General features: G+C 61.0%; 107 protein-coding genes, 4 tRNA genes and 1 riboswitch (1 of these 112 running past the window's edge). Of the genes, 41 read left to right on the top strand and 70 right to left on the bottom strand.

Annotated elements, in window-relative coordinates; genetic code table 11:
• Positions 1-986 carry part of the coding region annotated (locus M5C01_RS26660; protein ID WP_248764416.1) for a hypothetical protein on the top strand (this coding region is incomplete at its 5' end). 1505 nt of the annotated region lie to the left of the window's left edge, so 986 of the 2491 annotated nt are shown.
• Between the two features lie 139 nt (positions 987-1125).
• On the opposite strand, the gene M5C01_RS26655 is transcribed toward M5C01_RS26660, so the two are convergent.
• The 4 genes from M5C01_RS26655 to M5C01_RS26640 form a co-directional block, all read right to left on the bottom strand.
• On the bottom strand, positions 1126-1386 hold the full coding sequence (locus M5C01_RS26655) for a short-chain dehydrogenase (protein WP_152741473.1): 261 nt from the start codon (positions 1384-1386) through the stop codon (positions 1126-1128).
• 245 nt (positions 1387-1631) lie between these two features.
• Complete coding sequence (locus M5C01_RS26650; protein WP_248764415.1) at positions 1632-3617, bottom strand: autotransporter outer membrane beta-barrel domain-containing protein; 1986 nt, start codon at positions 3615-3617, stop codon at positions 1632-1634.
• A 532-nt stretch (positions 3618-4149) separates the two neighbouring features.
• Positions 4150-6189, bottom strand: a complete 2040-nt coding sequence (locus tag M5C01_RS26645) for a hypothetical protein (RefSeq protein WP_152741475.1) — start codon at positions 6187-6189, stop codon at positions 4150-4152.
• Positions 6190-6346: 157 nt separating this feature from the next.
• Positions 6347-8329: a hypothetical protein gene (locus tag M5C01_RS26640; RefSeq protein ID WP_152741476.1), complete on the bottom strand. Its 1983-nt coding sequence runs from the start codon at positions 8327-8329 to the stop codon at positions 6347-6349.
• Between the two features lie 469 nt (positions 8330-8798).
• Between M5C01_RS26640 and M5C01_RS26635 the strand changes: the two genes are divergently transcribed.
• Positions 8799-10316 (top strand): Ig-like domain-containing protein, encoded by a 1518-nt coding sequence (locus M5C01_RS26635; protein WP_152741477.1) that lies wholly within the window; start codon positions 8799-8801, stop codon positions 10314-10316.
• 93 nt (positions 10317-10409) lie between these two features.
• Here M5C01_RS26635 and M5C01_RS26630 read toward each other — a convergent pair whose 3' ends face one another.
• Positions 10410-11372, bottom strand: coding sequence for a zinc-binding dehydrogenase (locus tag M5C01_RS26630; RefSeq protein WP_178129970.1), 963 nt, complete (start codon positions 11370-11372; stop codon positions 10410-10412).
• Positions 11373-11555: 183 nt separating this feature from the next.
• On the opposite strand from M5C01_RS26630, the gene M5C01_RS26625 reads away from it, so the two are divergent.
• Positions 11556-13640 carry a carboxy terminal-processing peptidase gene (locus M5C01_RS26625; RefSeq protein WP_178129971.1) on the top strand — a complete coding sequence of 695 codons (2085 nt, stop codon included), beginning with the start codon at positions 11556-11558 and terminating at the stop codon, positions 13638-13640.
• A gap of 136 nt (positions 13641-13776) precedes the next feature.
• Positions 13777-15600, top strand: a complete 1824-nt coding sequence (locus tag M5C01_RS26620; RefSeq protein WP_152741478.1) for a bifunctional diguanylate cyclase/phosphodiesterase — start codon at positions 13777-13779, stop codon at positions 15598-15600.
• 192 nt (positions 15601-15792) lie between these two features.
• On the opposite strand, the gene M5C01_RS26615 is transcribed toward M5C01_RS26620, so the two are convergent.
• The 4 genes from M5C01_RS26615 to M5C01_RS26600 all read right to left on the bottom strand — a co-directional run bounded on the left by M5C01_RS26615 (position 15793) and on the right by M5C01_RS26600 (position 18080).
• The gene (locus M5C01_RS26615; protein WP_040065236.1) at positions 15793-16164 is read right to left on the bottom strand and encodes a hypothetical protein; all 372 of its coding nucleotides are present in this window, start codon (positions 16162-16164) and stop codon (positions 15793-15795) included.
• The gene (locus M5C01_RS26610; RefSeq protein WP_152741480.1) at positions 16161-16502 is read right to left on the bottom strand and encodes a helix-turn-helix transcriptional regulator; all 342 of its coding nucleotides are present in this window, start codon (positions 16500-16502) and stop codon (positions 16161-16163) included. Before M5C01_RS26610 ends, M5C01_RS26615 begins: the two co-directional genes overlap by 4 nt.
• 112 nt (positions 16503-16614) lie before the next feature.
• Entirely contained in the window at positions 16615-17070 is a 456-nt protein-coding gene (locus tag M5C01_RS26605; protein WP_152741481.1) for a YkvA family protein, read from the bottom strand.
• A gap of 293 nt (positions 17071-17363) precedes the next feature.
• Complete coding sequence (locus M5C01_RS26600; protein ID WP_103499741.1) at positions 17364-18080, bottom strand: FKBP-type peptidyl-prolyl cis-trans isomerase; 717 nt, start codon at positions 18078-18080, stop codon at positions 17364-17366.
• Between the two features lie 267 nt (positions 18081-18347).
• Between M5C01_RS26600 and M5C01_RS26595 the strand changes: the two genes are divergently transcribed.
• Both M5C01_RS26595 and M5C01_RS26590 read left to right on the top strand, forming a co-directional pair.
• On the top strand, positions 18348-20153 hold the full coding sequence (locus M5C01_RS26595) for a di-heme-cytochrome C peroxidase (protein ID WP_152741482.1): 1806 nt from the start codon (positions 18348-18350) through the stop codon (positions 20151-20153).
• Between the two features lie 37 nt (positions 20154-20190).
• Positions 20191-21327, top strand: a complete 1137-nt coding sequence (locus tag M5C01_RS26590) for a catalase family protein (protein ID WP_152741483.1) — start codon at positions 20191-20193, stop codon at positions 21325-21327.
• A 108-nt stretch (positions 21328-21435) separates the two neighbouring features.
• Here the strand turns inward: M5C01_RS26590 and M5C01_RS26585 are convergent.
• The 6 genes from M5C01_RS26585 to M5C01_RS26560 all read right to left on the bottom strand — a co-directional run bounded on the left by M5C01_RS26585 (position 21436) and on the right by M5C01_RS26560 (position 24741).
• Positions 21436-21512: transfer RNA gene (locus tag M5C01_RS26585), tRNA-Asp, on the bottom strand.
• A 19-nt stretch (positions 21513-21531) separates the two neighbouring features.
• Positions 21532-21607, bottom strand: a tRNA-Val gene (locus M5C01_RS26580).
• Between the two features lie 167 nt (positions 21608-21774).
• The gene (locus tag M5C01_RS26575; RefSeq protein WP_152741484.1) at positions 21775-23070 is read right to left on the bottom strand and encodes an MFS transporter; all 1296 of its coding nucleotides are present in this window, start codon (positions 23068-23070) and stop codon (positions 21775-21777) included.
• A gap of 51 nt (positions 23071-23121) precedes the next feature.
• Positions 23122-24261 (bottom strand): mandelate racemase/muconate lactonizing enzyme family protein, encoded by a 1140-nt coding sequence (locus M5C01_RS26570; protein WP_178129972.1) that lies wholly within the window; start codon positions 24259-24261, stop codon positions 23122-23124.
• A gap of 308 nt (positions 24262-24569) precedes the next feature.
• A tRNA-Asp gene (locus M5C01_RS26565) sits at positions 24570-24646 on the bottom strand.
• 19 nt (positions 24647-24665) lie between these two features.
• Positions 24666-24741 (bottom strand) — tRNA-Val (locus tag M5C01_RS26560).
• A 160-nt stretch (positions 24742-24901) separates the two neighbouring features.
• Between M5C01_RS26560 and rdgC the strand changes: the two genes are divergently transcribed.
• The 3 genes from rdgC (at position 24902) to sugE (ending at position 27490) form a co-directional block, all read left to right on the top strand.
• The gene (rdgC, locus tag M5C01_RS26555) at positions 24902-25822 is read left to right on the top strand and encodes a recombination-associated protein RdgC (protein ID WP_103499789.1); all 921 of its coding nucleotides are present in this window, start codon (positions 24902-24904) and stop codon (positions 25820-25822) included.
• 268 nt (positions 25823-26090) lie between these two features.
• Complete coding sequence (locus tag M5C01_RS26550) at positions 26091-27056, top strand: bile acid:sodium symporter family protein (protein ID WP_103499848.1); 966 nt, start codon at positions 26091-26093, stop codon at positions 27054-27056.
• A gap of 116 nt (positions 27057-27172) precedes the next feature.
• Positions 27173-27490 carry a quaternary ammonium compound efflux SMR transporter SugE gene (gene sugE / locus M5C01_RS26545; RefSeq protein WP_152741486.1) on the top strand — a complete coding sequence of 106 codons (318 nt, stop codon included), beginning with the start codon at positions 27173-27175 and terminating at the stop codon, positions 27488-27490.
• Between the two features lie 86 nt (positions 27491-27576).
• Here sugE and M5C01_RS26540 read toward each other — a convergent pair whose 3' ends face one another.
• The 3 genes from M5C01_RS26540 to M5C01_RS26530 all read right to left on the bottom strand — a co-directional run bounded on the left by M5C01_RS26540 (position 27577) and on the right by M5C01_RS26530 (position 31117).
• The gene (locus tag M5C01_RS26540) at positions 27577-29454 is read right to left on the bottom strand and encodes an MFS transporter (RefSeq protein WP_152741487.1); all 1878 of its coding nucleotides are present in this window, start codon (positions 29452-29454) and stop codon (positions 27577-27579) included.
• A 91-nt stretch (positions 29455-29545) separates the two neighbouring features.
• Complete coding sequence (locus tag M5C01_RS26535; RefSeq protein WP_152741488.1) at positions 29546-30700, bottom strand: TDT family transporter; 1155 nt, start codon at positions 30698-30700, stop codon at positions 29546-29548.
• Positions 30701-30805: 105 nt separating this feature from the next.
• Entirely contained in the window at positions 30806-31117 is a 312-nt protein-coding gene (locus M5C01_RS26530; protein ID WP_103494386.1) for a cupin domain-containing protein, read from the bottom strand.
• Between the two features lie 124 nt (positions 31118-31241).
• Between M5C01_RS26530 and M5C01_RS26525 the strand changes: the two genes are divergently transcribed.
• The gene (locus M5C01_RS26525) at positions 31242-32204 is read left to right on the top strand and encodes a helix-turn-helix domain-containing protein (protein WP_152741489.1); all 963 of its coding nucleotides are present in this window, start codon (positions 31242-31244) and stop codon (positions 32202-32204) included.
• A gap of 63 nt (positions 32205-32267) precedes the next feature.
• Here M5C01_RS26525 and M5C01_RS26520 read toward each other — a convergent pair whose 3' ends face one another.
• On the bottom strand, positions 32268-33032 hold the full coding sequence (locus M5C01_RS26520; protein ID WP_152741490.1) for a hypothetical protein: 765 nt from the start codon (positions 33030-33032) through the stop codon (positions 32268-32270).
• An 89-nt stretch (positions 33033-33121) separates the two neighbouring features.
• Positions 33122-34318 (bottom strand): MFS transporter, encoded by a 1197-nt coding sequence (locus tag M5C01_RS26515; protein ID WP_103494390.1) that lies wholly within the window; start codon positions 34316-34318, stop codon positions 33122-33124.
• 90 nt (positions 34319-34408) lie between these two features.
• Here M5C01_RS26515 and M5C01_RS26510 point away from each other — a divergent pair, with 90 nt between their 5' ends.
• Entirely contained in the window at positions 34409-34951 is a 543-nt protein-coding gene (locus M5C01_RS26510) for a TetR/AcrR family transcriptional regulator (protein WP_152741491.1), read from the top strand.
• 105 nt (positions 34952-35056) lie between these two features.
• On the top strand, positions 35057-38527 hold the full coding sequence (locus M5C01_RS26505) for a hybrid sensor histidine kinase/response regulator (RefSeq protein WP_152741492.1): 3471 nt from the start codon (positions 35057-35059) through the stop codon (positions 38525-38527).
• Positions 38528-38538: 11 nt separating this feature from the next.
• Here the strand turns inward: M5C01_RS26505 and rmuC are convergent, their stop codons facing one another.
• A complete protein-coding gene (rmuC, locus tag M5C01_RS26500; protein ID WP_178129978.1) occupies positions 38539-39903 on the bottom strand; it encodes a DNA recombination protein RmuC in 1365 nt (454 codons plus the stop codon).
• 1173 nt (positions 39904-41076) lie between these two features.
• Between rmuC and M5C01_RS26495 the strand changes: the two genes are divergently transcribed.
• The 3 genes from M5C01_RS26495 to M5C01_RS26485 all read left to right on the top strand — a co-directional run bounded on the left by M5C01_RS26495 (position 41077) and on the right by M5C01_RS26485 (position 43484).
• A complete protein-coding gene (locus M5C01_RS26495; protein WP_003214941.1) occupies positions 41077-41301 on the top strand; it encodes a hypothetical protein in 225 nt (74 codons plus the stop codon).
• 305 nt (positions 41302-41606) lie between these two features.
• Positions 41607-42089: a hypothetical protein gene (locus M5C01_RS26490; RefSeq protein WP_152741494.1), complete on the top strand. Its 483-nt coding sequence runs from the start codon at positions 41607-41609 to the stop codon at positions 42087-42089.
• Positions 42090-42233: 144 nt separating this feature from the next.
• The gene (locus M5C01_RS26485; RefSeq protein WP_152741495.1) at positions 42234-43484 is read left to right on the top strand and encodes an outer membrane protein transport protein; all 1251 of its coding nucleotides are present in this window, start codon (positions 42234-42236) and stop codon (positions 43482-43484) included.
• An 83-nt stretch (positions 43485-43567) separates the two neighbouring features.
• Here the strand turns inward: M5C01_RS26485 and M5C01_RS26480 are convergent, their stop codons facing one another.
• The 16 genes from M5C01_RS26480 to M5C01_RS26410 all read right to left on the bottom strand — a co-directional run bounded on the left by M5C01_RS26480 (position 43568) and on the right by M5C01_RS26410 (position 55983).
• Positions 43568-44119 (bottom strand): glutathione peroxidase, encoded by a 552-nt coding sequence (locus tag M5C01_RS26480; protein WP_152741496.1) that lies wholly within the window; start codon positions 44117-44119, stop codon positions 43568-43570.
• 69 nt (positions 44120-44188) lie between these two features.
• Entirely contained in the window at positions 44189-44311 is a 123-nt protein-coding gene (locus M5C01_RS32935; protein WP_255916951.1) for a hypothetical protein, read from the bottom strand.
• On the bottom strand, positions 44308-45507 hold the full coding sequence (locus M5C01_RS26475; protein ID WP_177102187.1) for an MFS transporter: 1200 nt from the start codon (positions 45505-45507) through the stop codon (positions 44308-44310). Before M5C01_RS26475 ends, M5C01_RS32935 begins: the two co-directional genes overlap by 4 nt.
• A gap of 61 nt (positions 45508-45568) precedes the next feature.
• Positions 45569-45982: a MarR family winged helix-turn-helix transcriptional regulator gene (locus M5C01_RS26470; protein WP_152741497.1), complete on the bottom strand. Its 414-nt coding sequence runs from the start codon at positions 45980-45982 to the stop codon at positions 45569-45571.
• A 51-nt stretch (positions 45983-46033) separates the two neighbouring features.
• Positions 46034-46771 carry an adenosylcobinamide-GDP ribazoletransferase gene (locus tag M5C01_RS26465; protein WP_178129973.1) on the bottom strand — a complete coding sequence of 246 codons (738 nt, stop codon included), beginning with the start codon at positions 46769-46771 and terminating at the stop codon, positions 46034-46036.
• A complete protein-coding gene (gene cobC, locus M5C01_RS26460) occupies positions 46768-47343 on the bottom strand; it encodes an alpha-ribazole phosphatase family protein (RefSeq protein ID WP_152741498.1) in 576 nt (191 codons plus the stop codon). Before cobC ends, M5C01_RS26465 begins: the two co-directional genes overlap by 4 nt.
• Complete coding sequence (gene cobT, locus M5C01_RS26455; RefSeq protein ID WP_152741499.1) at positions 47340-48395, bottom strand: nicotinate-nucleotide--dimethylbenzimidazole phosphoribosyltransferase; 1056 nt, start codon at positions 48393-48395, stop codon at positions 47340-47342. The genes cobC and cobT overlap by 4 nt, the downstream gene beginning before the upstream one ends.
• Complete coding sequence (gene cobU / locus M5C01_RS26450; protein ID WP_152741500.1) at positions 48392-48913, bottom strand: bifunctional adenosylcobinamide kinase/adenosylcobinamide-phosphate guanylyltransferase; 522 nt, start codon at positions 48911-48913, stop codon at positions 48392-48394. The genes cobT and cobU overlap by 4 nt, the downstream gene beginning before the upstream one ends.
• A gap of 12 nt (positions 48914-48925) precedes the next feature.
• Complete coding sequence (locus M5C01_RS26445) at positions 48926-50380, bottom strand: cobyric acid synthase (protein ID WP_152741501.1); 1455 nt, start codon at positions 50378-50380, stop codon at positions 48926-48928.
• Positions 50377-51369, bottom strand: a complete 993-nt coding sequence (gene cobD / locus M5C01_RS26440) for a threonine-phosphate decarboxylase CobD (protein WP_152741502.1) — start codon at positions 51367-51369, stop codon at positions 50377-50379. Before cobD ends, M5C01_RS26445 begins: the two co-directional genes overlap by 4 nt.
• Positions 51362-52270 carry an adenosylcobinamide-phosphate synthase CbiB gene (gene cbiB / locus M5C01_RS26435; protein WP_103498994.1) on the bottom strand — a complete coding sequence of 303 codons (909 nt, stop codon included), beginning with the start codon at positions 52268-52270 and terminating at the stop codon, positions 51362-51364. The genes cobD and cbiB overlap by 8 nt, the downstream gene beginning before the upstream one ends.
• Complete coding sequence (gene bluB, locus M5C01_RS26430) at positions 52267-52917, bottom strand: 5,6-dimethylbenzimidazole synthase (RefSeq protein ID WP_152741503.1); 651 nt, start codon at positions 52915-52917, stop codon at positions 52267-52269. The genes cbiB and bluB overlap by 4 nt, the downstream gene beginning before the upstream one ends.
• A complete protein-coding gene (locus tag M5C01_RS26425; protein WP_152741504.1) occupies positions 52914-54272 on the bottom strand; it encodes a cobyrinate a,c-diamide synthase in 1359 nt (452 codons plus the stop codon). The genes bluB and M5C01_RS26425 overlap by 4 nt, the downstream gene beginning before the upstream one ends.
• Complete coding sequence (cobO, locus tag M5C01_RS26420) at positions 54269-54880, bottom strand: cob(I)yrinic acid a,c-diamide adenosyltransferase (RefSeq protein WP_103498991.1); 612 nt, start codon at positions 54878-54880, stop codon at positions 54269-54271. Before cobO ends, M5C01_RS26425 begins: the two co-directional genes overlap by 4 nt.
• A gap of 82 nt (positions 54881-54962) precedes the next feature.
• Positions 54963-55184, bottom strand: a riboswitch (cobalamin riboswitch).
• A gap of 127 nt (positions 55185-55311) precedes the next feature.
• Positions 55312-55485 carry a hypothetical protein gene (locus tag M5C01_RS26415; protein ID WP_178129974.1) on the bottom strand — a complete coding sequence of 58 codons (174 nt, stop codon included), beginning with the start codon at positions 55483-55485 and terminating at the stop codon, positions 55312-55314.
• A 33-nt stretch (positions 55486-55518) separates the two neighbouring features.
• Entirely contained in the window at positions 55519-55983 is a 465-nt protein-coding gene (locus M5C01_RS26410) for an N-acetyltransferase (protein WP_248764414.1), read from the bottom strand.
• A gap of 306 nt (positions 55984-56289) precedes the next feature.
• Between M5C01_RS26410 and M5C01_RS26405 the strand changes: the two genes are divergently transcribed.
• Positions 56290-56868 carry a hypothetical protein gene (locus M5C01_RS26405; RefSeq protein ID WP_103498989.1) on the top strand — a complete coding sequence of 193 codons (579 nt, stop codon included), beginning with the start codon at positions 56290-56292 and terminating at the stop codon, positions 56866-56868.
• Positions 56869-56877: 9 nt separating this feature from the next.
• Here M5C01_RS26405 and M5C01_RS26400 read toward each other — a convergent pair whose 3' ends face one another.
• The 6 genes from M5C01_RS26400 to M5C01_RS26375 all read right to left on the bottom strand — a co-directional run bounded on the left by M5C01_RS26400 (position 56878) and on the right by M5C01_RS26375 (position 62197).
• Positions 56878-57540 carry a class I SAM-dependent methyltransferase gene (locus tag M5C01_RS26400; RefSeq protein ID WP_152741506.1) on the bottom strand — a complete coding sequence of 221 codons (663 nt, stop codon included), beginning with the start codon at positions 57538-57540 and terminating at the stop codon, positions 56878-56880.
• A gap of 24 nt (positions 57541-57564) precedes the next feature.
• On the bottom strand, positions 57565-58101 hold the full coding sequence (locus M5C01_RS26395; protein ID WP_103498987.1) for a C40 family peptidase: 537 nt from the start codon (positions 58099-58101) through the stop codon (positions 57565-57567).
• Positions 58102-58333: 232 nt separating this feature from the next.
• Entirely contained in the window at positions 58334-58969 is a 636-nt protein-coding gene (locus M5C01_RS26390) for an NlpC/P60 family protein (RefSeq protein WP_103498986.1), read from the bottom strand.
• A gap of 211 nt (positions 58970-59180) precedes the next feature.
• Positions 59181-59885, bottom strand: a complete 705-nt coding sequence (gene hda / locus M5C01_RS26385; protein ID WP_100940947.1) for a DnaA regulatory inactivator Hda — start codon at positions 59883-59885, stop codon at positions 59181-59183.
• Positions 59886-60009: 124 nt separating this feature from the next.
• On the bottom strand, positions 60010-61083 hold the full coding sequence (locus M5C01_RS26380; protein WP_152741507.1) for an AI-2E family transporter: 1074 nt from the start codon (positions 61081-61083) through the stop codon (positions 60010-60012).
• Between the two features lie 49 nt (positions 61084-61132).
• Positions 61133-62197: a DUF2066 domain-containing protein gene (locus M5C01_RS26375; RefSeq protein WP_152741508.1), complete on the bottom strand. Its 1065-nt coding sequence runs from the start codon at positions 62195-62197 to the stop codon at positions 61133-61135.
• A 379-nt stretch (positions 62198-62576) separates the two neighbouring features.
• Between M5C01_RS26375 and purM the strand changes: the two genes are divergently transcribed.
• The 4 genes from purM (at position 62577) to M5C01_RS26355 (ending at position 65670) form a co-directional block, all read left to right on the top strand.
• Positions 62577-63635 carry a phosphoribosylformylglycinamidine cyclo-ligase gene (purM, locus tag M5C01_RS26370; RefSeq protein WP_100940951.1) on the top strand — a complete coding sequence of 353 codons (1059 nt, stop codon included), beginning with the start codon at positions 62577-62579 and terminating at the stop codon, positions 63633-63635.
• An 11-nt stretch (positions 63636-63646) separates the two neighbouring features.
• On the top strand, positions 63647-64297 hold the full coding sequence (gene purN, locus M5C01_RS26365; protein WP_152741534.1) for a phosphoribosylglycinamide formyltransferase: 651 nt from the start codon (positions 63647-63649) through the stop codon (positions 64295-64297).
• An 8-nt stretch (positions 64298-64305) separates the two neighbouring features.
• Complete coding sequence (locus M5C01_RS26360; RefSeq protein WP_152741509.1) at positions 64306-65019, top strand: DUF3108 domain-containing protein; 714 nt, start codon at positions 64306-64308, stop codon at positions 65017-65019.
• A 462-nt stretch (positions 65020-65481) separates the two neighbouring features.
• Positions 65482-65670, top strand: a complete 189-nt coding sequence (locus M5C01_RS26355; protein ID WP_100940982.1) for a hypothetical protein — start codon at positions 65482-65484, stop codon at positions 65668-65670.
• Positions 65671-65763: 93 nt separating this feature from the next.
• Here the strand turns inward: M5C01_RS26355 and M5C01_RS26350 are convergent, their stop codons facing one another.
• The 6 genes from M5C01_RS26350 to M5C01_RS26325 all read right to left on the bottom strand — a co-directional run bounded on the left by M5C01_RS26350 (position 65764) and on the right by M5C01_RS26325 (position 72540).
• Positions 65764-66309: a DUF2058 domain-containing protein gene (locus tag M5C01_RS26350; protein ID WP_152741510.1), complete on the bottom strand. Its 546-nt coding sequence runs from the start codon at positions 66307-66309 to the stop codon at positions 65764-65766.
• A 25-nt stretch (positions 66310-66334) separates the two neighbouring features.
• Positions 66335-67168: a nucleoside triphosphate pyrophosphohydrolase gene (mazG, locus tag M5C01_RS26345; RefSeq protein ID WP_152741511.1), complete on the bottom strand. Its 834-nt coding sequence runs from the start codon at positions 67166-67168 to the stop codon at positions 66335-66337.
• A 164-nt stretch (positions 67169-67332) separates the two neighbouring features.
• The gene (relA, locus tag M5C01_RS26340; protein WP_103497273.1) at positions 67333-69576 is read right to left on the bottom strand and encodes a GTP diphosphokinase; all 2244 of its coding nucleotides are present in this window, start codon (positions 69574-69576) and stop codon (positions 67333-67335) included.
• Positions 69577-69695: 119 nt separating this feature from the next.
• A complete protein-coding gene (gene rlmD / locus M5C01_RS26335) occupies positions 69696-71048 on the bottom strand; it encodes a 23S rRNA (uracil(1939)-C(5))-methyltransferase RlmD (RefSeq protein ID WP_152741512.1) in 1353 nt (450 codons plus the stop codon).
• On the bottom strand, positions 71048-71950 hold the full coding sequence (gene cysM / locus M5C01_RS26330; protein ID WP_100944188.1) for a cysteine synthase CysM: 903 nt from the start codon (positions 71948-71950) through the stop codon (positions 71048-71050). The genes rlmD and cysM overlap by 1 nt, the downstream gene beginning before the upstream one ends.
• Before the next feature lie 197 nt (positions 71951-72147).
• Complete coding sequence (locus M5C01_RS26325; protein WP_152741513.1) at positions 72148-72540, bottom strand: hypothetical protein; 393 nt, start codon at positions 72538-72540, stop codon at positions 72148-72150.
• A 329-nt stretch (positions 72541-72869) separates the two neighbouring features.
• On the opposite strand from M5C01_RS26325, the gene M5C01_RS26320 reads away from it, so the two are divergent.
• The 3 genes from M5C01_RS26320 (at position 72870) to M5C01_RS26310 (ending at position 76596) form a co-directional block, all read left to right on the top strand.
• A complete protein-coding gene (locus M5C01_RS26320) occupies positions 72870-75623 on the top strand; it encodes a response regulator (RefSeq protein WP_103497271.1) in 2754 nt (917 codons plus the stop codon).
• A 134-nt stretch (positions 75624-75757) separates the two neighbouring features.
• Complete coding sequence (locus M5C01_RS26315) at positions 75758-76192, top strand: hypothetical protein (protein WP_103497270.1); 435 nt, start codon at positions 75758-75760, stop codon at positions 76190-76192.
• Complete coding sequence (locus M5C01_RS26310; RefSeq protein WP_103497269.1) at positions 76192-76596, top strand: META domain-containing protein; 405 nt, start codon at positions 76192-76194, stop codon at positions 76594-76596. The genes M5C01_RS26315 and M5C01_RS26310 overlap by 1 nt, the downstream gene beginning before the upstream one ends.
• A gap of 3 nt (positions 76597-76599) precedes the next feature.
• Here M5C01_RS26310 and M5C01_RS26305 read toward each other — a convergent pair whose 3' ends face one another.
• Positions 76600-77061 (bottom strand): TlpA disulfide reductase family protein, encoded by a 462-nt coding sequence (locus tag M5C01_RS26305; protein WP_152741514.1) that lies wholly within the window; start codon positions 77059-77061, stop codon positions 76600-76602.
• A gap of 115 nt (positions 77062-77176) precedes the next feature.
• On the opposite strand from M5C01_RS26305, the gene arsC reads away from it, so the two are divergent.
• The 3 genes from arsC to M5C01_RS26290 are packed head-to-tail and all read left to right on the top strand — an operon-like array spanning position 77177 to position 78550.
• Complete coding sequence (gene arsC, locus M5C01_RS26300; RefSeq protein WP_152741515.1) at positions 77177-77530, top strand: arsenate reductase (glutaredoxin); 354 nt, start codon at positions 77177-77179, stop codon at positions 77528-77530.
• Positions 77527-78132 carry an NAD(P)H:quinone oxidoreductase gene (gene wrbA, locus M5C01_RS26295; protein ID WP_178129975.1) on the top strand — a complete coding sequence of 202 codons (606 nt, stop codon included), beginning with the start codon at positions 77527-77529 and terminating at the stop codon, positions 78130-78132. The genes arsC and wrbA overlap by 4 nt, the downstream gene beginning before the upstream one ends.
• On the top strand, positions 78125-78550 hold the full coding sequence (locus M5C01_RS26290; protein WP_178129976.1) for a DUF2069 domain-containing protein: 426 nt from the start codon (positions 78125-78127) through the stop codon (positions 78548-78550). The genes wrbA and M5C01_RS26290 overlap by 8 nt, the downstream gene beginning before the upstream one ends.
• Before the next feature lie 148 nt (positions 78551-78698).
• Here M5C01_RS26290 and M5C01_RS26285 read toward each other — a convergent pair whose 3' ends face one another.
• Positions 78699-79370 carry a DNA-3-methyladenine glycosylase I gene (locus tag M5C01_RS26285; RefSeq protein WP_152741516.1) on the bottom strand — a complete coding sequence of 224 codons (672 nt, stop codon included), beginning with the start codon at positions 79368-79370 and terminating at the stop codon, positions 78699-78701.
• Positions 79371-80195, bottom strand: a complete 825-nt coding sequence (ttcA, locus tag M5C01_RS26280; protein WP_100944198.1) for a tRNA 2-thiocytidine(32) synthetase TtcA — start codon at positions 80193-80195, stop codon at positions 79371-79373.
• Positions 80196-80492: 297 nt separating this feature from the next.
• Here ttcA and M5C01_RS26275 point away from each other — a divergent pair, with 297 nt between their 5' ends.
• Positions 80493-81095: a Yip1 family protein gene (locus M5C01_RS26275; RefSeq protein ID WP_100944199.1), complete on the top strand. Its 603-nt coding sequence runs from the start codon at positions 80493-80495 to the stop codon at positions 81093-81095.
• A 135-nt stretch (positions 81096-81230) separates the two neighbouring features.
• Complete coding sequence (locus tag M5C01_RS26270; RefSeq protein WP_152741517.1) at positions 81231-81725, top strand: SprT family zinc-dependent metalloprotease; 495 nt, start codon at positions 81231-81233, stop codon at positions 81723-81725.
• 145 nt (positions 81726-81870) lie between these two features.
• Here M5C01_RS26270 and M5C01_RS26265 read toward each other — a convergent pair whose 3' ends face one another.
• The gene (locus M5C01_RS26265) at positions 81871-83052 is read right to left on the bottom strand and encodes a CaiB/BaiF CoA-transferase family protein (protein ID WP_152741538.1); all 1182 of its coding nucleotides are present in this window, start codon (positions 83050-83052) and stop codon (positions 81871-81873) included.
• A 264-nt stretch (positions 83053-83316) separates the two neighbouring features.
• Positions 83317-84648, bottom strand: coding sequence for a dicarboxylate/amino acid:cation symporter (locus tag M5C01_RS26260; RefSeq protein WP_152741518.1), 1332 nt, complete (start codon positions 84646-84648; stop codon positions 83317-83319).
• 333 nt (positions 84649-84981) lie between these two features.
• On the opposite strand from M5C01_RS26260, the gene M5C01_RS26255 reads away from it, so the two are divergent.
• Positions 84982-85980, top strand: coding sequence for an AraC family transcriptional regulator (locus tag M5C01_RS26255; protein WP_103497259.1), 999 nt, complete (start codon positions 84982-84984; stop codon positions 85978-85980).
• Between the two features lie 15 nt (positions 85981-85995).
• Here M5C01_RS26255 and M5C01_RS26250 read toward each other — a convergent pair whose 3' ends face one another.
• Together M5C01_RS26250 and M5C01_RS26245 are read right to left on the bottom strand one after the other, a co-directional pair.
• Entirely contained in the window at positions 85996-87342 is a 1347-nt protein-coding gene (locus M5C01_RS26250; protein WP_103497258.1) for an ATP-binding protein, read from the bottom strand.
• Positions 87339-88016, bottom strand: a complete 678-nt coding sequence (locus tag M5C01_RS26245; protein WP_100944205.1) for a response regulator — start codon at positions 88014-88016, stop codon at positions 87339-87341. The genes M5C01_RS26250 and M5C01_RS26245 overlap by 4 nt, the downstream gene beginning before the upstream one ends.
• A gap of 218 nt (positions 88017-88234) precedes the next feature.
• Here M5C01_RS26245 and M5C01_RS26240 point away from each other — a divergent pair, with 218 nt between their 5' ends.
• A complete protein-coding gene (locus M5C01_RS26240; RefSeq protein ID WP_218586107.1) occupies positions 88235-88960 on the top strand; it encodes a 4'-phosphopantetheinyl transferase in 726 nt (241 codons plus the stop codon).
• 9 nt (positions 88961-88969) lie between these two features.
• On the opposite strand, the gene M5C01_RS26235 is transcribed toward M5C01_RS26240, so the two are convergent.
• Together M5C01_RS26235 and M5C01_RS26230 are read right to left on the bottom strand one after the other, a co-directional pair.
• Positions 88970-90580: an ATP-binding protein gene (locus M5C01_RS26235; protein WP_178129977.1), complete on the bottom strand. Its 1611-nt coding sequence runs from the start codon at positions 90578-90580 to the stop codon at positions 88970-88972.
• Positions 90577-91299 carry a response regulator gene (locus M5C01_RS26230; RefSeq protein ID WP_177102089.1) on the bottom strand — a complete coding sequence of 241 codons (723 nt, stop codon included), beginning with the start codon at positions 91297-91299 and terminating at the stop codon, positions 90577-90579. Before M5C01_RS26230 ends, M5C01_RS26235 begins: the two co-directional genes overlap by 4 nt.
• Before the next feature lie 114 nt (positions 91300-91413).
• On the opposite strand from M5C01_RS26230, the gene M5C01_RS26225 reads away from it, so the two are divergent.
• Positions 91414-92016, top strand: coding sequence for a hypothetical protein (locus tag M5C01_RS26225; RefSeq protein ID WP_152741521.1), 603 nt, complete (start codon positions 91414-91416; stop codon positions 92014-92016).
• A gap of 17 nt (positions 92017-92033) precedes the next feature.
• Positions 92034-94934 carry a ribonucleoside-diphosphate reductase subunit alpha gene (locus M5C01_RS26220; RefSeq protein WP_103497254.1) on the top strand — a complete coding sequence of 967 codons (2901 nt, stop codon included), beginning with the start codon at positions 92034-92036 and terminating at the stop codon, positions 94932-94934.
• Between the two features lie 213 nt (positions 94935-95147).
• Here the strand turns inward: M5C01_RS26220 and flgE are convergent, their stop codons facing one another.
• The 6 genes from flgE to M5C01_RS26190 all read right to left on the bottom strand — a co-directional run bounded on the left by flgE (position 95148) and on the right by M5C01_RS26190 (position 100140).
• The gene (gene flgE / locus M5C01_RS26215; RefSeq protein WP_152741522.1) at positions 95148-96461 is read right to left on the bottom strand and encodes a flagellar hook protein FlgE; all 1314 of its coding nucleotides are present in this window, start codon (positions 96459-96461) and stop codon (positions 95148-95150) included.
• 31 nt (positions 96462-96492) lie between these two features.
• Positions 96493-97221, bottom strand: coding sequence for a flagellar hook assembly protein FlgD (flgD, locus tag M5C01_RS26210; RefSeq protein ID WP_152741523.1), 729 nt, complete (start codon positions 97219-97221; stop codon positions 96493-96495).
• 15 nt (positions 97222-97236) lie between these two features.
• Positions 97237-97680 carry a flagellar basal body rod protein FlgC gene (gene flgC, locus M5C01_RS26205; RefSeq protein WP_103497251.1) on the bottom strand — a complete coding sequence of 148 codons (444 nt, stop codon included), beginning with the start codon at positions 97678-97680 and terminating at the stop codon, positions 97237-97239.
• A 3-nt stretch (positions 97681-97683) separates the two neighbouring features.
• On the bottom strand, positions 97684-98091 hold the full coding sequence (gene flgB, locus M5C01_RS26200; protein ID WP_103497250.1) for a flagellar basal body rod protein FlgB: 408 nt from the start codon (positions 98089-98091) through the stop codon (positions 97684-97686).
• Between the two features lie 240 nt (positions 98092-98331).
• On the bottom strand, positions 98332-99159 hold the full coding sequence (gene cheR, locus M5C01_RS26195) for a protein-glutamate O-methyltransferase CheR (RefSeq protein WP_152741524.1): 828 nt from the start codon (positions 99157-99159) through the stop codon (positions 98332-98334).
• A gap of 54 nt (positions 99160-99213) precedes the next feature.
• Positions 99214-100140: a chemotaxis protein CheV gene (locus M5C01_RS26190; protein ID WP_103497248.1), complete on the bottom strand. Its 927-nt coding sequence runs from the start codon at positions 100138-100140 to the stop codon at positions 99214-99216.
• 80 nt (positions 100141-100220) lie between these two features.
• Between M5C01_RS26190 and flgA the strand changes: the two genes are divergently transcribed.
• The 4 genes from flgA (at position 100221) to M5C01_RS26170 (ending at position 102810) form a co-directional block, all read left to right on the top strand.
• Positions 100221-100982 (top strand): flagellar basal body P-ring formation chaperone FlgA, encoded by a 762-nt coding sequence (flgA, locus tag M5C01_RS26185; RefSeq protein ID WP_152741525.1) that lies wholly within the window; start codon positions 100221-100223, stop codon positions 100980-100982.
• A 152-nt stretch (positions 100983-101134) separates the two neighbouring features.
• Complete coding sequence (flgM, locus tag M5C01_RS26180) at positions 101135-101455, top strand: flagellar biosynthesis anti-sigma factor FlgM (RefSeq protein ID WP_103497246.1); 321 nt, start codon at positions 101135-101137, stop codon at positions 101453-101455.
• A gap of 48 nt (positions 101456-101503) precedes the next feature.
• A complete protein-coding gene (locus M5C01_RS26175) occupies positions 101504-101971 on the top strand; it encodes a flagellar protein FlgN (protein ID WP_103497245.1) in 468 nt (155 codons plus the stop codon).
• 95 nt (positions 101972-102066) lie between these two features.
• Positions 102067-102810, top strand: a complete 744-nt coding sequence (locus M5C01_RS26170) for a flagellar brake protein (protein WP_103497244.1) — start codon at positions 102067-102069, stop codon at positions 102808-102810.
• Positions 102811-102877: 67 nt separating this feature from the next.
• On the opposite strand, the gene M5C01_RS26165 is transcribed toward M5C01_RS26170, so the two are convergent.
• The 6 genes from M5C01_RS26165 to M5C01_RS26140 all read right to left on the bottom strand — a co-directional run bounded on the left by M5C01_RS26165 (position 102878) and on the right by M5C01_RS26140 (position 109250).
• Entirely contained in the window at positions 102878-104218 is a 1341-nt protein-coding gene (locus tag M5C01_RS26165; protein ID WP_152741526.1) for an MFS transporter, read from the bottom strand.
• A gap of 72 nt (positions 104219-104290) precedes the next feature.
• A complete protein-coding gene (locus M5C01_RS26160) occupies positions 104291-105532 on the bottom strand; it encodes a glutamine synthetase family protein (protein ID WP_178129979.1) in 1242 nt (413 codons plus the stop codon).
• Positions 105533-105765: 233 nt separating this feature from the next.
• Positions 105766-106458, bottom strand: coding sequence for a HAMP domain-containing sensor histidine kinase (locus tag M5C01_RS26155; protein WP_152741528.1), 693 nt, complete (start codon positions 106456-106458; stop codon positions 105766-105768).
• On the bottom strand, positions 106455-108059 hold the full coding sequence (locus M5C01_RS26150; RefSeq protein WP_152741529.1) for a tetratricopeptide repeat-containing response regulator: 1605 nt from the start codon (positions 108057-108059) through the stop codon (positions 106455-106457). The genes M5C01_RS26155 and M5C01_RS26150 overlap by 4 nt, the downstream gene beginning before the upstream one ends.
• A gap of 331 nt (positions 108060-108390) precedes the next feature.
• Positions 108391-108813, bottom strand: a complete 423-nt coding sequence (locus M5C01_RS26145) for a DUF6691 family protein (protein WP_103497239.1) — start codon at positions 108811-108813, stop codon at positions 108391-108393.
• On the bottom strand, positions 108810-109250 hold the full coding sequence (locus M5C01_RS26140) for a YeeE/YedE family protein (RefSeq protein WP_152741530.1): 441 nt from the start codon (positions 109248-109250) through the stop codon (positions 108810-108812). The genes M5C01_RS26145 and M5C01_RS26140 overlap by 4 nt, the downstream gene beginning before the upstream one ends.
• Before the next feature lie 201 nt (positions 109251-109451).
• Here M5C01_RS26140 and M5C01_RS26135 point away from each other — a divergent pair, with 201 nt between their 5' ends.
• From M5C01_RS26135 to pstB, 5 genes are all read left to right on the top strand, one after another.
• Complete coding sequence (locus M5C01_RS26135; RefSeq protein WP_248764413.1) at positions 109452-111131, top strand: methyl-accepting chemotaxis protein; 1680 nt, start codon at positions 109452-109454, stop codon at positions 111129-111131.
• Between the two features lie 185 nt (positions 111132-111316).
• Entirely contained in the window at positions 111317-112333 is a 1017-nt protein-coding gene (gene pstS / locus M5C01_RS26130) for a phosphate ABC transporter substrate-binding protein PstS (protein WP_177102045.1), read from the top strand.
• 76 nt (positions 112334-112409) lie between these two features.
• Positions 112410-113405: a phosphate ABC transporter permease subunit PstC gene (pstC, locus tag M5C01_RS26125; RefSeq protein WP_103497236.1), complete on the top strand. Its 996-nt coding sequence runs from the start codon at positions 112410-112412 to the stop codon at positions 113403-113405.
• Positions 113402-114274, top strand: coding sequence for a phosphate ABC transporter permease PstA (gene pstA, locus M5C01_RS26120; protein WP_103497235.1), 873 nt, complete (start codon positions 113402-113404; stop codon positions 114272-114274). The genes pstC and pstA overlap by 4 nt, the downstream gene beginning before the upstream one ends.
• Positions 114274-115053: a phosphate ABC transporter ATP-binding protein PstB gene (pstB, locus tag M5C01_RS26115; protein ID WP_100944227.1), complete on the top strand. Its 780-nt coding sequence runs from the start codon at positions 114274-114276 to the stop codon at positions 115051-115053. Before pstA ends, pstB begins: the two co-directional genes overlap by 1 nt.
• Positions 115054-115343: the final 290 nt, after the last annotated feature.

Below are 115343 nucleotides of genomic sequence, written 5' to 3'. Positions count from 1 at the left end.
CGTCCCGTGCATTGACGCTGAACGTGCAGGCGATACCCGACATCAGTCTGCCCATGCCGCTGATTCCCCAGGCCGCGCAAGCCGGTATTGGCAGCGAACTGGATCTGAAGACCTTTGCCGGCGATGCGCGGGTCACCGTGGCACCATGGCCGCTGATCGCCGCCGGTCAGCGCGTCTGGCTACGCGCCGAGGGTACGGCGCTCGACGGCTCGCGCTATACCATCACCCTCTACACGTCTTCCGCGGTCCAGGACTCGGAAGTGACGGCCGGGTTGTCCACAACGCTGTTGCGTAGCGAACTGGAGAAATTGCGCGACGACTCGCCACTGAACGTCGTGCTGCAAGTGACCTTCGATCGCAGCTCGACCCAGGCCAACGCGGTCGATTTTCCACTGCGCACCTATACCGTCAAAACTGTGACGGATCCGCTGACAATTGACCGGTCATACATGCTCTTGCGCGGCTATTCCATCAGAGTGTCTTGGCCAACCACTGGTGAGGATCCGAACGGCAATACAGAAGTACGTCAGGCATCGGGAGGGACACCACCGTACCAATATACATCCTCCAACCCATCGGTGGCCCAAATCGAGGGCACTAACAAAGTACGGGGAATGCGCAATGGCCAAGCAACTATTAGCGTGAGGGACTCGCAAGGGGCGACAGTGTCTTTTCTGGTCATTGTCAGCAACGTCTACACTCTAGTCGTGAACGACGGTCCATTCAACGATGCGACCGCAGCGAGGGCTTGGATCAATTCAGTCAATGGCGTTAACATTGGTCAGTATGATAACTTTATCGCTAGTATGTTCAGGGTGTACCGAGGACCATTTCCTTACCCATTCAAACCCATTAATTACTGGCTCGGTAAATACGTCGGCACCGACAGTAGATATAGTTTCTTTAACTATGATACGCAAACTATTCACCTGGCCGACCCGAACAATACGAGCATCAAAGGCGCCTGGGCCTTTGTCCCGTATTGATGCGCCCCCCTCAACTGAAATGCATCAAAGATAGCTAGTTTTATTCAGATCACAAAGGGGAGCCAGGCTCCCCTTTCATTATTCTCGTCAAATTGAATGCAGTGGCCTGCAGTTTTGCTTCACTGCACGTTTTAAGCAATCAGACCCGCAACCGCCACCCCAACACATCCATCAGGTCGCAGCCATCGCGCATGACCATCGCGGGGACCTGGATAATGTGTTGGAAGTCGATGTCATTGGCGTTGTGCAATTCGATATGGGACAGGGCTTCGAGCATTTGCGTTGCCGCCAGAAAGCGCGCGGCGGCGTTGGCGTGGAGAACATCGGTGGGGCTTTCGGCGTCGATCAACAGGCTGGGGATCAGGCAGTCGATGGCGGTGAGGGGTATGTATTTAGACATGGGTAAGACCTCGTTATTAAAGGAGGCTCATCTTTGTTAACGAGTCGCCAAACCCGTATCACCATGAAGGCGATCAAAGGACTATAAACCGCTGGCTTCCGAGGAGGCAATGCAGGCAATTGTTACCAATCATTCTTCCGGCTCGAAGCAAGCGCAAACCTTATTCAAGACAGGGCCCGATGCAAAAAAAAAGCCCGGCGCAATGCACCGGGCGTTTATAAAATCGTCTGGGTTATCCGCCTTGCTTACCAGCTATAGCGCAACCCCACATTCGCGCCAAACGGCTGCTCGATGGACTTGCCATTGGCATAGTCGAAGTCGGCATGCACTTGCAGGTCCTTGGACAGCTTCACCGCCACACCGGCGCCGAACTCGGAGCGCGAGCCGGACAGGTCGTTGTTGAACACGGTGTTATTGACCTTGACCTCATTGTTCTTGGCGAACTCATGAACCGCCGCCGCCCGCAGGTACGGCTGCACCACGGTGCCGCTGTCCAGGGTCAGGTTACGCCCAACCGTGGCGCCGACCTTACCCAGGAACGAACGGGTCTGGTCGCCCTCGGCCTGCAGGCCGTTGTCCAGGTTGTAGTTCTTGCCCTGGATCGTCACCGCCGACAGTTGCCCGAACGGCTCGACGAAGAAATCGTTATCCAGCTTGATATGGCGACCAAACTCGGCGGAACCACCGATACCGGTAGTGCCGTAGTTACCCTTGGACTGGGTGCCATCGCTCATGGCGACTTTCGATTCGTTCTCGAAACGGTTGAGTTTGACCACACCGTCGAAGTAGTAACCGGTTTCCGGCTCAAGCCAGGTGGTGTACCCCCCCACGTAGTAGCTCTTCACATTACCGGTGGTGCCGCCCTTGAGGCTGAGGTCCGAGTTGCTATGCCCGGCCATCGCACCGATCAACCAATGACCGTCGCCCATCGGCAGCGGCGCATCGGCCCCCAGGCTGAAGCCCTGCTGGTTCTGCGAATAGCCCACGCCGGAGCTTTCCGACACGTTGTACTTGTTGCCATAAGCCCGCGCCCAGGAGCCGGACTGGCCGTCGTTGAAGCGCAGTTCACCCATGCGGGTACGCAACGAATACAGTTCGCCGTACCACACGGTCGGCGCGGTGTTGAACAAGGCCAGTACCGATTGGGTACTCGGGCTGACGGTCTTCTTGTTCGGGTCGAGGAACCAGTCGGTGCCACCGCTGCCGTTGCTGCTCGAGCCCAGGCCATAGGAGTAGGTACCGACATCCACCAGGCCAGTGCCCGCCAACGCGAAATTCGCATTACCGGAAGCCGTGTGCACCAGGGTCAGCGCCTCTGGCGATACCGGATCGACACCGGAACCGGCCACCAGCAGTTTGAAGTCGCCGCTGGAAGCACCGGTGACATTCAGCACGTCATGCTGGTTGGTGGCGAAATCCACGTTCATGGCGAAGGTGCCATTGCCGGACAGGCTGCCCACATCCAACTGGTAGAAATTGCTGCCCTGGCCCATGGTGACCGTGCCGCTGTCCATCGCCAAGGTGCCGATGGTGTTGCTGGCGGTCATTTCCCATTGGGAACCACTGTTGATGGTCACGCCATCGACATTGGTCAGGCTGCCTTTGAACAGCGAACCGTTGGCCAGGGCCAGGTTGCCGGTGCTGCCGGCTTCAACGTTGAAGTCGCCGGTCATCTGGGCGCCGCTGAAGTTGAGGTTGGCGGTGCTGTTGCCGGTGACGTCGACATTGCCGGTCAGGGCGCTGTTGGCGACATTGACATTGGCGGTGGAGGCACCCTGGACTTCGAGGATATTGCCGTTGCCACCGATAAGCGTCGAACCGTTCAGGACATCGATGCTCACGTCAACACCTTCCCCCACCAGTACCGCCGCACCGCTCTGGCCGTGGACACTGGTGTTATTGAGCACCAGGCTGCCATCACCGACGCGCTCTGGATCGGCGATCATCTGTATGCCATTGGCAGCACCCGTGATGACACTCTGGTTGGCCACCAAGCCGCCCTGATAAATAAGCACACCGCTACTGCCCGCCCCTGTGCCAGTGACAGAGACGTTATTCAGTTCCAAGGTGCTGAAACCACTCACTTGGGCACCCGCCTCCCCTCCAGAGATCGAGCCCCCGGTGACACTCACCTGGGAACCGCTGGTTGAGCCCGGTTGGCGAACAGCGGACAGACCGACGAAATCAGCGGTAATAGTCGCTCCGGTGAGGGTGCCGGTACTGTTGGTCACATCAACACCGTTGCTCCCCACTCCATTGACTGTTCCACCGTTCATATTCAATGTGGAACCGCCATCAATATTGATCCCTTGGCTGGTTGCACCATTGACATTCAGTGTCGTACCCGCACTTACCGAATAACCCTCGGTCGGGGGCGCGCTGGCATCAATGGTATGTGTACCGCCATCATTGAAAACAGCGGCAAAGACCGACGGGCTGATCACGAGAAAGGCCGGAGACAATACAGCCCAGCGCAGGGATCGTCGTGCCGATATTGGAAAAAAAAGCCGGGTGAGAGTGTTCATGTACTGTTTATCTCCTTCCAACCACGGAAATAGCTGGACGTAGGTGTTGAAAGCGCCAAACTCTACCCATACTCCTCATCAAACTATGTAGGAAAAATCTCACAAAAATGAAAGGTATATCTGACTATCCTGAAGCCAGATTAAGCGCTCCGTGTAAGCATCAACATTGCACCCAAAATAAAACGGCGGAAGAGGTGAACAGCCCCCCTTCCACCGGATAGTCATGCCTCTATCAAGATCAGCTTATGCAAGGCACACCATCGAATGTCCTGCACGTTTCAGTACCATTGATGATCATGAAAACCTCCTTAAAGTCCTCGTTGGAGGGTGCCGGATGACCATTGATTACTGTTTCATATTTGATACTGCAGTATTTATCCGCAATCAACCGTAAGTAGGGCTCATAGGGAACCTTGAAAATAAATCCATTGGTGGCCTGCTCGGTCGTCGGCGTAAACGTATTGGTATAACGAGTTCCGGTAATCGGCAGTGAGCCCGCCGCATCACTCCACCCTTGAAAGGTAAAATCAAGGGTCTTATCGGCAAGACTTGCGGTGGGCTCTCCGGGAACCAGCACTTCAATGACCTCACCCAGGATGGTGTCATTTCGGCGAGAGCAACAAGCAACTATCCAGGTATCCCGGTCGCTTGGATCGAACTCATAGAGATTCTGGAAGGCAGGATCCGGAACAGTAATAGGTACGACTAATACGTCGACTTCTTTAGGCACGGCGTAGTCTACGTTACCGTTGACAGACGGATGAGAAATAGAATAATTGACCGGGAATTTGCTGTCATTCAAACCCGCCAAAACAATCGCCCTTGGGACTTCAAAGGGAACTTTGAAGGTCAGTGGGTCCTCGGTACCCAGAAGATCGTAAACGCCGCCTGGTGGAGGCACCGCCACGTCTCTCCAGTACAGTTGGAAATGATCACCCGCTTTACGTTCTGGGTAAATCGCCACCTCAGCATCAACAAAATCGTACGCAGGATCAGGGCCCACATCCGCAGCTGTCAACTTGTCGGGAACCGTCGTTGCTCGGCCTTGAACGACCACCTGGGCCAAGGCTGGATTCTGCTCGCCAGGTGGATCCTCCGGATTAGGCGGCCCGGGCTTGCGCAAGTCCTTGTCAACCTCGATGAGTGTTACAGGGGGGTTACTGTAGGTATTCCCTCCCCGCCTGATGACATAATCGACATCAACCGTATCAGGACCATCATTACCGTTTTTCACATCGACAAAAGGGACGGTAGCAAAGGTGGGGAACCCTACAATATCAACTTCTGGCTGAGTAATATTATCCCAAGAGACAACAAATTTATCTTGTCCGAATTGAGGACTATCGTAAGCATCGAGCCGAACCAGTACACCGCCACTGCTAATCGCATCCTCGTAGTCAATCAGACCATCTGCCGCCTCAGGTACAACCGTGACTTTAAGATTCGTCGGCCGGGTAGTGAGCGTGACCCCCACCCTCTTGAAATCCGACTCCGGCCCCTTATTACCTTTACGATCAGACAAATAGTAAAAAATGTAATGTGGGCCTTCGGCCGTGCCAATAAGGGCCCTTGTCAAAAATACCTCTATCGGGTCCGCCATATCCGTCCGGGTAAAAATCCCCACTACAATTGAATCCGGAATGGAGGTCCCGTAATGCACCTCGATTTGATCACCGAGTTTGGCATCACCGTAGGTACTAGGAATTGTAACTAGCACCCCCTCCGGGTGAGCGTCCAGATACTCCTTGGTAATACCTTCGCTCTCCACTTGAGGAGGTAATATCACCTCGGGGCCACTTGATCCGCCGTTCGGAGGGAGCGTATCGATATTGACCATCAGTGGAACAGATCCTACCCCGTTGGGCCCCCAATGAAGTCGATAAGTCAATGGGTAAGTACCAGGTGACAAGGTATAGTTCCCGGGAAGATCCAACGTAATTGGGAACGGTATGGTAGTGACAGGTGATGTAAAATTATACCTTGACCCCAAGATACTCTGCCCGTTCCAGTACAATTGAACGAACCCGTTGATACCATCATCATCGATAGGCTCAATACTGTTTATATCCACCTTCAATAGTTGCCCCCGATATCTGGAATGCAACTGATTAGGATCATCATCCGGCTCATCCCCTAATAAAGGGTTGAGCGCGTTCATCACGGGTGCAATAGGATCGGCCTTGGGACTGTCCAACACGGCCAGCCGAGCCTCCAGTCGTGCTTTTTCAGCAGGAGCTAACGACTGGGTAGAGGGTTGTGATTTTTTCTTCGTTGACATTTCATATTCTCCGTTACATGGGATAGAGCCTTATCGCCCTAGACACTTCCCGTGCACGTGCAAACAGATATGACTGACAACAGCACGCAGGGATCGGCGCTTCTCTCTATTAGAAAAAGCACATCTACTGCTCTCAACTCAAGCGACCAACAACACCTTATCCTTCAGGTGGACAGAGATCATTATCGGGGCCACATATAACGTCACCGGGCATCTGCCTAGTGATTTTTACAAAGGGAGATCTTGAGCGCCCAACCCCCCCATTGGCTTTCAACAAACGGTACTGCGCCACGCCTGAATCATTATGCACCATGGGTTCAATCAGCCTGTCGTAGGGTAACACCACCACGTCAAAACCATCCCTTGCCTCGTTATCTGACAGTGTTCTTGAAAAAACATCGGTCACCCCCGGTATTGGGTCCGTTCCATTCAACCCACGACTCCCCTGCCATGTCAGTTCGATCACATCACCGCCAGCAAGGTGAGGATTCCCATCAGCCGTACCGGGAACATGTACCGTTATCCCCTGCCACAACCTGGGCACTGAGCAACAATTCAAATAACCATTTAGATTAGCATCAGGAAACTCCGGCTCCATGAGCCCGGCAAGTAACACAATAGAAACATCAACGTCCGTCACCCGCGCTTGTTGTTGATTGACGCCATTATCCGTGAGGTAATACACCGGTAACGCACGATTGTTTTTATCTTGGGCAATCACATCCCAAGGAATAGTGAACGGAATCACTTGGCCCGCCGTGTCGCCCACCTTGACGGTGTAATCGGCCACGGCTCCGCTGACCGCACCCCAGAACACATATATCGTTTCTCCAGGTTTGGGGTCATCGAAAAGCGCTATCTTCACCGTGGCGTCTTCATTTTCGTCCAGTGCGGTCAACGTATTCAAAATATTTGAATGCAGGCCCCACACTTCCAATTTGACCAAGGTGGTATTGAGCAGCGCCGGCGCGTTGGCGTGATCCTGACCGGCAATCGTAAAATCGACGGGGGCAGTGGCGGGCCCCGAGGGTGGCGTAAAAGCACCACCCGCTTGCACGATGTAATCCACCTGGACCGTCAGTGGCCCCAGGCCCTTGGCCGTCAATGTCGACCAAGGCACATAGATCTGCTGCGGCCATTGGCTGATGTCTACCGGATGTGGGCTCAGTTTGGTGCCGTCCCAATCGACCAGAATGAACTGCGTATCCTCGGGATCGTCATAGGCATCGATTTCAACCGTAACCCCCCCTTGTCCAGAAGCGCCTTCTCGAGCATGCTCACGATCGATCAGACCTCTGCTCGACAGGGGGATTCGAGGGGGAAGCAGGCCGCCAGGCAGCGGCGTAAGGTCGACACGTATGGACGAAAGACTGGACCTTACCGCATTCAGATTTCCCGCCAGGTCCCTCAGACGATAGTAGGCATAACGTGTGCCCGTCCCCCAAGAGCGAATATCAGCTTCATCGTAGCGGACATACATCAGGTTATTATCGACATCATACTGACTGAACTCCTGTTCATTAACAGGCGGCTCGCTCTCAAGGGGGGATTCTGTATTCGTCCAATAATAAATAGCCCGATCCCGCCCCTCCGCGCCCACATAACGTGGTACCCGGACACGCACCTCACCATTATCGATTAAATACTGCTCGCTAACTACCCCATTCAATTCATCCGGAAAAATCATCGATAACGGCTGTTGGCCATCATTCGGGCTTTCTCTATCAATTCGCACCTTGGTCTTCAACGACTCCAGAGGATTGATCCCTCTGATCGTCTTCTCATAAGAAAGCTCGTAATTTCCATGTCTAAGTTCAGCCATAGGGACAACCAGCGTTTTATCGCCTGGGGCAATGGGTGGAACAAAATCATAGGGTGCACCCACCGCGTGAAAAGGAGCCCCCTCCGGACGCCACCCCACCCTGATAGTTTCGGTATATTGTTGAGAAAAATCCCAAGCCGGAACAATAAATTCGAGGTCCCCTTCCAACACACTTCTAGGGACTAAGCCGTCTGCTCGTGGCGTGCCATCATAGTTCTTGATAATGGACTCGACTATCGGTTTAGCCAGATCAGCCTGAATATCACCAGGAACATTAGCATCTCCCGCATAAACAGGATTTTCTTTTGAAATAGCCATCCACGGTCACCTTGATAGTGAAGTCGATAAGCAACACAGAAGAGGCAAGCTAGAATGCCTGAGGTGTGTGTCACGGTGTTGAACCGTGGGTTAATTCAACACCTTTCAAAAGAGCCTGGATACTGTCATTTCTAACAGGTATGCACGCCGTCCGTCGGTTTATCCGAGCTTTCGGGGGGCTAGCACGACACAAACGCTACCTCGGCATCCTTTATCGGGAAGGTCTTGGCCAACTGCGGGCTCAAGCACTTCTCCGCAAACAACGGCCAGACATGCCCCCCAGGTCATACAGCAGATCGACCTTGAGCCGAGCGTTGTAGCGATCTGCCCTTCGGACAAACGGCCTCCGTTTCCCCCTCGAACTGTCAGTTCTGACAGTAGACACATCTCACGCCAGGCTTTTTTAATAACGTCATGTCCGCCTCTATCGCCGTATTGGCTGCCCCTCTCAAACCCAGAGGTGTCTTCCATGAACCGGCGACGTCCCAGCCACTTTCTCTTCAGTAGCCATCCACTGAACCTGAAGCGGCTCTTGCTGGCCTCGATGGTGTTGATCATCTGGGGCTGTACCGCCCAGCAGGCCGGGCGGCCGCTGACAGAAAGATCACCCTCATCAGCGCATTCCCAATTCATCCTGGCCGGACAGGAAACGGCAACACGGATCACCCAACGTTATCGCGATACACGCTCAGACTGCGGCGCCCCCTCCCGGCCCGCTTTTCTGTGCACGGGTATCATCCTTCGCGGCACCAATCCCTCGCCGGATTATCACGCCTGGAACCCGAGCAATCTCTCTGTAACGAGCGGCGGTGTGTCCTTTTCCTATTTGCGCACCGATGCCAAATACAAAGGGCTGGCTTATAGCTATAAAAACGGATTTTTCTTCAGCCCCTATCTCGCCAGCGCAGGCAAGGTGCACCCGGAAGTCCTCTGTTCCTTTGCCATTGATGGGCACACTTTCGAGCGTCCAACGGACAAGGGATGTGGCGCGCATATTCGTTACACGGACAGCGGCTTATGTCGCAACCAGGGCATTACCACCGCTGCGCAGTGGCTGACGCATTACGATCGCGTCACGGGCAACCCCCAACGGCAGCAGCATCAATGTGCGTTCGATGTTCGTGATGCGCTGAACGAACAGGCCACCTCGGCCTTCAATGCAAGCATTGCGGCCATGAAACTCATTCCGAGCGAGTCATTCGCCACGCAAAACGAACTGCGCATCGCCACCTGGGCGCAGAACATCCCCACCCAACTGCCCATCGAAGCGTTCTTTTATGTCAATGACGGGCTGGCGGGAGCCCAGCATGATCAACGGGACTTCTACCGGGTAACGGGCATCAATATCCCCATCATCCGCATGACCCTGCCCGCCGTGGCGGCGAACGACGCGACCTTCGAGTTTCGCGCCCAGGACCAGGTCGATCAGGACGAACTGGTGATCGCGCCGTCGGTCATGGTGCTGGATGGCCTGTCGATCAAAGCCAGTTGGCCCCGCCTTCGCGACTCAGTCGGCAATGCCGCCACCCGGCTGCCCACTGGCGGTCACCCCCCCTACCGGTATGTGTCGAGCGCACCGGCCGTGGTCTCGGTGAATGCGGCGGGCAAGGTCGTCGGCGAACGGACCGGCAGCGCCACCATCACCGTCTATGATGCCAGCAACCAATCGGTGTCATACCCGGTGCAGGTGGGCAATGTCTTTCTGTTGGGCATACAACCCTACCCCTTTGCAGACGTGCACGCCGCCAACGCCTGGGTCGCCAGTCAGGGGGGCCACTCACCCGGCCTGGCAGGGGCAACGGATCTGGCCCACTCATTCGGGCTCCCCCTGCCTCCCGGCACCATCGGCGCGCAGAACTACTGGCTTCTGACCACTGAAGGTTGCCCGGCCGGTCTGTCCCTGTATTACTCGTATCAGAGTGGTAACTACGGTTGTGGCAATAACGCACAACCCGGCCTGGGTGCCCTGTACATGATCAGATACTGAATGTGACGGTGCTCGACCCAAGCGTGCCGACGGCAACCGTGAGCGCAACACTGCGCTCACGGTGTGGGACCACGCTGAAAGGCGTATCAGGGCTCAGGACAGATGCTCATCGATCACCACCACCAACTTCCCCGCCACCTGATTGCTCGCCAGCGCTTCAAACGCCGCCTCGGCATCCTTGATCGGGAAGGCCTTGGCCAACTGCGGGCTCAAGCGCTTCTCGGCAAACAACGGCCAGACATGCTCACCGAGGTCGCGCAGCAGATCGGCCTTGAACTGATCGTCGCGGCTGCGCAAGGTCGAACCGAGCAACTGGATGCGCTTGGCGAGGATCTTCGCCAGGTCCAACTGGGTTTCGCGCCCGCCCATCAGGCCGATCAGCACCCACCGTCCGTCACCTGACAAAAGTTTCACGTTCAGCGCGGCGTAGTTCGCCCCCACCGGATCGAGGATCACATCGAAGGGACCGAAGTCGCTCAAGCCTTCGATATCGTCACCCCGCACCACCCCACCCTGGGCCCCCAGCGCCTCGCAATAGGCCAGCCGATCCGCCGAACCGACACTCACCCAGCACGGGTTGCCGAAGGCCTTGCACAGCTGGATCGCCGCCGAACCGACGCCACTGGCGCCGGCGTGCAGCAGCACTTTCTCACCCGGTTTGAGGGCCGCCAACTGGAACAGATTCAGCCAGGCCGTGGCATAGACCTCAGGCAGCGCGGCCGCCTCCAGCAGGCTCAGGCCTTCCGGCACCGGCAACACATGACGCCCGTCGACCACCACTTCCTCGGCCATGCCGCCGCCGGCCAGCAGCGCGCAGACCCGGTCGCCGACCTGCCAGGACGCCCCGGGCCCGACTTCGCTGATCACCCCGGAACACTCCAGGCCCAGCACCTGGCTGGCCCCCGGCGGCGGCGGATAGAGCCCGGCTTTTTGTAACAAATCGGCACGATTGAGGCCCGCGGCCGCCACCCGAATCCGAACCTGTCCCACATCGCAGGTCGGACTCGGCTCTTCAACCCACTCCACCTGACCTTCAACGCCTTGCAATGCTTTCACAGTGCCTCCATAGTGAGTCTGGACTGAGCCCGTAGCTGTAGCGCCGGGCTTTTTGCATTATGCGACCGGCCCGAGGGTCGTACCAAAACGCGCAATGGGCGGTTTTGGTGCGCAGTCCCACGGAACCGGCGACTTTAAAGACGGCCTAATATGCGTTATCAATTGCCCCCGCGTCGAATCAGCATGAAGCATCTGTTCCCCAGCACCGCACTCGCTCTTTTCATTGGCCTTGGCATTTCCACGTTCTCGGCCAATTCGTTCGCAGCCAATAGCTGGGACAATCTTCAGCCCGACAAGGACGAGGTGATTGCCAGCCTGAACGTCGTCGAGTTGCTCAAGCGTAATCATTACAGCAAGCCGCCGCTGGACGCCGCGCGCTCGGTGATCATCTATGACAGCTATATCAAGCTGCTCGATCCCTCGCGCAGTTATTTCCTGGCCAGCGACATTGCCGAATTCGACAAGTGGAAAACCCAGTTCGACGCCTTCCTCAAGAGCGGCGACCTGAATGCCGGGTTCACCATCTACAAGCGCTACCTGGACCGGGTCAAGTCGCGTCTGGACTTCACCATCGCCGAGTTGAACAAAGGCGTGGACAAGATGGACTTCACCACCCAGGAAACCTTGCTGATCGATCGCAAGGATGCTCCGTGGCTGAAGACCAGCGCCGAGCTCGATGACCTCTGGCGCAAACGCGTCAAGGACGAAGTGCTGCGCCTGAAGATCGCCGGCAAGGATCCCAAGGCGATCCAGGACCTGCTGGTCAAGCGCTACAAGAATCAGCTGGCGCGTCTGGACCAGACCCGCGCCGAAGATATCTTCCAGGCTTATATCAATACCTTTGCGATGTCCTACGACCCGCACACCAACTATCTGTCTCCCGATAGCGCGGAAAACTTTGACATCAATATGAGCCTGTCCCTGGAAGGCATCGGCGCCGTGCTGCAGAGCGACAATGACCTGGTCAAGGTCGTGCGCCTGGTGCCGTCGGGCCCGGCGGACAAGACCAAGCAGGTCGCTCCGGCCGACAAGATCGTCGGTGTCGCCCAGGGCGACAAGGAGATGGTCGACGTGATCGGCTGGCGCCTGGACGAAGTGGTCAAGCTGATCCGCGGGCCGAAAGGTTCGGTGGTACGCCTGGAAGTGATTCCGGCCAGCAATGCGCCGAACGACCAGACCAGCAAGATCGTTTCCATCACCCGCGAATCGGTGAAACTGGAAGACCAGGCCGCGAGCAAGTCGATCCTGCACCTCAAGCAGGACGGCAAGGACTACAAGCTCGGGGTGATCGATATCCCGGCCTTCTACCTGGACTTCAAGGCGTTCCGCGCCGGCGATCCGGACTACAAGAGCACTACGCGTGACGTGAAAAAACTGCTCGGCGAGTTGCAGAAGGAAGGCGTCGACGGCGTGGTCATCGACCTGCGCAACAACGGCGGCGGTTCCCTGCAGGAAGCCACCGAGCTGACCAGCCTGTTTATCGACAAGGGCCCGACCGTGCTGGTGCGTAATGCCGAAGGCAAGGTCGACGTGCTCGAAGACGAAAGCCCGGGTGCCTTCTATAAAGGTCCGATGGCGTTGCTGGTCAACCGCCTGTCCGCCTCGGCTTCGGAGATTTTCGCCGGCGCCATGCAGGACTACCACCGTGCTCTGATCATCGGTGGCCAGACCTTCGGCAAAGGCACCGTGCAGACCATCCAGCCGCTCAACCATGGCGAGCTGAAACTGACGCTGGCGAAGTTCTACCGGGTTTCCGGGCAGAGCACCCAGCACCAGGGCGTGCTGCCGGACGTGGATTTCCCGTCGATCATCGACACCAAGGAAATCGGCGAAAGCGCGCTGCCGGAAGCCATGCCGTGGGACACCATCCGGCCTTCGATCAAGCCGGCGGTGGATCCGTTCAAGCCGTTCCTGGCCCAGCTCAAGGCTGACCACGAGGCGCGCGCGTCGAAGGATGCGGAGTTCATCTTCATTCGCGACAAGCTGGCCCTGGCCGAGAAGCTGATGAAGGAAAAAACCGTGAGCCTGAACGAGGCCGAACGTCGTGCCCAGCGCACCGATATCGACGCCAAGCAGCTGGCCATGGAGAACGCCCGTCGCAAAGCCAAGGGCGAAGAACCGCTCAAGGAACTGAAGAAAGAAGACGAAGACGCCTTGCCGCCGGATCCGGACAAGAAAACCAAGCCCGAAGACGACGCCTACCTGAGTGAAACCGGGCGTATTCTGCTGGACTACCTGCGTTTGAACACGGCGGTGGCGAAACATTGAAAGATGATGGCAATTTAATGTTCCGCTGCTTCTGAGCGTCATCAAACAGTCATCATTCTGTCGTGAAATAAAGGACTGGGCATGGCTCTTGTAAAAAGAGTCGGGCCCGGTCCTTTTTTTATCGACCGAGACAACCATGACCATGACCGAACAGCTGAACGCCCTGAGTTCAATCCTGGCTCAGAATGGTCTGCACAGCTTGTTCCAACCGATCATCTCGCTGTCCGAACGACGGATCATCGGCTATGAGGCCCTCAGTCGCGGCCCCTCCAACAGTCCGCTGCACTCGCCTATCAACCTGTTCGCCGTGGCCCGCCAGGCCGGTCGCCTCAGCGAGCTGGAAATGCTCTGCCGCCTCAGCGCCTGCCGACGCTTCAGTGAGCAGAAGCTGCCGGGCAAACTCTTTCTCAATGTCTCGCCGGAATCGCTGCTGGAACCGACCCACCAGCCAGGGCGCACGCTGAAGTTGTTGCAGGACTTCGGCATCGACCCGAGCAACGTGGTGATCGAGCTCACCGAGCAGACCCCGACCGACGATTTCCAACTGCTGCAAAACGCCTTGCATCACTATCGCGCCATGGGCTTCTCCATCGCCCTGGACGACCTGGGGGCCGGTTATTCGAGCCTGCGCCTATGGTCGGAGCTGCGCCCGGACTATGTGAAGATCGACCGGCACTTTATCGACGGTATCCACCAGGACGGGCTCAAGCGTGAGTTCGTCGGCTCCATCCTGCAAATCGCCAAGGCCTCGCGGGCCCTGGTGATCGCCGAAGGCATCGAGCTGCCGGAGGAACTGGCGGTGCTCACCGAGATGGGCGTCGACCTGGTCCAGGGCTATCTGCTCTGCCGGCCCCAGGAACAGCCGCCGCAGGAAGCGCGCACGCTGTTGCCCAAGCTGGAGGCCACCTCGATGGCCCTCAACGAAGAGGCCGGTGATCTCGGCACCCTGCTCAGCGTACAACCGGCGGTGGCCCTGAGCACGCCCACGGCGGACGTGCTGGAAGCCTTCCGGCGCCAGGCCAATCTCAACTCCGTGGCCGTGCTGGACGAACATAATCACCCGTGCGGTATCGTCCATCGGCATTCACTTTCGGAGGCCTTGCTCAAGCCCTTCGCCACCGAGCTGTTCGCCCGCAAGCCCATCAGCCGGCTGATGAGCAACGACTTTCTGGCGGTGGAGTTGAGCCAGTCGTTGCAGCAGGTCAGCCGCTTGCTCACCAGCCGTGCGCGGCAGCGTATCGAGGAAGATTTCATCATTACCCAGCAGGGCCAGTACCTGGGCCTGGGGCGGGTGATCGATGTGCTGAAACTGATTACCGAACTGAAGATCCAGCAAGCCCGCCATGCCAATCCGCTGACCCTGTTACCGGGCAATGTGCCGATCCAGCAATGCCTGACCCGATTGCTGCAACAGGCGCGGGAATCGGTGATCTGCTATGTGGATATCGACAGCTTCAAGCCGTTCAACGATATCTACGGCTATGGGCGTGGGGATGAGGTGCTGTTGTGCCTGGCGCAATGCTTGAACGACCGCGTCGACCCGAGCCGGGATTTCGTCGGGCATATCGGCGGCGATGATTTTCTGCTGGTGCTGGGCGAGGAGGATTGGCGCAAACGTTTGAATCAGTTGCTGGAGGACTTCCAGAACCAGTGCCGGCGCTTCTACCGCGCCGAGCACCTGGAGGCCGGCTGTTTCATCGCCTCGAACCGCCAGGGCCAGCGCCAGGAGTTCCCGCTGCTGTCACTGTCCATCGGCGTGGTGCACCTGAAGCCCGAATCCTGTGGCCGGCTGGATGCCCCGCAGTTGGCCGAGCTGGCCTCCCAGGCCAAGCATCACGCGAAGAATGTGCCGGGTTACAGCATTCATGTGATCGACAGCGAAACCGTCAGCGCTGCAACGGCTGACAGCGCCCTGCCCGCCTCGGGCGCCGACGCCCCGCCGGCCTGGGCCAAGCCCTGAATCGCCTCAGACTCGCGCGATCCCCCTTGTGGCGAGCGGGCTTGCCCGCGTTGGGGTGCGAAGCGCCCCCAAAACCTGCAAACGCGGTGTATCAGAAATAACCGAGACTCTGGTTTTACGACTGCTTCGCAGCCGAGCGCGGGCAAGCCCGCTCGCCACAAGAGTCCGTGTTCGTTTCAAATATCCTTAGGCTTAAGCCTCGGCCGACTCGGGATAGTCGTACTCGAACACCCGCACCACTTCCGAAGCATGCCAGGACGCCGCGGCCACGCCGTCGGACGGGCCGGAAAAACGCCCCAACCGCTCGACACACTCGAAGAAACCGGTACGTGGCAAACGGCTCGCGCCCTGGCTGATCACCAGTGAACTGCGCAGCGGTTGTTCGGCCTTGGCATCCAGGGCCGCCAGGTGCTCCAGGGCCGCCGTCAGGGTTTGCATGGCCGGGCTGGGCAACTGCAAGCGCTCCAGCAAGGCACGGTAGGTCAACAGATGGCGCTGGCGGCGCGCTTGGTCGAGCTCACCCAGCAGCCCATCCCAATGCTGACGACTGATGCGCACGCTCACGATGCGTCCCTCCAGCCGGCCACACCCAATTCCCAGGCCAGGCTGCGACGAATCGCGGCGTCAGGCTCGCGCTCCCCGCTTTCGATCAGCCCCAGGTACGAGGGGCTGATGCCCACCGTACGCGCCAGGGTCTCCACGGCCAGGCCCTTGGCTTCGCGCAGGCTGCGCAATTGCTCGAAGGCCGGCAAGGCATCAGCCGGCGGCGCCGGGCTTGCTGGGGGAGATTGAGGCGGTTGCTGGCTGCTCAAACCGGCAGCCTGGAGTAACGCTTGATACTGGGCCCAGGGTAGAACCGCATACTCCGGTTTTCCGTCACGTGTAATTATTTGAAGATCCATCACCACACCCCGTAGGACTTTTACACATAGCGAGTCGGCGCTTTCCTTGTAGCTTAATCTTAACAGCCACCAAGGTCGCTAGGGGTGTGTTCTTAAAGGGAATGGCTGGGATTCAGTCCTTTTCGTGGCGTTGCAGTTGCAACTGCTCGGGTGTATCCGGCAAATGCTCGATCGCCCGCAGCTGTTCCGGTGCCTGCCGTTCGAGCCAACGACGGAAAGCCGTCAGTTCCTGGTCCAGGGTATTCATCACCCAGGCCAGGACGGCGATGTCGTCGAGCATGCCGAACACGGGGATAAAATCGGGGATGGCGTCGATCGGGCTGAGGAAGTACATCAGCCCCGCCACCACGATGATCATCGACTTGACGTTGATGGCCCGGTACTCGCCGCGCCAGTAGGCCAGGCACAGCACCTGCAACAGCTTCAGGTCCTCCCTGAGCTTGCCCAGCCGGCCGCCCTGGTGCGCGCTCTTGCTCGCCACGGCAAACAACAGGGTCGGTAGACGGCCGCGCGACAGCACGCGTTGGGCCATGGGCAGGAAGCGTGTGAAATTCCAGGGTGCTTTCATCATCACTCCAATCGACAGCGACGCCAGGTTATCCACACAAATTGTGGATAACCTTGTGAACAGAGCCACTTTTCAACGCTGCAAGCCCCGTTTTACAAGGGGCCAGCTCAGATCGGGCGTTTTTTACTCACTGAAAAAAAGCCATTATTTCATTGACTTGGCATCAGTCTACGATTAGGCCCGTTAGCTGAATATTAAGACTATACCGACCTATGGATGTTCGTTTTCTTACAGCCTGCATCTCTCAGAAACGACAACGCCCCGAAAACGGGGCGTTGTCATGAGCCGGCGCCTTATTTGGCGGCGGCGTCTTCCTTGGCAGGATCCTTGATGGCCAGCAGTTCCAGGTCGAAGACCAGGACCGAGTTGGCCGGGATTGCCGGGCTTGGGCTTTGTGCGCCGTAGGCCAGGTCGCTCGGGATGTACAGCTTGTACTTCTCGCCGACGTGCATCAGTTGCAGGCCTTCGACCCAACCTGGAATCACGCCGCTGACCGGCAGGTCGATCGGGCTGCCGCGATCCACGGAGCTGTCGAAGGTGGTGCCGTTGGTCAGCTTGCCGGTGTAGTGAACGGTCACTACGTCGGTCGGCTTGGGTTGAGGACCGTCGGCTTTCTTGATGACTTCATACTGCAGGCCGGAAGCGGTCGTGACGACACCTGGCTTCTTGGCGTTTTCTTCGAGGAATTTCTTGCCGGCAGCCGCCGACTCTTCGCTCAGCTTGGCCATGCGCTCTTCAGCGCGTTTCTGCAGGGCGGCAAAGGCTTCGACCAGTTCGTCGTCCTTGAGCTTCTGCGGCTTCTTGCCGACGGCATCTTCGATACCCTGGGCCACGGCCTTGGAATCGAGGTCGTCCATGCCTTCCTGGGCCAGGCTCTTGCCCATGTTCAGGCCGATACCGTAGGAAGCTTTTTGCGCCGGGGTTTTCAGCTCTACGCTGGAATGCGAATCGCAACCCGCAAGTACCAGGCCTACCAGGGCTACCGCCGCCGCCAACCGATGCTGTTTCATGCTATTTCCTTGTTCATGCGCCTAAAGGGCAATCGTATAAAGCCGCGAGCTTATCAGGCCGCCACGACCAATGGCTACCGGCATGAGAGGGGCAAACAGCCAATAAGTTCAGGTGTTTGGGGCATTTTACAAAACCCTGACAGTCTGCTTACGTCTGCACGGACACGACTGAAGCGCCACGGGCCAGCAGTCACAGCCATCATGGCTACTTGATGCCAGGCAACGGCTCAGGCATAAGAAGGAAACAACTCGACAAGGATGCTGATCTTGCGCATTTTTTACCGTGTATTACTGGCAGCGTTTCTCCTGCTTTGCCTCGGCATCGCGGTGATCTTGTACTACGTCGTCAATCCGAAATTACCGACTTACGTACCGGCCCAGGTGCGTTATCTGGAGCAATGGAGCGAGGCCGACCGCCAGACCTATTACTACACCCCCCAGGGAACCCAGGTCAAAGGCCTGCGTTATGAGTGGTTCACCGCCCTGGAGCTGCCGTTTTCCGAACAGCGCTTTGCGGAACCGGCGTATCTGGCGCGGTTCGGCTTTCTGATTGATCCCAAGCGCAAGGCCAGCACCAACAACCCCGGTAATCTGCCGGTGGGTTTCGCCCGCCATCAGAACCCCGGCAGCAACGAGCAGTATCTGGATATCACCTGTGCCGCCTGCCATACCGGCGAACTGCGCTATAACGGCCAGGCGTTGCGGATCGACGGCGGCTCGGCCCAGCATGTGCTGCCCTCCAGCGTACCGACGGTGCGCGGCGGCAGCTTCGGCCAGGCCATGGTCGCGAGCCTCGCCGCCACCTATTACAACCCGTGGAAGTTCAAGCGTTTTGCCCACAAGGTCCTGGGCGATAACTATGACGCCCAGTACGACCAGTTGCGCACCGACTTCAAGCAGTCGCTGGACATCTTCCTGAAGACGGCCTGGAACGATACCCATCGCGGGCTCTATCCGACCCAGGAAGGCCCCGGCCGTACCGATGCCTTCGGGCGCATCGCCAATGCCAGCTTCGGCGATGCCATCTCCGAGAAGAACTATCGCGTCGCCAACGCTCCCGTGGATTACCCGCAGCTCTGGGATATCTGGACCTTTGATTGGGTGCAGTGGACGGCTTCAGCCCAGCAACCCATGGCACGTAATATTGGTGAGGCGCTGGGGGTTGGCGCGACCCTGAATTTCTTCGACGCCAACGGCCAGCCCTTGCAAGGCGCCGACCGCTACCCTTCCGGCGTGCGCGTGCGTGACCTGCAACGGATCGAGGAAACCCTCAAGCACCTGCAACCGCCGCACTGGCCGGAGGACCTGTTCGGCAAGGTCGACCTGCCGCTGGCCGCCAAGGGCCGCGGGCTGTTCGCGGAAAACTGCGCCGGCTGCCATGTGCCCCCGGTGACCGAAGAGAACGGTCGTCCGGTAAAACACCTGGTTTCGATTCCAGTCGCAGTGATCGGCACCGACCCGAACACCGCCAATAACATCGCCGACAATCGCTACGACCTGAGTGCACTGCAGTGGAACCCGGTCGAGCTGGCGAAACTGCCGGTCCAGTTGCACCCGGCACCCGAGGCGCCGCTGGATATGACGCAATTGTCGGTAGCCAAGGGCCTGGCCTACGTCACCGCCTTCGTCGAAGAGCGTGCCTATCGCGAGGCCAAGGTCACGCCGGAAGAACGCCCGGCCATGGACGGCTTCGGCCTGCCTATCGGCGTGCTCGAACAACGCGCCTACAAGGCCCGGCCGCTGGCCGGCGTATGGGCCACCCCGCCGTTTCTGCATAACGGCTCGGTGCCTTCGCTGTATCAACTGCTCTCGCCCCAGGACGAGCGCGCCGGCAGCTTCTATCGCGGCACCTTCGAATACAATCCGCGTCATCTCGGTTATCGCCAGGAAGCCTTCCCCAATGGCTTCCTGTATGACACCCGGATCAGCGGCAACCACAACAGTGGCCACGAATTCCGTGCCGGCAAGCGTGGTAACGGCGTGATCGGTCGTTTGCTGCAGCCCGAGGAACGCTGGGCCCTGCTCGAATACCTGAAAGTCCTCGGCGGCCCGCTGGAGGCGCAACTGCCATGACCCCTACCCTTCGCGTTCACGTTAAAAGGATGTCTACATGCTGACCCGACTCTGGCTGCGCCTCGGCGCCTTTCTGGGCAAGAGCCTGCTGATCCTGATCGGCCTCGGGCTGGTCGGCTGGGCCCTGGCCAGCGGCTGGTACGCCTGGCGCCATAGCGGCCCGGTGTCCGCCGAAGAGCAGATCCCGCCCGGCGAATCGGCCATGACCCAGGACATCATCCAGACGGCCGTGCGCATCGTCGACCAGCATCGTGAAGGTACGCGCTATCTGCGCGATGCCCATGCCAAGGCCCACGGTTGCGTGAAGGCCGAGGTCCAGGTGCCCAGTGACCTGAGCAACGATCTGCGCCAAGGCGTCTTTGCCGAGCCGGGCAAGACCTGGCAGGCGCTGATACGCCTGTCCAATGGCAACGCCTATCCGCAGTTCGACAGTATTCGTGACGCCCGGGGCATGGCGCTGAAGTTGCTCGATGTTCCGGGCAAGCAATTGCTGCCGGGGCAACAGGGGCGCAATGAGCAGGACTTCGTGATGTTCAGTCATCCGAACTTCTTTGTCAGCGATGTCGCCGAATACCAGCAAAACATCGGCGCCCAGGCGGACGGCAAGCAGGTGCTGGCGTTTTTCCCGAGCTGGAACCCGACCACCTGGCAAGTGCGCCATCTGTTTATCGCCCTGGCGACCTTGGCACCGGCGCCGATCAGTCCGACCCAGACCACCTATTTTTCGGTCTCGCCGTACAAGTTCGGCAATGACAACGCCAAGTTCCGCGTGGCCCCTGACCCGCAGAGTTGCCCGGAATATACCTTGCCGAAACAGAATGAGTACCTGCCGAACTTCCTGCGCAGCGCCCTGACCCAACAGTTATCCACAGACCGCGTCCCGGCCTGCTTCGTCCTGCAGATCCAGCGGCAGAATGCGCATCTGTATATGCCGATCGAAGACACCAGCATTGAATGGAAGGAGAGCGACGCGTCGTTCCAGACGGTGGCGCGGATTCGGATTCCGGCCCAGGACTTCGACACGCTGGAACAGAATATCGCCTGTGACAACCAGTCGTTCAGCCCCTGGCACGGGTTGGAGGCGCACCGGCCGATTGGTGGGATCAACCGCTTGCGCAAGGCGGTGTATGACGCGGTGAGCGATTACCGGCATAGCCGCAACGCCGAGCAATAGCGCGAGGCCGCCAAAAGCTTCGCGGGCAAGCTCCGCTCCCACAAAAAAGCCCGCACAAGGCGGGCTTTGCGTGATGACCTGGCGTTCAGTGGTCCAGATCATCGAATATGGCGCAGCGGACGGGACTCGAACCCGCGACCCCCGGCGTGACAGGCCGGTATTCTAACCGACTGAACTACCGCTGCGCGTAGCGTTGAAGCGAAATGGTGGGTGATGACGGGATCGAACCGCCGACCCTCTGCTTGTAAGGCAGATGCTCTCCCAGCTGAGCTAATCACCCTTTCGTTTCGGTGCGGGCGCATTATGCCACAAAAAATCCATAACGCACTGATTTAGATAATCTTTTTTCAGAACCTGGATTTCTCGAAGCCCAGAACGAGAAAAACCGGGCATTAGAGAGACGAAAACCAGCGGCCCGCCTCCCCGCCGGCCCTGGCCTCCAATAACTTATTTCAATGCGACCGAAGGGCTGGCGCGCTGGTTTTCAGTAGCCGGGGCATGCCCACGTACCGCCAGGATGACCACCAGCATACCCAACCCGCAGACCCCGGCGGCGATCACGAACGCAACGTTGTAGCCACCGCCGTATTGCACCACCAGGCCGGTCAGCGACGGCGCGATGATGCCGGCGAGGTTGGCCAGCAAATGCACGAAACCGCCGGTACCGCCGACACGATTCTTCGGCACGATGTCCTGAATCAGCCCCCAGCAGATCTGTGGTGTGACGAACAGGAAAATACTCGACACCGTGATGCAGGCCACCGCCATGCTCAACGACGACACCTGGGTGGTGATCATCACGCAACTGGCCGCGACCCCAAGGCCGACGATCAGCACGCACTTGCGTGCCAGGATCACGTTGCCCAGCTTCCTGGCCAATGCATCGGTGACAAAACCACCGCCCAGAAAGCCCACCGCCGCTCCCAGCCAGGGGATCACGGCGATGATGCTCATGCTCTTGATGTCCAGGTGCTGAAAGTCCATCAGGTAGCTGGGCAGCCAGGTCAGGAAGAAATACAGCACATAGTTGAAGCAGAAAAACGCGGTCGCAACCGCCAGCACCGGAGCGGAAAAAATGTAGCTGACCAGGCTGCGGCCTTCCTGCACACCTTCGACCAACACCTCGGCACGACTGACACGAATCAACTCGCGCTCGGCCTCGGACACCTTCGGATGCTGCTCGGGCGTGTCCTTGAAGATCAACAACCAGGCCACCAGCCACAACGCACCCAGCAAGGCGATCACCACAAACGACACCCGCCAGCCGTAATTCAGCGCCACCAGGCCGACGATCGGCCCGGCCACGGCCGCACCCAGGGGCTGACCGCAGTTGGTGAAGCCCAACGCCCGCCCGGCCTCTTCCCGAGGAAACCAATTGGTGATCGCCTTGTTGGTGGTGGTGCCCATCGGCCCCTCGCCCATGCCGAACAACACCCGGAAAATCAGCAGGTGGACGTATCCGGTAATGATCGCGGTCAATCCGCAAAACAGCGACCAGATACCCGCCGCCCAGGCAAAGACCTTTTTCGGGCCATAGGTATCGGCAGCCCAACCGCCGACAAAACACAGGGCGCAGTAACCGATGAAAAAGCTGCTGAAGATAAAACCCATCTGGGCATCGTCGATGTGCAGTTCGGTTTTCAACAGCGGCGCCACCACCGACAGTGCGGCGCGGTCCAGGTAGTTGAGCATGCCGGCAAAAAACAGTAGCCCGGCGATTCTCCAGCGGTAGTTGCCTTTCATTTTTTTATGGCCTTTGTTTATTATTTTTAGAGCGTGACAGCCTGTGGTGATTCAGCTGATCAGCGCATGGTCCGTGCAATAGGTCCGCAATACCTCGACGTCGGGCACAAAGCCCAGGCCCGGCACATCGGGCAGGCTCATGCGGGGCTTGAAGGCGAGTTCGGGATACAGCAGGCGCTCGAACTCGATGAAGGGGACTTCCAGCGCCACGTCCGCCGGCAACAGCGTCAACAGGTGGGCGACGGCGAGTAACCCGGGGCCGAAGTAGAAGCAATGGGGCACGACGCGGACAGCGTGCTCACGGGCAATGGCGAAAACCTCCAGCATCGCGCTGATGCCCCCGACCTTGGCGACACTGGGCTGCAGGATATCGACCGCACCCTGCTCGACCAGGGCGCGAATACCGTTCACCCCCGCTGCGTTTTCACCCGCGGAAATCGCCACGCCATGACGACGCACCTGGGCCAGACCGTTGATATCGTCGGGCGGCCAGACGGGTTCTTCCAGCCAACCGAGGTCAAGCTCGTGCAACTGTTCAGCCATGTCGCACGCCCGGGCAACGGTCCAGGGGCAATTGACATCGACCATCAACTCGCCGACCAACACCGGCAGCGCCGCACGGGCCGCGGCGATGGCCACATAGGTAGTTTCATGCAGCTTGATCTTGCGAAAGCCCTGCTGGCGGGCGCGTTTGACCTGGGCAAATACTTCGTCTGGATCGCCGCCATAACTGACCAGGCTGGCGTACAACTCAAGCTCGCGCGGCGTGCCGCCCAGCAACTGGTACAACGGCTGGCCCGCCACTTGTGCGGCCAGGTCCCACAAGGCGATATCGATACCGGACAAGGCATAGACCATGGGGCCGGTGGAGCCGAAACCATGCAGGGCGCGGCGTGCGGCGTCCAGGGTCCGGGCGCGGTCGGCCAGCGCGGTGCCGATGAACATGGGCGCCACCACTTCAGTCAACGCCTTGAAGGTCACCGGATTGGAACCGTGGCCAAAAGCCTCGCCCCAACCGCTCAGGCCGGTATCGGTGGTGACCTTGAGCATCAGGCTTTCCATACGCCGATGTCGGGGCGATGCGGCATTGAAGGCATCGTCGTCCTTGGCCGGCCCGAGGTTCTTGCGCTCAGGGGTACCCGCGGAGAAGGGGATGCCCAGGCGGATGATCTCGATACTGCGAATAATCACAGGCAGGTCTCCAAACGCTTTTTATTGGTGTTATAGACTGATGAAGCGAAGTGTTACGTTATCGTACAACATCACTGAGGAAGGAAGGAACCAATCCTGCGGGATATCCAAACAACGGAGTCGGGAATGCCGGCCTGGGAACGGCGCAACCTTGATCGCTGGGGAATTGAGAACCGAGGCCTGCTTGAATGGGTATTTGAAAACCGCGGCGGGCGCTGGGATCCGAAGGGGATTCGGAAAACAAAAAAGCCCGCACAAGGCGGGCTTTCTGTGATGACCTGGCGTTCAGTGGTCCAGATCATCGAATATGGCGCAGCGGACGGGACTCGAACCCGCGACCCCCGGCGTGACAGGCCGGTATTCTAACCGACTGAACTACCGCTGCGCGTAACACTGATATCGAATGGTGGGTGATGACGGGATCGAACCGCCGACCCTCTGCTTGTAAGGCAGATGCTCTCCCGGCTGAGCTAATCACCCTTCGCTTTCGGTGTGGCGCGCATTCTACGGAGCAGTCCCGACTCTGGCAAGCACTTTTTTTAATATTTTTCTCAGGCCTTCCAAAGACTTAGCAGAGGGTTGGCCTATGGGCCCACGAAGAGAATAATGCCCTCCTTTGTATAAAGGAGAGATGCACCCCATGTGGTTCAAGAACCTGCTGATCTACCGCCTGACCCAAGATCTGCCTTTTGATGCCGAGGCGCTGGAGACCGCACTGGCGAGCAAACCGGCCCGCCCCTGTGCAAGCCAGGAGTTGACCACTTACGGTTTCGTCGCGCCCTTCGGCAAAGGCGAAGACGCCCCGCTGGTGCATGTCAGCGGCGACTTCCTGCTGGTGGCCGCGCGCAAGGAAGAACGTATCCTGCCGGGTAGCGTGGTGCGCGATGCACTGAAGGAAAAGGTCGAGGAGATCGAAGCCGAACAGATGCGCAAGGTCTACAAGAAGGAGCGTGACCAGCTCAAGGATGAAATCATCCAGGCGTTCCTGCCCCGTGCCTTTATCCGTCGTTCGTCGACCTTTGCCGCGATTGCGCCGAAACAGGGCCTGATCCTGGTCAACTCGGCCAGCCCGAAACGTGCCGAGGACCTGTTGTCGACCCTGCGTGAAGTGCTCGGTACCTTGCCGGTGCGGCCGCTGACGGTGAAAACCGCGCCAAGCGCGATCATGACCGACTGGGTGAAGACCCAGGTGACCGCGGAGCACTTCTTCGTCCTCGACGAATGCGAGCTGCGTGATACCCATGAAGACGGCGGCATTGTGCGCTGCAAGCGCCAGGACCTGACCGGCGAGGAAATCCAGTTGCACCTGAGCACCGGCAAGGTGGTGACCCAGTTGTCCCTGGCCTGGCAGGACAAGCTGTCCTTCGTGCTCGACGACAAGATGGTGGTCAAGCGCCTGAAATTCGAAGACCTGCTGCAAGACCAGGCCGAACAGGACGGCGGTGAAGAAGCCCTGGGCCAGTTGGATGCCAGCTTCACCCTGATGATGCTGACCTTCGGCGAGTTCCTGCCGCAGCTGTTCGAGGCCCTGGGTGGCGAGGAAATGCCGCAGGGTATCTGATCACGCCGTAACAACGGGCGAACGCCTGTGGGAGCGGAGCTTGCCCGCGAAGAACGATGACTCAGTGTGCCAGACAGACCCGGTCGCCAGCATTCGCGGGCAAGCTCCGCTCCCACAGGTACTCCACCGTGTGCAGACTCTCGGTTCAACACAGAGATCCTGGGAGCCGGACTTACCGGAAGGCCATTGAGGCCACCACAAGCTTCGTGGTTAAGCTCCTCTCCCACAACGCCTGCTTGATCCGCCCCCCCATAACAAGGACCCCCCCATGCGCGCACTGGCCACACTCAGCCGCTTCGTCGGCAATACCTTCGCCTACTGGGTGTTGATTTTCGCCGTGCTGGCGTTCCTGCAACCCACCTGGTTCATCGCCCTGAAATTCGCCATCGTGCCGCTGCTCGGCCTGGTGATGTTCGGCATGGGCCTGACCCTCAAACTCGACGATTTCGCCGAAGTCGCCCGCCATCCCTGGCGCGTGGCCCTGGGCGTGATCGCCCACTTTATTATCATGCCCGGCGTCGCCTGGCTGCTCTGCCGGGCCTTCCAGCTGCCGGCGGAAATCGCCGTCGGGGTGATCCTGGTCGGCTGCTGCCCCAGCGGCACCTCTTCCAATGTCATGACCTGGCTGGCCCGCGGCGACCTCGCGCTGTCGGTGGCCATCGCCGCCGTCACCACCCTCCTCGCCCCGCTGCTGACCCCCGCGTTGATCTGGCTGCTGGCCTCGGCCTGGTTGCCGGTGCAGTTCAGCGAGCTGTTCTGGTCGATCCTGCAGGTGGTGTTGCTGCCGATTGTGCTCGGCGTCGTCGCCCAACGCCTGCTGGGTGAGCGAGTCCGCCACGCAGTGGAAGTCCTGCCGCTGGTGTCGGTGGTGAGCATCGTGATCATCGTCGCCGCCGTGGTCGCCGCCAGCCAGGCGAAGATTGCCGAGTCCGGCCTGCTGATCATGGCCGTGGTGATGCTGCACAACAGCTTCGGCTACTTGCTGGGTTACTTCACCGGTCGCCTGTTCAAGCTGCCGCTGGCCCAACGCAAATCCCTGGCGCTGGAAGTCGGCATGCAGAACTCGGGCCTCGGCGCCGCCCTGGCCAGCGCGCACTTCTCGCCGCTGGCGGCGGTGCCCAGCGCGCTGTTCAGTGTCTGGCACAATATTTCCGGGGCCCTGCTCTCGACCTGGTTCCGCCGTATGAGCGAAAAACAGGACCGCGCACAGGCGGCTGACAGCGCCCTGAACTGAAGGGAACTTGATCCACCGGACAGGAATGGGCACTATAGTGCGCAGCGCAGGGACGACCTTGCGGCTTGCGCGCAGTAACCATACGGGGACGACCCCATCCATAGATGGAGGTTTTCATGTCCTGGATCATTCTGTTTTTCGCCGGTCTGTTCGAAGTCGGCTGGGCCGTTGGCCTCAAGTACACCGACGGTTTCAGCCGCCCGCTCCCCACCGCGCTCACCGTCACGGCCATGGCTGTCAGCCTCGGCCTGCTGGGCCTTGCCATGAAGGAATTGCCGCTGGGCACCGCCTATGCGATCTGGACCGGTGTCGGCGCGGTGGGCACGGTGATCGCCGGGATCATCCTGTTCGGTGAGTCCATGGCGTTGTTCCGACTGGCGAGCGTGGGCTTGATCATTGTCGGGTTGGTCGGTTTGAAAGTCTCGGCCGCCTGACACTCTGCTCGATTCAACACGCCCCCTTGTGAGAGGCCCGCGAAGCCGCCAAAAGCTTCGCGGGCAAGCTCCGCTCCCACACTCGCCTACCGGCGCACCATTCCCCGCAACTGCAACACCTGCTCACGCAACTGCGCCGGCACCGCGACCTCGGCCCCGACCGGCGTCCCCGCCACCAGGGTCACCCGCGACCACAAGCGTCGGAACAGCCCCTTGGCCGGATCACGGCTGAAGAAACTGCCCCACAAACCTTGCAACGCCAGCGGAATCACCGGCACCGGGGTCTCCTCCAGCACGCGGGTCATGCCGCCCTTGAACTCGTTGATCTCACCGTCGGTGGTCAGCTTGCCCTCAGGGAAGATGCACACCAACTCCCCCTCCTTCAGGTACTCGGCGATTTTCCGGAACGCACGCTCATAGATCTCCAGGTCTTCGCTGCGCCCGGCAATCGGAATCGCCCCGGCCGTGCGGAAGATAAAGTTGAGCACCGGCAAGCGGTAGATCTTGTAATACATCACGAAGCGAATCGGCCGCCGCACCGCGCCGCCGATCAGCAACGCATCGACAAACGACACATGGTTGCAGACCAGCAAGGCCGCCCCCTCATCGGGGATCAAGTCCAGGTTGCGGTGCTCGACGCGGTACATGGAATGGCTGAGCAGCCAGATCATGAAACGCATGCTGAACTCGGGCACGATCTTGAAGATATAGGTGTTGACCGCGATATTCATCACCGACACCACCAGGAACAACTCGGGGATCGACAGCTTCGCCACACTCAACAGCAGGATCGAGACAATCGCCGAGACCACCATGAACAGCGCGTTGAGGATGTTGTTGGCGGCAATCACCCGGGCCCGCTCGTTCTCGGCGGTCCGCGACTGGATCAGGGCATACAGCGGCACGATGTAGAAACCGCCGAACACCCCCAGCCCGAGGATATCCACCAGCACCCACCAGGCCTGGTGATAACCGAGGATCGCCAGCCAGTCGTTGGCCTGCACATTCTGCGGCAGATTGCCCGAATGCCGCCACAACAACAGGCCGAACAGCGTCAGGCCGAACGAGCCGAAAGGCACCAGGCCGATTTCTACCTTGCGCCCTGACAAGCGCTCGCAGAGCATGGAGCCGGCGGCAATCCCCACCGAGAACACCGTGAGGATCAGCGTCACTACGGTCTCATCGCCGTACAACCACTCCTTGGCGTACGCCGGGATCTGCGTCAGGTAGATCGCCCCGACAAACCAGAACCAGGAGTTGCCGACAATCGAGCGCGACACGGCGGGCGTTTGCCCCAAACCCAGGCGCAAGGTGGCCCAGGACTGGCTGAAGATATTCCAGTTCAAACACAGTTGCGGGCTCGCCGCCGCCGCCCGCGGAATGCCGCGGCTGGCCAGGTAGCCGAGCACCGCCACCAGCACAATGGCGCTGGAGACGATAGGCGCGTAGTGCGCCGAAGACATCATCACCCCGGCACCGATGGTCCCCGCCAGGATCGCCAGGAAGGTGCCCATTTCCACCAGGCCGTTGCCGCCCACCAGTTCCTCTTCGCGCAGGGCCTGGGGCAGGATCGAATATTTGACCGGGCCGAACAGCGCCGAGTGGGTGCCCATGGCGAACAGCGTCAGCAGCATCAACGACAGGTGATCGAAGACAAAGCCCACGGCACCCACCGCCATGATCACGATTTCACCCAGCTTGATCACCCGGATCAGCGCGTCCTTGGCGAATTTCTCGCCGAACTGGCCGGCCAGGGCCGAGAACAGGAAGAACGGCAGGATGAACAGCAAGGCACAGAGGTTGACCCAGATGCCGCGATCACCGGTGAGGGCCAGCTTGTAGAGGATGGCAAGGATCAACGACTGCTTGAACAGATTGTCGTTGAACGCACCGAGGGACTGCGTGACGAAGAACGGCAGGAAACGCCGTGTACGCAGCAGGCTGAACTGTGAGGGGTGACTCATCTTCCCTGTACCTGAGTGGCGCCGAGAGCGGCTTTCTTGTTGGAAGGCGGATCACCACCCCCGGGCCACAACCTTACCTAAAATCAGGCAACTATTTCGCTATTCCTGCCAGGCAAGGCGAAACAAAAAGCTCGCCTTTATAGGCACCGCGCAGGGTTTTCGAACCGACAATCAGCCAGAGCACCGCCAGCAGCGCCACCAGCACCAGGCCGAAACCACTGAAAAAGCCCAGGTGCAAGGTGCTGCCCAATTTCAAGGTGGCCAGGGAGTAGACGCCCAGGGGGAAGGTGTAGCCCCACCAGCCGAGGTTGAACGGGATGCCCCGACGCAGGTAACGCAGGGTGATCAGCACCGCCATCAGCATCCACCACAGACCGAAGCCCCAGAGGATAATCCCGGCGAGCAGGCCCAGCCCGCTGGCGATTTCACCGATGCCGGCGAAGCCGTTGGCGGCGAAAATCGCCGGCGAGTCCGCGCCCAGCACCAGCATGCCCAAGGCCCCGGTCCCGATCGGGCCCAGCGCCAGCCAGCTCGAGGCCGCCATGTTTTCATGGGGCAACTTGTGCAAGGCCATGCGCAACAGCAGGATCACCAGGATGCTGAACGCCACCGGCACCGAGAACGCCCAGAGCACATAGCTGGTGATCAACACGTTGAACTGCATATGCGCATCCGACAGGTGCGGCGCCAGCAGGCCACCGCTGGCCGCCGCCACTTCCGCGGCCACCACCGGCAACAGCCAGACCGCCGTCATCTGGTCGATGCTGTGCTCCTGGCGGGTGAACATCAGGTAGGGAATCAGCACGCCGCAGGCCAGGGACATGGCCACGTCGATCCACCACAGCACTTCGGCGACCTGCACCGCGCTGTCGCCCCAACGCGGCACACCGAACAGCAGGAAACCGTTGATGATGGTCGCCAGCCCCATGGGAATGGTGCCGAAGAACATCGAGACCGTGGAGTGCCCGAAAATCCGCCGCGCCTCATGGAAGAACAATACCCAACGCGCGCCGTAGAGCAGGCTGAATACGGCGAACAGCAGGATATTGAACAGCCACAGGCCTTCGGCGAACGCACGCTGGCCCGGGACTTCGACCGGCAACTGCGCCAGGGCCAACGCCAGGACACCGGTGCCCATGGTGGCGGCGAACCAGTTGGGGGTGAACTGGCGAATGACTTCGCGGGGGTGCTGCAAATGGCCTAAAGGCCGGATTCCGGGTTTGACGCTATTGGGGCACGTTTGCATGACTGACTCCTGTCCTCGGGTGAGGTTGCAGCCATCATAGAACCGGATCGAATATCCATATAACGGGTAATTTCTCTAACTGTTATCTGTTTTATAGATAAGCTGTCATGGACTGCCTTCGGTTTCGATCACCAGCACCCGTGCCTCGCCCAAGGGTTCGGCCAGGTGCTCACAACCGATGTCGGCGTAGAAAATATCGCCGACTTCCAACATGACGGCCTGCTCGATCCCGTCATTGCGATAACGCATGCGGACCCGGCCATCGAGCACCACAAACACCTCCTGCCCGTCATTGACGTGCCAGATATAGGGCTGGTCGGTCCAATGCAGGCGGGTGCTGATGCCGTTCATGCTGGCGATGTCCAGCGCCGCCCAGGGACGGCTGCCGGTGAAGTCTGCGCTGCGGATAATCGCCATGGGCGGGGTCCTTGATGGGGATGGTCGAGCACTCATGATTGCCCGTGATCCACACATTAATAAGTGGCCCGAAAGACAATCTTCGATAAGATCAGGCCAAATCGCTGCCCCGAGTACACAGACGATGACCACGATCCATGTCGCCGTAATCGCCTTCAACGACATCAGCCCTTTTCATTTATCCGTACCGACGCTGGTATTCGCCGAGCAGCACGAAGGCATCGAGATGCCACGCTTTTCCCTGAAGGTCTGCGGCTTCGAGCCTGGTCCACTGATTACCTCGGCGGGTTTCGATATCCAGGTTCATCATGGGCTTGAGGTGCTCAGCCAGGCCGACGTGATCATCATGCCGTCCTGGCGCGACACCGAGGAGCGGCCGCCCGAGCCGTTGCTGGAAGCACTGCGCCAGGCACACGGCGAAGGCACGCGGATCGTCGGCCTGTGCCTGGGAGCCTTTGTTCTTGCTGAAGCCGGCCTGCTGGACGGACGCAAGGCCACCACCCATTGGAATTGGGCCGCGACCTTCGCCCGCAAATACCCTCGGGTGCTGCTGGATGCCGACGTGCTATATGCCGAGTCCGAGCACTTGCTGACCTCGGCCGGCACTGCCGCCGGCCTGGATTGCTGCCTGTACCTGATGCAGCAACTGTGCGGGGCCGAAGTCACGCACAAGGTGGCCCGGCGGCTGGTGGTCGCGCCCCATCGTTCGGGTGGCCAGGCGCAGTTTATCGAGCGGCCCCTGCCCCTGGCCGGCGAGCAGGATCGCCTGGGGCAACTGCTGCAATGGCTCGGGCACAACTTCACCCGGAGTCACTCCCTGGATGAACTGGCGGATCGGGTAGCGATGAGTCGCCGCTCATTCACCCGGCACTTCAAGCAACTGACGGGGACCACTGTCGGCCAGTGGCTGCTGGGGCAACGTTTGAGTCATGCCCAGCGACTGCTGGAAAGCAGCGCCCAGGGTATTGAAGCCATTGCCCTGGAAGCGGGGTTCGGCACGGCCCTGTCGTTACGCCAGCATTTCCAGGCCTCGCTACGGATTTCCCCGTCGGCTTATCGGGCGCAGTTTGCCGGGCGCCAAACCTGAGAACCTGTTGCCACGCGGTCCTTGTGGGAGCAGAGCTTGCTCGCGAAGAGGCCCGTAAGAACGCTAAAAGCTTCGCGGGTAAGCTCCGCCCCCACAATGACCGTATTCATCCGCCTCTTGCTCCAAACGATAAAGATCCAGCTGAGCCTCCCTGCGCAACCACGCGGCATCCAGCACCGGCTCCTTACCCGGCACTGGCCGTTTGATTTCATCGCCACGCACCAACGCGCTGCGCAAAATCGCAAAACGCGCGCGGTTGATATGCCCACCGGAACCATAGACCCCCGCCCTGCCCAATTTCGCAGCGACGCCGGTTTCTCGCCCGAACCAACCGCCACCGACACCCAGGCGCACCATGATAAAGGCATGATCGCGGAGAATCGCCGCACAGGTCTGGATCAGTTCGATAAACCCCTGGGTCGCGATATCCATCGCCTCCAGCCCATGCAGTTGGGCAATCCGCTTGCCGATCCACACCCCCTGGGTCCTTAGCAGCAGCACATCGACGCAGTCATGGGCCAACTCGACCCGGCGCCGCGGATCAGGCTCTTGCAACAGCGCCTGCCTGAGGGTCTGCAAGGCGAAGGCCATGGGCACCGAACCCTGGGGCCGCATTCGCCGCGAGGGCAGCACATGGCAAAGCAATTGATGCAAGCCGAACAGACTCTCGGGTTGCAGGAACAAACGGGCCTGAGCGGACAACGGCTGCCAGGTCACCTCCTGCAACAGACCGAGCATTTGTGTCAGATCCGCCGACTGGAACCTCAGGGCAAGCTGGGTGGACGTCGGCAAGGGCGTCCGGATGCCTGAGCGTGTGGGAGTCGTCATTGAGCACCGTGATCCTTCCGGTAAAAGACCCCAGTCTGACCAGCCCCCTGCCGTCGATCTTGCAATAACCGATCAGCCGGCTGACCGGCTCAGGCCACCAGGTCCCGTGCCGGGCGACGCCACAGCAACATCAGCAAGGCCCCCAGGGAAAGCCCGATCAACATCACGCCATAGCCGTCGGTCGTGGCGATCAAGCCCAGGCTGTGACTCAGGTTGCCCGCCAACAACGCCGGCAGACAGAACGCCAGGTAGCTCAGCGCATAAAAAGCCGACATCAGCCCTGCCCGTTCATGGGGCAAGGCCAGCGGCACCACGCTGCGCAGCGCGCCGAGGAAACCCGAGCCGAAACCGCCCCCCGCGACCAAGGTGGCGAAGAGAAACAGCGGGAGACTGGCGCTGTGCACCGCCAGCAGAATCAGACTGACGCCAATGGCCAGCAGCACGGCCCCCAGGCGCAGGATTTTTTGCGCCGGGCGATCACGCAAGGTGAAGATCGTCAACGCGCCGCTGAGGGTCAGGATTGCCACCAGCACGCCACCGATCAGATTGGACGTCGAGCCGGTCGCGGCGCGTACCAGCGAAGGCGCGAGGGACAGGTAGAAACCGCCCATGGCCCAGACCGCGACGTCCACCGGCAAGGCGATCCACAGGGCCTTGCGCGCTTGCGGCGGTACATGCAGGGTCGGACGCAACGAGGCCAGCGCGCCCGGCTGCGCGCTGACCGTTTCCGGCAAGCGCCAGACAGTCGCCGCCTGCACCACCAGCAGGCCGAACAGAATCCAGTACACCAACTGCATGGGGTGTGGCGCGAACTCCACCAGCAAACCGGAACCGAGGCCCCCGCAGGCCATGCCCAGCAAAGGCGCGATACTGTTGATCAACGGCCCCTTGCGGTTGTCGTTGTCCAGCAGGGACGCACCCAGTACGCTGGTGGCCATGCCGGTGGCAAAACCTTGCAGCGCCCGCGCGGCGATCAGCAACACGACGCTGTCGGCCGTGATAAACAGCCACATCGCGCCGATATCCAACAGTAACGCGGTAAAGATCACCGGCCGGCGACCCAGATGGTCGGACAAGGAACCGACCGTCAACAAGGCCGCCAGCAGGCTCAGGGCATACACCCCGAAGATCAGCGTCAGGGTCGCCGCGGAAAACCGCAGGGTTTCCTGATACAGATGGTACAGGGGGGTCGGCGCGCTGGAGGCGGCCAGAAAAGTCAGCAAGGTGATCGACAGAAACACCAGGCTGGCACGGTTGGACACGGGCTTTTCGGCGCGATGGGACATAGGCACACTCCACAAAAGCTAAAATATTGCTTTTACGGAGTGTGCTACGGCTTTTCTCTTAAAGCAAATTCTTTGTGTTAAGGTTTTGGCATGGCGATCAAAGAAAGTGTACGTCCGGGCGGCCGCAGTGCCCGGGTGCAGGAATCGATTCATCAGGCGGTCCGCGCGCTTCTCGAAGAGCAGGACCGCGCGAGCCTGACCGTTCCGCAGATTGCGGCGCGGGCCGGGGTCACGCCTTCGACCATCTATCGGCGCTGGGGCGACCTGGCGGTGTTGTTGGCCGATGTGGCATTTGCGCGTATGCGCCCGGAGGTCGAACCGGCCAATACCGGCAGCCTGCGCGGCGACCTGCGGGCCTGGGCCGAGCAATACCTGGATGAAATCAGCTCGGAACCGGGCCGGCAGATGATGCGTGACGTGCAATGCAGCACCAGCACCGGTTATTGCACCACCATCCTCGGCGGGCAGTTGCAGATCATTCTCGATCGTTACCCGCAGGCAATGCTGCCCAGCGTCGAGCGCCTGCTGGACCTGATCGTCGCACCGACGGTGTTCCGAGTGTTGTTCGCGGACAAGCCGTTGAGTGTCGAAGCTCTGCACCAACAAATCGAGTTGGCACTCACCGCCCCTTAGCAACAGGGCTGCGACCTTGGTCGACACTGACGCCGCCCGGTCATCGTGCGAGACTGTAGCGCCAGGGCCGGACTGCCCTCGGAATGTCTTTTGCCGGGAGTTTCCATGTCGCTGTCCAGCGGGCTGATCGCCGCCGTCGCCCTGGCCTATATGGCCATCATGTTCGCCATCGCCTTTTATGGCGACCGCCGCAGCGCGCCCCTGCCGCCACGCGTGCGGGCCTGGGTGTACAGCCTGTCCCTGGCCGTCTATTGCACCAGCTGGACCTTCTTCGGCGCGGTCGGCCAGGCCGCCGACCAGCTCTGGGCGTTCCTGCCGATCTACCTGGGCCCCGTGCTGTTGCTGGTGTTCGCACCCTGGGTCCTGCAAAAGATGGTGCTGATCAGCAAACAGGAAAACATCACCTCCATCGCCGACTTCATCGCCGCTCGCTATGGCAAATCGCAATCCCTGGCGGTGGTCGTGGCGCTGATCTGCCTGGTCGGCGTACTGCCTTATATCGCCCTGCAACTGAAAGCCATCGTCCTCGGCGTCAACCTGCTGATCGGTGCCGGTGCCGACGCCATGGGCGTACGCGCCCAGGACACGGCGCTGGTGGTGTCGCTGATCCTGGCGCTGTTCACCATCGTCTTCGGTACCCGCAACCTCGACGCCACCGAACACCACCGCGGCATGGTACTGGCGATTGCCTTCGAATCCCTGGTCAAGCTGTTCGCCTTTCTCGCCGTCGGCGCCTTCGTCACCTACGGCCTCTATGACGGTTTCGACGATTTGTTCAGCCAGGCCAAAACCTCGGCGCTGCTGGCCGAATACTGGGAAGAAACGGTCAACTGGCCGTCCATGGTGGTGCAGACCGGCGTGGCGATGATGGCGATCATCTGCCTGCCCCGGCAGTTCCATGTCACAGTGGTGGAAAATATTGAACCCCAGGACCTGCGCCTGGCCAAATGGGTGTTCCCCGCCTACCTGATCCTCGCGGCACTGTTCGTGGTGCCGATTGCCCTGGCCGGGCGCATGATGTTGCCCACGGATGTCTTGCGTGATTCCTACGTTATCAGCCTACCGTTGGCCCAGGCCCATCCGTCGCTGGCCTTGCTGGCCTTTATCGGTGGTGCCTCGGCGGCCACCGGCATGGTGATTGTCGCCAGCGTCGCGTTGTCGACCATGGTCTCCAACGACATGTTGTTGCCCTGGCTACTACGCCGGCAGAACTCCGAACGGCCGTTCGAAGTGTTCCGCCACTGGATGCTCTCGGTGCGTCGGGTCAGCATTGTCGCCATTTTGCTGCTGGCCTATGTCAGCTACCGCCTGCTGGGCTCGACCGCGAGCCTGGCAACCATCGGCCAGATCGCCTTCGCCGCCGTGACCCAGCTGGCGCCGGCCATGCTCGGCGCGCTGTACTGGAAACAGGCCAACCGGCGCGGGGTGTTTGCCGGTATCGCCGGCGGCACCTTCCTCTGGTTCTATACCCTGATCCTGCCCATCGCCGCCCGCAGCCTGGGCTGGTCGCTGAGCAGTTTCCCCGGGTTGGCCTGGCTGCACGGCAACCCGCTTAACCTGCCGATCAGCCCGCTGACCCAAGGCGTGGTGCTGTCGCTGGCAGGCAACTTCACCCTCTTCGCCTGGGTCTCGGTGCTGTCGCGCACACGGGTCTCCGAGCACTGGCAGGCCGGGCGCTTTATCGGCCAGGAACTCAATGCCCGGCCCAGCGCCCGCTCGATGCTGGCGGTGCAGATCGAAGACCTGCTGACCCTCGCCGCACGCTTTGTCGGCGAAGAACGCGCACGCCAGAGTTTTATCCGTTTCGCCTATCGCCAGGGCAAGGGCTTCAACCCGAACCAGAACGCCGACAGCGACTGGATCGCCCACACCGAACGCCTGCTGGCCGGGGTACTCGGGGCCTCCTCGACCCGCGCGGTGGTGAAAGCCGCCATCGAAGGGCGGGAAATGCAACTTGAAGATGTCGTCCGGATCGCCGACGAAGCCTCCGAAGTGCTGCAGTTCAACCGCGCGTTGCTGCAAGGCGCCATCGAAAACATCACCCAGGGCATCAGCGTGGTCGACCAGTCCCTGAGGCTGGTGGCCTGGAACCGCCGTTACCTGGAACTGTTCAATTACCCGGACGGCCTGATCAGCGTCGGCCGGCCGATTGCCGATATCATCCGCTACAACGCCGAGCGCGGCCTGTGCGGTCCCGGCGAGGCCGAAGTGCATGTCGCACGGCGCCTGCACTGGATGCGCCAGGGCCGCGCGCATACCTCGGAGCGGCTGTTCCCCAACGGTCGGGTCATCGAGCTGATCGGCAACCCGATGCCCGGCGGCGGTTTTGTCATGAGCTTCACTGACATCACCGCGTTCCGCGAGGCCGAGCAAGCCCTGACCGAGGCCAACGAGGGCCTGGAACAGCGCGTCACCGAACGGACCCACGAACTGTCGCAACTGAACGTCGCCCTGACCGAAGCCAAGGGCACGGCGGAAGCAGCCAACCAGTCCAAGACCCGCTTCCTCGCGGCGGTCAGCCACGACCTGATGCAGCCGTTGAACGCCGCCCGCCTGTTCTCCGCCGCCCTCTCCCACCAGGACGACAGCCTGTCCCGGGAGGCCCGGCAACTGGTCCAGCACCTGGACAGCTCGCTGCGTTCGGCCGAGGACCTGATCAGCGACCTGCTGGATATCTCGCGCCTGGAGAACGGCAAGATCACGCCCAATCCACAACCCTTTGTCCTCAATGAGCTGTTCGACACCCTCGGCGCGGAATTCAAGGCCCTGGCCCAGGAGCAAGGCATGAACTTCCGGGTTCGCGGCAGTCGCTTGCCGGTGAACAGCGATATCAAACTGTTGCGGCGGATCCTGCAGAACTTCCTGACCAATGCCTTCCGCTACGCCAAGGGCCCGGTCCTGCTCGGCGTGCGGCGCCAGGGCGGCCTGTTGTCCCTGGAAGTCTGGGACCGCGGGCCGGGGATTCCCGAGGACAAGCGCCAGGTGATTTTCGAGGAGTTCAAACGTCTCGACAGCCACCAGACCCGGGCCGAAAAAGGCCTGGGGCTGGGTTTGGCGATTGCCGACGGACTCTGCCGGGTACTTGGCCATCGCCTGCAAGTGCGCTCCTGGCCGGGGCACGGCAGTGTATTCAGCGTCAGCGTGCCGATTGCCCGTCATCCGGCGAGCGAGGCCGGCCACAGTCCGCCCGTCAACGGCCAGGCACTGAGCGGTGCCCAGGTGTTATGCGTGGATAACGAGGACAGCATTCTGATCGGCATGCACAGCCTGCTGACCCGCTGGGGCTGCCGGGTCTCGACCGCGCGCAATCGCGAGGAGTGCGCCGCGCTGCTCGATGGCGGTCTGCGTCCGCAACTGGCGCTGGTGGACTATCACCTGGATAACGGCGAAACCGGAACCGGCCTGATGACCTGGATGCGCACGCGCCTGGCGGAGCCGCTGCCCGGTGTGGTGATCAGCGCCGACCTGCGCCCGGAAACCGTCGCACAGGTGCATGGGGCGGGGTTGGAGTATCTGGCCAAGCCGGTGAAACCGGCGGCGTTGCGGGCGTTGTTGAGTCGGCATCTGCCGCTTTGAACGCGGGCTGATTACTCAGGCAACTGCACCACGCCGTCCTCATCGGTCATCGCCCGTTCCAGCAGTTCCGCGGGCAGGTTCTTGCTCGCCCGCGCGCCCAGCAGCTTGAGCTGCTCGCTGCGGCTGACCAGGTTGCCACGCCCATCCGTCAGCTTGTTCCGCGCGGCGGCGTAGGCCTTGTCCAGTTGCTGGAGGCGATTGCCGACCTCGTCCAGGTCCTGGATAAACAACACGAACTTGTCGTACAGCCAACCGGCGCGCTCGGCGATTTCCCGGGCGTTCTGGCTCTGGCGTTCCTGCTTCCAGAGGCTGTCGATCACCCGCAAGGTGGCGAGCAAGGTGGTCGGGCTGACAATCACGATATTGCGGTCGAAGGCTTCCTGGAACAGATTCGGCTCGGCCTGCAAGGCCGCCGAAAACGCCGCTTCGATGGGTACGAAGAGCAAGACGAAATCCAGGCTGTGCAAACCTTCCAGACGCTTGTAATCCTTGCCGGCCAACCCCTTCACATGATTACGCAACGACAGCACATGCTGCTTGAGCGCCGTCTGGCCGATCGCCTCGTCATCGGCGCCGACATATTGCTGGTAGGCGGTCAGGCTGACCTTGGAGTCCACCACCACCTGCTTGTCACCCGGCAACAGGATCAGCACGTCCGGCTGGAAACGCTCGCCGTCCGGTCCTTTCAGGCTGACCTGGGTCTGGTACTCGCGGCCTTTTTCCAACCCGGCATGCTCAAGCACCCGTTCGAGAATCAATTCGCCCCAGTTGCCCTGGGTCTTCTGGCCCTTGAGCGCCCGGGTCAGGTTGGTCGCCTCATCGCTCAGGCGCAGGTTCAGCTGTTGCAGGCGCTCCAGCTCCTTGCCCAGGGAGAAGCGTTCGCGGGCTTCCTGTTGATAACTCTCTTCCACACGTTTTTCGAAGGACTGGATACGTTCCTTCAAGGGGTCGAGCAATTGTCCGAGGCGCTGCTGGCTGTTTTCGGCAAAACGCGCCTCGCGCTCGTCGAAGATCTTCGCGGCCATTTCGGCAAACTGCGCACGCAGCTCATCCCGCGAGCCCTGCAGGTCGTCCAGGCGCTGCTGATGGCTGTCCTGCTGTTCCCGCAGCTCGGCACTCAACGACGCCGCCTGGGCATCCAGGCGGCGCAGCTCGGCCTCTTTCTGGGCACGCTCGAGGTTCCAGGCATGGGCGGCGTCGCGACCATTGTCACGCTCGATCTGCAGCAGTTCGACTTCCCGGCGCAACGCCGCCAGTTCCGCTTGCTTGACGGTATTGGCCTGGCTCAGGTCGCTGACCTCGTCGCGGCTGGCATCCAGTTGTGCACCGAGCCCATCCGCCGCCAGCCGGGCACTGCTCAGACGCTCGTCAAACAGCACCAGCTCGGCCTGGGCAGCACTCGCCCGGCGCTGCAACTGCCAGGCCAGGGCCAGCAACGGCAACGCCGCGCCCGCCAAACCGAGCAAGAGACTGGTCAGATCCAACGCCATAAGAACTCCCAAGGTGCCAACCAATTGTAAAGAATCAAGGGTAACGAAGGTGATCGGCCCTGGACAGTTCGCGCCAGGTAGAAATCCTATCGGGCCGGGACAAGGGCAAGGAAGCCAAGCGAAATTTCATGTAGCACCGCACGCCAGATCGCGGGGCGCGCCACTCTACGCTGTTTTTCGTACGGGTAAAGCCGAAAAAACTCGACATGCCCGTCCTAGAGCAAGCGCTTGGGACAATCCACAGAAGCTGTGGATAACTCAGTGGACAACCCCTCTCCAACCCTCGCAAAGCCGCATGGAATGGGGCTCGCAGTCAAACTGTCGATTTTTTCACCAATAAAAAAAGACGATATTTTTCATTGACTTGTATTGGCGATACAGGCATTCGAGGGACAGATTGCGCAGATGACAGTCCGGTGACAAGCCGTGGGCCGATTGTGCACAAGTAGTGCGATAAGGGTTATATCGACGCACCTTTTTTGCACAGGCGCCGCCATTCGCTCTTTAGCGCTACTCCTGGAGCCAGCATATCGCCCCCTTTCGGGCAGCGTCCCGCCAGCGAAATTCCGCCTCGGTACCACGGGAGCGCCTTGAACAAGTTTTTTGCCAACACGCTTCCCTTATCCGTTTTAATGCGATAGTATCCGCCCCGTTAGTACCAAGCTGAAAGTCAATTCTGGTCGAACATTCCCCTCATAAGCACTCTCCAAAATGGATCAGTCGCTCGAAAAAGGGATCGACCCCTCGATGGTTTCCAGGTAAATCCTCTCCAGTACAGCCTTATGAAAGGCGGCTGCCGAAAACGATTACTCTGACCGAACCAACCTGCAAGATTGATCAGGATCTTCACCCCGGGCCCAGAACCTTTGCCCTTGTTGTGATTGCCTGCCCTCCTAAGTACCTACCTGCCAGCCCCAGCGCCACTTGATTTCATGCGCTCAACTGGCGGCTTTGTTCCAGTCAGGTTCTTCGTCCGATCCATAATGGTTCGACGCTACTGGAACGTTTTAACGTTGCACGGATCAGATTCCGTGTCATTTGCAGGAACACCTAATAATTATGTCGACTCAAATCCATACCCAGGACGCTATTCGCACCCTGACCAACGCCTTCGCACCGATGAACTGCCTGATCATGGCCGCTCGCAAAGGCTGCTTCAGCTTCACGCTGGTCAACGAACACGGTATCGCTCGTCACAGCGAACGTCTGTATCCGGACCAGTACTCCAGCGCCGAACCGCTGCAGGCGGTCATCGACCGCACGCGCCAGGCCCTGGTTGCCTGAGGCCCGTATAGCCCTGCTTAGAAACAAGCTGTAACCCAAAAGCCTGGCCTTTGTTGCCGGGCTTTTTATTGCCTGAAGTTTCGCGATTTTGACTGTATGGCTAAGCACGAATAAATATATAAGCCACGCGCTCATAGTTTAAATATTTTAAAAACAGTCCTTTACAGCAGAAATATGACACTACACTTCAACTCAAGCGGCCCGGGCCGCTTCCGGCGGGCCTGAACGCCTCCACCGCTACCAGGGGCCAGGCCACGCCGACCAATAAAAAACGCCGATCACACGGCCGGAGTATCGAGGGTGTCATGGGTATCGCCGCCAGGGAACTGCGCCTTTATGTGATTCGCCCGACCCTGCTGTACCTGGGTCGCCACAGCCCGAGCGCCGAAGCACTGCTGCTGGGCATCGCCGCCAGCCAGTCGGACCTGGGCTCGGCCCTGCACGACCGCCGCGGCCACGGCCTGTACTGCATCGACGAAAGCCGCCATGCCGCGTTATGGGATCGCTACCTGGCCCCGGACCCGGAATTGGCCAGCCTGGTGCGCGGCCTGGCCAGCCAGCACGCTTTTTTTAGCAGCCCGAATCTCGAACTGGCGGTGAATCTTCGTTATTCCACGGCCATCGCCTGGCTGCTGGTGGAGGAACACCACCCCAAGCTGCCCGCCATCGACGATCTGCTCGGTATGGCGCGGATCTGGCGACAGACTTTCCAGCCACAAGGACGTTTACGGGATTTCACTCGCGCCTGGCAAAGTTGTGACCCGTCGGTCACTCCGATCGCCTGCTAGAGCCAAAACCCAGTTTCCGGGAAAACCGATCGATTTTGGTCGGATTGTCCTACAAAACCGCTCTATCTCCAGCAATTCACCCTATAGCGCCGGGGCGAAAATGTTGCTACTTTTCGCCTCGGTGATCACCACGGAGTTCTAATAATGAAAAAAGTAATGCTCAAGACCACTCTCAGCCTTTCTGTTGCTCTGGCATCCACCCAGCTTTTCGCGAGCGGCTTTGCCCTCAACGAACAGAGCATCAGCGGGATGGGGACCGGTTATGCGGGTCGATCTTCTTCTGCCGAAGATGCAAGTACCGTTTACGGCAACCCTGCCGGTATGTCCCTGCTCGGTCGCGATCAAGTGACCGCGGGTGTAGCAACCATCGATGCCAAGACCGATATCAGGAACGCCAGCGGCGGTCGCCGAGGCGGCACCAACGACGGCGATATGGTCCCGTTCACGTCCGTACCCAATGGCTTCATCGTCAAACAACTGGGTAATGGCTGGGCAGTGGGTCTGGGGGCCTACGCACCTTTCGGCCTGATAACCGATTATGAAAGCGGCTTTGCTGGCGCCAACTACGGCCAGAAGAGCGAAGTCAAGGTTGTCACTCTGCAACCGACTGTCAGCTATGCCATCAACGATATGGTGTCTATCGGTGGCGGTCCGACCTTCAACCGTCTCAGCGGCGAACTGAGCTCCACGCTGGCTCTTGGTAACGGCTTTGTCGACGTCAAGGGTGATGACACCGCAGTGGGCTACAACGTCGGTGTGATTGTCCAACCGACCAACACCACCCGCCTGGGCCTGACCTACCATTCCAAGGTCAGTTACTCGCTGGATGGCCACACCAGCGTCACCGGCCTCACCGGCTTCGGTATTCCCGATGCGCGCTACAAAGGCTCCCTGGATATCACCACGCCAGAGAACGTAGACTTCTCGATCACCCAGAAACTGGATGATCAGTGGACTGTCTACGGCGGTGCTACCTGGACCCGTTGGAGCCGTCTGCAAAACATCACCATTAACAACCAGGGTGTGACCGGACCGCTCGCCCCGCAGCTCACTAGCATCACCGAGCAACAAAACTGGCACGACACCTGGGCTTCGGCCATCGGTGTTTCCTATCGCGTCAACAAGGAATGGGTACTGCGCAGCGGCTTGTCGGTTGACCAGGCGCCCACCAACAACACCGATCGCTCCGTGCGTATCCCTACGGGTGATCGCCGCGCCATCAGCTTCGGTGCCGGCTGGAGCCCAACCGACGATCTGACCATCGACCTCGCCGTCTCCTACCTCAAGGAAGAAGACGTCAACGTCAACCTCAACGTCCCGGGTAAAGGCGCCTACAGCTCCACGTACGAAAACAGCGCATGGGGCTATGGCATGGGCGCCACGTACAAGTTCTGATTCACGACGAGCCTGAATCGCTCGCTAGCTGGATAGAAAAAACCCGCATCGTCTGATGCGGGTTTTTTATTACCTGATATTTATCAGGGCTTCGAGGCGATGGCCTTCTCCACCGCCTCGATCAGCTCGGGATTGTCGGGTTTGGTCAGGCTGGAGAAATGCGCGATCACCTTGCCCTGGCGGTCCACCACATACTTGTAGAAATTCCACTTCGGTGCCACGCTCTGCTGCGCCAGCACCTTGAACAGGTGCACGGCATCCGGCCCTCTGACCGTTTGCGGTTCGGTCATGGTGAAGGTGACGCCATAGTTCACATAGCAGACCTTGGCCGTCTCGGCGCCATCGTCGGACTCCTGCTTGAAGTCATCCGACGGCACGCCGATCAGCTCCAGGCCCTGGCCCTTGTAATGCTGATAGAGCGCCTCAAGGCCTTTGAACTGTGGGGCAAAGCCACAGAAGCTGGCGGTATTGACGATCAGCAGCGGCTTGCCGGCAAAACGCTGGCAAAGATCGATGGACTCCTTGGCCCGTAACTTCGGCAATTGTCCCTGCAAGAGTTCCGGACAACCGGCAGCCAGGGCCGCCCCGGAAAAGGCCATCAAAACGGCAGGAACCGCCAGCCAGCGCATCGCCATATCCTGAATCCTGGAAAAGAGATCGAGCCGTCAACTTACGCGCCGGCTCCCCTTCCTAGCAAGCCGCTCTTAACAAGCGCCCATGCCCAACTGCATCAACGCCAGGCCGCCCTGGTGCCAGCCCCACCAGGCCAGCGCCAGCAGCAAGGCGATCAGCGCCAGGGCCAGCAGTCGCGACCAGAAGGCACTCATGCCAGGCCCGCCTGCGCCTGTAACCGCGCCACGGGCCGCTCACGCACCGGCCAGTTCAAGGCCGCAGCGAGCAGGCTCAGAAGGATCGAGACCTGCCAGATCAAGTCGTAGCTGCCGGTGTGGTCATACACCACCCCACCCAGCCAACCGCCGAGGAAGGCCCCCAACTGGTGGAAGAGAAACACGATGCCACCGAGCATGGAGAGATTGCGCACGCCGAACAGCGTCGCCACGGTGCCATTGGTCAGGGGCACCGTCGACAACCAGAGAAAGCCCATGGCCATGCCGAACAGATAGGCACTGAACTGCGTCACCGGCACCCAGAGAAACACCACGATCACCACCGCCCGCGCCAGGTACAAAGCAGTCAGCAGGCGTGGCTTGGACATCCGTCCACCGAGCCAGCCGGCGGTGTAGGTACCGAAGATATTGAACAGACCGATCAGCGCCAGCACCGTGGTCCCGACCGTGGCCGGCAGGTGCTGGTCGACCAGGTAGGCCGGCAGGTGCACACCGATAAATACCACCTGGAAACCACAGACAAAAAAGCCGAACGCCAGCAACCAGAAGCCGGAATGGGAACAGGCCTCGCGCAGTGCCTCGGACAGGGTCTGCTCACCCTCAAGCTTGGGCAGCGGCTTGTCCTTGAGCATGCTCACCAGCGGCACGATCAGCGCCACCAGCACGCCCAGCACCAGCAACGCCGTCGACCAGCCGAGCCAGCCGATCAACCCCAGGGTCCCCGGCAGCATGGCGAACTGGCCGAAGGATCCGGCGGCACTGGCAATACCCATGGCCATGCTGCGCTTCTGCGGCGGTACGGCACGTCCGACCACACCGAGGATCACCGAGAACGAGGTTCCCGACAGGCCGATACCAATCAGCAGGCCCGCACTCAGGGACAGGGTCAGGGCGGAATCGGACAGGCCCATGCACACCAGCCCGACGGCGTACAACACGCCACCGATCAACACCACTTTCGCCGCGCCGAAGCGGTCGGCCAGGGCGCCGGTAAAGGGTTGGGACAGGCCCCATATCAGGTTCTGCAAGGCGATGGCAAAGGCGAATACTTCGCGGCCCCAGCCGAACTGCGCGCTCATGGGGGGCAGGAACAGCCCGAAACCGTGCCTTATCCCGAGGGACAGCGCGAGGATCAGCGCACTCCCGAGCAAAATCCAGCCACTGGCACGCCACATCGAGGTCATTATTGTTCTTCCTTAGCGGGTATATACCCGTTTTATGTCGATAAAACGGCGATTACTCGCCGCTTGCCAACTCTTCCAACAAGGCTACCAGAGCCGCGCGCTTTTCATCACCCAGGCGGTTCGCCAGACGCTGCTGCGCCGCTTCCCAGGCGGGCCCGGCGGCCACCAGCCGTTCGGCCCCGGCGTCGGTGAGCCGGACCAGGCGGTTACGCTGGTCGGCGCCTTCGGTCAGGGCCACCAGGCCGTCACACTCCAGCACCCGCAGGTTGCGCCCGAGAGTACTGCGATCCAGGCCCATGGCTTCGGCCAGGCTGGAAATGCTCGGCTGGTCGAGGCGCTTGAGATTGCACAGCAGAGAATACTGGGCAACGTTGATCCCGAAGCCGTCGAGAGCGCCGTCGTAATGTCTGCTGACGCCACGAGCGGCGCGACGCAGGCAGATGCATAAGCAATCGGTTGATAACATGGCGTGTGTATATACCTGTGACACAGTGAAAACAAGTTTTGCGCAACGCCTTCAGAACAGCGCCAACCCCACCAGCACCAGCACTTCCAGCAACTCCAGCAACGCCCCCGCCGTGTCGCCGGTGGTGCCGCCCAGACGTCGCATCATCAGTTGCCGCAACCAGCAGAAACCCAACACCGCCAGCAACACCGCCCCAGCGCCCTTGAACCCGGCCAGCAACCCACAGAACAACGCACTCGCCAGCAACACGTACCAGCCGGCCCGGCGCGGCAGATGATCGGCCAATGCCTGCCCCAATCCACCGGCACGCACATAAGGCGTGGTCAGGAACAACCCAAGCAAGGCACTACGACCGATCAGCGGCGCCAGCAGCAACGCCACTGTCTGCTGTTGCTCGATCAACGCCAGCAAGGCACAGAACTTCAACAGCAGCACCAACACCAGCGTGACCACGGCAATCGGCCCACTGCGCGGGTCCTTCATGATCAACAAGGTCCGCTCACGATCGCCGAAACCACCCAGCCAGGCATCCGCGCTATCAGCCAGGCCGTCCAGGTGCAGGCCGCCGCTGAGCAGCACCCAGGCCGTCAGCAACAAAGCGCCATGGAGCAACAGCGGTGCCCCCGCCAACGTCCAATCGAGTGCATAAAGCACGCCGCCGAACAGCAACCCCACCAGCGGGTAGCACAACAACGACCGCCCCATCTCCCGAGGTTCCGGCATGCCCGGCAGACGAATCGGCAGGCTGCTGAGAAACTGCAAGGCGATCCAGAACGGCAAGCGGCTCACGGCGTCTCCCCCATCCCACCGTCAGCCGCCACCTGCAGCGTGAACAAGGCGCCATGGGCCACCTCGATCTGCAATAGCTGCTCGCGCGGCAAGCCACGGGCACGAGCCAGCAGAACCTTCATCACCCCACCATGACTGATCAACAGCAGGCGCTGGCCAGCATAGCGCTGCTGCAAGCGCGACACCGCCGCCAGTACCCGCTCGGCGAACAGCTCAACCGGCTCGCCATCCGGTGGTGTGAAGCCGTAAGGATCGGACCAGAACCGCCCCAGATCGTCGGCGTCCGTCTCCATCAACGCCGCCGCGCTCCGCCCTTCCCAGGCACCGAAATGCAATTCGCGCAGGTCACCCTCGATCTCGACCGGAAGCCCCAGGCGCGCGCCCAGCTCTTCGGCAAACCGCGCGCAACGCTGCAAGGGCGAACTGATCAGGCGATCCCAAGGCCCTTGCTGCGCCACACCGGCACGCATCTGCTCCCAGCCCTTGTGTGTCAAGGCATCGTCCAGGCTGCCGCGCAAGCCGCCACCCAGTTCGGTTTCGCCGTGACGCAACAGGTCCAGGCGCACACTCATGCCGGGCGATCCGCCACGGCCGCCTCGGCAAAGGTCGCCATCTGCCCGTGCAGGTCGCAGGCCAGGCGCACCAATGGCACCGCCAACGCCGCGCCGCTGCCTTCGCCCAGGCGCAGGCCCAGATCGAGCAACGGTTCGGCCAGCAGGCTCTCCAGCACATGCCGATGCCCGCGCTCGGCGCCACGGTGGGCGAAGATCAGCCACTGCCGACACTCGGGATTCAAGCGCACCGCGACCATCGCCGCAACAGTGCAGATAAAGCCGTCGACCAGCGCCGCCACGCCCTCCTGGGCACAAGCCACATAGGCCCCGGCCAGCGCCGCGATCTCGAAACCGCCCAGGCGGAACAAGGCCTGCAACCCATCGTCGGTGTGTTCGGCATGCAGCGCCAGCGCCCGCTCGATCACCTGCGCCTTGTGGCTGACGCCGGCCGGGTCGAGCCCGGTGCCGGGGCCGGCCAACAACGCCGCCGGGCATTTCAGCAACGCACAGGCCACCGCGCTGGCCGAAGCCGTGTTGCCGATGCCCATTTCGCCGCCGATAAACAACTCGCTGCCCGCTGCTACCGCGCGCCGTACGCTGTCACGCCCGGCTTCCAGCGCCAGGCGGCCCTGGGCATCGGTCATGGCCGGGCCTTGGGCGAAGTTCGCAGTCCCGGCGCCGATCTGCAGATGACGCACACCTGGCAGGTTGAGCATCGGCGTGACCGTGCCGAGGTCGTTGATATCCAACTGCGCGCCCAGTTGCCGCGCCAGCACACTGATGGCCGCACCGCCGCCGACGAAGTTGGCGAGCATCTGCCCGGTCACTTCCTGCGGATAAGCCGATACGCCTTCAGCCACCACGCCATGGTCACCGGCAAAAATCGCGATCCACAGCGTATCGACCCGCGGCTTGAGCCGGCCCTGCAGACCCGCCAGTTGCACCGCGACCTGCTCCAACTGGCCCAGGGAGCCGGTGGGTTTGGTCAGTTGCTGCTGACGCTCGAATGCCGCATCTTGCGCCTGCAGATCAATCGCCTTGCACGGGTTCAGCCACCACGATTCACTCATAACACAGTTCCTTTCAAAGTCAGGGGCAAACCGGCGACTGTCAGCACCACACGCTGACAACGCTCGGCCAGAGTTTGATGCAGCCAACCGGCTTCATCGACATAACGGCGAGTCAATTCGCCCAACGGGACGATACCCAGACCGGTTTCGTTGCTGACAAAAATAATCTCTCCCGGCAATTGCGCCAGGTTCGACAACAGGGCTTCGCGCTCGACCTTCAAACGCTCGGCGTCCTCCAGCATTAAAAGATTGGTCAACCACAGGGTCAGGCAATCCACCAACAGGCAGGTGTCGGCCGCTGCGTTTTCACCCAGGACCCGGGCCAGCTCCAGCGGCTCTTCGATCAACTGCCAATGGGCCGGACGACGCTGGCGATGCAGGGCGACCCGCTCGTTCAACTCGCCGTCCAGAGGCTGGCTGGTGGCGATATAGGTCACCGACAGCGCGCTTTCAGCCGCCAGGCGTTCGGCCAGGCGACTCTTGCCGGAACGGGCACCACCGAGAATCAGTTGCAGCATGTCAGGACGCCCTTATTCAAGACCGCAGAGCTGACGCAAGCGGTCGGTATCCAGATGTTTTTCCACCAGGTCGGCCAGGCGTTCGATGTCGCGTTCGCGCAGGGCGTGATAATCCACCTCCTGCACCTGCGCCAGGCCGGCCCAGCGCAGCAGGGCACTGCACGCCCGGGGCGACTCGAACAAACCGTGCAGGTAAGTCCCGAGCACCTGCCCGTCGGCGCTTTGGGCACCGTCGCAACGACCATCGTCCAGGTGCACGGCCGGCTGCTCCAGCGCCGCACCGACGGTGACCCCGGCATGGATCTCATAACCGCTGACTTCAGCCTCTTCCAACGCCAGACGGCCGTGCACATTGCGCAGTTGTTTTTCCTGCTCGAGCTCGGTGCTCAGGGCCAGCAGGCCGAACCCGGCACTGGAGCCAGGCGCCCCTTCCAACCCGAGGGGATCATGCACCTGCTCACCGAGCATCTGCAGGCCACCGCAGATGCCCAGCACCTTGCCGCCATAACGCAGGTGACGGTTGATCGCCGTGTCCCAGCCCTGCTGGCGCAGATAGGCCAGATCGCTGCGCACGCTCTTGGAGCCGGGCAGGATGATCAGGTCCGAGGCCGCAATGGCCTGGCCGGGACCGATAAATTGCAGGTCGACCTGGGGATGCAGGCGCAACGGATCGAAATCGGTATGGTTGCTGATGCGTGGCAGCACCGGCACCACCACCTTCAGTACCTGGTCGGCCTTGTCGGCCTGACGCTGGTCGAGGCCGTCCTCGGCTTCCAGGTGCAAGTCCAGCACATAGGGCAGCACGCCGATCACCGGCTTGCCGGTACGCTGTTCCAGCCAATCCAGCCCGGGCTGCAACAGCGCGAGATCGCCGCGAAAACGGTTGATGATAAAGCCCTTGACCCGCGCCTGCTCGCTGGGCGACAGCAGTTCGAGGGTGCCCACCAGATGGGCGAACACCCCGCCGCGATTGATATCGGCAATCAGCAACACCGGGCAATCCACCGCCTCGGCGAACCCCATGTTGGCGATATCCCCGGCACGCAGATTGATCTCCGCCGGCGAGCCCGCGCCTTCGACCATCACCACCGGATAGGTGGCGCTCAGACGCTGGTGCGAGGCCAGCACCGCCTGCATGGCGATGGCTTTGTAATCGTGATAGGCCACGGCGTTCATGCTGGTCACGGCGCGGCCATGGATAATCACCTGGGCGCCGGTATCGCTGTTGGGTTTGAGCAACACCGGGTTCATATCGGTGTGGGGCACAAGGCCCGCCGCCTGGGCCTGGACCGCCTGGGCCCGGCCGATCTCGCCGCCGTCGGCGGTCACCGCGCTGTTGAGCGCCATGTTCTGCGGCTTGAATGGCACCACGCGTACGCCCTGGCGAGTCAGCCAACGGCACAGCGCAGTCACCAGGGTACTTTTGCCGGCATCGGAGGTGGTGCCTTGCACCATCAGGGTGGTCATGCCGGCTCCCCGGCAAAGGCCAGCAGCGCCTGCTCCAGGCGCAACCAGTGCGCTTCATCCGCGGGCAGGCCGAAACGCAGGCTGCTGTTCTGGGTGAACAGGCGCAGCAGAATGCCCCGCCGTGCCATGAACTCATACAGCGCCTCGGCCCGCGCCGTCACCAACCACTGGAACAGCGCGCAACCGCCCTGGGGGGCCAGGCCGAAACGCGTCAACAATGCCACCAGGCGATGACTGGCCTGTTCGCTGCGCACACGCTGGCGCTCATGGCCGGCGGTATCGGCGAGGCACACCTGCCCCAGCACCCGGGTCGGCCCGCTGACCGCCCAGGGCCCGACCTGTTCGGCGAGCAACCTGAGCAGTTGGCCTTCGGCGAGGACAAAGCCCAGGCGCACACCGGCCAGACCGAAAAACTTGCCGAACGAGCGCAGGACAATCAACCCGCCCCTATGACTGTGGGCCGCCAGGCTGCGCTGCGGGGTGTTGTCCATAAAGGCTTCGTCCACCACCAGCCAGCCACCGCGCTGGGCCAGGCGCGCATGCCATTCCAGCAACCGCTCCGGGGCCAGGCTCAGGCCGGTGGGATTGTTCGGATTGACCACCACCAGCACATTGAGGCTGTCGAGAAAAAAATCGACTTCGTGTTCCAGCACTTCGCGCACGATGTAGCCGTTGCGTCGCCAGGCTTCGGCGTGCTCGGCGTAACAAGGCGACAGCACACCGACCTTGCCCGCACGACGCAGGCGCGGCAGCAACTGGATCGCCGCCTGGGAGCCGGGCACCGGCAACACCTGGGGCGCGCCGTAGTAGGTGCAGGCGGCCTGTTCCAGGCCGTCATCGGTTTCCGGCAGGCGCGCCCAGGCACGCTCGGGGATCGGTGGGATCGGCCAGGGCCAGGGCGCCAGGCCACTGGACAGGTCCAGCCAATCGGACTCGGCAATGCCGTAGTGTTCCACCGCCTTGCGCAGGCGTCCGCCGTGCTCAAGCATAGATCTCAGCTCCCAGACAGAGAATCAGCAACCACAACCACACACCCCGTTGCACCAACTGCCAGCCGCGGTCGATGGAGTCGGCGGTGGCCGGCTCCCCTTCGCCCAACTGCGGACGCTGGTGCAATTCACCGTGATAAATCGCCGCCCCGCCCAACTCGACCCCCAGCGCGCCGGCGCCCGCCGCCATCACCGGCCCGGCATTCGGGCTGTCCCAGGTCGGTCCCTGGCGGCGCCAGCATTGCAGCGCCAGTCCGGTTTTACCAAGCAAGGCGTAGGTCAGAGCCACCAAGCGTGCAGGAATATAGTTCAAGACATCGTCGATCCGCGCCGCCGCCCAGCCAAAACGCTCGAAGCGCTCGTTGCGGTAGCCCCACATGGCATCGAGGGTATTGCTCAGGCGATAGAGCACCACGCCAGGCGCACCGGCCACGACAAACCAGAACAACGCGGCGAACACCGCATCGCTGCCGTTTTCCAGGACCGATTCGGTGGCCGCGCGGGCCACTTCAGTGTGATCGAGTTCCGTAGTCTGGCGGCTGACCAGATAACTCACCCGCTGGCGGGCGCGATCCAGGTCGTCGCTGCGCAACGCCTGGGCCACGGGGATCACATGCTCGCCGAGGCTGCGCAGACCGAGGGCGCAATAGAGCGCGAGGATTTCGACGAGCCAGCCGATATAAGGCGCCCACGACAAGGCCGTGGCCAAGAGGGTCAGCGGCAGCACCGCGAGCACCCAGGCGGTGACCCCGTGACTGCGCCAGCCACGTCCGCCGGAGTTGAAACGTTGTTCGATACGGTCCGCCAGACGGCCGAACGCCACCAGCGGATGCCAGCGTTTGGGTTCGCCCAGCAGCGCATCCAGCGCAACCCCGGCGACACTCAACAACGCCACACTCATTGACTCACTCCCCAATAATTCTCATACAACAATTCACTCAAGGGACGCGGCTGCGCCCAACCTTCCAATACCAGCATCGGTGCCGGATAAAATGCCTGGACCGGGCCCAGGCACAGCACCGCCAGCGGCTTGGCCCCCGCCGGCAGACCGAGCAGTTGCGCCAAGGCCAACGGCTCGAACAGCGAGACCCAGCCCATGCCCAGGCCTTCGGCGCGGGACGCCAGCCAGAGATTCTGGATGGCACAGGACAAGGACGCCATGTCCATTTCCGGCAAGGTCCGCCGACCGAAGATATGGCGCTCGCGATCGTCCATCAGCGCGGCGACCAGCACCTCGGCACAGTCGTTGATGCCCTCGACCTTCAACTTCATGAATTCATCGGAACGCTCACCGAGGGCCTCGGCGGTGCGGATCCGTTCTTCTTCCACCAACTGCTGGATCTGGCCGCGCAATGCGCGGTCGGTAATACGAATAAAGCGCCAGGGCTGCATCAGCCCGACACTGGGCGCCTGATGCGCCGCTTCCAGCAGGCGCGAGAGCAATTCGGGCGCCACGCTGCCACCGGTAAAGTGGCGCATATCGCGGCGTTCACCGATGACACGGTAGACCGCCGCGCGTTCTTCAGGGTTAAAAGCGTTGTCGGTCATGGCCTCCGCGCGGGTAAGTCCGCGCGCTCCGAGAGTGCGCCGGCCTTGGCAGAGTGGGTATCCGGTGCCAACAGCGCGGCAATCGCCCGCGGGTTGGACGGAAAATAAAAATGCACATAAGAGGCGGTCATCCGCCCCTGGCGATACACCGCCTCGGCGCCGCGCCCGCCATTGGGGCTCAGGCCCCGGGCAATCGGCTCGAGCACCGTGGTGGTCAACGAATGATGATAGGTGTGACCGCGCAACAGCCCTTCCGGCAACTCCACCGCCTGCAAGGCCAGGGCCGCGAGACGCTTCTGCATCGTCGCCTCACCTGCTAGCAATCCGAGCAGTTCGGCGCGTTGTCCTTCGACATCGGTCAGCGCATCGAGCAGATAGAGCATCCCGCCACACTCGGCGAGCAAGGGCTTTCCGGCCTGGTGGTGGGCACGGATCGCCGCCAGCATCGGGGCATTCTGCGCCAGGGCCAGGTGATGCAGCTCCGGATAACCACCGGGCAGGTAAAGGCTGTCCGCCTCGGGCAAGACCTGATCGTGGATCGGCGAGAAAAACCGCAACTCGGCGCCCATGGCCCGCAGCAGGTCCAGGTTGGCGCCATAGATGAAGGCAAAGGCCTCGTCGTGGGCGACGGCGATGCGCACACCGGCCAGCAGCGGCTCGGCGGCTAGCGGATCGGGCGCCTCGAAGGCCACCGGCGGCGGCAATGCGACCTCGCAACTGCCAGCCAGGGCCTCGGCGGCCGCGTCCAGGCGCCTGTCCAGGTCATTCAATTCACTGGCCTGCACCAGGCCGAGATGGCGGCTCGGCAGCTCGATCCCGGTTTCCCGGGAGAGCGCGCCGTACCAGCGCAGGCCTTCGGTCAGGCTGCCTTCGAGCAACTGCGCGTGACGCAGGGTGCCGACGCGATTGGCCAGCACCCCGGCGAACGGCAGGTCCGGCTGGTAACGCGCCAGCCCCAGGGCCAGGGCGCCGAAGGTCTGGGCCATGGCCGTACCGTCGATGACTCCGAGCACCGGCACACCGAAATGTCGGGCCAGATCGGCGCTCGACGGCGTGCCGTCGAACAGCCCCATGACACCCTCGATCAGGATCAGGTCGGCCTCGCCCGCCGCTTCCCAGAGCAGCCGGCGGCTTTCCTCGGCGCCGACCATCCACAAATCCAGCTGATAGACCGGCGCACCGCTGGCGCGCTCATGAATCATCGGGTCGAGAAAATCCGGGCCGCACTTGAACACCCGGACCTTGCGCCCCTGATTGCGGTGCAGGCGCGCCAGGGCCGCCGTCACCGTGGTCTTGCCCTGGCCGGAAGCCGGCGCGGCGATCAGCACCGCCGGGCAATGACGCGTTTGCCTCATAGTTCGATGCCCTTCTGGGCCTTGATCCCGGCCTGGAACGCATGCTTGAGCAGGCCCATTTCGGTCACGGTGTCGGCCAGCTCGATCATTTCCGGCTTGGCGCCGCGGCCGGTGACCAGCACGTGCTGCATCGGCGGACGGGCTTGCAGGTCGGTCAACACCTGGTCGAGGTCCAGATAACCGTGCTTGAGGGCGATATTCAGCTCATCGAGCACCACCAGGCCGATGCTCGGATCACGGAGCATTTCCTGGGAGACTGTCCAGGCGGCTTCGGCGGCGGCGATATCGCGCTGGCGATCCTGGGTCTCCCAGGTAAAGCCCTCGCCCATCACATGGAAGCGCACCTGCTCGGGGAAGCGCCGGAAGAACAGCTCTTCGCCGGTGCTGTTGCGTCCCTTGATAAATTGCACCACGCCGCACTGCATGCCATGGCCCATGGCCCGGGCGAGCATGCCGAAGGCCGAGCTGCTCTTGCCCTTGCCGTTGCCGGTCAGTACCAGCAGCAGGCCGCATTCGTTCGGGGCACTGGCGATACGCTCGTCGATAACGGCCTTTTTGCGCAGCATGCGCGCCAGGTGACGTTCGTCGCGATCGGGGGATTCGTTCATGGCAGCTCTCCGTTGGGGCTGGATAAGGCAAACGGGGGGCAGGAAAAAACGCGGCCGGGGCCGTCCAGCATCGCCCGCCGTGACGCTGTGGGATGGATCAGGCCGGTCTCCGGGCTCATGAGCTGCGTATTCGCGGGACCGCGCGCCTTCCCATGTCGCAGGACACAGTGGCTCAAGGCGCGGTCTTGACTCATTTACCGTTGCGGGGGCAGCGCCGGAATCGCGCCTGTCGAAGGGCTCACCGGCTTCCCTGTTTCACCCTGTCGGCGGTTCGCCACAGAGCACCTGAAACAATCGGCGAAGGTTAGAGGGTTGGGGGTGGAGCGTCAAATAAAGCCGGTGTCAGAAAAGCAAACGCCCCGGGCCAGGCGGGGCGTTTGTAGACAATTTGGGAGGAAGCCTTTTGCCAAAGTCGGTAGTTGGAGCCAATGTCAGGAGCGAGCCCCCGCGAGCACACCAGCAGGCTCGAGTTCCTTGCCACGGTTCAAACCGACCTTGAGAAAACGACGCTGATTTTCAGAAAAACCCACAGCAGCCAACGACATGGCTTCAGTGGTGAATTTGGCAATCATGGCCGCTTTCGCAGCGTTTTTAGTCGTTTTCATAGACACCTCTGTGTCTTGACAATTAAAGAGATCTTAATGACCCGCTACAGAAATCACAAGGCGACCGTCATCGCCAAAATCAAACCCCAACTCCTTGTACAAGGCGATAGCTCCCTTTGCCGGGTCTTGCGCCTCAATTTCCTTGCATTTGAGCATGCGAGCATAGAAATCAACGGCAGACAGGGACAAGGATGCAACCAGACCTTTCAGAGGATGCGTTTTGTCGCCCCGCCCCTCCAAGAGAATGATTTTTATACAAATCCTACTCTTCCTTGGCGTCGCATAGCATAAACCGCACAACTCAGGACCGAACCACAATGCCAGGTCAAACCCTTTCAGATCGGTCCGTTTCCACTTTCTCACTTCTTCCCATGGATAGAGAGTTGCACGCGCGCCCCAATGCTCCGTCGCCGCTATCGCGCAGTGATCGATCGGCTCAAACCGAACCTGACGGGTGTCGATACCGGCAGCGATGCACTCAGGGTCACTGGCGAACATCTGATAAGCAAGACGCCTCGCCTGGAATCGAAAAACCTCGTACTTGAGGCTATTGAACTTGGGGACTCTACTCATTTCGCTTGGACTTAAAGCGCATAACGCAATAGATAACGACTCCCAAAGACTACAGATAGATTTCTTTATCTGCATAGCTGATGTGTCACTGGGTGCGACAGCCAGCTCAAAGCCGAGCGCTCCTCCAAACCCCGACCAAGATCAAAAAACCGGCGCCAGAATTTGTGCTACGTTGACCAAGGTGATATCAAATAGCCACAACCCGACCAACAATAAATAAAGGGTAGTCCCATGCAAGGCCTGATCATCAACAATCCGAAACTGGAATTCCTGCGTCCCGCCCTGGAACGCTGGCCTGAATGCATTGATCGCTACAATCAACTCCTCGGTGACGGTCAGGCGCCCTACTGGTTCAATGAACGGGCCAACCTGGGGTTGCTGTCGGTAGCCGCCTGGGCCGCGGAAATGGTCAGCCTGGAGCATTTTCCGACCAAGAAGCAGATCGAAGACGGTGACCGCAGCGGACGCTGCGACCTGCAGATATCCACCGCGCAGGAGTCGGTCTATATCCAGGCCACGCAACGCTGGCCCAAGGTCAACAACCTGAACCCTATGCCGGCCCTGCTGGATGTGGCGAGCGATGCGAAAAAGATCAGCCACCCCCATCACCTGAAACTCGGCTGCCTGTTCGTCTCGCCGTTCAAACCGCAGCAGAGCCCCAGCCCGGAAGACCTGCAAGATATGGTCGACGACCTGCAAAAAGCCAACAGCTGCGCCGTGGCCTGGTACTTTCCCTACGCCTATCGCAAATTGCACAACGAAGCCGGCCAGTATCACCCCGGCATCGCCCTGCTGTTCAAGGAGGCCTGAACAGGCCCCCTAACGCTTACGGCACAAAGTCAAACCATCGCCCAACGGCAGCAACGACAGATCCACCCGCGCGTCATCCTTCAAGGCCCGGTTCAGCGCCTGGATGGCCCGGGTGTCGGCGCTTTGCGTATTCACTTCCAGCACCCGACCGCTCCACAGCGTGTTGTCGAAAATCGCCAGGCCGCCCGCGCGCAACAAGCGCAAGGCACTTTCCAGGTACGCCGGGTAATTGGCCTTGTCGGCATCGATGAACATCAGGTCGAACTGCCCGCCCTGCCCCTGCTGCTCCAACTGCGCCAGGGTCTCCAGCGCCGGCGCCAGGCGCAACTCGATACGTTCGGCCAGGCCCGCCTCCCGCCAGTAGCGCAGCGCAGTGGCGTTGTAGTCCCCGGGGATGTCGCAACACAGCAGGCTACCGCCCTCCGGCAAGGCCGAGGCCATGCACAAGGCGCTGTAGCCGGTGAAGGTGCCGACTTCGAGCAATCGTCGGGCGCCGGTCAGCTTGACCAGCAGCGCGAGGAACTGGCCCTGCTCAGGCGCCACCTGCCAGCGCGCCATGGGCAGCGCCTGGGTTTCGTCGCGCAGTCGCTTGAGCAACGGCGTTTCGCGCAGGGAAACGTCCAGCAGATAACCGTAGAGGGCATCGTCCAGCTTGAGGGTGCGAGCGGTCATGACAACCTCGCGGTAACTCGGTGATTAAGGGTTGCTCGCCAGGTGCCCGGCCGGCAACACACGTTTGGCGTTCAGGTAGGCGTGTTGCCAATAGGCCTTGGACAGGCTGTCCAGTTTCACCGTGCCGCCAGTGGCCGGCGCATGGACGAAACGGCCTTCACCGACATAGATGCCGGCATGGCTGACCTGGGAGCCGCCATTGGTGGCGAAGAAGATCAGGTCGCCGGTCTGCAAGGCGTTCTGCGGCACGCTCGGCGCCCGCATCACAATCATCTCGCGGGTCGAACGCGGCAGGTTGATGCCCGCCATATCGCGATACACGTAGGCAATCAGGCCACTGCAATCAAAACCCGAGTCCGGTGTGTTGCCCCCCCAACGATAGGGCGTGCCGACCAGGCCCAAGGCGCGGAACAGCACGTCTTCTGCTTCTGGCGAGGAGGGTTGCGGGGAGGCGAACACCACGGGACGAGCCACCGGCGCTGGCGGCGGCGGCGCATGGCCGGCACAGGCACCGAGCAATGCGGTGAAGGCAATCAAGGCAATACGGGCCGTGGTCGACATGTGCAGAAATCCTGACTGAATGCGGCTTTCTCTGCCGTGGCGTAGAGAAATCAAAACCGCGCAAGCAGGGCTCGCGCGGTCAGATACTCAACAATATGTCAGGATTCTAGCGGCTATACGCCAAACTTCAAGTATCACTTTAACTTCGGACGTTTTTTGTACAGCTTGCCTGGCATTGGAACCTGGCTTTTAGCCATCAACCAGGCCGATGGCGCTGAAAACGTCCAAGTGATTACCGGTTGCTGGCGGTGACCGTAGTGGGAGCCATCGCCAGGGCGCGCTTGGCTTCGATAAAGGTCTTGCTCCAATAGCTGTCGCCCAGGCTGTCGATCCGCACACCACCGCTACGGCGGCTGCTGGAGTGGATGAACTGGTCATCCCCCAGGTAGATCCCGGCGTGGCTGACACGACCGCGACGACCATTGGTGGCGAAGAACAGCAGGTCACCCGGCTTGAGCTTGTTGCGTGCAACCAGCGGCGCCTTCACGTTGATCATCTCACGGGTGGAGCGCGGCAGGTCGAGCCCGGCTTCCTCACGGAACAGATAACCGATGAAGCCGCTGCAGTCAAAGCCGGAGCTCTCGTTGGTGCCGCCAAAACGGTAACGGGTACCGATCAGGGACATGCCACGTTCGAGAATGCTGTCAGCAAGGACAGGCAACCGGTAAGGCTTGCCGTCGGCGAACTCGGCGAGTTCTTTTTCCGTGGCCAGCTCATCGTCCAGTACGGCCGAGGATTTGACGCCAGAAACCGAGGCGGTTTTGACCGAATTATCGACCTGTTGTTGCGAAACCGGCGTATGCGCCGCGCAACCGAACAACAGGGTAACAAGTGCGAGAGGCACGAGGGGTGCGAAGCGATTTAGCATGGGCACGACCGTGGCTGATTTGTAAGGAAACGCGACTATGCCCTCTATCACCCTCATTTGCAAATTTTATGGGACAGGATGTGACTCGGTCGTTTCTTGAAAACATCTAAGGACTTAATACCCAAACGGATCCCACACGCCCGAAAGAAAGCTTCCGGCGTGGGTTTTGTGACGTCTGGAATTTGGCGAAAACGCGCTGAAAGCCCCGGTTTTACCAGCCCAGGGTCTCTTTTAGAAAGGGTATGGTGAGCTTGCGCTGGGCCTGCAACGAGGCCTGATCGAGCCGTTCGAGCAATTCGAACAGGGCGCTCATGCTGCGAGTACCACGGGTCAGGATGAAATGTCCTACCTCGTCGGTCAAATGCAGGCCGCGTCTTGAAGCACGCAGTTGCAAAGCCCGCAGCTTGTCTTCATCCGAGAGGGGGCGCATCTGGAAAATCAGCGCCAGGGTCAGGCGCGATTTCAGGTCGGCCAGCTTGACCGGCAGTTCACGGGGCGAAGTCGAGGCGGCAATCAGCAGGCGTCGCCCGCTGTCACGCAGACGGTTGAACAGGTGAAACAGCGCCTCTTCCCAATCCGCGCGCCCGGCGACCACTTGCAGGTCGTCCAGGCACACCAACTCGTACTGCTCGAGGTTGTCGAGCAACTCGACCCCACGGTCCATCAACTCCGCCAACGGCAGGTACACCGCCGGCTCCCCCATCTGCTCGAAGCGCAGGCACGCTGCCTGCAACAGGTGGGTACGCCCCACGCCGTCCTTGCCCCAGAGGTAGATCAGGCTTTCGGTCCACCCGGCGTCGGCTTCGCATAGCCGCTCGACATAGCCGAGTGCAGCGGCATTGGCGCCTGGGTAGTAGTTGATGAAGGTGGCGTCATCACGCAGACGCACACCTAGGGGCAGCTGAATCGGTTTCATGCTGACTGAACGGTTACCGGGAACCGTTAGTGGCCTCTGTGTAAAGTCTGCAAAGTTTATACCCGTGAGGCTGGGTGCACAATGCAACAGACCACAAGCAAAATCAAAGGTTTGCGTGCGCTCTTCAGAGATCGGGGTCTTCCCGGCCGCCGTACATGTCCGAACTTTTGTACAGATCGTGCATATGCCGCACCAGCACCATGATCACCGCGGCCACCGGCAGGGCCAGTAATATGCCCGTGAAACCGAACAGTTCACCCCCGGCCAGGATCGCGAAGATCACCGCCACCGGGTGCAGGCCGATGCGGTCGCCGACCAGCAGCGGCGTCAGCACCATCCCCTCCAGGGCCTGGCCGATCATGAACACCGCGAGGATGCCGATCATCGGGTACAGGTCACCGCCAAACTGGAACAGGCCGGCGATCATCGCCGCGCTGATGCCGATCACAAAGCCCATATAAGGCACGATGGCCGCCAGCCCGGCCAGCAGGCCGATCAACAGGCCCAATTCCAGGCCGACCAGCATCAGGCCACCGGCATAGATCCCCCCCAACGCCAGCATCACCAGCAACTGGCCGCGCATGAACGCCCCCAGCACGTCATGACACTCGCCCGCCAGGGAGACAATCTGCGCCTCGCGGTCACGGGGCAGCAGGCTGCGGATCTTGGCCGTCATCAGGTCCCAGTCCCGCAGCAAGTAGAAACTCACCACAGGCACCAGCAACAGGTTCGCCGCGAAGCCGATCAGTGCCAGGCTGGAAGCTGTCGCCTGGGACAGCACCACGCCGACGATGTCGCCGGTCTGGCCCATATGCTCACTGATGGCTGCCTTGACCTTGTCGAACTTCCAGAAACCGTCGGCCAGGCCGAACTTGTGCTGGGCCCAGGGCAGAGCGGTGTGCTGCAGCCAGTCGAGCATCTGCGGCGCCAGTTCATAGAGGCGGAAGAACTGCTTGGCCAGCATCGGTACCAGCACCAGCAGCAAGGTCATCAACACCAGGATAAACAGCGCGAACACCGAGACCACGCCCCAGGTCCGGGACATCCCGAGTTTTTCCAGGCGGTCGACCAGCGGGTCGAACATATAGGCCAGCAGCAGGCTCACCAGGAACGGCGAGAGTATCGGGTGCAACAGGTACACGAACACGCACAGCAGGATCGCCGCGCCCAACCAGAACCATCGACGTGTGTCGGTCATGGACGACCTCTGCCTTATATATAGAAAGAAATTCAATAGAACCGAAAACCTACCAACGGAAACGCAACTGCGCCGCCGCAGGTACAGGTGCAACAGGTGCCGCGGCCGGGGCGCCTGGGGAGACTGGCGTCGCGTTGGCCGTCACCGCCGGCAAGGCTTCGCCCGCCGGGATCTCCTGCAACTTCGCCAGCCCCAGTTGCGCGCGCAGCTGTTCGGCACTGCCGTTGACCTGATAGATGATCCGGTCGCCGTCCACGCTTTGTGGCCGACCGCCAAAGGGTTCGAGCAAATGTTCCAGGGCCGCGTAACGCTCCAGGGTCATGCCCTGCACTTCCAGCCGTTGTTCAGTCGCCACCCCGGGCTTGGCCGCAAAACGCGGCGCCAGGCGTTCGCTCACCGCCAACAGCACCGCATCCGCCAACGCGGCGCTGTCGGCGCCCTGGGCCGTGCCCTGCTCTTTCTGGTCGCCCAGCCACAAGCGCCATTTGGCCTGCCACTGCCCGCCCTCTTCATGGGCATGCACCGCCAGCAGCGCATCGGCGCCGTAGCGCTCGGACACGTCGTGCAACGGCGAGGCATCGCTGCCTTCGAGGTTCTTCGCCGTGGCGACGATCTGTTCGTTCAGGTCGGCCAACGGCAGACGCAGTGGCAGGCCACGGTGTTGCGCCGCCCGACGCAACGGCTCGGCGGCCGATTGACCGTCACCGACCAGGTTGGAGCCCTCGGTCGAATCGTTCAGCCACCAACCGAGAATCGCCGGTCGGTTACTGCCCCACAGCGCCAGCCCGGCACCGCGCAAGGCTCGGTCGGTACTCACCGGGTCGAAATCCACCTGCAGGCTTTCCGGCGGCCCGGCGTCGTAACCGTACTGGCTGATGATTTGCTGCGGGTCCTTGCGCACTTCGGCCAAGCCGGGGTTCTGCAGCGCCTTGGGATCGCCAGTCAGGCGCAATACCAGGGTTTCCAGGGCACGCTGGGTGGCCTGGTTGCGTTCATCCGGGGTCTGGCTGCCGACCGGTTCCCGTACCTGGTACAAGCCATTCAGGGTTTGCGCGTGGATCACCAGGCTCAACAGGGAAAGACAGCCGGCACTCAATAATTTGATCAGACGCATGAAAAATTCCCGACGGACAGAAAGCGGCAGGTAAAGACCGCGTGAATACAAGGCGACAGGTTTAGGACCACGGTGCAGTGCCATTATTCACACAATCGCTGAAAAGTTTTTCCCCGTCATAAAGATCGCGGGTCAAGGGCTATACCTTATACAGCCACGTCAATTGCGGCCAGCACGAGCGTACAGGGATTTTTTTAACACGATATGACCCTGCCGTCGGCCCGAGGATGGCCGCTGCTGCCCAAGCCTGATAAAATCGCGCGCCTTCGCAGACCGGCGAGCATCCGGCCTCCCAGGAAACCCGAACCCGTTCGTGTTCCCCATGAGACCCAACCGCTGCCGGTCGATACCCCCTGAATCCCCCCTAAAGGCCTGGATCATGAGCAAGCAACCCTCCCTGAGCTACAAGGACGCCGGTGTAGACATCGACGCCGGTGAAGCATTGGTCGAACGCATCAAGAGCGTGGCCAAGCGCACTGCGCGCCCGGAAGTCATGGGCGGCCTGGGCGGTTTCGGCGCCCTCTGCGAGATCCCGGCCGGTTACAAGCAGCCGGTCCTGGTCTCCGGCACCGACGGCGTCGGCACCAAGCTGCGCCTGGCACTGAACCTGAACAAGCATGACAGCATCGGTATCGACCTGGTGGCCATGTGCGTGAACGACCTGGTGGTCTGCGGGGCCGAACCGCTGTTCTTCCTCGACTACTACGCCACCGGCAAGCTCAATGTCGACACCGCCGCCCAGGTGGTTACCGGCATCGGCGCCGGCTGTGAACTGGCCGGCTGCTCCCTGGTAGGCGGCGAAACCGCTGAAATGCCGGGCATGTACGAAGGCGAAGACTACGACCTGGCCGGTTTCTGCGTCGGCGTGGTGGAAAAGGCCGAGATCATCGACGGCTCGAAAGTCGCCGCCGGCGATGCCCTGATCGCCCTGCCGTCTTCCGGCCCGCACTCCAACGGCTACTCGCTGATCCGCAAGATCATCGAAGTGTCGGGTGCCGACATCGAAACCATCCAGCTCGACGGCAAGCCGCTGACCGACCTGCTGATGGCGCCGACCCGTATCTACGTCAAGCCCTTGCTCAAGCTGATCAAGGACACCGGCGCGGTCAAGGCCATGGCCCACATCACCGGCGGCGGCCTGCTCGACAACATCCCGCGCGTCCTGCCAAAAGGCGCCCAGGCCGTGGTCGACGTGGCCAGCTGGCAGCGTCCGGCGGTCTTCGACTGGCTGCAGGAAAAAGGTAACGTCAACGAAACCGAAATGCACCGCGTGCTGAACTGCGGTGTCGGCATGGTCATCTGCGTCGCCCAGGAACACGTCGAAGCAGCACTGAACGTCCTGCGCGAAGCCGGCGAACAGCCATGGGTCATCGGCCAGATCGCCACTGCCGCTGAAGGCGCTGCCCAGGTCGAGCTGAAGAACCTCAAGGCTCACTGATGTCCGAGCCGATGACCTCGACCTGTAACGTCGTGGTGTTGCTGTCCGGTACCGGCAGCAACTTGCAGGCCCTGATCGACGACGTGCGGACCGGCGAAAATCCGGCCCGCATCGCCGCGGTGATCTCCAACCGCGCCGACGCCTATGGCCTGCAACGCGCCCGGGACGCGGGGATCGAAACCCGCGCCCTGGACCACAAGGCCTTCGACGGCCGCGAAGCCTTCGACGCGGCCTTGATCGAACTGATCGACGCCTTCAATCCGCAACTGGTGGTCCTGGCCGGCTTCATGCGCATTCTCAGCGCTGATTTCGTCCGCCACTACCAGGGACGCCTGCTGAATATCCACCCCTCTCTCCTGCCCAAGTACAAAGGCCTGCACACCCATCAGCGCGCGCTGGAAGCCGGTGATCGGGAGCATGGCTGCAGCGTGCACTTCGTCACCGAGGAACTCGATGGCGGGCCTCTGGTCGTACAGGCTGTGGTTACGGTAGAGTCTGACGATACCGCGCAGAGTCTGGCGCAACGGGTCCACACCCAGGAACACAGGATTTATCCGCTGGCGGTACGCTGGTTTGCCGAGGGGCGTTTGGTCCTGGGCGAACAGGGTGCATTGTTGGACGGTCAATTACTCGCGGCCAGCGGCCAAATGATTCGAACCTAGGAGATTTTATGCGTCGTGCCCTGCTCTTCGCCCTTACCCTGCTCGCCTTGCCGGCAGTGCAAGCAGCGGATCTTCAACCTTTCTCCGCCAGCTATACCGCCGACTGGAAACAACTGCCCATGAGCGGTTCGGCCGAGCGCAGCCTGTCGAAAAACGATAACGGCACCTGGACCTTGAGCTTCAAGGCTTCCATGATGATCGCCAGCCTGACCGAGGAAAGCACCATCCGCCTCGACAAGGACACCCTGTTGCCACAGAGCTACAACTTCGAACGTGGCGGCCTGGGCAAGGCGAAGAAGATCAACCTGGACTTCGACTGGGCGTCAAAGATGGTCACCGGCACCGATCGCGGTGATCCGGTCAAGGTGCCTCTGAACAGCGGCATGCTCGACAAGTCGACTTATCAGTTGGCCCTGCAACGTGATGTCGCGGCCGGCAAGAAAAGCATGAGCTACCAAGTGGTCGAAGGTACCGACACCGACACCTACGACTTCCGGGTGCTGGGCGCGGAAAAAGTCAGCACCAAGGCCGGCTCGGTCGATGCGATCAAGGTCGAGCGCGTGCGCGACCCGACGCAGAACAAGCGCACCACCGTGATGTGGTTCGCCAAGGACTGGGATTACCTGCTGGTCCGCCTGCAACAGGTGGAAACCGACGGCAAGGAGTACAACATCATGCTCCAGGAAGGCACCGTGGCCGGCAAAGAGGTCAAGGGCAGCTGATTCTGGCCGCATAAGGAGCCCCGCGAATGCGGGGCTTTTTTATGCCTGCTCGCTGCTGCATGCAAACGGATGTTGCAAGGCTCAAGGGCCTCTTCGCGGCGGTGCAGCGTCCCGACAAGCCCTGCTCCTACAGTCTCTTGTCGCATATAAAATCAGTGAACGACACAAGACTGTAGGAGCAGGGCTTGCCCGCGAAAGCTATCTCACATTCACCGCCACCCTCTTGCATAACCACGTTTGCAAGCGTCTGGGACGCTGTTTTGCAGCGTAGCCAAGATGAAACTTTTGTCAGAAAACTTTCGCTCGAAAAGCGCAAACCCAAGCAATCCGGGCCTTCGGCCATTATTGCGTTTCTCGCAAGAATAAATTCCGTCCGTTACCGATTTACGTAGGAGGCTAATGAATCATATAACAGAGGCCTGCGACGCGTTGCCGCAGTTCAACAGAGACTGGAGCTTGCAGATGACCGTAAAAGTAACCGAACGCGATGATGCACACATGTCCCATGAAGGCGTTGCCCACGGCATTCGAATCTGGGATGTACACCAGCAGGACCTCCTGGTAGGCATGTTTCACAACGAGACCGACGCTCATAATTATAAGAACGAGCTGGAAACCCTCGAGAAGAAACGCGAGATGCAGGCGTCCTGAACGCCTGGCAGTGACAGACTTGTAAAACGACAAACCCCGCTGCCTGGCGGGGTTTGTCGTTTCCAGCCGTCTCCTTTCAGCAGGACTGGCGGGTTACCACATCAGATCGTCAGGGATCTGGTAGGCCGCGTACGGATCATCCTCGTCCGGCACCTGGGCTTCGCTCAGGATGTTGAGCTGGACGATACATTCAGGCGCCCGCTCCTGGATCTTCAGCGCCGCTTCACGGGGGATCACCTCATAACCGCCACCGTGATGGACGATCGCCAGGGAGCCATTGCTCAGCTTGTTGCGCATCAAGGTGTTGACCGACAGGCGCTTGACCTTCTTGTCGTCGACGAAGTTGTAGTAGTCCTCGGTGGTCAGCTTGGGCAGGCGCGAGGTTTCGATCAATTGCTTGACCTGGGCCGCGCGGGCCTTGGCCTCGACCTTTTCCTGCTGCTGGCGGTTCAGCTCCTGGTCGCGCTTGACCTTCTCGGCCTGCGCTTCCTGGGCCAGGCGCGACTGGGTGTCGTCAGCCTCGATCTGGCCCTTGTGGACCAGGCGCTGCTGCTTCTGTTTCTCTTTGCCGACCTGTTTGGCCTGCTTCTGGTTGACCAGTCCTGCTTTGAGCAACTGGTCGCGAAGGGAAAGACTCATGGTGCTTACTCACTTGGGCAACGGCTCAGCCGCAGCTGGGCCTATTCTTTTCCTGACGTTTGGCTTCGCCCCACAAGGCGTCCAACTCTTCGAGGGTGCAATCTTCCATGGGACGGTGGGTGTCGCGCAATGCCTGTTCGATAAAACGGAAACGTCTGTCGAATTTGCCATTGGCGCCCCGCAAGGCATTTTCCGGGTCGACCTTGAGGTGCCGGGCCAGGTTGACCACCGCAAACAGCAGGTCGCCGACTTCATCGGTGATCGCCGCCGGGTCGTTGTCGGCCATGGCTTCGAGCACTTCGTCGAGCTCTTCGCGAATCTTGCCCACCACCGGCAAGGCGTCCGACCAGTCGAAACCGACCGTGGCTGCGCGCTTCTGCAACTTCGCCGCCCGGGACAAGGCCGGCAAGGCGGCCGGTACGTCGTCGAGCAGGGAAAGCTGTTCGGGCGCGCGGTGGTTCTCCGCACGCTCCTGGGCCTTGATCTCGTCCCAGCGCAACTTGACCTGCTCCTCGCTCAAGCGCGGCAGGTCCACGGGTGCGTAGAGATCGCCGGTGGGAAAGACGTGGGGGTGACGACGGATCAGCTTGCGGGTGATGCTGTCGACCACGCCGTCGAATTCGAAGCGTCCCTCTTCCCGCGCCAGCTGGCTGTAATAGACCACCTGGAACAACAAGTCGCCCAGTTCTCCCTGCAGGTGCTCGAAGTCGCTGCGCTCGATGGCGTCGGCGACTTCGTAAGCCTCCTCCAGGGTGTAGGGGACAATCGTCGCGTAGGTCTGCTTGATGTCCCAGGGGCAGCCGTATTGCGGGTCGCGCAGACGGGCCATGAGGTGGAGCAGGTCTTGAAGGCTGTACATCGGTGATCTCATTCGGTTTTGTCACTACCCGGAACACACCGCGAACCTTGTAGGAGCGGCCGGTCGACGCTCGATTGCCCGCGAAGCTTTTGGCGCCCTCAAGGACGCCTTCGCGGGCAAGCCCTGCTCCTACAGTTTTACGGCGTATTCAAGGCCGCGGATGATCAAGGGGTGCGATTGCGCCGGGTTTCGATAATGTTCGGCAACTGGGAAATCCGCCCCAGCAACCGCCCCAATGCATCCAACCCCGGGATCTCGATGGTCAGGGACATCAACGCGGTGTTGTCCTCCTTGTTCGAGCGGGTGTTGACCGCCAGCACGTTGATCCGCTCGTTGAGCAGCACCTGGGACACGTCGCGCAGCAAGCCGGAACGGTCGTAGGCACGGATGATGATATCCACCGGATACGTCAGCACCGGCACCGGGCCCCAGCTGACCTGGATGATCCGCTCCGGCTCGCGCCCAGCGAGTTGCAGCACCGCGGCACAGTCCTGGCGGTGAATGCTCACGCCACGGCCCTGGGTGATATAGCCGACGATGGCATCCCCCGGCAGCGGTTGGCAGCAGCCGGCCATCTGGGTCATCAGGTTGCCGACGCCCTGGATCTGGATATCGCCACGCTTGCCCGGCTTGTAGCCGGTGGCCTTGCGCGGAATCAGTTCCAGCTGTTCGTTGCCGCGCTCCGGCTCCACCAGTTGCTGGGCGGCATTGACCAGTTGCGCCAGGCGAAGATCACCCGCGCCGAGGGCGGCGAACATGTCCTCGGCGGTTTTCATGTTGGCCTTGTCGGCCAGCTTGTCGAAATCCACCTGTGGCAGGCCAAGGCGTGCCAACTCGCGTTCGAGCAGGGTCTTGCCGGCCGCGACGTTCTGGTCGCGGGCCTGCAACTTGAACCAGTGGACGATCTTCGCCCGTGCCCGGGACGTGGTGATGTAGCCCAGGTTCGGGTTCAGCCAGTCACGGCTCGGCGTACCGTGCTTGCTGGTGATGATCTCCACCTGCTCGCCGGTCTGCAGGCTGTAGTTGAGCGGCACGATCCGCCCGTTGATCTTCGCGCCCCGGCAGTTGTGGCCGATCTCGGTGTGCACCCGGTAGGCGAAGTCCAGCGGTGTCGCGCCCTTGGGCAGGTCGATGGCATGGCCGTCAGGGGTGAAGATATAGACCCGGTCCGGCTCGATATCGACCCGCAACTGCTCGGCCAATCCACCGATATCCCCCAGCTCTTCGTGCCACTCGAGCACCTGACGCAGCCAGGAAATTTTCTCTTCGTAGTGATTGGAGCCGGATTTGACGTCGGTGCCTTTGTACTTCCAGTGCGCGCAGACCCCCAGCTCAGCCTCTTCGTGCATGGCGTGGGTGCGGATCTGCACTTCCAGGACCTTGCCTTCCGGACCGATCACCGCCGTGTGCAACGAGCGGTAGCCGTTCTCTTTCGGGTTGGCGATGTAGTCGTCGAACTCTTTCGGAATATGCCGCCACAGGGTGTGGACGATGCCGAGCGCGGTGTAGCAGTCGCGCATTTCCGGCACCAGCACACGGACCGCGCGCACGTCATAGATCTGGCTGAATTCCAGGCCCTTGCGCTGCATTTTGCGCCAGATCGAATAGATGTGCTTGGCCCGGCCGCTGATATCGGCCTTGACCCCGGTGGCCAGCAATTCGTTTTCCAGCTGGTTCATCACCTCGCTGATAAAACGCTCACGGTCCAGCCGCCGTTCGTGCAGCAACTTGGCGATCTGTTTGTACTGGTCGGGCTCCAGGTAACGGAACGACAGGTCTTCCAGTTCCCACTTGATATGGCCGATGCCCAGGCGGTGGGCCAGGGGCGCGTAGATATCGAAGACTTCGCGGGCGACACGGTTGCGCTTCTCGTCGTCGGCGGTCTTCACCGCACGGATCGCGCAGGTGCGCTCGGCCAGCTTGATCAAGGCCACGCGGACATCGTCGACCATGGCGACCAGCATCTTGCGCAGGTTTTCCACCTGGGTCTGGCTGCCCAGTACCTGGGACTGGCGTGGACTGAGGCTGGCACTGATGGCGGCCATGCGCAGCACGCCGTCGATCAGCTTGGCCACCACCGGGCCGAATTTCTGGCTGACCGCGGTCAGGGGAATCTGCCCCTCGCGCACGCAGCGATACAGCACCGCCGCCACCAGCGAATCCTGGTCCAGCTTGAGGTCGGCGAGGATCTCGGCGATCTCCAGGCCAGTGCTGAAACTGGAACCGCCTTCGGGCCAGAGGTTCTGCGCCGCGTTGGTCTGTTGTTCGGCAAGCCGTGCGTATTCGCAGGCTTGTTTCAAGGCCTCACGGTCCAGCGCCAGATCGACGCTCACCGTATGATCGAGCCATGCCTCGAGATTGATACTGCCGTCGGTGTTGATCGGCTGGTGTGCTCTCACCTGTACCATCTTGCTTACCTTCCCTACGACGCAGATTCTATGCGTCAAAATCGCTGACCTGTTGTAGCCCCCGCAGTCTGGCTGGGCTGGCAGAATACGGCGGCAGTCAGTCGGACCAGACGAGCATCCTAGCTCGCTTCAAATAACGCCATGGCCTCGACATGCGCGGTCTGCGGAAACATGTCGAGGATCCCGGCACGTTTTAACCGGTAGCCCTGCTTGATCAATTCAACCGTGTCCCGCGCCAGCGTCGCCGGATTGCAGGACACGTACACCAACCGTTCGGCCCCCAGGGCGGCGAGCTTGCCCACCACCTCGAACGCACCGTCACGGGGTGGGTCCAAGAGTACCGCAGAAAAGCCGTCTTTGGCCCAACCGGCATCACTCAAAGGCTGGGACAAATCGGCCTGAAAAAAATGCGCGTTATGCAGATTATTGCTCAAGGCATTGGCGGCGGCCCGTTCGACCATGGTCGCCACGCCTTCCACCGCCACCACTTCGCGCACCTGACGAGCCAGGGGCAACGCAAAGTTGCCGAGCCCGCAGAACAGATCCAGGACCCGCTCATCGGCTGCCGGCTTCAACCAGTCCAGCGCCTGGGCGACCATGGCCTCGTTGACCCCGGCATTGACCTGGACGAAATCCCCCGGCCGATACGCCAACTCCAGGTCCCAGGTCTCCAGGCGATAGCCCAGGGACAACGACGGGTCCACCGGCTGCGGGCCGTCTTCGCCATGCAACCAGAGTTGCGCATCATGGGTGACACAGAAATCCTGAAGGACTTGCAGGTCCTGCTCCGACAACGGCGCCATATGCCGCAACAACACCGCCACCGCCGAACCGCTGAACAATTCCACATGGCCGAGGGCCTGGGGTTTGCTCAAGCGCCGCAGCATGGCCGGCAATTCGCGCATCAGCGGTTGCAAGGCCTGTACCAGTACCGGGCAATCGTCGATGGCGACGATATCCTGACTGGAGGCGGCGCGGAAACCCACTTCCAAGGTCTTGGTCCTGGCATCCCAGCGCACGGCCACACGGGCCCGTCGCCGATAGCCGAATTCCGGACCGGTCAGGGGCGCTGCCCACTCCAGTGGTTCGACGCCCGCGACACGCGACAGTTGCTCGGCGAGCATGCTCTGTTTCAGGGCGAGCTGATCGTCGTGGGGCATATGTTGCACGCTGCAACCGCCACAACGCCCGGCATGGGCGCAGGGCGCGGGACGGCGTTGCTCGCTGGCGAGAAACACCCGCTCGGTGCGCGCCTCGACCACCTTGCCGTGGGCACCCAGCACCCGCGCTTCGACTTCTTCACCCGCAAGGGCCCCGGCGACAAACCAGGTACGGCCTTCAATAAAGGCAATGCCACGGCCGTCGTTGGACAGCCGCTCGATGGTCAGGCGCTGCTTCTTGCCGGTCGGTACCTGTGGCGCCCGGCTACCGCCAGTGGGCTGGAAGCGCAGGCCGCGTTCATGCTTGGCCATCAGTTGGGCGCGTCGTAGATGCCGGTCGACAGGTAGCGGTCGCCTCGGTCACAGATGATCGCGACCATCACCGCGTTCTCGACTTCGCGGGACAGGCGCAACATCGCCGCCACCGCACCGCCCGAGGACACACCACAGAAGATCCCTTCTTCACGGGCGAGACGACGCATCACGTCCTCCGCCTCTTCCTGGCCCATGTCGACGATACGGTCGACACGGTCGGCCTGGAAAATCTTCGGCAGGTACTCATGGGGCCAGCGGCGAATACCCGGAATCGAGGCGCCTTCCATCGGTTGCAGACCGACGATCTGCACCTCGGGGTTCTGCTCTTTCAGGTAGCGCGACACGCCCATGATGGTCCCGGTGGTGCCCATGGAGCTGACGAAATGGGTGATCGTGCCCTGGGTCTGGCGCCAGATTTCCGGGCCGGTGCTGGTGTAGTGGGCTTCGGGGTTGTCGCCATTGGCGAACTGGTCGAGCACCTTGCCACGGCCTTCGGCCTGCATGCGCTCGGCCAGGTCACGGGCGCCTTCCATCCCCTCCTCGCGAGTCACCAGGATCAACTCGGCGCCATAGGCGGTCATCGCCGCCTTGCGTTCGGCGGTGGAGTTGTCCGGCATGATCAGGATCATCTTGTAACCCTTGATCGCGGCGGCCATGGCCAGGGCGATCCCGGTGTTGCCCGAGGTGGCTTCGATCAGGGTGTCGCCGGCCTGGATCTGCCCACGCAATTCGGCGCGGGTGATCATCGACAGTGCCGGACGATCCTTGACGGAGCCCGCGGGGTTGTTCCCTTCAAGCTTGAGCAGCAGGGTATTGCTGGTGGCGCCGGGCAGGCGCTGCAAGCGGACCAGGGGCGTGTTGCCGACGCAATCGGCGATGGTAGGGTACTGCAAGGTCATGGCGTATTCGCAATCCAGACTGCGGGGGCTGACATCATACCGGCAAATGTCAGCGCTCCATATCACTCAAAATGCAGTACCTATAACTGAACGATATAACCCGAGCAAACCCAGCGCCCCGCTCGCCTGTCGTCATGACCTGCCCACACTCTTTTGAAACCCTTGGGCGACGGTATCCATTGGCGTTGCCGGCGACGTCATTTCTTCTTGATTTCAAAGGCGCCGTGTACGTGTTGCCCTGTCGAAAAAAGTACAACGTTGAAAGTGCCCTTCGCCTGCTGCCCCTCGACATAGCTTTCAAAAATAATCTCGCCGCTCTCCGCAAAATTTACAAATGGCTCACCAATACTAAAGTGAATATCAACGGGTTTTCTAAAACCGACCGCGTACTTGCCTGGACCGCTTACGTCATTGGGGTCAATAGAAACAAAATTAATATCTTTATCGAGCCCAATAAAACGATTGGTAAAATCCGAAAAATAATTAACCTCCACGGAGGAAAACTCAAACTTCGGATGACCTTCAACAGTATGAGCAGTTATTGAACCTGTTGCATTACCTGGCGACTTGAAGGTTTTTTTTGCGTTCATGATCCATGACTCCTCTTGAGAAAATAGAAAAAACAAGACTGCCTTCCAAGACTAAACATCCAGAGCGTTTTGCCTACCTGTCAGAAATGACAGTCCCGACAAACGGTTCCCACCATGCAAGGACGTCCGATCGTTCAGAACCGACAGGAAAAGAATCGATCCGCGGCTCTCAACGGATCACAAGCCATCACTTGTCCAAACACAAACTTTGCGAGATTTCGCCCCCCGCAAATGGCTACACTGCGCAAGTGGAGCGGGCGCAGGATGCGCGCGCCGATAATCGAAGATGGGCGTATCTGCCGGACGCTGTATCTGACGGAGACTGTTGCGTGCTTAAAAACCTGGGCATCAAGGGCCGCGTACTGCTGCTCACCCTGCTGCCGACCACGCTGATGGCGTTGGTGCTGGGCGGCTATTTCACCTGGCTGCAACAGTCGGACCTGCAGACCCAACTGCTGCAACGCGGCGAGATGATCGCCGAACAGCTCGCGCCGCTGGTCGCGCCGGCCCTGGGCCATAACGATGTCGACCTGCTGGAGCGCATCGCCACCCAGTCCCTGGAACAGGCCGACGTGCGCGCCGTGTCCTTTCTCGGCGCCAACCGCGAGCAACTGGCCCATGCCGGTCCGAGCATGCTCAACCAGCCGCCCATCGGTAACAGCAGCCACCTGCTGCAACGCACCGGCAACGATGCCACCCGCTATCTATTGCCGGTCTTCGGCCGCCACCGCAATATTTCCGGCGACGTGATCCCGGAAGAAGCCGACCGCCTGCTGGGCTGGGTCGAACTGGAGCTGTCCCATAACAATATGTTGCTGCGCGGCTATCGCAGCCTGTTCGCCAGCCTGCTGCTGATTGCCACCGGCCTGCTCGGCACCGCCTTGCTGGCCCTGCGCATGAGCCGCACGATCAACGCGCCGCTCGGCAAGATCAAGCAAGCCGTGGCCCAACTCAAGGAAGGCAATCTGGAAACCCGCCTGCCGCCACTTGGCAGCCAGGAGCTGGATCAACTGGCCTCGGGCATCAACCGCATGGCCGAGACCCTGCAGAACGCCCAGGAAGAATTGCAGCACAGCATCGACCAGGCCACCGAGGACGTACGGCAGAACCTGGAAACCATCGAGATCCAGAACATCGAACTGGACCTGGCGCGCAAGGAGGCCCTGGAGGCCAGCCGGATCAAGTCCGAGTTCCTCGCCAATATGAGCCACGAGATCCGCACCCCGCTCAACGGCATCCTTGGTTTCACCCACCTGCTGCAGAAAAGCGAACTGACCCCGCGCCAGCTCGACTACCTGGGCACCATCGAGAAGTCCGCCGACAGCCTGTTGGGGATCATCAACGAAATTCTCGACTTCTCGAAGATCGAGGCCGGCAAGCTGGTGCTCGACAGCATTCCGTTCAATCTACGCGACCTGCTCCAGGACACCCTGACCATCCTCGCCCCGGCGGCCCACGCCAAGCAGCTGGAACTGGTCAGCCTGGTCTATCGCGACACCCCGCTGTCGCTGATCGGCGACCCGCTACGGCTCAAGCAGATCCTCACCAACCTGGTGAGCAACGCGATCAAGTTCACCCGCGAAGGCACCATCGTCGCCCGGGCCATGCTCGAGGAAGAACACGAAGACAGCGTGCAGTTGCGCATCAGCGTGCAGGACACCGGTATCGGTTTGTCGAGCCAGGATGTCCGGGCGCTGTTCCAGGCCTTCAGCCAGGCCGACAACTCGCTGTCGCGGCAACCCGGCGGCACCGGCCTGGGCCTGGTGATCTCCAAGCGCCTGATCGAACAGATGGGCGGCGAGATCGGCGTCGACAGCACCCCGGGCGAAGGCTCGGAATTCTGGATCAGCCTGAGCCTGCCCAAGACCCGCGACGATATCGAAGACCTGCCCGCCGCACCGTTGCTCGGGCGCCGCGTGGCGGTGCTGGAAAATCACGAGTTGTCACGTCAGGCGCTGCAGCACCAGCTGGAGGATTGCGGCCTGGAAGTGACCCCGTTCAACAGCCTGCAAAACCTCGCCAATGGGGTGACCGGGGCGCACCAGACCGACCAGGCCATCGACCTCGCGGTCCTCGGCGTCACCGCCCAGGAAATGCCGCCGGAACGCCTGAGCCAGCATATCTGGGACCTCGAACACCTCGGCTGCAAAGTGCTGGTGCTGTGCCCGACCACCGAGCAGACGCTGTTCCAGCTCTGCGTGCCCAACCCCCACGGCCAGCTCCAGGCCAAGCCGGCCTGTACGCGCAAACTGCGTCGGGCCCTGGCGGAACTGATCACCCCGCGCCCGGCACGCCTGGAGCCCGTCGAGCCCCTCGGCAGCCGGGCACCGCGAGTGCTTTGCGTCGACGACAACCCGGCCAACCTGCTGCTGGTGCAGACCCTGCTCGAAGACATGGGCGCCTGGGTGCTGGCGGTGGACAGCGGTTACGCGGCCATCGACGCCGTGCAACGCGAAGCCTTCGACCTGGTGTTGATGGATGTGCAGATGCCGGGCATGGATGGCCGGCAAAGCACCGAGGCGATTCGCCAATGGGAGCATGAGCGGCAAAGCACTCCGCTGCCCATCGTCGCCCTCACCGCCCACGCCATGGCCAACGAAAAACGCGCCCTGCTGCAAAGCGGCATGGACGACTACCTGACCAAGCCCATCAGCGAGCGGCAACTGGCCCAGGTGGTACTCAAATGGACCGGCCTGGCCCTGCGCAACCAGGGGCCGGAACGGGCCGGCGAACAGGGCCGCGTCGGCAGCGAGCTGCTGGTGCTTGACCCGGACGAAGGCCTGCGCCTGGCCGCCGGCAAGCCCGATCTCGCCGCCGATATGCTGGCGATGCTGCTGGCCTCCCTGGAAGCCGACCGCGAAGCGATTCGCCAGGCCCGCAACGCCAACGACCACAATGCCCTGATCGAACGGGTGCACCGCCTCCACGGCGCCACCCGCTACTGTGGCGTGCCGCAATTGCGCGCGGCCTGCCAGCGCAGCGAAACCCTGCTCAAGCAAGACGCGCCCAATGCCCGCCAAGCCTTGGACGAACTGGACGTCGCCATCGCTCGCCTCGCCGCCGAGGCCCGTGTCAGTGCCTGATCCATGGCAAGGGCCGGGCACGGCCCGCGTACCATGATCGTCAGCGCCCCCCCGTCACCGGATCGAAGGTCATACACCCCTGCCATTTGCGCGGCGTCTGCGTGCTAGCATACCGGCCATAATTTGGAGGACCCATGGTCGAACACGATTTCCGCTACAGCCTGATGAACCCGCAGCACACCCTGACCGAATGCCGCGCCCTGGTGCCGGGACGCTATCAGGTCACCGGCAACGGTGGCTCGATCCGCGCCGACGATGTCCTGCTGGTGACCCTCAAGGGCAGCAAGGACCTGTCCATGCGCCTGACCGTGGACACCGTTCGCCATCTGATCAACCCGCCCGGCCAATGGGTCGCGGTCGCCAAGGGGCCGGTCTTCGGCGAACTGGCGATCCACCAGTGGCAGGTCAACTGCGACAGTTGCGCCAAGGAACTGAACTTCGAATTCGCGGTGGACGCCAAGCTCGGCACCCCCGCGCAAAAGCCAGCCGCCACGGCGCGTATCGCCGAGCTGGGCTGGAAGACACAGGGCGAGAAACATCTGTGCCCGAGATGCCAGGAGGCAAAGTAATGAAACGCGTGGTGATTCTGGGAATGTTGGGCGCCGGCCTGTACGGCTGCGCCGGCGAACAGGTGCACTTGCAGCAGGATCACAGCTACGTGCTGGAGTGGATCGGCGAACGTCCGTTGATCGACAACAGCCATCTGACCGTCACCCTCGGCGACGATGGCCGGGCCTATGGCACCGGCGGCTGCAACCACTGGTTCGCGCCCTATACCCTGGAGGGCGGGAACCTGAGCTTCGGCAAAGTCGGCAGCACTCGCAAACTCTGCGCACCGGCGTTGATGGAGCAGGAAAAACGCTTCCTCCAGGCGCTGGAGAATGTCCAGCGCTGGGATATCTCGCCCATCGAGCAGGTGCGTTTCTGGCCGCAGGAAGGCCAGCCGCTGCGGCTGTGGTCGGAAGAAGGCTGAAGCTCAGCCGCGCAAGGCCTTGAGCTTGGCCAATACGCCTGCTGCGGTCTGCTCGCCCATCAACTGCTCGCGAACCTTGCCCTTGTCATCGATGATGTAGGTCACCGGCAAGGCTTCGCTGCGCGGCAGGTCGAAGAAGTCCGCCGGATCCTGGGCCAGCACCGTGAAACGGATGCCCAGGGTTTCACCGGCCTTGCGCAGGTCATCGCCCTGCAAACCGTCGAAATTCACCCCGAACACCTCCACCGGCTGGCCCTTGAGCTGCTCGGACAAGGCGTTCAATTGCGGAATCTCGGTACGGCACGGGCCACACCACTCGGCCCAGTAGTTGACCACCTTCCACTGTTTGTCCAGGCGCTCGGACGCGACCTTCTGGCCGTTCTGGTCGACGCCGTAATCGTTGCCGCAACCGCTCAGCAGCAACGCCCCCATCATCGCCAATGCGGCGGCCAATCGCCTTGCCATGTGCACAATCCCCCATCAAATACGTTATCGACTGCGACCCTTTACCTCACAAGGTTCAGGAGCGCTCGCCAGGCAGGTAGAATACCCGCCACCTTACGCAAGATGCGACCCGCACATGACCGATCTGACGCTTTATCACAACCCGCGCTGCTCGAAATCCCGCGGTGCGCTGGAACTGCTCCAGGGCCGTGGCCTCACGCCCATCGTCGTGCACTATCTGGAAACCCCGCTGGACGCCGCGCAGCTCAAGGCGTTGCTCGGCAAGCTCGGCATCGGCGCGCGGCAATTGCTGCGCACCGGCGAGGATGAGTACAAACAGTTGAAGCTGGCCGACAGCCAGCTCAGCGAAGAACAACTGATCGCCGCCATCGCCGCACACCCCAAGCTGATGGAGCGGCCGATCCTGGTGGTCGGTGACAAGGCGGTCATCGGTCGTCCACCGGAGAATGTGCTGGAGATCCTGCCGTGAGTGCACCTTACGTTCTGGTGTTGTTCTACAGCCGTAACGGTTCCACCCGCGAAATGGCCCGGCAGATTGCCCGCGGCGTCGAGCAGGCCGGACTGGAAGCGCGCCTGCGCACCGTACCGGCGATTTCCAGCCAGTGCGAAGCCGTGGCGCCGGAGATCCCCGAGGAAGGCGCGCTGTATGCCAGCCTCGATGACCTGAAAAACTGTGCGGCCCTGGCCCTCGGCAGCCCGACCCGTTTCGGCAATATGGCGGCGCCGCTGAAGTACTTTATCGACGGCACCAGCAACCTGTGGCTGACCGGTGCCCTGGTGGGCAAGCCGGCCGGGGTCTTTACCTCGACGTCGAGCCTCCATGGCGGCCAGGAAAGCACCTTGTTGTCGATGCTGCTGCCGCTGTTGCACCACGGTATGCTGGTCACCGGCCTGCCCTACAGCGAGTCGGCCTTGCTCGACACCCGTGGTGGTGGCACGCCCTATGGCGCCAGCCACCATACCGGCATCGACGGCAAGCGCGCGTTGGACGAACATGAAATCGCCTTGTGCCGGGCACTCGGCCTGCGTCTGGCGAAGACCGCCCTGAGCCTGGAGAACGGCCGTGGCTAGGAAGCCTAAAGTGTTGCCGTCCGAGGCCTGGCTGGAGCCGCGTGTGCGCTGGAGCCGTGGCTTGGCGCTGGTGTGCTTTTTCGGTCTGGCAGTCCTGCTGAGCGTCTATTACCCGGTGTTCGCCGACCTGCATGGCGCACGATCCTGGGCGATCCTGTTCGTCGTACTGGTGCCGCTGCTGCTGTTGTTACCAGGCATGTTGCAGGGCAGCGCTCGCGGGCACTCGTTCACCTGCTATGTGATGAACCTGTATTTCATACAGGGGGTATTGGCGGCGTTCGATCCCAACCGGCAACTGTTCGGCTTCCTGGAGATCGGCATGAGCGTGGCGGTGTTCTGCAGCGCGATGGTCTATGTGCGCTGGCGTCATCAGTTGAATCGGCGGTTGGCCGGAGAAGGCCAGGTTCAAGCCGTGTAGCGCCTGGACTGACGTTTTCGCGGGCAAGCCCTGCTCCTACAGGATTGTGGTGGATACAAGATTTGTGTTCGAAGCAGAACTGTAGGAGCAGGGCTTGCCCGCGAAGAACGATAACGCGGTCTATCGCCCGAACCGGAATCCATGTTCTTCAATGATTGGTGGTGTACGCCAACATCATCGACAGCTGGCACATCGGCCGGCCACTCTCGGCATGCCACTGGTTGAAGGCGTCCTGCACGATCGCCAGATCCCGCAGGCTGGTGGGCACCTTGTCGACGATCTTCTGCGCATTCAGCGCCGCCACCACGTCATAGGTCGGAACGAAGGTGTCCTTGCCGACCATCCGCAGAAAACGCGGCGCCGATAGCCCGCCCAACTGATGGCCGTGCTTGGCCAGGTACTTCCACAACCCGGTGATTTCAGTGACCGGCCAATCGGCGATCAACGCGCCAAAACTGCCCTTCTCCCTGGCCACGTCCAACACCATCTGCGCATTGCGCGGCACGCTCTTGAGCTTGCCCAGGTGACGAATGATTCGCGCATCCTGCATCAGGCGCTCCAGATGCTCGGCGCCCATCAACACCACTTTTTCCGGGTCGAAGCCGAAAAACACCTGCTCGAACACCGGCCACTTGGCGTCCACCAGGCTGTGCTTGAGGCCGGCGCGAAAGACCCGCAAGGCGATCATCGACAGATAACGGTCGTCCGGCAGTTCACGCAGTTGCTGCGAACTGGCCGGCACCGGTAATTCAGCCTCCAGCGCGGCGGCCGAACCGAAGCGGTTCAGGCAGTACTCATGCAACCATTTGTAATCGCGCATTCAGAGGTTCACTACGTTGACGAAGCGCGATGCGGCGGTCTCATCGATTCGAAGGTGGGTAAAGTCGAACAGGTTGCGGTCGGCCAGCTGCGATGGCACGACATTCTGCAAACCACGGAAGATGCTTTCGGTACGCCCGGGGGTCTTGCGCTCCCACTCCTGGAGCATGTCCTTGACCACCTGGCGCTGCAGGTTTTCCTGGGAGCCGCAGAGGTTGCAGGGAATGATCGGGAATTGCTTGAGGTCCGAATAGGCCTGGATGTCCTTCTCGCTGCAATAGGCCAGCGGCCGGATCACCACGTTACGTCCGTCGTCGGCCCGCAGCTTGGGCGGCATGGCCTTGAGCGAGCCGTTGTAGAACATATTGAGGAAAAAGGTTTCGACGATATCGTCGCGGTGATGCCCCAGGGCCATCTTGGTCGCGCCGATCTCGTCGGCGAAGGTGTACAGCGTGCCCCGACGCAGGCGCGAACACAGGGAGCAGGTGGTCTTGCCTTCGGGGATCAGTTCCTTGACCACCGAGTAGGTATCCTTCTCGACGATGTGATACTCCACGCCCAGCGCTTTCAGGTAGGCGGGCAGTACATGTTCGGGGAAACCGGGCTGCTTCTGGTCCATGTTCACGGCGACGATGTCGAACTTGATCGGCGCCACTTTCTGCAAGTGCATCAGAACGTCGAGCATGGTGTAGCTGTCCTTGCCGCCGGACAGGCAGACCATGACCTTGTCACCCTCTTCAATCATGTTGAAGTCGGCGATCGCCTCACCCGCTTGGCGGCGCAGGCGTTTCTGCAGTTTGTTCTGATTGACCGAAAGAGTGCCCATAGCTCTTGCCCTAACCCTTGAAATCCGCGCGAGGTGTGTCGAAAAGCCGATTATTTTACCTATAAACCGGCGTGGGGCGAAGACGGCGCAACAGCCTCTGTTCAAGCTGGGGGTTCACAACCAAATACGACAATGCGATTACAGTCCCGCCCGACAGTTCGATTTGCTCTAAAGCGTGCGGCTCGCCCTCCCTATACTGCGATATAAGGTCGCATATAAATCCAGACCTGACTTCGGCCACTTGGCCCGCAGGCGCTCCACCGGGGGGCGATGGCAATAACAAAAGGAGTGACTGGCATGATCCATCACGTAGTCGGACTGTTCACCCACCCTGATCAGGAATGGCGACAAATCCGTGGCGACGCCGAGGAAAGCATCGGCCATATGTACCTCACCCACACCCTGATCCTCGCCGCCATCCCGGCCATTTCGGCCTTTATCGGCACCACCCGGATCGGCTGGGTCATCGGCAACCGCGCGCCAGTGATGCTGACCCAGGACAGCGCCATCTGGATGACCCTCATGTCCTATATCGCCATGCTCGGCGGTGTGGCGGTGATGGGCGCATTTATCCACTGGATGGCCCGCACCTACGACGCCAATCCGAGCCTGGCCCGTTGCGTGGCCTTCGCCACCTACACCGCCACACCGCTGTTCATCGGCGGCCTGGCGGCGCTCTATCCGCATATGTGGCTGGGGATGATCGTCGGCACGGCGGCCATCTGCTACACCGTCTATCTGCTGTACGTCGGCCTGCCGACCTTTATGAACATCCCTTCGGACGAAGGCTTCCTGTTCTCCAGTTCCGTCCTGGCTGTCGGCCTGGTGGTGCTGGTGGCGATCATGGCCTTTACCGTGATCGTCTGGGGGCTGGGCGTCGGCCCGGTGTACACCAACTGAATAAAACAAAGCCATAACTGCCAACACAGGCCGCCGCAAGGCGGCCTTTTAACGCGCCACGACCATTCGGCGCCTGGCGGATTCGGAAATCCCCGGGTTTACGGCATACTCGACGCCTCTGGAGATCCGTACAGCATGCCCGAGCAACTCAAGACCCGCGTCGAAGACTGTTTCCAACAAGCCGAATCCTTTTTCAAACGAGCTTTCAAGCGTCCTGTGGTCAGCCTCAAGCTGCATGGCCAGAAGGCTGGCGTGGCGCATTTGCATGAAAACCTGCTGCGTTTCAATCCGCAGCTGTACCGGGAAAACAGCGAAGACTTCCTCAAGCAGACCGTGGCCCACGAGGTCGCGCACCTGATCGCCCATCAGTTGTTCGGCGAACGTATCCAGCCCCATGGCGAGGAATGGCAGTTGATCATGCGCGGGGTCTACGAACTGCCGCCCAATCGTTGCCACACCTATGAGGTCCAGCGCCGCCGGGTGACGCGGTATATCTACCGCTGTCCGTGCGCTGAAAGCGACTTTGCGTTTTCGGCCCAGCGCCATCGGTTGGTGAGCGAGGGCCGGCGTTATCTGTGCCGGCGTTGTCGGCATACCCTGGTGTTCAGTGGTGAAATGCGGGTGGAGTAAGTTTTTTACGTGATGGTGGCCTTACCGGCCTCTTCGCGGGCAAGCCCTGCTCCTACAGTTCTGTGGGGAACGCAGGATTTGTGTTCGACACCGAACTGTAGGAGCAGGGCTTGCCCGCGAAAGCGATAGAACAGGCGCAACAGCATCAGGCCATGACACCAGCCTCTCGCAACACCGCTATCCGCTCTTCGCTGTACCCCAGTTCGCGCAACACCTCATCACCATGTTCACCCAACCGTGCGCCGATATGCCTGGGCGTCGGCAACCCCAGGGAAAACTTCAACGGACAGGCCATCTGCGCCTGCGTGCTGCCATCCCCACGGGGCACCTGCACCACCACCTCCCGGGCCTGCAACTGCGGATGCCCGACCGCCTCGCCCAAGCTGAGCACCGGCTCGACGCAAGCATCCAGCCCGGCAAACAAAGCGCACAACTCATCGAAATCACGTTGTTCAAACTCGATCTGCAACGCCTGCTTCAACGCCTGTTGCACCTCAGGCTCGGACGACAGCCCTTGAACCGCCAACTCCGCTCGCCCCAATGCCCCGCACAACTGCTGCATAAACGCCGGTTCCAGACTCCCCACGGCAAACCAGCGCCCTTCCCGACTACGGTAATAGTCGTAGAAACTGCCGCCATTGAGCATCTGCCCCTCGGGCGCAGGCGCGACCCCGCAAGCGAGAAACCCCGCCCCAGCCATGGCATTCAGGCTGAAGGCACAGTCGGTCATGCTGACATCGACGTATTGCCCCAACCCCGTCTGCTGCCGGGCGATCACCGCCGCCAGTAAGCCGATCACCCCGTGCAACGAACCGCCCGCCACATCCGCCACCTGCATCGCCAGGGGCAGCGGCCCTCCCTCCCGGCGCCCGGTGTAGCTGGCCAACCCCGACAACGCCAGGTAGTTGATGTCATGGCCGGCGCGATCACGGAAAGGACCGGTCTGCCCGTAGCCGGTGATCGACACATAGATCAAGCGCGGATTGATCGCCTTCAGGGCTTCATAACCCAGCCCCAGCCGATCCATCACCCCGGGACGGAACTGCTCCAGGACGATGTCATGCTCGCGCACCAGGTCATGGATCACCGCCACCGCTCCGGCCTGTTTCAAATCCAGGGCCAGGCTGCGCTTGTTGCGATTGAGCCAGGCGTGGCTGGCGGAAATGTCGCGATCGTGGGGCGGCCATACCCGCAGCAGGTCCAGGCGCGCGGGTGATTCGATGCGTAACACCTCGGCGCCCATGTCCGCCAGCAACAACGAGGCGAACGGCCCCGGCAGCAATGTCGAGAAATCCAGTACCTTGAGTGACGCCAGCGGACCGTGCATGGGCTTGCCCTTTTTCCAGATCGACAGGCCCCAGCGTAGGCAGCCGGCCACCTGGCGGCAAGCACCACACTGCTCAGCAGTCCTGACGCCAGACACAAGCCGGCTTGCTGGCGAGGGCGGCTCATCAGGCGACAACGATGTCGACGGCCAGACCGCAATCGCCAGCAAGCCGACTCCTACAAGGGCCGCGGATATATCGGGATACCGCCCATACATATGAAAAAACCCATCCGAAGATGGGTTTTCTCAACTTACCGCTGAAGCTTACTTGACGCTTGGCGCCGAGCCTTCGGCTACGCCCAGGTCGTCCAGTGCGCGTTCGTCTTCAATACCACGACCACCGGAAGCCAGTTCCGTGTGCAGTTTGTCTTCGTCCAGTTCCTTGACCCACTTGGCCACCACCAGGGTCGCCACGGCGTTGCCCACCAGGTTGGTCAGGGCACGGGCTTCGGACATGAAGCGGTCGATACCGAGGATCAGTGCCAGGCCGGCCACCGGCAGGTGACCTACGGCCGACAGGGTCGCCGCCAGTACGATGAAACCACTACCGGTCACGCCCGCCGCGCCCTTGGAGGACAGCAGCAACACCAGCAACAGGGTGATCTGGTGGGTGATGTCCATGTGGGTGTCAGTCGCTTGAGCGATGAACACGGCCGCCATGGTCAGGTAGATCGAGGTACCGTCGAGGTTGAAGGAGTAACCGGTCGGGATCACCAGGCCGACAACCGATTTCTTCGCGCCCAGGCGTTCCATCTTGACCAGCATGCGCGGCAGGGCCGATTCCGAAGAGGAAGTCCCCAGTACGATCAGCAGTTCTTCACGGATGTAACGAACCAGTTTCAACACGCTGAAGCCGTGTGCGCGGCAGATGGCGCCCAGCACCACCACCACGAACAGGATGCAGGTGATGTAGAAGCAGATCATCAGCTGGCCCAGTTGCACCAGGGAGCTCACACCGTAGGCACCGATGGTGAAGGCCATGGCACCCAGCGCACCCAGGGGCGCCAGCTTCATGATCATGTTGATGATGTTGAACATCACGTGGGCGAAACGATCGATGAACTCCAGCAGCGGCTTGCCATAGGCACCCAGGCGATGCAGGGCGAAACCGAAGATCACCGAGAACATCAGCACTTGCAGGATATCGCCGTTGGCGAAGGCACCGACGATGGTGTTCGGGATCACGTTGAGGATGAAGCCAACCACGCTCTGGTCTGCGCCAGCGGTGACGTAGGCCGCGACTTTCGAAGCGTCCAGGGTGGCCACGTCGATGTGCATGCCGTTACCCGGCTGGATCACGTTGACCACGACCAGGCCGATCAGCAGGGCGATGGTCGAAACCACTTCGAAGTACAGCAGCGCGTAGCCGCCGGTCTTGCCGACCGCTTTCATGCTCTGCATGCCGGCGATGCCGCTGACAACGGTGCAGAAGATGATCGGGGCAATGACCATTTTGATCAGCTTGATGAAGCCGTCACCCAGTGGCTTGAGGGCCACGGCGGTCTGTGGGTAGAAATGGCCGAGCAGGATGCCGATAGCGATAGCTACGACCACCTGGAAATACAGGGATTTGTACAGTGGCTGACGAGTCGTCATTGCAAAGTTCCTCAAGAGATCACACGCCCGTTATCCATCAGCGGCCATGGGACCTGAAGCACGAACCCTCCTGCACCGGAGGGATTTTTGTTTTTTGTCGAACTGCGTGGGCAGACCTCTTATCTCTTCGCAAAGCCCGTGCCACTTTTACAAAATCGCGGCAAAGCCTTTAGCCATCATCCCTTGCGGGGGTTATCGCGCTCCGCCCCTATAGCATAGATGGCGGATTTCCGCCCATCCACCCCAAAGCACCCGAGGTTTTGGCGGATATCCGCCTTGTCCCTGCGTCATTTCCATGACTAACATCGGCCACCCAATGGACGGAAGCGCCCCATGCGTGAACGCAGTATCGCCAGCCACTTCGCCCGCGCCGCCCTGGAAGGGGCACGTCGGCAGGGTCACGACTGCGCGCCGCTGCTGCAACGCCTGGGCATCGCCGCGCAGTGGCTCGACGAGCCGCGGGCGCGCCTGGCGCCGGAGCAGTTCACCCAGTTGCTGCAAGGGCTCTGGCTGGAGCTGGACGACGAATACCTGGGGTTCGGCCAGAGCCGCTGCCGACGCGGCACCTTCGCCATGATGATGCATGCGCTGATTCATTGTCCGACGCTGGAAAAGGCCCTGGACCGTGGCCTGCGGTTCTACGGCCTGTTCCCCGACGCCCCACGCCTGCAGCTCAGCCGCGAAGGCGACTGCACGCGCCTGAGCCTGGATGCCTCGAACCTGTGGGACCCGGATCACTTTCTCAGCGAATGCCTGCTGGTGGTCTGGCACCGCCTGGGCAGTTGGCTGATCGGCCAGCGTATTCGCCTGCTCGAGGCCGACTTCGGTTACCCGAGGCCCGACCACGCCAGTGAATACGACCTGTTGTTTCCCTGTCCCCTGACCTTCGACGCCGCCAGCAGCAGCCTGCTGTTCAGCAGCCGTTACCTGGGCCTGCCGTTGCAACAGGATGAACGCACGCTCAAGCAGTTCCTCGGTCGCGCCCCCGCCGACCTGCTGGCCCGTCCTGACGACGGCGACAGCCTGAGCAGCCAACTGCGGCGCCTGCTCAGTCGGGATGCCAGTCGCTGGCCGGACCTGGAGGCGGTCGCCCAGCACCTGCATATCAGCCCGCAAACCCTGCGGCGGCACCTGCGCGAGGAAGGCACGAGTTTTCAGGAACTCAAGGATCAACTGCGGCGGGACATCGCCATCTACCACTTGGGCCGCAGCGAACTGTCATTGCAACAGATCGCCGAACAGCTGGGTTTTTCCGAGCCCTCGGCCTTTCACCGGGCCTTCAAGAAATGGACCGGCCTGACCCCCGGGGCCTATCGCGCCCAGGAACTGTAGAGGCGCGCCCGGCGGTTATTGCGGCGGGAAATGAATGCGGAACGATGCGCCCCCCAGGGTCGAATCCCCCAGGGTCATCTCGGCGTCGTAGCTCTGGATGATGTCCTGGACCACCGCCAGGCCGATGCCCTGCCCCGGGTGCTGGCGGTCCAGGCGCTCGCCACGTTGCAGAACACGCGCCCGCTGGTCGGGTGGCACCCCCGGCCCGTCGTCCTCGACATACACCTCGATGCCCTGCAAACCTCGGCGCAGGCTGACCCGCACCTTGCCCAGACACAGGCGGTAGGCGTTCTCCAACAGGTTGCCCAACAGTTCCAGCAACGCCCCCTGCTCGATCGGCACATGACTGAACTGCGGCACGTCGATGGCGACCACCACCTGTTTGTCGCGATAGACCTTGTCCAGGGTGCTACACAGACTGTCGAGCACCGGGCGCAGTTCGACCTGGTGCCGAACCAGGCCGCTCTTGCGCAGGCTGGCGCGCTGCAACTGGTAGCTGATCTGCTGGTTCATCCGTTCGATCTGGCTCTGCAGGACCCGGGCCTGATCGCGATCCTGGGGGCGCTGCGCCATCCCCTCGCTGACCCCTTGCAGAACCGCCAGGGGCGTTTTCAGGCTGTGGGCCAGATCGTCCAGGGAATCGCGATAACGGCTGCGCTGCTCGCGCTCGCTGCGCAACAAGCGGTTGAGGGAACCGGTCAGGCGCAGCAGTTCCCGCGGATGCTCCTCGCTGAGGCTTTCCAGCTCGCCGCTCTCGATCTGGTCCAGTTCCTGGCTCAACCGCCGCAGCGCGCGCAGGCCCCAGGTCAGGCCGAGCCAGAGCAGCGCCAGCAGCACGGACAAGGCCGCGCCGAAGCCCAGGTAGAGTTTTTCCCGCAGGCCGGCCAGGGTCATGTTGTATTCGCGCATCGGCTGCAGGGCGACAAAGCTGTAGGCGGCGCTCTTGCCGCCGAGCAACTTGACCTCGACGTCGTAGACGAAGAACTCGTTGCCGTTGTCCTCGCGGATTTTCGCGAACTCGTTGCCGCGCCCGTCATACCGCGGACGGTAGTTGATGTGCTCTTCCTGGGTTGCCCGCGAACGCCAGACCAGGCGCCCGTCGCGGTCGAAGATATAGCCCAGCAGGCGGCTGTCGGGCAGGTTGAATCGCTCGTCGGGGAGCAGATCGGGCATTTGCAGTTTCTGTTTTTCGATGCGCGCCGCGGAAATCAGCGTGGTCACATCCGAAGCCAGGCGTTGCTCGATGGAATCCTGCAAGGCCAGGCTGAACGCCCCCTGCATCGCCGGCAACAAGGCCAACATGAACAATATCGCCAGGATGGTGGCGGCCAGCATCAGCCGCACCCGTAGCGAACGAATCACCGGCAGCGCTCGTTGAACAGGTAGCCCAGGCCCCGCACGGTATCGATAGGTTTGAACCCGACCGGCCCTTCCAGCTTGCGCCGCAAGCGCCCGACCAGTACCTCGATCACATTCGGATCACGCTCGTCGTCGTCCGGGTACAACTGCTCCATCAGGCGATCCTTGGCCACCACCTGCTGGTGGTGACGCATCAGGTATTCGAGAATCCGGTATTCGTAGGCCGTCAGCGCCAGGGGCTGGTCGTCGAGGGAGGCCTGCTTGCGATTGAGGTCCAGCAGCAGGGGGCCGGCGGTGATGGTCGACTGGGTGAAACCGCTGGAGCGCCGCAGCAAGGCATTCATTCGCGCCTCCAGTTCCTCGAACTGGAAGGGCTTGACCAGATAGTCGTCGGCACCGGCGGCCAGGCCTTCGACCTTGTCCTGCCAGTTGCCACGCGCGGTGAGGATCAGGATCGGGAAAACCTTGCCGCGCGAGCGCAGTTGGCGGATCAGATCCAGTCCGCCCATGCCCGGCAGGCCGAGATCGATCACCGCCAGGTCATGATGGAACTGCTCGGTCTGGTACAGCGCCTCTTCGGCATTGCCCACCGCCTCGACCACATGACCACTGTCGCTCAAGCGGGTCTGCAAGTGATGGCGCAACAACGCCTCGTCTTCTACCACCAGCAATTTCATAATGCTCTCCCAACGCTACCGGCATCGCTTCGCCCATAACGGTAACTCAGTTCAGCCAAAGTGTTTCATGAAAGACACGGCCGACCGGCCAGGAGCAGATTTGCGCATCATCATTGTTACAGAGTAAACAAGTGGCCCTGAACTCCCCCTGAACACATTTGGATGGACAAGGGAATCGGCTCTGGAAAGCGCCGTTCCAACCCGGCAAAATGCCCGCCATGAACAACCTCCCCGCCCTGCCCGTTTGCTGCACGCCCCTCGACGCCCATTGGCCGTTGCCCGAGGCTCTGGCGCATAGCGTCTTGCTCAGCACCCGATTCAACCCGTCGCAGCTCGCCGCGGACGACTTCCAGCGTAGCCGCATCGATCCGCCGGCCAGTATTCAGCGCTCGGTGGCCAAGCGCCAGGCCGAATTCCTCGCCGGGCGCCTCTGTGCCCGCGCCGCCCTGCGGCAGTTGGACGGTACCGACAGCGTTCCGGCCATCGGTGAGGACCGTGCGCCGATCTGGCCGGCCCATATCACCGGCTCTATCACCCATGGCACCGGCCGGGCCGCCGCCATCGTCGCGCCTAAATCCCACTGGCGGGGCCTGGGGATGGACCTGGAAGACCTGCTGAGCGCAGAACGAGCCGAGCGACTGGCCGGCGAAATCCTCATTCCAGCCGAAATGCAGCGCATGGCCGCAGGTTCCGCCGAGCAGATCGCCCTGCTGGTGACCCTGACCTTCTCGGTCAAGGAAAGCCTGTTCAAGGCGCTCTACCCGCTGGTGCACAAACGCTTTTACTTCGAGCACGCCGAAGTGCTGGAGTGGGATATCAGCGGGCAGGTGCGCTTGCGCCTGCTGACCGACCTGTCCAGTGAATGGTGCCACGGCACAGAGTTGCAGGCGCAGTTCGGCCTGCATGACGGGCAATTGCTGAGCCTGGTCGCCATCCCGGCGTGAACCGCCGCGTCAGGCCTTGTCCTGATAACGCGGCCAGCTCAGGCTGAAGCACGCGCCATCAAGCAACTGGCTCTTGCCGATCAGCGCCCGGCCGTCGTGCCAGTGGATGATCCGGCGCACGATGGACAACCCCAGGCCATGCCCGCCCGAAGCCCGGGTCCGGCTGTCATCCAGGCGCATGAACGGCGTGAAGATCCGCTCCCAGGCACTTTCCGGCACCCCGGGGCCGTCGTCCTCGACATCCACCCGGCAGCGCAAGGGCCCGACCTGGTAGCTGATGCAGACCTGCGACTGCGCATGGCGCATCGCGTTGCTGACCAGGTTCTGCAAAGCCCGGTGCAGGTAACGCGGCTCGGCCTCGACCCACACCTCGTCCCCGGCGGCCAGCGGAAAGCACAGCCCGCGCGTCACCCGCACCTCCACCCGCAACGGTGCCAACTCGCCGATCACCTGGTCGACCAGGGCACTGAGGTCGATCCGCTGGAAACTCAACGCCGGGGTGCCTTGCTCCAGCCGGGCGTAGGTCAGCATCTCGTCCACCAGCCGGTCGAGGTCCTGGATATCGCCGTCCATGCCTTCCATATACTTGTGCCGCGCCTCGGGCGTCTGCGCATCGCCAATCATTTCCAGGCCGAAACGCAGGCGCGCCACCGGCGTGCGCAGTTCGTGGGACACCGCTCGCACCAATTCGCGCTGGATCATCAGCGAGCGTTGCAAGTGCTCGGCCATGCCATTAAATGCCGCGGCCAGGCGCCCGATGGAGTCCGCGCCAGCGGCCGGCACGCGGGTTTCCAGATTGCCCTGGGCCAGCCGCGTGGCCGCCGACTCCACTGCGCGCAGGCGCCGTTCCAACTGTCGCACCAGCAGGTAGACGATCAGGCCGATCAGGCTCAAACCGAGCACGGCAATCAATACCAGCCATTGCGCCGGATAGGGATTCATCTGGTACAGCGGACCGATTTCCAGGACCCAGGGCGTACCGGACAGGCCGGCAAACACCCGGATCGAATCGCCACCCTTGCCCAGGGCCATGACCGTATCGCCTTCGCTGATCCGCCGGCGCTGGTCTTCATCCATATCGGCCTGGTCCGGGGTGACCAGCTTCATGTCGAAACCAAAGCCCTTGTCACGCTTGAGCGCCGCCAGGCGTGCCGGCTGCTCGGCATCGGGGTAGCGCACCAGTTCGTCGGCCAACAGGTAGATGGTCGCCCGGGCCAACTGCTCGCTGATCTGCTGGACCTCGCCTGTTAATACCAACTGCTCCGAGTCACTGAGCAATCGATAGATCTTCGCCGCATAAGGCCCGGTCTGTTCCACCAGGGCCTGGCCGCGCAGCACCCGGGTACGCTGGCCGAGATCCAGGTGCACATCGGCCAGCAGCTGCAAGGACAGTGGAATACCCAGCAGTCGCTCCCATATCGCCAGGGCCCGACGGCGCTCGATTTCGTCCATCGGCCGCAGGTTGTCGGCCATCAGCGAGAAGGTGCCATGGGCCAGGTGCTCGCGGTATTGCTCGCCGCGCACCTGGTTGAGCAGGTGCAGGGCCAGCACCCCGAGCAACGCCACCAGCACCAGGGCGGCACACATGCCACCGTAGATGCGCAGGAAGATCGAGTTCACGACGGCAGGTCTGCGAACGCTTCAGGGACAAATAGATAGCCTTTGCTGCGAACGGTCTTGATCAGCCGCGGGTGCTCGGGGTCATCGCCGATTTTCGGGCGGATGCGCGAAATACGCACATCGATGGAGCGGTCCTGGCCGTCATAACCGATGCCACGCAAGGCGGTGAAGATTTCTTCCCGCGAGAGGATCCGCCCGGCATTCGCCACCAGCAGCCAGAGCAGATCGAACTCGGCGCTGGTCAGTTCGATCCCCGCCCCGCTCAGCCAGGCCTCGCGCAAGGCGTTGTCGATCAGCAGCGGGCCGAACTGCAGGCGCCGGACCTTTTCCTCGGCCGCGCCCTGGAGCGGCTCGCCGCGCCGCAGCAGCGCGCGGATCCGTGCCAGCAACAGGCGCGGGCGCACCGGCTTGCAGACATAATCATCGGCCCCCAGGTCCAGCCCCTGGATCTGGTCGAGGTCGTCGGTGCGCGCGGTCAGCATCAGGATCACCCCGTCGTAGCGCTCGCGCACCTTGCGGCAGATGCTCAGGCCATCCTCGCCGGGCAGCATCAGGTCGAGAATCACCAGGTCGGGCTGCTCGGCGATAATCCGCGCGGCGGCCCGGGCACCGTTGCCCTCGATGGAGACCCGCAAGCCGTTGCTCTCCAGATACTCGCGAGTCAACTCGGCCAGACGCTGGTCATCCTCGACTATCAATACCTGCCAGGCTTGCTCCACGGGCGACCTCTGCGTGCAAATGTTCAGCGTTGAAAGGCTCCGCCCGTCTTTTTGTCATGATTCAGGCAGATATAGAAAGGGTAAGGCCGGCCGATTGTAGCAACGACCGGGTCATTGCACACACGTCAGGATTCGCGCTCGGTCATGGGCTTTTTTTGTGATAGGGTTCGCGCCCGCAAAAATCCACGCACGTGGTCCGCAGCGGTAAAAAACAATGACAGGCGGCGTAATCCCGGCCTGCCGCGGCCTACGCGCGGTTTCAGGCTTTCATACACAAATTACGCACAGATTTATCCACAGGCAGTACATTGCAATCATCCCCCAAAACGCATTATCTTGTATCTCGGCAGCAAAAAAACCCAACATGTAGGGTTTTCGCCCAAAATCCCCAACCACATTTCGCGTCAGGAACTCAAGCTCTTTTCTTGCATCCGCGGGGTTGAACTAAACACCGATTTGAAAGCCCAAACCGCATACGCGGATGGCAGCCGTTCTTCCTTCTTGCGTGGGAAAACGGTACGGGTGTTGCAGGACAAAACTGTCACCCATCAGGAATACCGTTTCGGGTCAGCGACCCGCAGCGTTGCAAACTTCGGCAAGGAAGCGGCGCCCGAAAGCCCTCTTCCCCTGTCCCGAAGTGGTTATGCCCGACATCGTTCGGTTGTAGTGCTTCAGGACAGAACGGTGGGCACCTTCATGGTGCCCAAACAAACATAGAGAACGTGGAGACACCCATGCAAACCGACACAACTCGCGAGAACCCGCAAGGCACCGTGCCGCAGGCCGCCGATTCGAATCTGGATCTGTCCGCCACCGCGCCGGGCCAACTGCGCGTGATCAAGCGTAACGGCACTGTCGTTCCTTATACCGATGACAAGATCACCGTCGCCATCACCAAAGCGTTCCTCGCAGTTGAAGGCGGCACCGCCGCCGCCTCGTCGCGCATCCACGACACCGTTGCCCGCCTGACCGAACAGGTCACCGCGACCTTCAAACGGCGCATGCCTTCGGGCGGCACCATCCACATCGAAGAAATCCAGGACCAGGTCGAACTGGCCCTGATGCGTGCCGGCGAACAGAAAGTCGCCCGTGACTATGTGATCTACCGTGATTCGCGGGCCAAGGAACGCGCCATCCGCGCCCCTTCCGAAGAGCCGGTCAACGCTCACCCGTCGATCCGCATCACCCGCGCCGACGGCAGCGTCGCGCCACTGGACATGGGTCGCCTGAACACCATCGTCACTGAAGCCTGCGAAGGTCTGGAAGAAGTCGACGGCGACCTGATCCAGCGCGAAACCCTGAAGAACCTCTACGACGGCGTAGCCCTGAAAGACGTCAACACCGCCCTGGTGATGACCGCCCGGACCCTGGTGGAGCGCGAGCCGAACTACTCCTTCGTGACCGCTCGCCTGCTGATGGACACCCTGCGTGCCGAAGGCCTGAGCTTCCTCGAAGTCGCCGACAGCGCCACCCACCACGAAATGGCCGAGCTGTACGCCAAGGCCCTGCCGTCCTACATCGCCAAGGGTATCGAATTCGAACTGCTGAACCCGGTCCTGGCCGAGTTCGACCTGGAAAAGCTCGGCAAGGCGATCAACCACGAGCGCGACCAGCAGTTCACCTACCTGGGCCTGCAGACCCTGTACGACCGTTACTTCATCCACAAGGACGGCGTGCGTTTCGAACTGCCACAGATCTTCTTCATGCGCGTGGCCATGGGCCTGGCGATCGAAGAGAAGCAACGTGAAGAGCGTGCCATCGAGTTCTACAACCTGTTGTCGTCCTTCGACTACATGGCATCGACCCCGACCCTGTTCAACGCCGGTACCCTGCGTCCACAGCTGTCGAGCTGCTACCTGACCACCGTGCCGGACGACCTGTCGGGCATCTACCACGCGATCCACGACAACGCCATGCTGTCGAAATTCGCCGGTGGCCTGGGCAACGACTGGACGCCGGTGCGCGCACTGGGTTCGTACATCAAGGGCACCAACGGCAAATCCCAGGGCGTCGTGCCGTTCCTCAAAGTGGTCAACGACACCGCCGTAGCGGTCAACCAGGGCGGCAAGCGCAAGGGCGCGGTCTGTGCCTATCTGGAAACCTGGCACATGGACATTGAAGAGTTCATCGAGCTGCGCAAGAACACCGGTGATGATCGTCGTCGCACCCACGACATGAACACCGCCAACTGGATCCCTGACCTGTTCATGAAGCGCGTCTTCGATGACGGCAAGTGGACCCTGTTCTCGCCATCGGAAGTGCCGGACCTGCACGACCTGACCGGCAAGGCTTTCGAAGAGCGCTACGAGTACTACGAAGCCCTGACCGAGTACAACAAGATCAAGTTGTTCAAGGTCGTCCAGGCCAAGGACCTGTGGCGCAAGATGCTCTCCATGCTGTTCGAAACCGGCCACCCATGGCTGACCTTCAAGGACCCGTGCAACCTGCGCAGCCCGCAGCAACACGTGGGCGTGGTGCACAGCTCGAACCTGTGCACCGAGATCACCTTGAACACCAACAAGGACGAGATCGCCGTCTGCAACCTGGGCTCGATCAACCTGCCGAACCACATCGTCAACGGCCAGCTGGACAAGGCCAAGCTGCAACGCACCGTGAACACCGCCGTGCGCATGCTCGACAACGTGATCGACATCAACTACTACTCGGTGCCGCAAGCGAAGAACTCCAACTTCAAGCACCGTCCGGTCGGCCTGGGCATCATGGGCTTCCAGGATGCGCTGTACCTGCAGCACATCCCCTACGGTTCGGATGCCGCCGTCGACTTCGCCGACAAGTCCATGGAAGCGGTCAGCTACTTCGCGATCCAGGCGTCCTGCGACCTGGCCGACGAGCGTGGCGCCTACGAGACGTTCCAGGGTTCGCTGTGGTCCAAGGGCGTCCTGCCGCTGGATTCGCAACAGATCCTGATCGAGTCCCGTGGCCAGAAGTACATCGATGTCGACCTGACCGAAAGCCTGGACTGGGCACCGGTTCGCGCCCGTGTACAGAAAGGCATTCGTAACTCCAACATCATGGCCATCGCACCGACCGCGACCATCGCCAACATCACTGGCGTTTCGCAGTCGATCGAACCGACCTACCAGAACCTGTATGTGAAATCGAACCTGTCGGGCGAATTCACCGTGATCAACCCGTACCTGGTTCGCGACCTGAAGGCTCGCGGTCTGTGGGACTCGGTCATGATCAACGACCTGAAGTACTACGACGGTTCCGTGCAGCAGATCGAACGCATTCCGCAAGAGCTCAAGGAGCTGTATGCGACCGCGTTCGAAGTGGAAACCAAGTGGATCGTCGATGCCGCCAGCCGTCGCCAGAAGTGGATCGACCAGGCGCAGTCGCTGAACCTGTACATCGCCGGTGCTTCGGGCAAGAAACTCGACGTGACCTACCGCATGGCCTGGTACCGTGGTCTGAAGACCACCTACTACCTCCGTGCCCTGGCCGCGACCAGCACCGAGAAGTCGACCATCAACACCGGCAAGCTGAACGCTGTTTCCAGCGGCGGCAACCACGGCGACGATTCGGTCCTGGCGGCACCTACCGCGCCAGCCGGCCCGGCGCCAGTGCCAAAGGCCTGTGCGATCGACGAGCCGGATTGCGAAGCTTGCCAATAAGCTGAGCCAGACCCGCGCCTTACCGCGCGGGTTGAGACCCCCCCGTCAGGCCTTGGGCCTGGCGGGGGTTTTCTTTTGCCTGCCTTTTTGTAGGAGCCAGCTTGCCGGCAATGGTGCCCTCACGGCCGCCAAAAGCTTTCACGGGCAAGATCGCAGGCACAAAAAAGCCCCATTCAAGGGGCTTTCTTGCCAAGCGTTTTCAGCTAAGCCGCATCACGCCATCTGGATAATGGTCTGCATGATGGAGCTCTGGGTGGAGATGGTCTTGGCGTTCGCCTGGTAGTAGCTCTGGCCCTTGATCAGGTCCACCAGCTCGCTGGTGAGGTTCACGTTCGAGGCTTCCAGGGAACCGGAAAGGATCGAACCGTTGGTGCCGACCGTACCGCCGTCAAAGGCCGGTTGACCGGACGAGAACGTCTGTTTCCAGCTGGTGCCGCCAACCGCCTGCAGGCCCTGCTCGTTGGTGAAGCTGGCCAGGGCCACCTGGCCGATCGCCTTGTGCTGCTGGTTGCTGAAGTTGGCGGAGATCACACCAGTGGCATCGATGGTGATATCAGTGATTTGGCCGGTCGCGTAACCGTCGCTGGTGATGTTGCTACGAGCAGTATCGGCGTTGAACTGGGTGGTTTTCGAAAAGTCGACGGCAATCCCCGCTGGGTTCGCAGCTGCCTTGTTTGGCGTCCAGACCCCTGCGACCATCCCACCGGGAATCCAACCTGAAATCACGACGCTGGTCTGGCCAGCAACACCGCCAATACTCTGCAATTTGCCCGAGGAGTCAAAGACCACTGGCACCGGCACGGGATCGGGGGCTGCTGGCGCAGCAGGAGGTACTGTAACCGTCGGCGCCGTGCCGTCAGGGTTACGACCGTCAATCAACGAATAGACGTTCCAGGTATTGGCACCGGTCTTGACCGCATACTGGTCCAGGGAGTGGGAATTGCCCTGGGTGTCATAGATCGTGGTGCTGAATGGCTTGGTGTAGGTCGCGGTATTGGTGACATCGAACGGCACGGAAATCACCGGCGACGTGGAGTTGAGGTTGAGCGTCGAACCGATCTGGGTAGTGGTCTGCGGCGACAGGTTGGAAGTGTCGATCCGCAGGTTGGTCAGCACACCCGGAATGATGTTGCCGTTGGCATCGGCGGCAAAACCTTGCAGTTTCGCGGTGCCGTCGGTGTTGGTGACGTAGCCGTCCTTGTCGGTCTTGAAGGTACCGGCACGGGTGTAGCTCAGCGAGCCGTTGCTGCTCAGGACGAAGAAGCCGTTGCCCTGCACACCCATGTCCAGCACGTTGCCGGTGCTGTCCATGCCGCCGTTGCCGAAGTTCTGCGAAACGTTGGCCAGGTTTACACCGTTACCGATGGTCTTGGCACCGGTGCCCAGCTTGGTCGCCGAATACACGTCGGCAAATTCAGCACGGGACGACTTGAAGCCGGTGGTGTTGACGTTGGCAATGTTGTTGCCGGTGACGTCAAGTTGCTTGCTGGCCGCAGAGAGACCGCTCAAACCGATATTGAAAGACATGGTTCACTCCTTACTTCGTGTTGGTCGGCTCTTACAGGCCAATGGTCTGGACTTTGGACAGAGCAATACTGCCCAGGCCCGCCAGGTTGAGCATCATTTCGCCGCCGTTCTGACCCAGGGTCACGCTGCTGACCGTCGCCGGCAGGTTGGTCGTGAGCGCCGTGGCCGTGCCACTGATCGGCGCGGTGGCAGCAAAGGTGTAGGTACCGCTGGAGAGCAAGGTGCCGGAATCGTCCTTGCCGTCCCAGGCAAAGGCGGCATTACCGGCCGCCTGCGAGCCCATGTCGATGGTGCGGACCACTTTGCCAGTGGAATCGCTGATCTTCAGGGTCACATCGCTGACCGAGCTCGGAACTGTTGCCGTCCCCGTGAAGGTCTTGCTGGTATCGACCACCGCCTGGCTGGTCGGCACGATGACCGAACGCCCGACCATCGACGAGGCCTGCAGCGCCTGGGACGAGGTGAAGGAGCTGGCAATATTGTTCACGCTGGTGTTGAGCGTCTGGATACCTTCCAGGCTGCTGAACTGGGCCAACTGCGCGACGAAGGCGCTGTTGTCCTGGGGGTTGAGCGGGTCCTGGTTCTTCAACTGGGTGACCAGCAATTGCAGGAACGCGTCCTTGCCCAGGGCCTGGCCGCCGGCGGCGCTGCTGATGGCATTGCCCAACGCATCCGTACTGCCAGTGTTCGCCGTCTGGGAGTTAGAAATGATCGTATCAAGTGCAGAGTTGCCACTTGAGGGGGTGCTGGAAACCGTCATAGGAATCGCCCTTTATCACTGACCGAGGGTCAGGACCTTCTGCATCATGGTTTTGGCGGTGGTCATAATGTCCGCGTTGGTCTGGAACGAGCGGCTGGCGGAAATCATGTCGGCCATTTCCTGAACCACGTTGACGTTGGGGTAGTAGACATACCCATTGGCGTCAGCGGCCGGATGGTTCGGCTCATAACGGGCTTCAAGGTTGCTGGGGTCCTCGACCACGCCCGTGACCTGCACGCCGGCACCCGCCCCGTCCTGGTTCTGGAACAGCGAGTTGTCAGTCTGGCCCTGGCCGTTCTGGAACATGGTGGCGAACACCGGATGCCGGGCGCGATAGGTCTGGTCCATGCTCGAGGAGACGGTATCGGCGTTGGCGATGTTACTGGCGACGGTGTTCAGGCGAGTGGTCTGGGCACTCATGCCGGTACCGGCAATGTTGAAAACACTGGCTAGGGACATGACTTATTCTCCACGCAGGGCTGAAACCAGCCCTTTGAATCGTGCGTTCAGCAGGGTGAAGCTGGCCTGGAAATCGACCGAGTTCTGCGCATAGTTCGATTGCTCGATCTGCGCATCCACGGTGTTCTGGTCCAGCGACGGCTGCGTCGGTGTGCGGTATTGCAATGCGGCGTCGCCGTTGCTCAGGCCTTCAGCTTCGATATGGCGGCTGTTGGTGGTGTTCAACGCAAAACTGCCGTTCTTGGCCTTGTCACTCTGTTCAGCGAGCACCGAGGAAAAGTCCATGTCCCGCGCCTTGTAGTTCGGGGTATCGGCGTTGACGATGTTGTTCGCCAGAACTTCGGCGCGCTGGGCGCGGAAGGCCAGTGCTTGCTCATGAATGCCGAGCGCTTTATCGAAGTTGATGCTCATGTCGGGAAACCTTTAGCGGGTTGACCTGATTTTGTGGAACAGGCTTTTCGTTGCAAGAGACAAAGCAAGGCCCATGCCAATTTCTCGATGCAAGCAAATCAAGGGCTTGCGGGCAGGTGGCGGGCGGCAATGCCAGAAAAGCGGCAAGGCATTTCCGCCGGATGCCGGTAAAGCGGCAAAAGCGCCGTAAAAAAAACGGGAACCCCATTGGGGTTCCCGTTTTGTGTGAGGCTTGGCGCCTTACTTGGCCTGGTAGATGATCCCCGGACTGCATTGCACCATCTGGTAATGGTCCGGCAGACCGTTCAGGGCTTCCGAGGCCCCGAGGTACAAATAGCCACCCGGCTTCAGGGTGCCGTGGATACGCAGCAGGATGTCTTTTTTCACTTCGGCGGAAAAGTAGATCAATACGTTGCGACAGAACACGATGTCGAACTTGCCCAGGCTCGCGTAGCTGTCCAACAGGTTGAACGAACGAAACTCCACGCGACTGCGGATCGGCGCCTTGATCGCCCAGCGTCCCGGCCCCTTGGGGTCGAAGAAGCGTTGCAGGCGCTCGGGCGACAGGCCGCGGCCAATCGCCAGGCTGTCGTACTCACCGCTTTTGCAGTTGGTGAGCATCAGTCCGGACAGGTCGGTGGCGACAATCTGCGCACCGCCCTTGAGCTGGCCCATGTTGGTCCGCTCGAACTCATCGATCGACATCGAGATCGAATAGGGTTCCTGCCCCGACGAACACGCCGCCGACCAGATCCGCAGACGCTGGCCGGGACTGGCCTTGATCATTTCCGGCAACACCTTGTTCTTCAGGACCTCGAAGGGGTAGGTGTCGCGAAACCACAAGGTTTCGTTGGTGGTCATGGCATCCACCACCTGCTCGCGCAAACCGCTGCGGGGCTGGGTCTGGATGCGCTGGACCAGCTCGCCAAGGGATTTGAGCCCTTGCTGCTCCATCAGTTTATTGAGACGGCTGGAAACCAGATACTGCTTGTTTTCACCCAGCAGGATGCCACAGGCCTTTTCCAGGAAGACCCGGAACTGTTCGAAATCCAAATTACCCGTAGACAAATGATGCCGCCTCTACAATCGTTCGTACCGCCAGGAACGGAGGTCCCTGATCGCTTATTCTGCTGCCTTGATCCGCCCCACTACCCGGGCTGCCAGGTCATCGGGTCGGAACTTGGCCAGGAAATCATCGGCGCCGACCTTCTTGACCATTGCCTGATTAAAGACCCCTGACAAGGAAGTATGCAGGATGATGTGAAGTTTTTGCATGCGTGGGTCGTTGCGGATCTCGGCCGTCAGAGTGTAGCCATCCATTTCAGGCATTTCGATGTCGGAAATCATCATCAGAAATTCCTCTTCCGGCTTCTTGCCCTCCTCGACCAGCTTACGCAGGTAATCAAGCGCCTGCCGGCCGTCGTTCAACGCCACCACTTCCACGCCCACGGTCTGCAGGCAACGCGTAACCTGCTTGCGCGCCACCGAGGAGTCATCCACCGTCAGCACCCGCATGGAAATCGCCTTGGCCTGGGTCTCGACATCGACCACCCCGTGGGAGATGGATTCGGAAGTCGGCGAGACTTCGGCGAGGATCTTCTCCACGTCGATGATTTCCACCAACTGGTTGTCGATCCGGGTCACCGCGGTCAGGTAGTGATCGCGTCCGGTGCCCTTGGGCGGCGGATGGATCTCTTCCCAGTTCATGTTGACGATGCGCTCCACCGACTTCACCAGGAAACCCTGGGTCTTGGTGTTGTACTCGGTAATGATCACAAACGGATTACTTTGATCCTTGAGACCGCCCGCCCCGGTGGCCATCGCCAGATCCAGGATGGGAATGGTTGCCCCACGGATATTCGCCACGCCACAGACCACCGGGCTGGATTTGGGCATCAGGGTCAGCTTGGGGCACTGCAGCACCTCCCGCACCTTGAACACGTTGATCCCATACAACTGCTGACCGTCCAGACGAAACAACAACAACTCGAGGCGATTCTGCCCGACCAGTTGCGTACGCTGGTTCACCGAATCCATTACACCCGCCATGCCAGCCACCTCTCACACAAGCTTCATGATCCGACGCCTATTCAGCATTAAACGGCACGAGCCTTGCTTTTTATACTGTTATGAAAGCACAAACGACATTTTTTCGACGCCTGACATCACAGTACCGCAGATTGCTCTGGGTCTTGGCGGTTTTATGCAGTCTGAACCCCGGCGGCCCTGCCTTTGCCGACTCGGCGACCCTGCCTGATCAGCTTATCGGCGTGACCCAAGGCTTTCTTGAGTTCACGGTAGAAGACTATCTGGCTACCAGTCAAACCGAAGGACGCTACGAAATCCAGGTCAACCAGCTCGACCCGCGCCTGCGCATGGCGGCTTGCGACAAGGAATTGACAGCCAACCTGGAAAGCCCGGCCACGCCGATTGGCCGGGTCACGGTCAAGGTCCGCTGTGAAGGCAGCTCGCCCTGGACCGTGTTCGTGCCAGCCCAGGTCAAGCTGTTCCGCAATGTGGTGGTCACCACGCGCCCGTTGAAACGCGCCGGAATCATTGAGCCCGGCGATGTCACCCTGCGCGAGCGCGACATCAGCCTGGCCGGCCAGGGCTTCCTGACGTCCACGGATGAGGCCATCGGGCAGAAACTTGTCCGACCAATGGTCATGGACCAGGTCATCACCCTGGTTCATCTGGAGCAGGCCGAGGTGGTTCGCAAGGGCGATCAAGTGGTCATCAGCGCGACAAGCGGTGGCCTGGTGGTCAAGATGCCGGGTGAGGCCTTGTCCAATGGCGGCCTGAATGAACAGATCAGGATCAAGAACCTGAACTCCCAGCGGGTGATCAAGGCACGGGTGACCGGGCCGGGACAGGTGGAAGTCGCGTTGTAGAGAACTGGCGCTAAGCCGCAGCTTTTCCTAAACTGTGCTGCACCAAGGCGCACCGCCAACACGTGCCGGCTCATTCTTATCTGAGCCTAAAGTTTTTCCGGGTATGGCCGAAAACAAGGCAAGCGTCCAAATACCCAGAGGTTTTTTTCATCATGGTCATCGATTTCAGTCGTTTGAATAACCCCCCGTCACTGACAGGCAGTACGCGCACCAGCGCCAGCAAGGAAGCCGACGGCTCCGGCAAATCCGCGTCCGTGAGTACTCCGGCCGCCTCCGTCAGCCAGAGCGGGGAATCGGTACACCTCAGTAATGAGGCTCAGCAGTTGCAACAAGTCACTGACAAGCTGCGCGACCAACCTGTTGTCAACAGCGCCCGCGTGGCCGAGTTGAAGCAGGCGGTTGCCGATGGCAGCTACAAAGTCGACAGCAACCGCGTCGCCAGCAAATTGCTCAACTTCGAAGCCCAACGCTAGGCTCCGGCCTGCGTCAGGCTTTTGGACGCTTAAAAACCAAGGCCAGCCATGCACGACACCACTCTGCTGCAACTGATCACCGATGATTTTGCCCCCGCTCAAGACCTGCTTGAGTTGCTGCGCGCCGAATCCCTGGCGCTCCATGGTCGCAATATGCTCGAGCTGGAAGAGATTCTGGCGCGCAAGCAAGCGCTGATCGTTCTGCTGGAACAGCATGGCCGCAAGCGTAGCCAGCTACTCGCCGGCCTCAATTTGCCCACCAACCGTGCAGGCCTGGAACAACTCGCCGCGCAGTCCAGTATTGGTGAGCAATTGCTGAGTCAGAGCGATGTGTTGACCCAGTTGCTGGCCGATTGCCAGACCGCCAACGAGCTCAACGGTCGTAATATCCAGGTCCAGCAAGCAACTACCGCAAACCAGTTGAAGATCCTGACCGGCGGCGAAACCCCCGCCCTCTATGATGCGCGCGGCTCAACGGCCAGGTCCATGAAACCGCGCCCGCTCAGTCAGGCTTGAACCGGGCCTTGCGCGTGCTCTATCAAGGCGCGCAACATGCTGGCAAAATGCTAGCTCTTGCGTGCAGTTGTATTTTGTCTGGAGATTGATGAACCGTGTCCAATGCCCCAAGCGCGGATGATGCTCCGCAGCCACCCAAGGTGCTTAGCACGCCTCTGGAAATTTCCGCCAACCTGCGGATGCTGCAGGAAAGTCACGACCCGCTGATCATCACCTTTCATGAGCGCAGCCAGCGCTTCCAGAGTTTTGTGATCGACGTCAACCGCGAAGCCGGCACCCTGGCCCTGGACGAAATGATGCCGCGCGACGGCGAGCGCTTCCTGTTGGCCGGCGAGCCATTCCGGGTCGAAGGTTTCCATGAGGGCGTGCGAATCGCCTGGGAACAGCCGCAACCCATGACCATCGACGAGACCAATGGTTGCTACCGTGGCTCGATGCCCGATGAAGTGGTCTATCACCAACGTCGCAATGCCTTCCGTGCCGCCCTGAAGCTGGCCGCGCTGGTCAATGTCGAGCTGGGTGGCGAAAAGCTCAAGGCGCCGTTGACCGGCAAACTGCTGGACATCTCCGCCACCGGTTGCAAACTGCGTTTCGACGGCGATATTTCCGACCGCCTGCAACTGGGCCAGGTCTACGAGCGCTTTATTGCCGCCCTGCCCTTCGGCCCGATGACCGCACCCGTGGAACTGCGCCACCTGCACTTCGAGGAAAGGATCAACACCACCTTCGCCGGCGTGCGCTTCCACAACATGAGCGGTCTGGTCCAGCGCCAGGTCGAGCGCTTTGTCTATCAGTTGCAGCGTGAAGCACGGCGCTTCGATAAAGACGACGACTTCTGATCCAGCAGTCGCCATAAAAAACGGGCCACCCTCATCAGGTGGCCCGTTTTTTTTTACGTTCAACGTTTCAGTTGCTCGACTTGTGCGCCGGCTCCGGGTCCGACTCGTCCACCTCGGGCACGACCTCAGCCTCGGGTGGTGTCGGCACGACGCTGTCACACATCTGATCCAGCACGATCTGCTCGTCGACCCGTGGGTCAAGCGCCGCGCCAAGGGGCGACATGGCTTCCGGCATGACCACGTGTTGCAGCGGCGCATCCTCGACCTGATGCAGGTTGGTCACCGCCTTCGGTCGGATCCGCCACACCAGCATCAAGGCGAAGAAGCTGAAAAACGCGTAGAGCATCTGGCTGCCGAACAGTTTCATCAGCACACCCGCCACCAAGGGCCCGATACTGGCGCCTATGCCATAGGTCATCAGCAGCATGGCCGTCAGCGAGACCCGGCGATCGCCCTCGATATGATCGTTGGAAAAGGCCACTGCCAGGGGATACAGGCAGAACTGCAGCAAGGACACCATGAACCCCGAGGCAAACAGCACCTCCAGCGGCGCATGGGACATGATTGCCAGCGGCAATGAGGCCAATGCCAGCATAAAGGCAATGCTGCGAATCAGCACCGCCCGGTCATAACGATCCGAGATCCAGCCCAGCGGCCACTGCACCAGGAAACCGGCGAAAATGCAGCAGCCCATGAACAGACCCACCTGCTCGGTGGTAAGCCCCTGCTGGGACGCATACAAGGGGGCCAGGCCGTAAAAGGAGCCGACGATGATCCCGGCGCCCAGGACGGTGGTCAGCGACTGCGGCACCCGCTTCATGAAGAAACGCGGCTCCAGCGGCGCCGGATGCAGCGGTGCAGGGTGAATCCGCCGGGTCATCGCCACGGGCACCAGGCACAGGGCAAAGCACATCGCTACCGCCATCAGCAGCTCCAGGCCCAGGGCCGGGTGCAGGACCAGGATCATCTGCCCGAGGATCAGCCCCAGGTAGGAAGCAATCATGTAGCCGCTGAAGACCACACCGCGCTGCTTGGCTTCCGCCTGCTCGTTGAGCCAGCTCTCGATGACCATGTACTGGCACATCATCCCCAGGCCCACGATCATCCGCAGGAACAGCCACGCCGGCAGCCAGTCTATCAAGCCATGGCCGAGCACCGCCGCACCGACAATACCGGCACAGGTGGCATAGGCGCGGATATGGCCGACCCGGGCAATCAACCGGTGGCCGATCTTGCCGCCCAGCACCAGGCCGAAGTAGTTGGCGGCCATCAAGGCACCCACCCACAGGCTGTCGACATGTTCGGCGGCCAGGCGCAGGGCCAGGTAGGTACTCAGCAGGCCGGAGCCGATCAACATCATCAGCGAGGCGAAATACAGTGCTCGAAAGGGTTTCCAGATTTGGCGCATCGGCGTTCCGAGCGGCTCCTTGAATAGGGTATCGGACTATCCGACAAGATAGCCCGAACGGGACGGCTACAGCTATGCCTGAGAGGCCAGGACACGACGCTCCCAGGGGGTAATTTCATCCAGGAAACTGGTCAGCTCCATGCTCTTGGAAGCGATATAGCCTTCGATGAACACGCTGCCGAACAACTCCCTGGCCAACGGACTACGTTTCAGACGTTCGAGCGCGGCATGCAAGGTACATGGCAACGACAAAGAATCCGGAACTTGGAATTCACCCTGGATCGCCGGCGTCGGTTCCAGCTCGTGCTCGATCCCGTAAAGGCCCGCCGCCAGGCTCGCGGCAATCGCCAGATAGGGATTCGCATCGGCTCCCGGCAAGCGGTTTTCTACTCGCCGCGCCACTGGAGCGCTGGCCGGAATACGCAAACCGGCCGAGCGGTTGTCATGGGACCAGCAAGCGTTGTTCGGCGAGGCAAAGGGATGGCACAGCCGCTGGTAGGAATTCACGTTCGGTGCGAACAGCGCGGTGAAGTCCGCCAGGCAGGCCTGCTGCCCACCGATGAAATGCCGGAAGGTCGCGGTCGGCTCGCCGTTGGCATCGCTGAACACATTGCGCCCGCTGTCGGCCGCCACCACGCTCTGATGAATATGCATGGAACTGCCAGGGGTGTGAGCCAGCGGCTTGGCCATGCAGACCACGGTCAGGCCGTGCTTGAGGGCGACTTCCTTGAGCAGGTGCTTGAACAGGAAAGTCTGGTCGGCCAGCAGCAACGGATCGCCATGCAGCAGGTTGATCTCGAACTGGCTGACGCCCATTTCGTGCATGAAGGTATCCCGGGGCAGTCCCAGGGCGGCCATGCATTCGTAGACTTCGCTGAAGAAGGGGCGCAGGCCGTTGTTGGAACTGACGCTGAACGCCGAATGGCCCTCCTCGCGTCGACCGTCCAGGCCCACTGGCGGCAGGAAGGCCTGGGTCGGGTCGGGGTTCGGGGCAAAGACGAAGAACTCCAGCTCGGTCGCGACCACCGGCGCCAGGCCACGGGCCGCATAACGTGCGATCACCGCCTTGAGCTGGCCACGGGTCGAAAGGCTGGAGCTTTCGCCGCTCAGTTCGTCCGCATCACAGATGGCCAGGGCACGGGGTTGTCGGCTCCAGGGCAGGCGGTGAATCTGCTGGGGATCGGCGTTGAGCGCCAGATCGCCATCGTCACTGCCGTAAAAACGTGCCGGCGGGTAACCGCCCATGATGCATTGCAGCAAGACCCCGCGAGCCATCTGCAGGCGTCGCCCTTCGAGAAAGCCCTCGGCGGTCATCACCTTGCCGCGGGGTACGCCATTGAGGTCCGGGGTGACACACTCAATCTCATCAATGCCGGTCAGTCGCTGGGCGAGTGAACGCTGGCCATCGGTCGTCATGACTCAATCCTTGTTGTTGTACGGGCCGCTAACGGCGTCCTGTACAAAATACGCATCACCCGTTCAGGATTTCAAGCAGGGAATACAGAAAAGACTGACCGAACAATCAGGGTACGCCCTGGCGATTGCACTCACGGCAGATAAAGACTGAACAAGGCCCCGCCCAAGGTCCCGCCATTGGCGATCTCGATCCGCCCGCGCACGCCGTTGCGCTCGTGCAGCCCGGCAATCCGCGCGGCGAAATACAACCCCAGGCCGGTACTGCCGGTCGCCGGGTTGATGCCCTGGACATAATCGGCCTGGCGCTCGACCATCTGCTCCGGGTAACCGGGGCCGTCATCATTGATGGTCAGCACCAATTGCTCGCCCTCTTCGCGGACACTGATCAGCAGCGCATGACAGGCGTAGCCGATGGCATTGGTGACGATATTGCCGACCACCGAACCGATCAGTTCCCGGTCGAAGAAACCCAGCGGACTGAAATCGCCAACCTCGCAGCTGGCGACGATCCCACGGCTGCTCAGCAGCTCCTGGCGCCCAGCCAGCTGCGCGCCGATAAAATCGTCCAGCTCATGGTAATCCGGGCGCAGCGGCAGCTGATTGACCCCCAGCTTGTACAGCCCGAGCAGTTGCACCAGCATGGTATTGAGATGCGCGAACTCATACTCGATCACACTGTGCTCGGGGGTTTCGCGCTGGGCATCGGGCAAGCGCGCCAACCACTGGCCATGGGCCTGTGTCAGCATCGCCAGGGAGTTCTTCATGTCATGCACGGTGGAGGCAATCACCGTGGAGAAATCCAGCCCCTCGTGAGTCTCACTCATTCGCCAAATGCCCGGGTACGCAATTTCTGATACCTCTCATAACGGGGGTCGCTGTCCGGCATCTTGCCGACCATTTTCAGACAGCCGCGACACTCCTCGAGCACTGCGGCATCGCCGCCCTTCTGGGCAATGACGAGCAGCGCCTGGGCCGCGTTCAAGGCAATACTGATGTTCTTCGGTTGCAGCGCCAAAGCCCGGCGGAACAGGTCCACGGCCTCGTCCAGGTTGCCGCCCTTGTAGCTGCGCACGCCCTGCACGTTGAGATCGATGGCCGCCTTGCCGCCGCCAAGGATCTCCGGGTCGTCGGTCAGCTTGGCGATCCCTTTCATCACCGTCGGATCGTCGCCGTAGATTTCCACGCAGTTTTTCAGCATCGAAGCGCCGGCATCGGCCTGGCCCAGTTGCTGCAGCTGCTTGGCCACCAGCAGCGCGGCCTCGGCGCTCATAAAGTTCTCCATGCCGTCCAGGCGCGACATCGCCTGCTCGGTGAGCTTGTCGGCGGTTTCGGCATCGTTGAGCAGCAGGCTGGTGGCCTTCATCAAGCGCGCCCGCACCTGCAAGCCCTGGTCGTTGGCGTTTTCCTTGGCGACCGCGCTCAGGGTCTGGTTGATCTCCAGCCGGGTACGGGTGTCCAGGCCACGCTCGCTGCCCTTGCTGATCAGCGCATGGGCCAGGCCGAGGTTGCTCTCAGGGTCCTTGAAACGCGATTGCTCGCCCTGGTACACGGCCTGGCGATAAGCTCGGGAAGCACTTTCAAAATCTTCGTTGGCCAAGGCCAGCTTGCCCAGCATCGACTGTCGGCGCACCGCCAGCGGCGAGAGGCGTACAGCCTCCTCCAGCACGCTCTGCGCACGCCGGGTATCACCTTCCTGCACCAGCACCTCGGCCAGGCCGTCATAGAGCGCCGGCATCATTGGAAAGGCCTTGAGCGCGGTCTCATAGAGCGCCTTGGCCTGGGTGATCTGGTTACGCTTGAACAACAACTGCCCCATGCGCGCATAAGCCCAGGGCAACGGACGGTCGGCGAGGATGCCGGTGAGAAAACGTTCCAGGGGTTCGAACTGATTCAGGTTCCACATCGCGTCGGCGCGGTAGCGCAGGCACAACGGAGCGAAACGGCTGTCCTGCTGGGTCAGGCGGGTGCAGGCGGCCAGCACCTCGGCCGGCTTGTCGCGGTCCAACGCCTCCATGATCGGCTTGAGCAGGTTCTTGCGCTGCACCAGCTTTTCCAGGCGCTGGGCCAGGCTGGCACGGTTGAACGGCTTGGTCAGGTAGGCATCGGGTTCGTGTTCGAGGGCCGAGAGCACCATGGCCTGGCTGCTTTCGGCGGTGACCATGACAAACACGCTTTCATGGCTGATCAGCTTGTCGGTCATCAGGTCTTCGAGCACCTGCTGGCCGTTCTTCTTGCCATCGCCCAGGTGGTAGTCATGCAGCACGAAATCGTAACGTTTCTGGGCGCACATGCGCAGCGCCTGTTCCCCGGTGTCGGCGGTGTCCACTTCCTTGACCCCCAACTCCCGCAGCATGGACCGGACTGAACTGCGGAAATCGGAGAAATCATCGACGATAAGAAAGTTTTTTTGGTGATACGCCAGCATCGAGATTCCTGTCATGGGAAATAGAAGATGAGCCCGTGGGCAATCACCAGAGCGGGTTCAGCTTCCCTGCCACCTTCGCGCGCAGATAATAACTAACAGCATTTTGCCATCAAGCGACTTTACAGCATCGTACAAAATCCCAGGCAAAAAGCGACCTTTTGCCAAGCGTAGCGGCAAAAGCTATAGAGGCTTGATCAACCAGTTGAGACACACCCTCAGCCCACGGCAGCGGATTCTACGGTTGTCTCCAACAGGGTATCGTCAGGCGCCGCGAAAACCTGAGACTCGGACGAAGGGTTGTCAGCATCGACCACGGCAAGTAGGCAACCCGTTAACGACCCACCTGGCGTTTTTCCAGCAGCGCAAACAGCTGGATACCGGCCAGCATGGCCAGCACGAACACGATGGCCTGCCAATGCCCGGTCAGCAGAATCGCCACCGCCGGTCCCGGGCAAATGCCGGCGATTCCCCAGCCCACGCCAAACAGCAGGCTGCCGCCCACCAGGCGGACATCCAACCCGCGTTTGAGCGGTATCTGCATGGGCGCTCCCAACAGGGAGTGCTTGTGTTTGCCGGCCCATCGGAATGGCAAGGCCGCCACGACCACGGCCCCCAGCATGACCAGTCCCAGGGAAGGATCCCAGGCCCCCGCCAGATCAAGAAACCCCAACACCTTGGCCGGGTTGGCCATACCGGCCAGCAGCAGGCCGATGCCGAATATCAGACCGCCCAAAAAAGCCGTCAGCTTGGTCATAGCCAGACTCCCAACACATGGCGAAGAACATGGACCGTGGCAAATCCCGCGGCCATGAAGCACAGCGTGGCCACAATGGAGCGTGGCGACAGCCGTGAAATGCCACACACACCGTGCCCGCTGGTGCACCCCGAGCCATAACGGGTTCCCAATCCCACCAGCAGGCCCGCCAGCACCAAGCCGGGGACTCCGGTCTCGAAGCGGATCGTCGGCAGCGCATGGAACGCCCCCCACAACAACGGCGCCAGCAGCAGACCCAGTAGAAACAAGGCCTTCTCGCCCCACCCTTCGCCGCCGCGCTGAAGCAGGCTGCCGAGTAAGCCGCTGATGCCGGCAATACGGCCGTTGGCGAGGATGAACAGAGCCGCCGCCAGCCCGATCAGCGCGCCTCCAGCCAGTGCCGACCACTGCGTAAAGTCAAGCCAGTCGATAGTCATATCGCCCCGTCCGCTGAATAAAGAGAATATGCATGGTCGTGAGTACAGTCGACCTGCGTCAATGTTTCGGCCCCCATGGGCGGATATGGTCACAACAGTAGCGACGCTCCTTGAAAAAACCGACTCACGGAGCTGAACAATCATGCCAGTGAGTCGATATAAAAAAACATAACAAGCTTGCTCCTCGACCCGGGATTTCCTATGAAGTGGAAAATACGCAACAAGGTTCTGCTGCTATCCGTGATTCCTGCCCTCCTGCTGGCTTTGATTATTCAACTGCTGGCCTTTTCCGAGCAGCAGGCCATGGGCGAGCGAAGTATCGAGGAGACGCGCCAGACCTTGATAAAAACCCGCAAGGACGAGCTGGTGCATTACCTCGATCTGGCCTACAGCGCCATCAAGCCGCTTTATGAAGGGGCCGATGCCATGAGCCCCACCACCCAGGAAGAGGCCAAGCGTCGACTGCGCGACCTTCACTATGGGCAAGACGGCTATTTCTTCGGCTACAACGACAAGGGCGACAGGATTTTCCTGGCCGCCGGCAAGGACGATGGGAAAAATTTCTGGGACCTGAAAGACAGCCACGGCACTTACCTGATCCGAGAGCTGATCGGTGCCGCCAAGCGCGGCGGTGATTTCGTCACCTACTACTTCCCCAAGCCCGGTAATGACGACACCGCCTACCCCAAGCTGTCCTACGCCATTTACCTGGACAAATGGAACTGGATCGTCGGCGCTGGGTTTTATGTCGACGGCCTGGACGCCCTGATCGCCACGCAAACGCAACACCAGCAGCAGGCCATGGACGCCCTGCGCTGGAAGCAGTGGGGCATCATGGGGGTGCTGCTGATCGTGCTCAGCCTCGTCGCAGCCTATGTCGCTCGCAGCATCGTCAGACCACTCGGCCTGCTGACCCGCAGCTTGCAGGACTTGGCCAGCGAAGACGGCGACCTCACCCGTCAGCTACCCATCGATGGCAATGAGGAAACCGCCGAGCTGGCCAGTGCTTTCAATCAGTTCGCCGGAAAAATCCGCCATATGGTGCTGGAGCTGGCCCGCTGCGCCCAGCAGTTGCAGGAGCGTAACGAACAACTCAAGCAAAGTGCCCAGCATGCCGCCGATGCGCTGACACGCCAGACCCGTGACGCCGAGCAGGTCACCCACGCCATGGAGCAGATGGCCCTGGCCACCCACAACGTGGCGGAGTCGGCGCAGAATGCCGCCCAGGCGACCCGCAATACCGATGAGCAGGCCCAGGCCATGCAAACCAACGTGAGCGACACCGTCAATGCCATTGGCGGTCTGGCGCGGGATATCGAAAAAGCCGCCCAGGATATCCAGACCCTGGGCAGCGATGTGGAGTCCATCGGCTCCATCCTCGATGTGATCCGCGGCATTGCCGAGCAAACCAATCTGCTGGCCCTCAACGCCGCCATCGAAGCCGCCCGCGCGGGAGAACAGGGACGTGGGTTTGCCGTGGTCGCCGACGAAGTCCGCTCGCTGGCCCAGCGTACCCAGCAAAGCACCCAGGAAATCCAGGCCAAGATCACTCAACTGCAACAAGGCGCCCGAGCGGCGGTCAGCACCATGCAGAGCAGCCTCGGTGGCAGCGAGCTGGCAGTGACCAAGGTCAACGGTACCGGCCAGATCCTGGCCCAGGTCAGCAATGCGGTGTCCGAGATCAACGGCATGAACAACCAGATCGCGACCGCCGCGGAAGAACAGTCGAGCATTGGCGCCGAGGTGAACCAGAGCCTGGCGCAAATCAGCCAGCACATCAACGACACCCAGGCCATCACCACGCGCAACAACGAAATGTGTGTCGAGCTGGATCAGCTGTCGCGGGAATTGGGACTACTGGTCAAGCGTTTCAGGGTCTGACGGTTCGAAAAGGGCGCTGTCCATCCTGACGCGCCCAAGGGAACCGAGACAAATGAATGATTCTTCATTTCAAAATATTACTAAAAATCACACTACAGTCATCAGACAGAAATATTTCAGGAATTAAATCGTAACGTCTCTTTATAGGTGGGTCACTCCACTTAACCCTTTCATTGAGGTGTTTGATGTTGCTGACTAAAAAAGGCCTGTCTGTCCTGCTGGCTTCTCTGTGCCTGAGCGGTGTCGCTCACGCGACCGATGTGACCGGCGCTGGCTCCAGCTTTGTCTATCCAGTCCTGTCCAAGTGGTCCCAGGACTACAGCAAAGACTCCAGCAATCGCATCAACTACCAGTCGATCGGCTCGGGTGGCGGTATTGCCCAGATCAAGGCGGCGACCGTGGACTTCGGCGCTTCCGACGCCCCACTGTCGGCGGATGACCTCAAGGCCGGCGGCCTGGGTCAATTCCCTAGCGTGATTGGCGGCATCGTGCCGGTGATGAACATCGACGGCGTCGCAGCGGGCCAATTGAAGCTCGACGGCGAAACCCTGGCGAAAATCTTCCTGGGTGAAATCACCGAGTGGACCGACCCGGCCATCGTTGCCCTGAACCCGGGCGTGAAACTGCCTGGCGGTAAAATCACCGTGGTTCACCGTTCTGACGGCTCGGGTACCTCGTACAACTTCACCAACTACCTCGCTAAAGTGAGCGATGGCTGGAAATCCAAAATCGGCTTCGGTACCACCGTGCCGTGGCCAGTCGGCGTCGGCGGCAAAGGCAACGAAGGTGTCTCCGCCTACGTGAAGCAGATCAAGAACTCCATCGGTTATGTCGAGTACGCTTACGCTCTGCAGAACAAGATGACTCACGCACAGCTGAAAAACGCCGCCGGCAAGTTCATCCAGCCTAACGCCAAAGCGTTTGCGGCCGCTGCCGACACCGCCGACTGGGCCAACGCCAAAGACTTCAACCTGATCATGACCAACGCTCCTGGCGATGGCGCATGGCCGATCACGGCGACCACCTGGATCATCATGTACAAACAACCGAAGAATGCCGAGCAGAGCCAGGCAGCCTTCAACTTCTTCAAATGGTCGCTGGAAAATGGCCAACAACAGGCCTCGGCGCTGGACTATGTGGCTTTACCTGACTCCCTCGTCAAGCGCATCGAAGGTTATTGGAAGTCTGACTTCGCCCATTGATCCAGCAATAGCTAAAACACCCCTTCCTCGGGCAGTCTTTGTCGAGTGAAGGGGTTTGTTTGTGAGCAGACTTCTGATGAACGATATAGTGCAACCTCCGACCATGACCATTTACGCTGGCGAAGTGGCGAGTGATGCGCGTGCGACTCGCGATCATCGTCATGATCTCTGGTTCAAGCGCTCGATGATGGGCGCCGCGATGCTGGTGCTGCTACTCCTGGCAAGCATCGCAGCGTCGACACTCTGGGGCGGCAGTCTTGCGCTCAAGACCTTCGGTTTCGGTTTTCTTACCAGCACTGAGTGGGATGCGGTCAATAACCACTTTGGTGCCCTGGTGCCGATTTACGGCACCCTGGTGACGTCCTTCCTGGCGTTGCTGATTGCGGTTCCCGTCAGCTTCGGCATTGCGATTTTTCTGACAGAGGTCGCACCACCTTGGCTACGGATGCCCGTCGCCTCGGCGGTTGAATTGCTCGCGGGGATTCCATCGATCATCTACGGCATGTGGGGCCTGTTCGTATTCGGCCCGTTCATGGCTGAACATCTGTCTCCCTGGATCAACGATTACCTGGGTTCGCTACCTTTGGTCGGTTCGCTGTTTCAGGGGCCGCCCCTGGGTATCGGCATGCTGACCGCCGGCATCGTCCTGGCAATCATGATCATGCCCTTCATCACCTCGGTCATGCAGGAAGTGTTTCGCAGCGTTCCCACGCCACTCAAAGAGTCTGCCTACGCATTGGGCGGCACTACCTGGGAAGTGGTCTGGGACATCGTCCTGCCTTACACCCGCTCTGCGGTGGTCGGCGGCATTTTCCTCGGACTGGGACGGGCATTGGGCGAAACCATGGCGGTGACTTTCGTACTGGGTAACGCTCAACAGTTCTCGGCCTCCTTGCTGATGCCAAGCAGCTCCATCGCTTCGGTCATCGCCAACGAGTTCAGCGAAGCCTATACCGACCTGCATCGTTCGGCGCTGATTGCCCTGGGCTTCCTGCTGTTTATCGTCACCTTTATCGTATTGGCGCTGGCGCGACTCCTGCTGATGCGGCTTTCACGCAAGGAGGGTGTATGACCGGTAACGAACGTCTCTACCGAATCCGTGCTTTCAAGAATCAGTTGGCGATGGTGCTCAGTTGTGGCGCCACGGTCTTCGGCCTGGTCTGGTTGGTGTGGATCCTGCTGACCACGATCATCAACGGCTTTCAGGCGCTCAATCTTCGCCTCTTCACCCAGATGACACCGCCACCGGGTGTGGAAGGCGGCCTGGCCAACGCGTTCTATGGCAGCGCCCTGATGTCGGCGATCGCCCTGCTGATCGGCACGCCGATCGGCTTGATGGCGGGTATCTGGCTGGCGGAGTTCGCCCGTCACTCGCGCCTGGGCAACGTCGTTCGTTTCATCAACGACATCCTGCTCTCGGCGCCGTCGATTGTGCTGGGCTTGTTCGTCTACACGGCGGTGATCCTGCCGCTGAACCTGCTGACCAATCATCAGTCCGGTTTCTCCGCGATCGCCGGGGCCCTGGCCTTGGCGCTCCTGGTGATTCCGGTGGTGGTCAGGACCACCGACGAGATGCTTCAACTGCAACCCACCACCTTGCGCGAGGCTGCTCTAGCATTGGGTGTCCCGCAGTGGAAATTGACGCTGCAAATCGTCCTGCGCGCGGCGAAAGCCGGTGTGCTGACCGGTATCTTGCTGGCGCTGGCCAGGATCACCGGTGAAACGGCACCACTGCTGTTTACCGCTTTCGGCAACCAGTTCTGGAGCAGCAATCTGCTCAAGCCGATTGCCAGCGTCCCCGTGGTGATCTTCCAGTACGCCATGAGTCCTTTCGAGGACTGGCATTCCCTGGCCTGGGCGGGCGCATTGGTACTGACCTTGTTCGTACTGATCCTCAGCCTTCTGTCCCGTTTGATCCTTTTGCGCAATAGGTTGACTTGATGAATAGCCGTGACCTTGGCAACGAAAAAACCAAAATTCGCGTTCGTGGCCTGGAGTTTTTTTACAACAACCAGCGCTCACTGAAGTCCATCGACATGGATATTCCAGAGAAACGCATCACTGCGATCATCGGGCCTTCAGGTTGCGGTAAATCGACACTGCTGCGGGTATTCAACCGGATCTACTCCATGTATCCGAAGCAGGAGGCGCGTGGCGAGGTACTGCTCAACGGCGAGAACATTCTCGCGCCGGGCTACTCGATGAACCGCCTGCGCAGTCATGTCGGCATGGTCTTCCAGAAGCCGGTACCGTTTCCGATGTCGATCTACGACAACGTGGCCTATGCCGTGCGCCACCATGAGCAGCTATCGCGCCATGAGATGGACGAGCGTGTCGAGCAGGCCTTGAGTGGTGCCGCGCTGTGGGATGAGGTCAAGGATAAGCTCAAGCAAAGCGCACAGGGCCTCTCGGGCGGTCAACAGCAACGTCTGTGTATTGCGCGGACGATTGCCTTGCGGCCACAGGTCTTGCTCCTGGATGAGCCGACCTCCGCACTTGACCCGATTTCCACCGGGCGCATCGAGCAGTTGATCACTGAACTGAAAGAGCAGTACACCATCATCATCGTGACCCACAACATGCAGCAAGCGGCACGGGTATCGGACTACACCGCGTTCATGTTCATGGGTGAGCTGATCGAGCATGCGATGAGCGACACCATCTTCACCAATCCGAAGAAAAAGCAGACCGAAGACTACGTTACTGGTCGCTTTGGCTGATTCGGACGCGAATAGAGAGACCACCTGCAGAGGTGGTTTTTTTATGCCTGGGATTTAGTGGCTATGCCTGGCTATGGGGGGCGGGTTGCTACCGAGGAGGCCTTGAGCCTTGTATCGCCGTCATCGCTGGCAAGCCAGCTCCTACAAGAGCCAGGCACGACGATGTCCCTGAGGTGGAACACCGACCTGTGGGAGCTGGCTTGCCGGCGATGAGGCCCGCAAGCCTTGCAGCGCCTGAACCGGCCTCTTCGCGGGCAAGCCCGGCTCCTACAGTGTGGTGTCGTACACAA

The organism is Pseudomonas sp. MWU12-2319, from assembly GCF_023242525.1.
Taxonomy (GTDB): domain Bacteria; phylum Pseudomonadota; class Gammaproteobacteria; order Pseudomonadales; family Pseudomonadaceae; genus Aquipseudomonas; species Aquipseudomonas gingeri_D.
Note: the sequence above shows the minus strand (reverse complement) of the source record. Positions and strands in the feature narration are given on the sequence as shown.

Bases quoted from the DNA above. Each gene is read 5' to 3' on its own strand.
- M5C01_RS26220 (WP_103497254.1), top strand. From the start codon at position 92,034: ATGCAAACCGACACAACTCGCGAGAACCCGCAAGGCACCGTGCCGCAG.
- relA (WP_103497273.1), bottom strand. From the start codon at position 69,576: ATGGTACAGGTGAGAGCACACCAGCCGATCAACACCGACGGCAGTATC.
- M5C01_RS26505 (WP_152741492.1), top strand. From the start codon at position 35,057: ATGTCGCTGTCCAGCGGGCTGATCGCCGCCGTCGCCCTGGCCTATATG.
- rlmD (WP_152741512.1), bottom strand. From the start codon at position 71,048: ATGGCCAAGCATGAACGCGGCCTGCGCTTCCAGCCCACTGGCGGTAGC.
- M5C01_RS26610 (WP_152741480.1), bottom strand. From the start codon at position 16,502: ATGGATCTTCAAATAATTACACGTGACGGAAAACCGGAGTATGCGGTT.
- flgB (WP_103497250.1), bottom strand. From the start codon at position 98,091: ATGAGCATCAACTTCGATAAAGCGCTCGGCATTCATGAGCAAGCACTG.
- M5C01_RS32935 (WP_255916951.1), bottom strand. From the start codon at position 44,311: ATGAGTGCCTTCTGGTCGCGACTGCTGGCCCTGGCGCTGATCGCCTTG.
- ttcA (WP_100944198.1), bottom strand. From the start codon at position 80,195: ATGGGCACTCTTTCGGTCAATCAGAACAAACTGCAGAAACGCCTGCGC.
- M5C01_RS26400 (WP_152741506.1), bottom strand. From the start codon at position 57,540: ATGACCGCTCGCACCCTCAAGCTGGACGATGCCCTCTACGGTTATCTG.
- M5C01_RS26590 (WP_152741483.1), top strand. From the start codon at position 20,191: ATGCTGACCCGACTCTGGCTGCGCCTCGGCGCCTTTCTGGGCAAGAGC.
- M5C01_RS26635 (WP_152741477.1), top strand. From the start codon at position 8,799: ATGAACCGGCGACGTCCCAGCCACTTTCTCTTCAGTAGCCATCCACTG.
- M5C01_RS26470 (WP_152741497.1), bottom strand. From the start codon at position 45,982: ATGTTATCAACCGATTGCTTATGCATCTGCCTGCGTCGCGCCGCTCGT.
- M5C01_RS26510 (WP_152741491.1), top strand. From the start codon at position 34,409: ATGGCGATCAAAGAAAGTGTACGTCCGGGCGGCCGCAGTGCCCGGGTG.
- bluB (WP_152741503.1), bottom strand. From the start codon at position 52,917: ATGACCGACAACGCTTTTAACCCTGAAGAACGCGCGGCGGTCTACCGT.
- cysM (WP_100944188.1), bottom strand. From the start codon at position 71,950: ATGACCTTGCAGTACCCTACCATCGCCGATTGCGTCGGCAACACGCCC.
- M5C01_RS26645 (WP_152741475.1), bottom strand. From the start codon at position 6,189: ATGTCAACGAAGAAAAAATCACAACCCTCTACCCAGTCGTTAGCTCCT.
- M5C01_RS26475 (WP_177102187.1), bottom strand. From the start codon at position 45,507: ATGTGGCGTGCCAGTGGCTGGATTTTGCTCGGGAGTGCGCTGATCCTC.
- M5C01_RS26575 (WP_152741484.1), bottom strand. From the start codon at position 23,070: ATGAAAGGCAACTACCGCTGGAGAATCGCCGGGCTACTGTTTTTTGCC.
- M5C01_RS26530 (WP_103494386.1), bottom strand. From the start codon at position 31,117: ATGGCGATTATCCGCAGCGCAGACTTCACCGGCAGCCGTCCCTGGGCG.
- cobU (WP_152741500.1), bottom strand. From the start codon at position 48,913: ATGCTGCAACTGATTCTCGGTGGTGCCCGTTCCGGCAAGAGTCGCCTG.
- pstS (WP_177102045.1), top strand. From the start codon at position 111,317: ATGTTGCTGACTAAAAAAGGCCTGTCTGTCCTGCTGGCTTCTCTGTGC.
- cobO (WP_103498991.1), bottom strand. From the start codon at position 54,880: ATGAACGAATCCCCCGATCGCGACGAACGTCACCTGGCGCGCATGCTG.
- pstA (WP_103497235.1), top strand. From the start codon at position 113,402: ATGACCGGTAACGAACGTCTCTACCGAATCCGTGCTTTCAAGAATCAG.
- M5C01_RS26655 (WP_152741473.1), bottom strand. From the start codon at position 1,386: ATGTCTAAATACATACCCCTCACCGCCATCGACTGCCTGATCCCCAGC.
- M5C01_RS26145 (WP_103497239.1), bottom strand. From the start codon at position 108,813: ATGACCAAGCTGACGGCTTTTTTGGGCGGTCTGATATTCGGCATCGGC.
- cobD (WP_152741502.1), bottom strand. From the start codon at position 51,369: ATGCTTGAGCACGGCGGACGCCTGCGCAAGGCGGTGGAACACTACGGC.
- M5C01_RS26265 (WP_152741538.1), bottom strand. From the start codon at position 83,052: ATGCACGGTCCGCTGGCGTCACTCAAGGTACTGGATTTCTCGACATTG.
- M5C01_RS26550 (WP_103499848.1), top strand. From the start codon at position 26,091: ATGCGCGCACTGGCCACACTCAGCCGCTTCGTCGGCAATACCTTCGCC.
- M5C01_RS26445 (WP_152741501.1), bottom strand. From the start codon at position 50,380: ATGACCACCCTGATGGTGCAAGGCACCACCTCCGATGCCGGCAAAAGT.
- flgC (WP_103497251.1), bottom strand. From the start codon at position 97,680: ATGTCCCTAGCCAGTGTTTTCAACATTGCCGGTACCGGCATGAGTGCC.
- M5C01_RS26515 (WP_103494390.1), bottom strand. From the start codon at position 34,318: ATGTCCCATCGCGCCGAAAAGCCCGTGTCCAACCGTGCCAGCCTGGTG.
- M5C01_RS26140 (WP_152741530.1), bottom strand. From the start codon at position 109,250: ATGACTATCGACTGGCTTGACTTTACGCAGTGGTCGGCACTGGCTGGA.
- purM (WP_100940951.1), top strand. From the start codon at position 62,577: ATGAGCAAGCAACCCTCCCTGAGCTACAAGGACGCCGGTGTAGACATC.
- M5C01_RS26350 (WP_152741510.1), bottom strand. From the start codon at position 66,309: ATGAGTCTTTCCCTTCGCGACCAGTTGCTCAAAGCAGGACTGGTCAAC.
- M5C01_RS26255 (WP_103497259.1), top strand. From the start codon at position 84,982: ATGCGTGAACGCAGTATCGCCAGCCACTTCGCCCGCGCCGCCCTGGAA.
- rdgC (WP_103499789.1), top strand. From the start codon at position 24,902: ATGTGGTTCAAGAACCTGCTGATCTACCGCCTGACCCAAGATCTGCCT.
- M5C01_RS26165 (WP_152741526.1), bottom strand. From the start codon at position 104,218: ATGCGCCAAATCTGGAAACCCTTTCGAGCACTGTATTTCGCCTCGCTG.
- M5C01_RS26600 (WP_103499741.1), bottom strand. From the start codon at position 18,080: ATGAAACAGCATCGGTTGGCGGCGGCGGTAGCCCTGGTAGGCCTGGTA.
- cobC (WP_152741498.1), bottom strand. From the start codon at position 47,343: ATGAGTGTGCGCCTGGACCTGTTGCGTCACGGCGAAACCGAACTGGGT.
- M5C01_RS26270 (WP_152741517.1), top strand. From the start codon at position 81,231: ATGCCCGAGCAACTCAAGACCCGCGTCGAAGACTGTTTCCAACAAGCC.
- M5C01_RS26275 (WP_100944199.1), top strand. From the start codon at position 80,493: ATGATCCATCACGTAGTCGGACTGTTCACCCACCCTGATCAGGAATGG.
- M5C01_RS26160 (WP_178129979.1), bottom strand. From the start codon at position 105,532: ATGACCGCCGAGGGCTTTCTCGAAGGGCGACGCCTGCAGATGGCTCGC.
- hda (WP_100940947.1), bottom strand. From the start codon at position 59,885: ATGAAACCGATTCAGCTGCCCCTAGGTGTGCGTCTGCGTGATGACGCC.
- M5C01_RS26315 (WP_103497270.1), top strand. From the start codon at position 75,758: ATGGTCGAACACGATTTCCGCTACAGCCTGATGAACCCGCAGCACACC.
- M5C01_RS26410 (WP_248764414.1), bottom strand. From the start codon at position 55,983: ATGTTCGCCAGTGACCCTGAGTGCATCGCTGCCGGTATCGACACCCGT.
- M5C01_RS26495 (WP_003214941.1), top strand. From the start codon at position 41,077: ATGTCGACTCAAATCCATACCCAGGACGCTATTCGCACCCTGACCAAC.
- M5C01_RS26360 (WP_152741509.1), top strand. From the start codon at position 64,306: ATGCGTCGTGCCCTGCTCTTCGCCCTTACCCTGCTCGCCTTGCCGGCA.
- M5C01_RS26285 (WP_152741516.1), bottom strand. From the start codon at position 79,370: ATGCGCGATTACAAATGGTTGCATGAGTACTGCCTGAACCGCTTCGGT.
- M5C01_RS26520 (WP_152741490.1), bottom strand. From the start codon at position 33,032: ATGACGACTCCCACACGCTCAGGCATCCGGACGCCCTTGCCGACGTCC.
- pstB (WP_100944227.1), top strand. From the start codon at position 114,274: ATGAATAGCCGTGACCTTGGCAACGAAAAAACCAAAATTCGCGTTCGT.
- M5C01_RS26155 (WP_152741528.1), bottom strand. From the start codon at position 106,458: ATGAGTGAGACTCACGAGGGGCTGGATTTCTCCACGGTGATTGCCTCC.
- M5C01_RS26395 (WP_103498987.1), bottom strand. From the start codon at position 58,101: ATGTCGACCACGGCCCGTATTGCCTTGATTGCCTTCACCGCATTGCTC.
- sugE (WP_152741486.1), top strand. From the start codon at position 27,173: ATGTCCTGGATCATTCTGTTTTTCGCCGGTCTGTTCGAAGTCGGCTGG.
- M5C01_RS26305 (WP_152741514.1), bottom strand. From the start codon at position 77,061: ATGGCAAGGCGATTGGCCGCCGCATTGGCGATGATGGGGGCGTTGCTG.
- M5C01_RS26485 (WP_152741495.1), top strand. From the start codon at position 42,234: ATGAAAAAAGTAATGCTCAAGACCACTCTCAGCCTTTCTGTTGCTCTG.
- M5C01_RS26480 (WP_152741496.1), bottom strand. From the start codon at position 44,119: ATGGCGATGCGCTGGCTGGCGGTTCCTGCCGTTTTGATGGCCTTTTCC.
- arsC (WP_152741515.1), top strand. From the start codon at position 77,177: ATGACCGATCTGACGCTTTATCACAACCCGCGCTGCTCGAAATCCCGC.
- M5C01_RS26245 (WP_100944205.1), bottom strand. From the start codon at position 88,016: ATGAAATTGCTGGTGGTAGAAGACGAGGCGTTGTTGCGCCATCACTTG.
- M5C01_RS26380 (WP_152741507.1), bottom strand. From the start codon at position 61,083: ATGACCGACACACGTCGATGGTTCTGGTTGGGCGCGGCGATCCTGCTG.
- flgM (WP_103497246.1), top strand. From the start codon at position 101,135: ATGGTCATCGATTTCAGTCGTTTGAATAACCCCCCGTCACTGACAGGC.
- M5C01_RS26150 (WP_152741529.1), bottom strand. From the start codon at position 108,059: ATGCTGGCGTATCACCAAAAAAACTTTCTTATCGTCGATGATTTCTCC.
- M5C01_RS26625 (WP_178129971.1), top strand. From the start codon at position 11,556: ATGAAGCATCTGTTCCCCAGCACCGCACTCGCTCTTTTCATTGGCCTT.
- mazG (WP_152741511.1), bottom strand. From the start codon at position 67,168: ATGTACAGCCTTCAAGACCTGCTCCACCTCATGGCCCGTCTGCGCGAC.
- M5C01_RS26260 (WP_152741518.1), bottom strand. From the start codon at position 84,648: ATGACGACTCGTCAGCCACTGTACAAATCCCTGTATTTCCAGGTGGTC.
- M5C01_RS26325 (WP_152741513.1), bottom strand. From the start codon at position 72,540: ATGAACGCAAAAAAAACCTTCAAGTCGCCAGGTAATGCAACAGGTTCA.
- M5C01_RS26605 (WP_152741481.1), bottom strand. From the start codon at position 17,070: ATGAAAGCACCCTGGAATTTCACACGCTTCCTGCCCATGGCCCAACGC.
- cbiB (WP_103498994.1), bottom strand. From the start codon at position 52,270: ATGAGTGTGGCGTTGTTGAGTGTCGCCGGGGTTGCGCTGGATGCGCTG.
- cobT (WP_152741499.1), bottom strand. From the start codon at position 48,395: ATGAGTGAATCGTGGTGGCTGAACCCGTGCAAGGCGATTGATCTGCAG.
- M5C01_RS26240 (WP_218586107.1), top strand. From the start codon at position 88,235: ATGAACAACCTCCCCGCCCTGCCCGTTTGCTGCACGCCCCTCGACGCC.
- M5C01_RS26135 (WP_248764413.1), top strand. From the start codon at position 109,452: ATGAAGTGGAAAATACGCAACAAGGTTCTGCTGCTATCCGTGATTCCT.
- M5C01_RS26525 (WP_152741489.1), top strand. From the start codon at position 31,242: ATGACCACGATCCATGTCGCCGTAATCGCCTTCAACGACATCAGCCCT.
- M5C01_RS26390 (WP_103498986.1), bottom strand. From the start codon at position 58,969: ATGCTAAATCGCTTCGCACCCCTCGTGCCTCTCGCACTTGTTACCCTG.
- M5C01_RS26415 (WP_178129974.1), bottom strand. From the start codon at position 55,485: ATGAAAACGACTAAAAACGCTGCGAAAGCGGCCATGATTGCCAAATTC.
- purN (WP_152741534.1), top strand. From the start codon at position 63,647: ATGACCTCGACCTGTAACGTCGTGGTGTTGCTGTCCGGTACCGGCAGC.
- flgA (WP_152741525.1), top strand. From the start codon at position 100,221: ATGAAAGCACAAACGACATTTTTTCGACGCCTGACATCACAGTACCGC.
- M5C01_RS26535 (WP_152741488.1), bottom strand. From the start codon at position 30,700: ATGCAAACGTGCCCCAATAGCGTCAAACCCGGAATCCGGCCTTTAGGC.
- M5C01_RS26310 (WP_103497269.1), top strand. From the start codon at position 76,192: ATGAAACGCGTGGTGATTCTGGGAATGTTGGGCGCCGGCCTGTACGGC.
- M5C01_RS26190 (WP_103497248.1), bottom strand. From the start codon at position 100,140: ATGGCGGGTGTAATGGATTCGGTGAACCAGCGTACGCAACTGGTCGGG.
- flgE (WP_152741522.1), bottom strand. From the start codon at position 96,461: ATGTCTTTCAATATCGGTTTGAGCGGTCTCTCTGCGGCCAGCAAGCAA.
- M5C01_RS26620 (WP_152741478.1), top strand. From the start codon at position 13,777: ATGACCATGACCGAACAGCTGAACGCCCTGAGTTCAATCCTGGCTCAG.
- M5C01_RS26640 (WP_152741476.1), bottom strand. From the start codon at position 8,329: ATGGCTATTTCAAAAGAAAATCCTGTTTATGCGGGAGATGCTAATGTT.
- M5C01_RS26355 (WP_100940982.1), top strand. From the start codon at position 65,482: ATGACCGTAAAAGTAACCGAACGCGATGATGCACACATGTCCCATGAA.
- M5C01_RS26175 (WP_103497245.1), top strand. From the start codon at position 101,504: ATGCACGACACCACTCTGCTGCAACTGATCACCGATGATTTTGCCCCC.
- pstC (WP_103497236.1), top strand. From the start codon at position 112,410: ATGAACGATATAGTGCAACCTCCGACCATGACCATTTACGCTGGCGAA.
- flgD (WP_152741523.1), bottom strand. From the start codon at position 97,221: ATGACGGTTTCCAGCACCCCCTCAAGTGGCAACTCTGCACTTGATACG.
- M5C01_RS26425 (WP_152741504.1), bottom strand. From the start codon at position 54,272: ATGAGGCAAACGCGTCATTGCCCGGCGGTGCTGATCGCCGCGCCGGCT.
- M5C01_RS26490 (WP_152741494.1), top strand. From the start codon at position 41,607: ATGGGTATCGCCGCCAGGGAACTGCGCCTTTATGTGATTCGCCCGACC.
- M5C01_RS26375 (WP_152741508.1), bottom strand. From the start codon at position 62,197: ATGCGTCTGATCAAATTATTGAGTGCCGGCTGTCTTTCCCTGTTGAGC.
- M5C01_RS26540 (WP_152741487.1), bottom strand. From the start codon at position 29,454: ATGAGTCACCCCTCACAGTTCAGCCTGCTGCGTACACGGCGTTTCCTG.
- M5C01_RS26405 (WP_103498989.1), top strand. From the start codon at position 56,290: ATGCAAGGCCTGATCATCAACAATCCGAAACTGGAATTCCTGCGTCCC.